We start from the raw sequence: 114,432 nt of genomic DNA on the forward strand, positions 1-114,432 counted from the left end.
GCGCCTCCCGGGCGGCGAGCCCGTCCCCGCCGCCGACGATGAGCACCCGGGTGTGCCGTCCGCGCATCGCGGGGTGGACCAGGGCCTGGTGGTAGCGGTGCTCGTCCCGGGCGCTGGCCCAGAGCCGCCCGTCCAGGAAGAGGTCGAGCGGGCCCCGGGGGCCGCCGGTGAGGACGACTTCCTGGATGTCGGTCTTCACCGCGACCCGGACCCGGTCGCCGTAGACCGCGCGGCGGGCCGCCCGCTCGAAGTCGTCGACGAGGACGGTCGCGGTGCCGAGGACGGCGAGGACGGTGGCATTGGCGACGAGCAGCCAGCCGCGTGAGCGCGGGGTGAGGTCATGGCGGAAGAGGCAGAGCACCAGCAGCCCGCCGACCACGGCGTTGACCGCGCCGGTGAAGAGTCCGCTGGTGAGCTGGCCGAGCCAGGGGAGCAGCAGAAAGGGGAAGGCGAGCCCGCCCACCAGCGCGCCCACATAGTCGGCGGCGAAGAGGTCGGCGACGGTGCCGTCGAGGTCCCGCCGGGAGATCCGCTGGATCAGGGACATCAGCAGGGGGAGTTCCGCGCCGATCAGGACGCCGATGGTGAGCGAGAAGGAGACCAGCACCACCCGGGACTCCCCCAGCCAGGCGAAGGAGGCGTAGAGCACCAGCGCGGAGCAGCCGCCGATCAGCGCGAGGGAGAGTTCGAGCAGCCCGAAGCCGACGACGGCCCGGCAGCGCAGCCGTTTGGCCAGCAGGGAGCCGACGCCCATGGCGAAGACCATCACCGAGAGCACCACGGAGGCCTGGGTGACCGAGTCGCCGATGAGGTACGAGGCGAGGGCGACCAGTTCCAGCTCGTACACCAGACCGCAGGCGGCGCAGACGAAGACCACCAGCAGCACCAGCCAGCGGCCCGCCGCAGGGCGCACCGGCAGGATCGGTGCCTCCTGGGGCGGTGCCGATTGCTGCGTCTGGTCGATCATGCAGTAACGCTACGTCACGATTCTGACGCGGCTTGTCACCCACACGTGTGCTCCTGCCCTGCGCGGGCGGGTCCGGGCGCGGCGGGTCCGCACCGGAGCGCGGGCCGGGTGCCGCCCGCGATCCGGCGTGGGAAACGCCCCCTGTGTCACTACCGTGCGACGGCCTCGGGAACGCGCCGCGCGCGCTGCCGCTGGGAGACGGCGCCGACCCGGGTACGGGTGACGACCAGCCGCCCTTCCTGGGGGTAGGAGTGCCAGGTGCGCCACCGCACCTGGCCCTCCGCCCGTTGCGCCATCATCGCGGTGAAGGCGTGCGGGGAGCCGGGGAAGGTCCCGGCGAGCGAGTGCGGATGGTCGGCGACCAGGGCGAGGAGTTCCTGTGCGCGCCCCGCGAACGAGCCCTGTGAGAGGGTCTCGACCCGGGCGGCGAACTCGTACTCCCAGTCGCCGATTCTCTTGGCCACGCCCAGCGGCAGCGGTGTACTGCTGCCGGGCATGCAGGCGACGGTCTCGGAGCAGGTGCCCCGCTCCTCGTCGAGCAGCACTTGATGGGAGGCACCGAGCAGCCTGAGCTGGAGTTTGGCTCCGGATAGCTCCAGGTCGAGAACGGCCAGGGCGGGAAGCGGCTCCCGTCCGAGTGCCCAGGCGAGATCGTCGGCACGGGTATCGGTGTAGGCGGTACTGAGGGTGGTGAGCATGGATCGGCTCCGCAAACACGCGTCGGCGGTGGATACGTGAACCTGAGGCGCCCCCTGAGCGGGAGTTCACGAAGTGGGGGGACCGCCTGGGTCGGGGCCGTGAAGCAGGCGCCCGACGGCTGTGGGTTCCAACAGGTTCCGTCAGCGACTGAATCATGAAGTACGCGGCGCTCGCAGTGTTTTTACCCAACTTGAAGGGGTTTCCATCCGCTAGGGGGCCTTACGGTTCACCTGTTCAACCACCCGCCCCGTACGGCCCTCCCGGCGCAGCGCACGCCGGAGCGCCCGGCGGGATACTCCGCCGGGCGCCCCACCCCCCTCGGCGTCGTCCGGTCAGCGACCGGACGGGGAGCCGCTGCCCCGTGCCATCAGCTCCCGCCGCCGCAGGAGGAACCTCCGCCTCCACAGGAAGACGAGGAGGAAGAGGAGGACCCCCCGGAGTCACCGCAGGAGTAGCTGTCCCACCAGCTCCCACCGGACCCGCCCCCGTCGGACCCGCCCCCACCGGACCCGTCGTTCCGGGTACGCGACCAGTAGGGCCTGCGCGGCGGCAGCGCCGCCCGCTTGCTCCGTACGACCTTCACCGAGGTCATCGCACCCAGCGCGAAGATCAGCAGCACGCCTCCCATGACCACGGCCGCGAACGTCACCAGAACCCAGAAGAAGATGTCCATCGAGCACTCACCGTCTTTTCTGTCCCCCGAAGCGAGCCCCCCGCGCCCTTGCGTGACCGCTTCCCGTTGGATCTTTCGAGATTTTTCCCCATCCACGCCTGTCTCTCCGGCGTGGAGGGGAAATGCCCGGGGCGCACCGGCGCCAAAGCAGACTTGAGGAAGTCCAGAGCTTCCCCGGAGGATGGCGCCATGGCGACCATGGATGGGCCGGGCACCCCGGCCGGAGCAACCCGCCGGCTCCGGCATACCCAAGCGCGCCATCAGGAATCGCAACCAGATGCCGCTCAGCACCCCCACCCAACCCGGTCGCCGTCTTTCCCTGCATGCGAAGCCTTCTCACGAACCCCAAAGAGTGTGCACTGCATATGACCCCTGTCGGCGGGGGCATCGCCCTTGGTGAAATCCCAAACGCCGTGCACCAAGCGTCTCGCAGGCTGCGCCTTCTACTGTCCTTCCTGACGACGGGGATCGCGTGACTCTCTCACGCTTCTGGAAATCCCCCCGACCTCAGGAAGGAAGCACGTGCAGCAGAAGGCGATGTACGTGATCATCGCGGTCCTCGCGGCGTTGGTGGCCGCACTCGTCGGCAGCCTCGTTGCCATGGCCGAAGAGGGGAAGCCCACGGTGGCCCTGAAGGCCGGAGCGGCGACCTTCGCCGGCGCCCTGACCCTTCTCCTCGGAGTCATGCTCAGCCTGGGCGTGGTGGGCTCATGAGCGATATGGGGACCGTGCGAAGAAGCGGGCGTATCGAGGGCCTCGCCGCGCCCCAGGACTTCGCGGAGGTACGTCGGTACCGAGCCCTTCTCGCCCGCCTGATGAACGCTCACGACGCGGCTCGGCTTGTCCTCGGGCTCCTCCATCTGAGCCGGAAAGCGCGCGCCGCGCCCGGGGCAGGTGTTCCCACGTGGTCGTGGCTACTGGGCAAGGCCGCGGAGCGCAGTCCACTGATCGGGCCTTTTGTGAGCCAGTGCCTCGCCCACTGGCTCCCCGAGATGGACAACAGTGGCGACGGCACCGGCACGAGGGACTTGATTCCCGTTCCGCCTCGCGGGGCCGATGCCGCACTCTGCGGTCTCATCCTGGCGATCGACTCCGTTCAGCAGCCCCGAGCATTGCTCGACCACTGCCTCCGGGACCTCTCCGCGGAACAGGCTCGCGGAAACCACTACTTCACCCCCGACGACATGGCCCGGCTCATGGTGGGCGCCGCCGCACCGCAGGATGGGGACAGCGTGTTGGACCCCGTATGCGGTTCGGGTGGGCTGCTGGTCGCGACCCACCGTTACATCCATGAACGCGTTGAGCTGAGCCCGACCATGTCCTTGCGAGGGAAGGAACAACACGCCCATACCTCACAGGTCGCCCGCATGAACCTCGCCGTGCGGGGTGTCGAGGCCCAGGTCTTCCCGCCGGGGGACAGCCTCGCGGAGCCGGAGTCCGATCGCTACGACATCATCCTTGCCAACCTTCCGTTCAATCAGCACGACTGGGCGCCGGAGGACCAGAATGTCCTGAGCTCTCGGGCGGGTCGCCAGATCCCCCCTGACCCCCGGTGGCCGGAGGAGGCCCCACCCAGGGGGTCCGCCAACTCCGCATGGATCCTGCACATCGCCCACGCGCTGGCTCCGCAAGGCCGAGCAGCCTTCCTGATGGCCGACAGCGTGGCCAAGAGCCCGCAGCCCTTCGCACAAAGACTGCGCCGGAAGCTGCTGGGAGCCGACCTTGTCGAATGCGTGATCGCTCTGCCACCCCGTGTATTCGGCCACACCGACGCCACCGCCTGCCTGTGGGTGCTGAACAAGGACAAGCGCGCACGCCCCGGCTGGAGCACCATCGACCGTCGCGGGCAAGTGCTGTTCATCAACGCGCGGCGGTCCTTCGAACGCGTCTCGAAATCGGGGGCACGGCGGCTGGGTGAGGCACACACAGAGAGAATCCTGGCCACTCTGGCGGCCTGGCGCGGCGCTGAGGCGGACGGGAGCGCGTCCACGCTCTACCACGATGCTTCCGGCTGGTCTCAAAGCTGCCCGACCGAGAAGATCGCCAAGCGCGAGCACAACCTCATGCCCACTTCGTGGGCTACGGAACCTCCAGGTCTCGAACGTGACACACAGGCCCGAATCGATCAGCTCAAGGACGAGCTGGCCGAGAAGCTCAGCCGGGGCCACGCTCTCGCATCACAGTTGCTGGAAGTTCTGGAGGAGATCTGATGACCTCAGCGGACGACCACGACGGCATCGCCACAGAAGCCTGGCAGACAACCGCCATCATCAAATTTCATGAGAAGGATATGTACACAACGTCGGGCGTCCTTTATGACGACCTACCCGGCCTTGTGGGCATCGTGAGCTCGACGCACGTCAGGGACGGAAGGATCCGCTCGCCTCGAACCGGCGGGCGCGGCCCGGGGGACTCCCGCCCCAGCCGCGCAATCCTCAAGGAGGGCGACCTGGCCGTCGTCCTCGTCGGACGGACGGGAGAATCAGCTGTCGTCACGGCCGAACACGCCGGATGGACCGCGACCAGGTCGATCGGCATCATCCGCGCGGCCCCGCACATCGTGAGCTGGCTTCGCATCTGGTTGCGGACGCCCACGGCACAAGCACGGATCGAGGAGGCTGTGACGGCACACGTCGAGCCCACAGTGAGCCTCGAAACGCTCCGCCGCATGCCGTTCCCGCTTCCTCCACCGCACACCATCGCCAAGTACCACGAGGCCTTCAGCCTCATCGAGGAGATGGTCGATCTCCGCCAGGCAGCCGCGCGACAGGTGGTGGAACTGGCCGACGCAGTCCATGGTGACTGGTCCCTCGCACATCCGGCAGAGGAAACACGACTGCTCAGTAAGGTCGCCACGGCGAAAACAGGCAAGGGCCCCGCGCGCTCGCTACCTCGTCGAACGAAAGGGTCCGCCACCGACGCGGTCACCCCACGCGATCTCTTCGACCTCACAGTGCCCCATCTGGAGAGCTTCCGCCTGGGCAGCTCGGCGGATGCCGGGGAGACGTGGGCTCCCGGCACCTTCATGCTGAGCACCCGCCCCGACGGCGCCTACATCGCCGTGACACAGCACCCGGCGTCACCCAGCAGGGGCGTCGTGGCACTGCGGCCTGTGGACGATACGGACAGCTGGTGGCTCCTCCACGAGCTGAGAAGCCGGAGCGGGGAGATCGCGCAGATCGCTCAGGGCCGAAACGCCCGGGAGATCTCCGCGCGCGCCATCTCCTCGCGCCTGAGCGTCGCCTGGCCGGACCCGATCACCCGCGCGGACTTTCACCGCGTGGCCGACCCACTGCACGCCATGGCCCGGCAGCTGGTCTCCGAGAGCGCGACACTGTGCGATCTGAAGGACGCGCTTCTGCGCGACATCTCGGCCAAGGCTGGCGTTCTCCAGGAGCAGGAGACGGAACCAAGCGAGAGGCACGCTGACTCCAGCCGACCAACCGGTCATGAGTCAGGATGGTGATCGCTGAAGAATCGACGGGCACCCGAGTGAGAACGGTGGAGACATGAACACCAGACCGCTGCTGAACCGCCGGCTGGCCGAGTTCGGCACCACGATCTTCGCGGAGATGTCGGCGCTGGCGGCGGCGACCGGCTCCATCAACCTCGGCCAGGGCTTCCCCGACACCGACGGCCCCGAGGAGATCCGCGAGGCGGCGGTCCGGGCCATCCGCGACGGCCGGGGCAACCAGTACCCGCCGGGACCCGGCGTCCCCGAGCTGCGCACCGCGATCAGCGACCACCAGGCGCGCTTCCACGGGCTGACCGTCGACCCCGACACCGAGGTCCTGGTGACGGCCGGCGCCACCGAGGCCATCGCGGCGGCGCTGCTCGCCCTGGTCGAGCCCGGCGACGAGGTCATCGCGCTGGAGCCGTACTACGACTCGTACGCCGCCTGCGTGGCCCTGGCGGGCGGCCGGCGCGTCCCGGTCACCCTGCGCCCCCGCGACGGCGCGTACCACCTCGACCTGGACGAGCTGCGCGACGCCGTCACCGACCGCACCCGGCTGCTGTTGCTCAACACCCCGCACAACCCCACCGGCACGGTCCTGACCCGCGCCGAGCTGACCGCCGTCGCGGAACTCGCCGTCGAACGCGATCTGCTGGTGATCACCGACGAGGTGTACGAGCACCTGGTCTTCGAGGGCGAGCACCTCCCCCTCGCCGCCTTCCCCGGCATGCGCGAGCGCACCCTCACCATCAGCAGCGCGGGCAAGACCTTCTCGTACACCGGCTGGAAGGTCGGCTGGATCACCGGCACCCCGGAGCTCGTCTCGGCGGTCCGCGCCGCCAAGCAGTACCTGACATATGTCGCCTCCGGCCCCTTCCAGTACGCGATCGCGGAGGGCCTGCGCCTGCCGGACACGTACTTCACCGGCCTCCGCGACGACCTCCGCCACAAGCGCGATCTGCTCTGCGCGGGGCTCACGGACGCGGGATTCACCGTGTACCGCCCGGCGGGGACGTATTTCGTGACGACGGACATCCGCCCGCTGGGCGAGGAGGACGGTTTCCAGTTCTGCCGGAAACTCCCCGAGCGGTGCGGGGTGGTGGCGATCCCGAACGCGGTCTTCTACGACCATCGTGAACAGGGCGCGCCGTTCGTACGATTCGCCTTCTGCAAGCGGGAGTCGGTCCTCGGCGAAGCGGTGGACCGGCTGCGGAAACTCACCGTGTGACGCACGGTGGCCCGCCGCGTGACAGAACGATGAGTGAGGCCCCGTTCCGGCTTGGAGTCACCTGGGGAGGTCGACGGATGCCGGAACGGGGTCCTCCCTGCTTACACCGCCACGGGCTGTTCGTCGAGATAGAGCAGCGCCGTGATGGTCTTCTTGCACACGTCACAGTGCATCGGGGCCTCGATACCGGCGAGGTCGCATTCGATGGAGGTGATGCGGTCCACCACGCCGGTCGCGACCTCACCGTCCCAGGCTTTCTGCCACCGCCCGGTGTTCTCCTGGAGGCGGGCAACATATCCCCGCGTCATCTCGTAGAACGCCCGAACGCCGTGCTCCTTCATATAGCCCCAGTTGAACTCAAGACTCCTGAGCACCACGGGGAACGGGTGGAGCGCCTGGGTACGTCCCCAGGTCTCCAGGACATCCGCGACATCCAACCGGCCGGCACGCTCGTCCAGCACGCCCCACACACCGGAGGTGTCGCAGTCGTCGAGCACCTGGTCCAGGATGCCCGCGCAACGGCGAAGGTTCGCTTCCTTCACCTGGAAGACCCGTGTGACCTCCGCACGCGTGCCGTCCGACGGTTCCTTGCGGGCCGCGCCGATGGCGCGGGTCAGCTCCGTACTCAGGGCCGCCTCATCGCAGAGGGCGTCCCCGAAGCTGAGCCAGGGGTCCGGAAACCCCCGCTCAGCGGTGATCCGGAAGATGCGATCGCCTTGCGTTCCCATCCGCTCCTCCTCGGAACAAGCCGACGGCGGAAAGGGTCCGCCGCACGTCAACTGGATGGTGCGCACCGCCGCGCGACCTCTGCGGCGGCCTGATCGAGCGGGACCTGGATCTGCTCGCCACTGTCCATGTCCCGCAAGGTGACCGTAGCGGCTTCACGTTCGGCCGCACCGTAAATCACGCAGTATCGGGCCCCCTGGTCACCGGCCCATTTCATCTGCCTGGCGAACTTTCCACTCGACCCGAGGTAGACACCTGTGCGAACCCCGGCACGGCGGATCTCAGCCGCGAGACGGAAGCTGTCGGCGGCCTGCTCCTCGCCCATCACCGTGACGGCAACATCGATCTGGGCATACGAGGATTCGTCCGCTTGGTCGAGCAGGGGCAGGATGCGCTCGATGCCCAGCGATCCGCCGCACGCCGGGGAGTCCTTGCCGCCGAGACGGCCGATGAGACCGTCGTACCGTCCACCGGAGGCGATCGATCCGGGCATGCCGGAAGCCACTACCTCGAAGATGATCCCGGTGTAGTAGTCGAGCCCACGTACGAGGTTTGGCGTGAACGCGATGCGCTCGGCGGGGATGGCGCCCTTGGTCAGTTCCAGCAGCCGGTCCACCTCGGCCAGCCCGGCCTGTCCGGTCTCGCTGGACTTCAACTCGCCCCTGACACGCTCCACGGCATCGGGCGCCGTGAGGTCGTCCACCAGCCCCTGGGCCACCTCCGCCGACAGACCACGGCCGGCCACCAGCTCGGCCACAACGGCCTCCGGAGCGAGCTTGTCCAGCTTGTCGAGGGTGATCAGCACACCGGAGCCGAGATCGTCCGGCACGCCGTACGCCTCCAGCAGACCGAAGAGGGCGTGCCGGGAGTTCACCAGGAAGCGGAACTCCGGCACCCCCAGAGCCTCAAGAGCGTCGTGCAGCGCCAGAACCACTTCCGCGTCCGACAGCGGCGAGGACGAGCCGACGATGTCCAGGTCGCACTGGACGAACTCGCGGAACCGCCCTTTTCCGGGACGGTCGGCCCGCCACACAGGCGCGATGGCGAACCGCTTGTACGGCGACGGCAGCTGACTGCCATAAGCCGCCGCCGCGCGGGCCAGGGGGACGGTGAGGTCGTAGCGCAGGGCGAGATCGGCCTCACCGGTCGCCTCGTGTTCGCCACGCCGAAGAATCTTGAAGATCAGCTTGTCGCCCTCGTCCCCGTACTTGCCGGTGAGCACGTCAAGTCGCTCAAAAGCCGGAGTCTGGAGCGGCTGGAAGCCGTAGCGGGAGAACACCGTCCGGATGGTCGCGAAAGCGCGCTCCCGCCGCTCGAACTCGGCAGCGAGGAAATCACGGGTTCCGGACGCGGGGTCGAACTGCTTCAGGGAGGCCATGCGGACATAGTCCCGGAAGCCGGTGGCCAGGAGCAAAACACATCGACAGGGTGTCTCATGTGCTCCCCGCCCCTTCCCCACCGGAGGCAACTCAGGTGACCGGCCGGGCCCAACCTTGCATGGGATGCACATATTTGCACACCTTCACCGCGCGGGTCAGGGAACCGTCTCGCGATGCCTGCCATGGCCCGCGATCAGAATAAAAGGGCATGCAGAGAATGCAACTGGCACCCATATTCCGATGCCGCTGCATTTCTCTCAATCGAAACTCACCGACCACATGCGATCACAGTCGATCCTTGACAGCGAGCGTCGACGGTGAGGAGTTTCCTTTCCTTTGAATTTGCCTACAGGGGCCGCTCCATGGCTTCATACTGGGTGCGAAGACACACCTTCACCAGTCCCGAAGTCATTCCACATCACTTGGAAACAAGGGGGATTGCACACATGTGCGAATCATCACCCGAACCGGCGAATGGATTGCAGTGGTTCGGCAAGGAACTGGAAGCGGCACTTCTGCATGCGGGGAAGTCGCAGTCGGAATTGTCGGAAGCGACGGGGTACAAGCAGCCCTATGTGTCGAAGATCAAGCACGGGCACGCGATGCCGAGCGAGCACTTCGCGGTGAGCTGTGACACCTACTTCGACACGAGCGGGTCGTTCGCGCGGCTGCGGAGGCGGATCAGTCGGCACGGGCATCCGGAGTGGTTCGTGCCGTACCTGGAACTTGAGGCCCAGGCGGTGGCAATCCGGGACTTCTCCTCGTACCTGGTGATGGGCCCACTCCAGACGTGGGCCTATGCCGAAGCTCTCTACCGGGCCGCGAACCCGCGTGATAGCGACGACACCATCAGGGAGAAGATCACGGCGCGTATGTCCCGCCGGGAGGTCCTGGAGCGCCCGAACCCACCGCTGCTCTGGGTGGTCCTGGACGAGTCGTGTCTTCACCGCGTGGTGGGTGGGCGAGCCGCGATGCACGAGCAGATGGAACACCTGCTGGCCATGGCCCAGACCCCGGACATCACCCTCCAGATCCTGCCCTACGACTCGGGGGCGCCAGCCGCTGCCGAAGCCTATACGCTGCTGACGTTCGATGGTCCTGACCAATCCCCGGTCCTCTACGCGGAGGTACAAGGGGTGGGACACGTGACGGACTCGGCTTCAACCGTGGTCACCGGCACCGATCGGTACGAGCGGTTGTGCGCCGACGCGCTGTCCCCCAAAAAGACACTCCGCGTTCTGCGTGAAGCGATCAAGGAGTTCGCCTGATGAGCAGCACGGACAGTTTCATCTGGATCAAGTCGAGCCACAGCAGCGGCGACGGCGGCCAGTGCATCGAATGGGCCCCCGCCCACGCCACCACCACCGGCACCATCCCCGTCCGCGACAGCAAGCACCCCCACGGCCCCGTCCTGATGGTGTCCCCCACCGCCTGGACCGGCCTGATCCACATGGCCCGCGCCACCGCGTAACCACCCCGGCGCCAAAGAAGCCCGCCGCCCCGCACCCGGGCCGGCGGGCTTCGTCGTCTCAGCCGACCCGGGACGACAGCGGCTTCGCACCCTGACGACCCTCAGAAATTGATCAAGTCCGGCATAGGCCCACAGCCCTTGGCGCATCATCCGGCCATGTCGGAATCCGTAACCCCAAAGACCCCAGAGGACACATCTGCCCAGCCACCTGGAAAGAAGGAAGCACTCCAGGCGATCGCCACCGTACTGGGGCTGACCGGAGTGCTGCTGACAGGAATCCAGTACTGGGCCGTGGACCGCTTCTTCGCACAGTTCGATGTCACGGCGGAAGAAGTCGGACTGGACACCGGAGTCCTGTTGACGCGCGTGGCCACCGCGCTGGTCTTCATGGGTGCCATGGTCGTCCCCCTCCTGCTCTTCTGCCCGGGTGTACTGGCCATCGGCATGACGGAGGACTCGAATCGAGGCCGGGCCTATCGTGTCGTGACGGATACGCTCCGGAACCACCCCTGGGTCAGGACCCTCTCCCTGTCCGCACTGGCGGGACTGGGCTGGGCAGCCATAGTGATCCTCGAAGGCCCCAGCGCCATGCTCTCGGAAGGCACCTGGGCAATGGTGTGGGCGTGCGGCGCCATCCTCGCCGCGCCGGCTCTGCACCTCGTCGGCAGACACCGGACGCTGGGATCACTACTCCGTCTCTGCCTGGTGGTCTTCCTCGTAGCCGGCCTCTGCATGATCCTTCTGGGTAATCTGACGGAGAAACACGGCGCACAGGCCGCTACGTCCGCGCGCCAGAACACTTGGACGTATCTGCTCGGAATCCGCCTTCACTACGTACAGGCCGACTTCGCCAAGACTGCGGGCTCTACGTCACCCCCGGACGGCACCATGCTCTATCTGGGCCAGTCCAATGGGGTTCACGTCCTCTACGACTGCGCGACCATGGCGGTGGTGCGGAAGTCTGCCACGCAGGTTCAGCTGACCAACGGGATCGGCCCAGGCCGGGAACGGTTGGCGCGCTCGGTCGCGGACTCCTGCGGACAGGATGTCGGCTGGTGAGACAGGCCCCGCAGGAAGCTGACCCAGGCTTCCTGCTTTCGAGGTTCACCGGGAGACCTTCGCCGGCCCCAGGGCGTCACCGCCGAGCGGGCGCAGGGCCTCCCTCAGGTCCTCCGGGTCGGCGTTGATCCGGGCCGTCGCCCGCCACGACACCAGCGTGCGGTGCACCGCCTCCCCGGCCGCCAACTCCACCGCTTCGGAGAGCGCTTCGAGCAGCTCTCCGGCGAAGACAGGCATCTCCTCGCCGTCCAGATGCCGCACCCAGGGAAACCACCCGGGCAGCGCCCGGTCCAGGATCCGGGCGCCCTCGGCGTCATGGCGCAGCGGCGCGAAGCGGGCCGTGAAGCGCGCCGCGACCGTCTCCAGGTCGCCGGATAAATCAAGCCCCCCTGGGGGTCCCCCCGGACGAAGTCTGGGGGAGTTTGAGGAGCGGGGTTCGGGGCCGTCCCCGACGTCTGCCCGAGGCTGCTCGGGGCCGTCCCCAAGAAGGACGGTGATCGGCGACGGGACTTCGTCATGGGCGGAGCACATGGGCGGACCGTACCCGGACAGACGCGCGCCGCGCGGCCGCTTCAGCCGACCGGGTGGCAACCGACCGGCAGCCGGTCGTGTCGGGGGCGCAGCGCTCGCGTGGGGGCGCGGGGGCGCGGAAGGTCTCCTTGACGACCCGCGCGCCCGGAGGTGTTCCCTGTCCGCAGAGACCTTCGACGACACCACGGCGCAGCGCGCCCTGCCCCGGGCCCTGCGGCGGGCCGCACCCGCGCTCGGGGTGTTCGCCGTGGCGCGGCTGACCGGGCTGCTGGTGATGGCGGCCTGGGCGTCGCACATCGGGCGGCCCGTGCGGCGGACGCTCGCGCGGTCCTGGGACTCCGACTGGTATCTGCTGATCGCCGAGCACGGCTACGGCCGCACCCTGCGGTGGCCCGACGGCGCCGTCCAGAGCGACCTCGCGTTCTTCCCGCTCTACCCGGGCCTGGTCCGCGCCGTCACCTCCGTCCTGCCCGTCACCTCCGGCACCGCCGGACTGCTGGTCTCCTGGGCCGCCGCCGGGGTCGCCGCGTGGGGGATCTTCGCCGTGGGCGACCGGCTGCACGGGCCCCGTACCGGCACCGTCCTCGTGCTGCTCTGGGGCCTGCTGCCGCACTCCGTCGTGGTCTCCATGGCGTACACCGAACCCCTGCTGGTCGCCTTCGCCGCCTGGTCGCTGTACGCGCTGCTCAGCGGCGCCTGGCTGTGGGCGGGGGCGCTCTCACTGCTCGCCGGGGCCGCCCGGCCCAACGGGGTCGCGGTGGCCGCCGCCGTCCTGGTGACCGCCGGGTGCCATCTCGTCCGTACCCGCTCCAGGGGCGGCCCCCGGCTCTGGGCGGGGGTCGCACTCGCCCCGGCCGGCTGGTGCGCGTATGTCCTGTACGTGGGGGTGCGCGAGGGCGACCCCCTCGGCGGCTACTTCGCCGTGCAGCGCCGCTGGACCTCGACCTTCGACTTCGGCGCCGGGTCCCTGCGGGTGGTGCGGGATCTGGTGCTGCGGCCCGCGCCGCTGCCCATCGCGATGACGCTGATGATCGTCGCCGCCGGGATGACCCTCTTCGTCCTGCTGCTGCTGGAGCGGCCACCCGTACCCCTGCCGCTGCTGGTCTACACCGGGGTCCTGGTACTGATCACCGTCGGCGGCTCCGGCTTCTTCGAGTCCAAGCCGCGCTTCCTGCTGCCCGCCTTTCCCCTTCTGCTGCCGCTCGCCCGGGTGCTCGCACGGGCCCGGCCCGGGGTCCTCGCCGTGGTGACAGGAGCGCTCGCGACGGTCTCCTTCGCGTACGGCACCTATCTGCTCACGCTCTCCCCCATCGCCCTCTAGCCGAGGGAGCCATGGATAGGCGAAAGGGCCGTCCGGCGTGCTGCCGGACGGCCCTCGCGGGGCACTGACTGCCTCAGGACTCGTCGCCTGCGGCGTCCTCGTCCCCGGCCGCGGGCTCCAGGCCCAGCTGCTCGACCAGCCACTTGTCGAACTCGATCGCGGCCCGCACCCAGCTGACCGTCGAGGAGACGAAGTGGTCCAGGCTGACGCCCATCCCGATGAGCATCTGCGCCTCACCGATGAGACGGATGGTGGCGCCGCCGTCCTCGTCCTCGTGGAGGTGTGTGTAGACCTTGGGCCACAGGGTCCGGCGGTTCCAGTCGTCGATCACATCGAGGATGCGAGGACGGTCCGCGGACGGAAGCGGCCGGTCATAGAAGGTACGGACCGAGAAGACCTGCTGGTCCGCCTCGCCCCGGAACATGAAGTACGTCCGGAACTCCTCCCACGGAGCCGCGAGGTCGCCCTCGTCGTCAATGACGTACTTCAGCTCCATCTGGTCGAGGAGCTGCTTGACCAGGTCCTGGTCGGGAACGACGGGGCCCGCCGGTCCTGCTGCCTGGGGCTGGGGCTGGCCCCCGAAATTCGGAATCGAGGACGGATCGATGGTCACCGTGATTTCCCTTCGTACGGATGACGGCCATCCTCCCCCATGGCGGGGCGGGGGTCACAACCCCCACCCCCCAGGGCCTCCCGGGGCGACGCTCAGGCGCCGTCCCCGCCCACCGTCGCCCGGCCGACGATCAGCCCGTCCTCGAAACGGTCCACCCGGACCGTGTCGCCGTCGGTGACCTCACCCGCCAGGATCTCCCGGGCCAGCCGGTCGCCGATGGCCGTCTGGACCAGCCGCCGCAGCGGCCGCGCCCCGTACGCCGGGTCGTTGCCCTCGTCCGCCAGCCACTCCAGCGCCGCCGGGGTGACCTCCAGGGTGAGCCGACGCTCCGCGAGCCGCTTCGCCAGCCGGTCGACCTGGAGCCGGGCGATCCGTTCCAGTTCGGCGCGGTTCAACGCCGAGAAGACCACCAGATCGTCCAGCCGGTTCAGGAACTCCGGCTTGAAGGAGCTGCGTACCACCTCCAGGACCTGCTGCTTCTTCTCCTCCTCGGAGGTCAGCGGCTCCACCAGATACTGGCTGCCCAGATTGGAGGTCAGGATCAGGATCGTGTTCCGGAAGTCGACCGTGCGGCCCTGCCCGTCGGTGAGCCGCCCGTCGTCCAGCACCTGGAGCAGGACATCGAAGACCTCGGGGTGGGCCTTCTCCACCTCGTCCAGCAGGACCACGCTGTACGGGCGCCTGCGCACCGCCTCGGTGAGCTGGCCGCCCTCCTCGTACCCCACATAGCCGGGGGGCGCGCCCACCAGCCGGGCCACGCTGTGCTTCTCCCCGTACTCCGACATATCGATACGGATCATCGCCCGCTCGTCGTCGAAGAGGAAGTCCGCCAGCGCCTTCGCCAGCTCGGTCTTGCCGACCCCCGTGGGGCCGAGGAAGAGGAACGATCCGGTGGGCCGGTCCGGGTCGGCGATGCCCGCACGGGTACGCCGTACCGCGTCCGAGACCGCGCGGACCGCCTCGCCCTGGCCGATCAGCCGGCGGCCCAGCTCCTCCTCCATCCGCAACAGCTTCTGGGTCTCGCCCTCCAGCAGCCGCCCGGCCGGGATCCCGGTCCAGGAACCGACCACGTCCGCGATGTCGTCGGGGCCGACCCCCTCCTTGACCATGGTGTCCGTCCGCGCCTCGGCCTCCGCCTCGGACGCCTCCGCCAGCTCCCGCTCCAGCGCGGGGATCTCCCCGTACAGCAGCTGGGACGCGGTGTCGAAGTCCCCGTCGCGCTGGGCCCGCTCGGCCTGGCCGCGCGCGAGGTCGAGACGTTCCTTCAGCTCACCGACGCGGTTGAGGCCCTGCTTCTCCTTCTCCCAGCGGGCGGTGAGCCCGCGCAGCTCCTCCTGGCGGTCGGCGAGATCGCGGCGCAGCTTCTCCAGCCGCTGCTTGGAGGCGGGGTCGGACTCATTGCGGAGCGCCATCTCCTCCATCATCAGCCGGTCGACGGAGCGCTGGAGTTCATCGATCTCGACCGGGGACGAGTCGATCTCCATCCGCAGCCGGGAGGCGGCCTCGTCGACCAAGTCGATGGCCTTGTCGGGGAGGAAGCGGGAGGTGATGTACCGGTCGGAGAGGGTGGCGGCGGCGACCAGCGCCGCGTCCGCGATCTGGACCTTGTGGTGGGCCTCGTACCGGCCCTTGAGGCCGCGCAGGATGGCGATGGTGTCCTCGACGGTGGGCTCCGCCACCAGGACCTGCTGGAAGCGGCGCTCCAGCGCGGGGTCCTTCTCGATCCGCTCGCGGTACTCGTCCAGGGTGGTGGCGCCGACCATCCGCAGCTCGCCCCGGGCCAGCATCGGCTTGAGCATATTGCCCGCGTCCATCGCGGAGTCGCCGCCCGCGCCCGCGCCGACGACGGTGTGCAGCTCGTCGATGAAGGTGATGATCCGCCCTTCGCTCCCCTTGATCTCGGAGAGGACGGTCTTGAGGCGCTCCTCGAACTCGCCCCGGTACTTCGCCCCGGCCACCATCGCGCCGAGGTCCAGCGAGACCAGCCGCTTGTCCCGCAGCGACTCGGGGACATCGCCCTTGACGATCCGCTGGGCCAGCCCCTCCACCACGGCGGTCTTGCCCACGCCGGGCTCGCCGATGAGGACGGGGTTGTTCTTGGTGCGCCGGGAGAGCACCTGGACCACCCGGCGGATCTCCTGGTCACGGCCGATGACCGGGTCGAGCTTGCCCTCGCGGGCGGCGGCGGTGAAGTCGGTGCCGAACTTCTCCAGCGCCTTGTACTGGCCCTCCGGGTCGGCGGTGGTGACCCGGCGGCCGCCGCGCGCGGCCTCGAAGGCGGTGGCGAGCCGGTCGGCGGTGGCGCCCTGAGCGGCCAGGACCTCACCGGCCCGACCGCCCTTGGCGGCCAGTCCCATCAGCAGATGCTCGGTGGACAGATACTCGTCGCCCAGCTTGCGGGCGCGCTCCCCCGCGTCGGCGACGACCGCCAGGAACTCCCGGCTGGGCTGCGGGGGCGCCACGGTCGAGCCCGCGACGCTGGGCAGCTGCGCGAGGACCCGCTCGGTGCCCGCGCGGACGACGGCCTGGTCGGCCTCGACGGCGGCGAGCAGGTCGATGATGTTCTCGTTGTCCGCCCCGGCGAGCAGTGCGAGCAGGAGGTGGGCCGGGGTCAGATCGGGGTGTCCTCCGGACACCGCCCGGTTGGTGGCGGCGGTGATGGCGTCCCGGCTCTTGTTGGTCAGCTCGGCATCCACGTGCGGTCTCTCCTCCTTGCTGGGTCACTGCGGGACGGTCATGGCGGTCATGGCGGTCACGACCGGTCATGGCGGCCCGCAGGGGCGTGGGAAGTGTTCCCCCTCGTACTGACTCGCCCAACGGCGATAAAGTTGAGTCTATTCCGCTCAACCCTCTTGCGCCAACCCACCGATCCCCGGCGCTGACGGGCTACAGGGGGATTGCTTCCGCAATTACGCTGACGCCATGGCATCCGACATCGGCAATCTCCCCCCGGACTACCTCGCCTTCTGGCAGGAGTACCACCTGTGCACCCTGACCACCCAGCGGCCGGACGGCAGCCCGCATGTGGTGCCGGTGGGAGTGACCTTCGAACCGGAGACCCGTACCGCGCGCGTGATCACCAACAAGGGCAGCCGGAAGGTCGCCAACATCCTGCGCTCCACCGACGAGGGGGGCGCCCGGGTGGCGGTCTGCCAGGTGGACCGGGGGCGCTGGGCGACGCTGGAGGGCCGCGCCCGGATCCGTACCGAGGCGGACGTGGTCGCGGACGCGGTGAGCCGCTACGCGGAGCGGTACGGGCGGACGCCGGGGCCCAACCCGGACCGGGTGGTCATCGAGATAACGGTGGAGCGGGCGCTGGGGCGCGGGGCGGGCATCAGCCGCGACGCCTGAGCGGCGGGACACCCGTACGGGGCGCCGAGGGTTCCTTCGCGGCACCCCGTACGGGAAAAGCACAGCGGCGCCATCGCGTTTCAGGTCCGCGATGGCGCCGCTGTGTGGGGGAAGCGCCTGAGCGATTTGGAACGACGGGGGAATCGCTCAAGCACTGCGGGGGGTGGCGGTGGTGGTGTCGGGCTCGGCCAGCTGCTGGTCGCGCTGGTCGAGGTTCACGAAGATCATTCCGTAGCGGATCGCGCACCGGACGGGCTGCGGCGCACCCCGGGGCCGGCGCAGGCACCGATAGGCGCGGACATCCTCGTCCTCCTCGCGTGCGACGACGATGGGCTCCCCGAACAGGGTGACCATCAGCGAGTCACCACGGTGGGGGATGGCCGTGACGAGGTCGATGAAGTGCCAACCCGAGCGGTAGGCGGTCGCCATCTCACGCCGGAAGACCCGGTCGTCCGGAGGAACGGTCATGCCTCGACGCCCATACCGGGAGCGGCACCCCAGGAGGGCTCCGAAACCTTGGCGGGTGTGAAGGCGCCCCAGGAGGGCTCCTTGATCCCGAACGTCTCGGACTGCCCGGCCTCGAAGGGCGCGGACACGGTCGCGGTGGGCTCCGATTCCCACGAGGGTGCACCGGAGACTCCCACGCCGAGCGCGGCAGCCGCTATGGCAAGAGCACTAAGAGCACGTAGCGTCCTAGACATGGGTGATCTCCACCTCGTTTGATCATTCCTCCTCCCCCGCGCATAAGACGATGTCTCACTCCGAACGCTTGCACCAGCGACGGCAGGCATCATGTTCCTGTAATGCAGGAGCCTGAGGGGGTGCATATGACGTCTAACGAGGGCGAATTCGGACACCCTCATGCAGACGGCGAGCTGTGCGAGGCTGGGAAAAGTCTGTACATCACCGCTCTTCGTACCGGCCGGATCGCCCGGTCCGAGGCGGAGCCGACACCATGCCTCTTCGATCTCGCTCTGCTGCACCCGGACCCCGATGACGCCCAGTGGCTCCGTCCCGTGCCGCCGACCACCGCACTGACACAGCTGATACACCCCATTGAGCGTGAGATCCAAGAGCGAAGGCGACGAACCATCGCGCTGACCGACGCTCTTGAGCCATTCATGGCGTACAGCGCGCAGAACACCGCGGCGCCGCTCGGGGTCACCGTCCTGGAGGGGCTCAACCGCATCAACGCCACCCTGGACCAGGTGACCGCGGACTGCACCGAGGAGCTGCTCACCATCCAGCCGGGCAGCGGCCGGCAGCCGCACATCCTGGAAAAGGCCCTGCGCAGAGTGGAACCGCTCATCGAGCGCGGGGTGCGGATGCGCACGCTCTACCAGCACACGGCGCGGCACCATCCGGCGACGCTCGCCTATATGGAGCTGGTCGGCCCGGCGGGGGTGGAGGTGCGGACGCTGGAGGAGATCGTCGAGCGGCTGATCATCGTGGACCGCAAGGTCGCCTTCATCCCGGCGAGCAGCGACCGGCTCTCCGCGCTGGAGCTGCGGCACAAGGGGATCGTCGAGTATCTCGTAGGCGTGTTCGAACAGTTCTGGCTGCATGGACTGCCCTGGGAGGAGCAGGTCACCTATGGCCCGGACCTGAACGGCATCACGGGGGTCCAGCGTTCCATCGCGAAACTGCTGGTGGAGGGGCATGTGGACGAGGCCATAGCCCGGCGGCTCGGGATGAACGTCCGTACCTGCCGGGCTCATATCGCCAAGCTGGGATCCTCGCTCGGCAGCGGCAGCCGGACCCAGTTGGGCTATCTGATCGCCCAGTCGAAGATCCTGGAGGACGACTCCTGACCGTTCGATGGCCGAACCGGGGCGCCTTCCGTCCACAGGTGTGAACAAGGCCGGAAAGCATTGCCCCGGGCGGTGATACGCGTGGGACGGGAGTTTTCCATGATTCAACTACGTGTAGGTGGGCAGGGGGTGGCGCGGACCGGGAGGAACCCGGCAGAGCCGTCCTGAGGGCCCCTCAGGCGCCTTACGGGGAAGGCCGGGTGGGTTTTCCGGGGGTACGGGAGGCAACGCCCCCTCCAGGGCCCCCAGAGCCTCCCGGGGGTGTACGGGGACCTCCCCGCCGCCCCGGGGTTCGGGTCCGGACGCGCCGGACGCGCCAGACGCGCCGGGACCGGTCCGGGCTGCCCGGGATTCGGTCCGGGCTTCCCGCCGGGACCGGGTCAGAGGCGGGTCGGGACCGGGTCAGAGCCGGGCCGGGCCGGGAGCGGGTCGGGAGCGGGTGCCGGCGGTGGTCAGGCCGCGGACACGAACAGGCCCCCGGGGCGCGAAAGCGCTCACCGGGGGCCGTACATCTGCGGGGCGGGGCTCAACGGACGGGGTCCGGGCCTGCGGCCGGAGGGCCGCCGGCGGTCACTCCGACCGCTTGGGCCGCCACACCACCAGCGCGCTCGCCTGCTGCACATCCTGGTACGGCACCAGATCGCGCCGGTAGGAGGCATGCACCTGGGCCTCGCGCTGACGGCTCGCCGCCGCCGCGCCGTCCAGCGCCGCCGACAGCTCGGCGACCCGGGACTGGAGCGCCGCGACCTGGTTCTCCAGCTCGATGATGCGCTTGATGCCCGCCAGATTGATGCCCTCGTCCTGGGAGAGCTGCTGGACGTTCCGGAGGAGTTCGATGTCACGGGCGGAATAGCGCCGCCCCCGTCCGGCGGTACGGTCCGGTGAGACCAGGCCCAGCCGGTCGTACTGCCGCAACGTTTGCGGATGCAGACCGGAGAGCTGGGCGGCCACCGAGATCACGTACACCGGGGACTCGTCCGTCAGCTCGTACGGGTGACGACGCCTTCCGTCCATGTCATGCTCCCTTCGCGGCCTGGAACAACTCGGCCCGCGGGTCCTCCTCCGCGGTGGCTTCGCGGTAGGCCGTCAGCGCTTCCTTCGCCTGTTCGCTCAGTTCCGTCGGGACCGTGATCTCCACGGTGACCAGGAGATCGCCCCGGGTGCCGTCCTTGCGGACCGCTCCCTTGCCGCGGGCCCGCATCGTCCGGCCGTTGGGCGTCCCGGGGGGCAGCTTCAGGGTGACCGGCGGCCCACCGAGGGTGGGTACCCTCACCTCACCGCCCAGAACCGCCTCGGTGAAGCTGACCGGCACGGTGACGGTGAGATTGTCACCCTTGCGGCCGAAGACCGGGTGCTCGCCGACATGGACGACGACATAGAGGTCACCGGCGGGACCGCCGCGCTCGCCCGGGGCGCCCTTGCCGCGCAGCCGGATCCGCTGGCCGTCGGAGACCCCCGGCGGGATACGGACCTGCATGGTGCGCGAGGAGCGGGCGCGCCCGCTGCCCTTGCAGACATCGCAGGGGTCCTGGGCGATCAGGCCCCGGCCCTTGCAGTCCACACAGGGGTCGGTCAGCGAGAAGGAGCCGGTGCCGCCGCGCGAGACCTGGCCGGTGCCGACACAGGTGGGGCAGACCCGGGGGTTGCCGTTCTTGTCGCCGGTGCCGGAACACGCCTTGCACGCGGCCGAGCTGGACATCCGCAGCGGGACCGTGGCCCCGTCGACGGCCTCGGTGAAGCTCAGCGTGACCTCGGACTCGACATCCTGGCCGCGCCGGGGCTGGGTCCGCGGACCGGCCGTACCCGCACCGCGGTTGAAGAGGCCGCCGAAGACATCGCCCAGACCGCCGCCGAAGCCGCCCGCGCCCTGACCGCCACCGCCGCCGCCCTGGGCACCGCCGAAGAGGTCGCCCAGGTCGAAGTTGAAATTGCCGCCACCGGCACCGGGGCCGGGGCGGAAGCCGCCGTTCCCGAAGAGCGCGCGGGCGTCGTCGTACTCCTTGCGCCGCTTGGGGTCGCCGAGGATGTCATTGGCCTCGGAGATCTCCTTGAAGCGCTCCTCGGCGGAGGAGTCGCCCTTGTTGGCGTCCGGGTGGAACTCGCGGGCGAGCTTCCGGTACGCCTTCTTGATCTCCGCTTCGGTCGCGTCCTTGGGGACGCCGAGGACCTTGTAGTAGTCCTTCTCGACGAAGTCCTTCGTACTCATCGACGTCCCTCCTCCCGGACGGTCACCGGGCCGTTCTTCCGGCGGATGCCGGGGTCGCTCCCCCGGCCGGGGCCGGGGTGGTGGTACTGCGCTTCATGCCGCGGTTCATGTCGCGGGTCGTGCTGTGGTTCGTATCGCGGGTCGTGCTGTGGGTCCCACCGCACATCCCGCTACGGGTCGTACTGCCGGCGGTCGCCGGGGCCTCCGTGCCTGCGGCCAGGAGACGGACAGGGGCCCGGGGGCCGTCCGGGGTCACACCCCGGACGGCCCCCCGGTCACATCCCCGGACGGTCCTGGTCCGCCGCGCGTCAGCCCTCGTCGGGGCCACCGCTCTCCTCGTCCTTCGCCGCCGCCTCGTCCTTGCCGGAGGCGGGGGCCGCGCCCGGCTGGGGCTCGGCCACCGCGACGCGGGCGGGGCGGATGGTGCGCTCGCCGATGCGATACCCCGGCTGGAGCACCGCGACGCATGTGGTCTCGGTGACATCCGGCGCGTAGCTGTGCATCAGCGCCTCGTGGATCGTCGGGTCGAAGGGCTCGCCCTCCTTGCCGAACTGCTGGAGGCCCATCTTCGCCGCCGCGGTCTCCAGGGACTCGGCGACCGACTTGAAGCCGCCCACCAGCTCCCCGTGCTCCCGGGCGCGCCCGATGTCGTCGAGCACGGGCAGCAGCTCGGTCAGGAGGGTCGCCGTGGCGACCTCCTTGACCGCTACCCGGTCCCGCTCCACCCGGCGGCGGTAGTTCTGGTACTCGGCCTGGAGCCGCTGGAGGTCGCCCGTGCGCTCGGTGAGCGCGGTACGCACCTGGTCCAGCTCGGCGGTCAGGCCGGTGATCCTTGCCGCGTCCCCTGCCGGGGCCGTCTTCTCCTCCTGCTCGCTGGAGTCGACGGCCTCGGCGGCGTCGTCAGGTGTGGCGCCGGAAGGGACGTCGGGCTTCTCCTCGAAGCCCGGGGTCTCCTCCGTCACGCGGCACCACCCTTGGGGTCCTTCTCGTCGTCCACGATCTCCGCGTCCACGACATCGTCCTCGGCCTTGGCCTGCTGGCCGGCGCCGCCCTGGGCGTCACCGCCCGCCGGCTGCTGCGCCTGGGCGTCGGCGTACATCGCCTGGCCGAGCTTCTGGGAGACGGCGGCGACCTTCTCGGTGGCGGTGCGGATCTCGGCGGAGTCCTCGCCCTTGAGCTTCTCCTTCAGCTCGGCGATGGCGGTCTCGACCTCGGTCTTGACCTCGCCCGGGACCTTGTCCTCGTTGTCCTTGAGGAACTTCTCGGTCTGGTAGACGAGCTGCTCGCCCTGGTTGCGGACCTCGGCGGCCTCGCGGCGGCGGTGGTCCTCGTCCGCGTACTGCTCGGCCTCCTGGCGCATCCGGTCGACCTCGTCCTTCGGCAGCGAGGAGCCGCCGGTGACGGTCATCTTCTGCTCCTTGCCGGTGCCCAGGTCCTTCGCCGTGACATGCATGATGCCGTTGGCGTCGATGTCGAAGGAGACCTCGATCTGCGGCACCCCGCGCGGGGCCGGCGGCAGGCCGGTCAGCTCGAACATGCCGAGCTTCTTGTTGTACGCCGCGATCTCGCGCTCGCCCTGGTAGACCTGGATCTGCACGGACGGCTGGTTGTCCTCGGCCGTGGTGAAGATCTCGGACCGCTTGGTCGGGATCGTGGTGTTGCGCTCGATCAGCTTGGTCATGATGCCGCCCTTGGTCTCGATACCGAGGGACAGCGGGGTCACGTCGAGGAGCAGGACGTCCTTGACCTCACCCTTGAGGACACCGGCCTGGAGCGAGGCGCCGATGGCGACGACCTCGTCCGGGTTCACACCCTTGTTGGCCTCCTTGCCGCCGGTCAGCTCCTTGACGAGCTCGGCGACGGCGGGCATACGGGTGGAACCGCCGACCAGGACCACGTGGTCGATCTCGGAGAGGGCGATGCCCGCGTCCTTGATGACGTTGTGGAAGGGGGTCTTGCAACGGTCCAGGAGGTCCGCGGTCAGCTGCTGGAACTGGGCCCGGGTGAGCTTCTCGTCCAGGTGCAGCGGGCCCTCGGCGGAGGCCGTGATGTAGGGCAGGTTGATCGACGTCTCGGTGGAGGACGACAGCTCGATCTTCGCCTTCTCCGCGGCCTCGCGGAGACGCTGGAGCGCCATCTTGTCCTTGCCGAGGTCCACGCCGTGACCGTTGGCGAACTGCTTCACCAGGAAGTCGACGACGCGCTGGTCCCAGTCGTCACCACCGAGGTGGTTGTCACCGTTGGTGGCCTTCACCTCGACGACGCCGTCGCCGATCTCCAGGAGGGACACGTCGAAGGTGCCGCCACCGAGGTCGAAGACGAGGATCGTCTGGTCGTCCTTGTCCAGGCCGTACGCCAGCGCGGCGGCCGTGGGCTCGTTGACGATGCGCAGGACGTTCAGACCCGCGATCTCACCGGCCTCCTTGGTGGCCTGGCGCTCGGAGTCGTTGAAGTACGCCGGAACGGTGATGACCGCGTCGGCGACCTTCTCGCCCAGGTAGGCCTCGGCGTCCCGCTTGAGCTTCTGCAGGATGAAGGCGCTCATCTGCTGCGGGTTGAAGGTCTTCCCGTCGATGTCGATCTTCCAGTCGGTGCCCATGTGGCGCTTCACCGAACGGATCGTCCGGTCCACATTGGTGACCGCCTGACGCTTGGCGACCTCTCCGACCAGCACTTCACCGTTCTTCGCGAAGGCGACGACGGACGGCGTGGTCCGGGCACCCTCGGCGTTGGTGATGACGGTGGGCTCGCCGCCCTCCAGAACGCTGACGACGGAGTTAGTCGTGCCCAGGTCGATGCCGACCGCACGTGCCATGTCAATTCCTCCAGCTGACTACTTGAGTGGAACTGGCTCAAGGATGCACGACTCCCCTTCCCTAGTCAACAGACCTGAGTCGAAGGCACTCAACTTTTATCCAGCGCTTATCCGCAGCCCTGGGGGTCACCGGGGCGGAGAGCGGGTGACCCCCAGGGCTGCGGGCGGGGGCACCGCGTGGCGGACGGCCCGTTTTCTGCCGCTATCTGCAAGAGTTCCCCGGTATCGGTATGCGTCACGCCCGCTCCGTACGTACCCGGGGACGGCGGGCGGCACGTACCCGGCCGGGGACGGCGGGCGGCGCCACGGGCGGGACGCAGGAGCGGGCGCGGGACCGGAGCGGGACCACCATGAGCGACGAGCGGGCGACGGGGCCGGACCGACGGGCCGGCGGAGCGGCGCGCTCCCGCCCCCCTCGGGCGCGGTGTGCGTCGGCCCCCGCGAAACGCCTGGTCGACCTGGCCATCGGCGCCCTGCTGCTGCTCGCGCTCTCCCCCGTACTGCTGACGGTCGCGGCGGCGGTGGCGGCGGCCTCCCGGGGCCCCGTCCTCGTCCCCCGGGTACGGGCGGGCCTCGCCGAGCGCCCCTTCGCCCTGCTCACCTTCCGTGCCGACCCCGCGACCAGGACCGGGCGGCTGCTGCGCCGCCACTTCCTCGACCACCTGCCCGAGCTGCTCCATGTCGTACGCGGGGAGATGTCCCTGGTCGGACCGCGCCCGGTGCCCCTGGAGACGGCCTGGTCGGCACGGGGCCCGGAGCGCGCCAGAAGCTCGGTGCGCCCCGGGATGACGGGCCCCTGGCAGATCGGGGGCCGCTCCGGCCTGCCCTGGGAGGAGCGCGCGGTGCTGGACCTCCACTATCTGGAGGAGCACTGGCTGGGCATGGACCTGTCGATCCTGGCGCGGACGGCCCTGCGGGCGATCAGGGGGCGCTCCCCGGCCGCGCGCACCCCGGGCGCTCCTGGCACCCCGGGGCGGCACACCCCCGGACCGCGCACCCCGGGGCGGCGCACCCCGGGGTGGCGGCGCCCCGCCCTCTGAGCGCGCTGCCGGCGTACACCCCTGGAGCGCCGCTGGAGCCGCGCGGGGAAGGCTCACCTGAGCGATACAGATCACCGGTCGCCTCACTACAGTGCGGCGTCAGAAATGGGTAGTGTCAGCAGAACTGGATAAGTTACCGCTTAGTAGTCTCGATCTTTCCCCACCTCGCAGGCCCGAGGAGCCCCGAAATGCAACTCGCCGCGATCGTCGTGTCACTGGTTCTGACCGTGGTCGGCGTTGCGCTCATCGCCCGCGCCGTCGCACAGATCTACCGGTTCGTGCTGCTCGGCCAGCCCGTCCCGGCCGGCAGCCGGACCGATGATCCCCAACAGCGCACGATCACCCTGGCCAAGGAGTTCCTGGGCCACACCCGGATGAACCGGTGGGGCATCGTGGGCTTCGCGCACTGGTTCGTCGCGATCGGCTTCCTCACCCTGCCACCGACCCTGGCCCAGGCGTACGGGCAGCTCTTCCAGGCCGACTGGGTCCTGCCGGTCCTCGGCGGCTTCCTCCCGTTCGAGATGTACATCGAGTTCATCGGCCTGATGACGGTGGTCGGCATCCTGGTGCTGATCGCGATCCGGCTGCTGAACCTCCCCTCCCGGCCGGGCCGCAAGTCACGCTTCGCGGGCTCCAAGGCATGGCAGGCGTACTTCGTCGAGTACGTGATCCTCACCATCGGCCTGGCCATCCTGGCCCTGCGCGGCCTTGAGGGCGCCATCCACCACGTCGACGGGTACGAGCCCGCGTACTTCGTCTCGTACCCCCTGGTCATGGCCTTCGAGGGGCTGGACGTCAGCACCCTCCAGACCCTCATCTACTTCACCGCCATGATCAAGATCGGCGTCTCGCTGATCTGGATGATCACGGTCTCGCTGAACACCAATATGGGCGTGGCCTGGCACCGCTTCCTGGGCTTCCCCAATATCTGGTTCAAGCGGAACGCCGACGGGGCCACCGCGCTGGGCGCGCTCCAGCCGATGACCTCCCGCGGCAAGGAGATCGACTTCGAGACCGTCTTCGAGGAGGACGAGGAGGCCGTCTTCGGCGTCTCCCAGGTCGAGCACTTCTCCTGGAAGGGCATCCTCGACTTCTCCACCTGCACCGAGTGCGGACGGTGCCAGTCGCAGTGCCCCGCCTGGAACACCGGCAAGCCGCTCTCCCCCAAGCTGCTGATCATGTCGCTGCGCGACCACGCGCACGCCAAGGCCCCCTATCTGCTGGCCGGCGGCGGCAGGACGATGGAGGGCGAGGAGAAGGCGACCGAGGAGCAGCTGAAGGACGTCCCCGCGAGCGCCCTGGCCGAGGCGGAGCGCCCGCTGATCGGCACCGCCGAGGAGAACGGCGTCATCGACCCGGATGTGCTCTGGTCCTGCACCACCTGCGGCGCCTGTGTGGAGCAGTGCCCGGTGGACATCGAGCACATCGACCACATCGTCGACATGCGCCGCTACCAGGTGATGATCGAGTCGGCCTTCCCCTCCGAGGCGGGCACGATGCTGAAGAACCTGGAGAAGAAGGGCAACCCCTGGGGGCTCGCCAAGAAGCAGCGCGTCGAGTGGACCAAGGAGGTCGATTTCGAGGTCCCGATCGTGGGCAGGGACATCGAGGACCTGACCGAGGTGGAGTACCTCTACTGGGTCGGCTGCGCGGGCGCCCTGGAGGACCGGGCGAAGAAGACCACCAAGGCCTTCGCCGAGCTGCTGCACATCGCGGGCGTGAAGTTCGCGATCATGGGCGGCGAGGAGAAGTGCACCGGTGACTCACCCCGGCGCCTGGGCAATGAGCCGCTCTTCCAGCAGCTGGGCCAGGAGAACGTGGCCATGCTGAACATGGCGTTCGGCGAGTCCTTCGACGACGACGGGAAGGTGGAGGAGTCCACCCGTAAGCCCAAGTCGTCCAAGAAAATCGTGTCGACCTGCCCGCACTGCTTCAACACCATCGCCAATGAGTACCCGCAGCTGGGCGGCGACTACGAGGTCATCCACCACACCCAGCTGCTCCAGCATCTGATCGACGAGGGCCGGCTGATCCCGGTCACCCCGGTCGAGGGGCTGATCACCTATCACGACCCCTGCTACCTGGGCCGTCACAACAAGATCTACACGCCTCCGCGCGAGATCATGGACAAGGTGCCGGGGCTGCGCCAGCAGGAGATGCACCGCCACAAGGAACGCGGCTTCTGCTGCGGCGCCGGTGGCGCGCGGATGTGGATGGAGGAGCGCATCGGCAAGCGGATCAACAACGAGCGGGTGGACGAGGCGCTCTCCCTCAACCCGGACATCGTCTCCACCGCCTGCCCGTTCTGCCTGGTGATGCTGACCGACTCGGTCAACGGCAAGAAGAACGACGGCCAGGCGAAGGAGAGCCTGAAGGTGGTGGACGTGGCCCAGCTGCTGCTGGAGTCGGTGAAGACCCCGCCGTCGGACCCGGCACCGTCCGAGGAGCCGGAGGGCGCTCCGGAGCCGGAGCCCGTGCAGTAGGCCCGTGGCGTGTGCCCCCGTACCCCCAGCGGTACGGGGGCACACCCGTACCCAGGGGGCGTCTCCTTGGGGGTGCCCCTAGGGGATGTCACAGGTCGGCCGCAAAGCACCCCTGACGCCCCTCCTGTCTGACTCGTCGCCCCGGGAGCGGGTACGTTCGGGAACGTGGCTGGATTCAGGATCGGACGCGGCCGGGACAACCGCACACAGCAGCAGCGACCGCAGGCACCACCCGGACACGGGGGTGGACAGGCGGCGCCGCCCCATGCCCAGCAGCAACAGCCGCCGCGGTGGCCGCAGTCGAGCCCGCCCGGCCACCAGGGCCACTCCGGACACCCTGGGCACCAGGGCCACCCCGGGCATCCCGGCCAGGGCGGACCGCCCGGCTACCCCGGCCACGGTGGGCACCCGGGGCACGGCGGCTACCCCGCACGGGGCCAGGGCGGCCACCCCGGCGGCCAGGGCGAGCCGGAGTACTTCGGCGAGCCCGACCCGTATCAGCAGCAGCGCCCCCACCACGGGCAGCAGCAGCACCACCACGGCGGGGGCCAGCAGGACCCGTACGCGAACAACCCCGGCCATACCCAGGCGTTCTCGGTGGAGGACCCCTACGGCGAGGGCGCGGTCTACCAGGCCGGCTCCTCCGCTGCTCCCCCGGCGGGCCCCCGGCTCCCGTGGAAGCAGCTGCTGAGCGGGATCGTGCTGCGGCCCACGGAGACGTTCTGGCAGATGCGCGACTACGCCGTCTGGGGCCCGGCGCTGGCCGTCACCTTCCTCTACGGGGCGCTGGCGATCTTCGGGTTCGACCAGGCCCGCGAGGAGACGATCAACGCCACCATCTCCACGGCGGTCCCCTATGTCCTGACCACGGGCGTCGCCTTTGTGATCGGCGGCCTGATCATGGGCGCGGTGACCCACACCCTCGGCCGCCAGCTGGGCGGCACCGGGTCCTGGCAGCCGACCGTCGGCCTCTCCATGCTGATCATGTCGATCACGGACGCGCCCCGGCTGCTCTTCGCGATGTTCCTCGGCGGCGAGAACGCGTTCGTCCAGATCCTCGGCTGGGCCACCTGGCTGGGCGCGGGCGCCCTGTTCACCCTGATGATGAGCCGGTCCCACGACCTGCCGTGGCCCAAGGCGCTGGGCGCGTCGGCGATCCAGCTGATCGCGCTGCTGTCGCTGATCAAGCTGGGCACGATCTGAGCGACTGCGACGCGGAGGGGCCCGACCGGTTGATCCGGTCGGGCCCCTCCGCACATCACGGTCCGTCTTTTGCCGTCTTCCTCTGCCGTCCTCTACCGTGCTCTGCCGTCCTCCGGTCAGGCGTCGAGGATCTGCCCGGCGCGCCGGACGACGGGCTTTTCGACGCTCCAGGGGAAATTGATCCAGTCGTCGGTGCGCTTCCAGACGTACTCGCACTTCACCAGAGAGTGCGACTTCTCATAGATGACGGCGGACCGGACCTCGGCGACATGGTCCTTGCAGAAGTCATGGACCAGCTTGAGGGTCTTGCCGGTGTCGGCGACATCGTCCGCGATGAGGACCTTCTTGTTGCTGAAGTCGATCGCGTCGGGCACCGGCGCCAGCATGACCGGCATCTCCAGCGTCGTTCCGATACCGGTGTAGAACTCCACATTGACCAGGTGGATGTTCTTGCAGTCCAGCGCGTACGCGAGACCGCCCGCGACAAAGACACCGCCCCGCGCGATGGAGAGGACGACATCGGGCTCGTACCCGTCGTCGGCGATGGTCTGCGCCAGCTCCCGGATGGCCCCGCCGAACTTCTCGTACGTCAGGTTCTCTCGTACGTCACTCATGCTCACACCTGGGTCCGATGGAAGTTCTGGAACGACCGCGAGGCCGTGGGGCCGCGCTGGCCCTGATAGCGGGAGCCGTAGCGCTCGCTCCCGTACGCGTGCTCGGCGGGCGAGCTGAGCCGGAACATGCAGAGCTGCCCGATCTTCATCCCCGGCCAGAGCTTGATCGGCAGGGTGGCGAGGTTGGAGAGCTCCAGCGTGACATGGCCGGAGAAGCCCGGGTCGATAAAGCCGGCGGTCGAGTGGGTGACCAGTCCGAGCCGTCCCAGCGAGCTCTTTCCCTCCAGCCGCGACGCGAGATCGTTGGGCAGCGAGATGACCTCATAGGTCGACGCCAGCACGAATTCCCCGGGGTGGAGGATGAATGCCTCGTCGCCGTCGGGCTCGACGGTCCGGGTGAGATCCGCCTGCTCGACCGCTGGGTCGATATGCGGATAGCGGTGGTTCTCGAACACCCGGAAGTAGCGGTCCAGCCGCACATCGATACTCGAAGGCTGCACCATGGATTCGTCATACGGGTCGATGCGAACCCGTCCGGCGTCGATCTCGGCCCGGATGTCCTTGTCTGAGAGAAGCACCCCCCGAGGATACGCAGAACGCCCGGACCCGCCCTACTCGGACGACCCCGCGCGCCCCGCCACGGCCCCGCCGCCCTACCGCGCGGCCCGCTCCACCGGCACCGCGCTCCTCAACCGCGCACACCGCGGACACCTCATCAACCGCCCGGGCCCGATCCTCCCGGCCCCGAGCCGCCGCATCGGAAACGACACAGCGGCGAAGACATGCCCTTCGGCACAGCGAACGAGAGTGTGCTCCATCAAGTCCATCGACCTTTCCCCAGCATCCGCGGACGACGGCCCACCCTAGGGGATCCCCCCACCCCTCAACTCCCGCCCCCCACCCCGCACACGACGCCGCTTCCCCGGGCCCGTACACGCCCCCGAAAGAATGCGGTAGAGTGGGCGGCGCGCTACCCGATCACTCCGGGTGGTCAAGCGGGTGTAGTTTAATGGTAGAACATGAGCTTCCCAAGCTCAGAGCGCGAGTTCGATTCTCGTCACCCGCTCCATAGAAAAGCCCCAGGTCAGCGACCTGGGGCTCTTGTGTTGTCTAGACCAATCCCGGAACTTCGCACCACTCGCGCAGCACCGCGAAGGCAACCAGGTCGCGGTGCCACCCTGCGGCGGCGGGGCGTCAGCTCTGGGCGGTGTCGTCGTCCGTCTGTCCGGCGTCCTCAGCCGCGCCTGCCTTCTCGCGCATCTTGCGCACCAGCTCCGCCTTGCGGTCGGCGGCACCCTGGCGGTCGAGGTTGCGGTGCGGGCCGTTGTTCTGCCGTTCGGCGCGGGACAGCCTCTTGCGCTGCCCGCCGCCCATGCCCACAGGGTTGTTGATGTTCTTGCTCACGGTCACGGGTCCTCCCGGTAATGGTGTGGAGTGATCTACGGATTCATCGGTGGAGACGGGCGCGACGACGCCGAAGGGCGTCAGTCAGCAGGGGCCCATCACACACTCACTCGTAAATCGGCGTCTGGAAGAACATGACAAAGACGTTACCCGGTTCCGCCGACCCCGCACACCAGGCTTTCGCCGCCCGGGCACCGGCCGGGCCTTCGGCGAGCAGTCGGCCGCTCGCTGTCGGACCACGGGCCGATGCCGGAGCCGCCGGGAGTGGCAGGTCGGACCTGGGGCCGATGCGGGGAGTGGACCGTGGGCCGACGCGGGAGGGGTGGTGCGGGCGGGATCGTTCGGGGCATGACGGAGGCCGGGGGCATGCCCCTCGTACAGGAGAACGGCACACCGGGCAGGGCGCGGCTGCTGCCCGTGGCGTGGGGTGGTGAGGTGCCCTTTCCCGGGCGGTGGGTGGGCGGGGTGTCGCTGGTGGTCGCGCCCGTGCTGCTGGGGGTCGGGGTGCTGCTGCGGCTGCCCTACCCCTTCTTCTTTCCGGGGCAGCTCGCCGCCCGGGTCGAGCACCCCGGGCCGATCGCGGTCTCCTACGGCGCCTTCGCGGCGGGGACCGTTCTGCTGTGGCCGGCCCTCGCCGTACTGGCGGCGCGGATCGGGCGGCGCAGTCCGGGGGCGGCGCTGTGGGGCGGGGTGCTCGCCGTTCTGGGTCTCTTCGCCCGGACGTTCCATGCCGGTGTGGATCACCTCGCCTTCCAGTTCGCCGACCGGCAGGGCGCGGAGGTCGCGGCCCGGTTCGTCGGCGAGACCTACGGCGCCTTCCATGTCTTCGGCGTCCTCAACCTCGCGATCATGGGAGGTTGGCCACTGCTGGCCGTCGGGGCCTGGCGGGCGGGCGTACTGGGGCCGGTCCGGGCCCTCGCCCTGGCCGCCACCGCCGTGCTGCCGCTCGGCGTACTGAAGGGCACCACGCCGCTGTCGGTCGTAGCTGTCGCGGGCCTCTGCCTCGCTCTCGTACCCCTGGGTGTCACCGTGCTGCGGGACGGCCCGGCGCCCGGTCGGGCCACGGTCCTGCGCTGGGCCCTGGTGATCACCGCCAGCCTGGTCCTCATGACCCTGATGGGACGGGCCGGTTGACGATGTACGGTCGGGCCATGCGTGTCCCCCGGCGGCTGCACGGCAGCCATCTGTTCACGCTCGACGTGGCGGCCGCGCTGCTGATCGTCGTCGTGTACGTCGGTTTCACCCGGCTGTCGGGCGAGGGGACGCAGCCCGTCTACACCGGACCGGCATGGGCGGGGGTACTCGTGGCCGCCGTGGTCGGAGGGCCGGTCGCGGTCCGTCGGCTGTGGCCCGTACCGGCTGCGGCGGCGGCACTCGCCGGGGCCGCCACCGCCACCCTCCTGGATGTCACCCGCGAACCGTGGGCCGGAGCCGGCCTCGTCCTCTACGCGGTCGCCCTCACCAGGCCCCCGCGGCGCTCGGTGCCCGTGCTCGCCGCCGCACTCGTCCTTGCGGCAGCCGCCGTCCTTCTGGGGGAGGCCGTGGTCACCCCCGCCGGGACCTGGAGCGGTGCGGCCGGCGTCGGCGCCATCGTCTGGGTGGTCCTCGGCGGCGGCTGGGCGGCGGGCTTCGCCGTACGCGCCCGCCGGGCCCGGGAGGGCGAGCGCGCCCTCCAACGCACCGAGCACGCCATTGCCGAAGAACGGCTGCGCATCGCGAGGGAGTTGCACGACATCGTGTCGCACAGCCTCAGCCTGATCGTGGTGAAGGCGGGGGTCGCCGGACATGTGGCCCAGCGCCGCCCGGAGGAGGCGGCGGACGCCCTGCGGGTCATCGAGCAGGTCGGTCGCGCGGCCATGACCGAGATGCGTCGCACCCTGGGCGCGCTGCGCGCCGAATCGGCCCCGCTGGGCCCGGCGCCCGGCCTCGACGCACTCGACGGGCTGGCCGATCAGGCACGGCAGGCGGGTGTGGACGTCGACTTGGACATCCGGGTACCGGATGGCGCTCTGCCTGCGGGAATCGCCCTGGCCGTGCACCGGATCGTCCAGGAGTCCCTCACCAATGCGGTGCGGCACGCGGCCCCGGCCCGCTGCCGGGTGACGGTCGAGTCCGACCCGCACGAGGTACGTATCGACATCACGGACGACGGTGTACGGGGCACCGCCCGCGAGCGGACGGGGGGCCACGGCCTCGTCGGCATGCGGGAGCGGGCGCTCCTGCACGGCGGGACGTTCAGCGCGGGCCCGCGCCCCGGGGGAGGCTTCGCGGTCTCCGCCCGGCTGCCGCAGGACGGCGCGAAGAACGGTGCGCGGGAGGACGGCATGGGGAGGACGACCGTATGACGGACGCGACCCGGGTGCTCGTCGTCGACGACCAGGTGCTGCTGCGCGGCTCCTTCCGGATCCTCGTCGAGAACGAACCAGGCCTCACCGCCGTCGGAGAGGCGGGCGACGGGGCCGAGGCCGTCGAGCTGGCCCGTCTGCACCGTCCGGACGTGGTGCTGATGGATGTCCGGATGCCCGTCATGGACGGTATCGAGGCGACCCGGGAGATCTGCGGCTCCCCCGGGACCGCCGGCGTACGGGTGCTGATCCTGACCACGTTCGACCTCGACGAGTATGTCTACGCGGGCCTGCGGGCCGGCGCGGCGGGCTTTCTCCTCAAGGACGCCCCGCCCGCGGAGGTACTGGCCGCCATCCGGGTCGTCGCCAGGGGCGACTCCCTGCTGGCTCCGTCCGTGACGCGCCGCCTCATCGAGGAGTTCGCCCTCCGCCCTGCCCCCGACCACGGCGGCCCTGCCCCACTGGCCGGTGTGACGGGGCGGGAACGCGAGGTCCTGGAGCTGATCGCACGGGGCCTGTCGAACGCCGAGATCACGGCGCGGCTGCATCTGAGCATGGGCACGGTGAAGACCCACATCGGCCGTCTGCTGTCCAAACTGGCCGCCCGTGACCGCGCCCAGCTGGTGATCGCGGCATACGAGTCAGGAGTCGTGGCGCCCTCCGACGGTGGCCTGGGCAGGTGCTGAGGGGGCCGTGATACGGCGCGCAACCGGCGAGGTCAGCCGACCGGTTCCGGGTCGGCGGGCTGGGGCCGGCGGGAGTGGCGGCGGTCGAAGGGGGTCAGGTGGGCCACGACGCTGCCGTAGAAGCGGTCGATGGCGTCGTCGACACTTCGGATGAAGCCCGATTCCGTGGCACCCCGGGTGCCTCCCATGCCCTTGAAGAGGGAGAGCCGGAACCCGGTTATCGCGGCCCCGTCGCGGGGAAGCAGATCACCCGGCTCGGGGCGCAGCCGCTCCAGCGTGCCCCGTGGACCGTTGCCGGTCTCCACCAATGTCTCCACATGAAGGTCCGCCGGCGCTTCGGCCAGCGAGCGGATCAGGCGCTTGGCCGAGGCGAGCGGGTAGCCTCCCTCAGGCATCGGGATGTCGACGGATGTCCGCAGCTTGGAGGTCCGCAGGTCGGCCGTGATCGTGAAGATGCCCGGTGTTCCGTCGATACGCAGTTCCGAGGACAGGCGCCCTTCCGCGCACAGCCGGTCGGCGAGCAGGGCCCTCCTGGAGCCCGGATCGGTGCCGCGACTGACCCGTTGCACGGGCAGAGCCTTCTGGCCCAGTTCTCCGCCCAGCCGGAGACAGATCTGCCGGATGAGCTGCTCCCAGCTCACCACCACCTGGACGGCACGGGCATCCCCTTGGGAGAGGGTCTCCGCCTCGATGCCGTTGCGGACCGGGACCCAGGCCGGGCCCATGTTCTGAAAACCGTGGCAGCCGGAGTTCTCGTGCTGGAGGTAGTGGAGCAGCTCGTGCAGCAGCCAGGCGTGCGCGGCGTTGCCGACGCCCTCGTGGCGGATCAGCATCTGTGCCTGGTGCGCCACCTCCGCCCATGAAAGGTGCCACAGAGTGACCTTGTGCTTGCGCCGACCGTCGATCTTGACGTCGACCAGCGGGCTGCCCTCCAGGGCCACATCATTCGACAGGGTGATCACTGCCTCGTAGCCACGGCGAGCCGCGATGTCCATGTAGTCCTGGACCTGTTCGGACTTGAGGGGATTGCCGTTGGTCTTCGTTTCGACAAGAGCGGTCCACAGTTTCCCTGCCCGCTCGACCCGGATCACTCCGTCGGGGCGCCTGGGGCTGTCGCCATGGGGCAAGGAGACCTCGGTGAAGGTCTGCATGCGACCGGCGGGGGCACCGAACGCCGCTGTGAGGCGGCGCCCGAACTCCGGTACCTCTGCCATCACCGACAGCAGCACGGACGTGGCCCGTAGCTCCCGTTCCTTGTCGCTCCGGAGAGTCGGTACGGGAAAGAGCCGGGAGGGCTTCCACGCGTCGTTCTCGGCGAGGGACTTCTTGGCCACCTTGGGCAGCGTGACCTTCTTCTTGACCGTCCGGGTACCGCGTGCACGAGGTGTGAGGGTCTTCTGCGGTACCGGTTCCGCGCCCGCGTCCTGCCGGGGACGGGACGCCGGGTCGTCGGTGACAGCAGGCGACCGTGCTGGTGTCACCGCTTCCGGGGCCTCCGTCCCGGTGGCTCCCTTTGAGCCGGCCTCTTCGGGGGCCTCGTCCTCACCCTCGTCGTCGATGTCGATACCGAAGTCCGCGGCAAGACCCGCCAGACCGCTCTCGTACCCCTGCCCGATGGCCCGGAACTTCCACTCCTCACCACGCCGGTAGAGCTCGCCGAAGACAAACGCGGTCTCCACGCTCGCGTCGTCCATGGAGAAGCCGAGCAGCACCTCACTCGCACGGTCGGCGAGCGTCAAGCGGATGTCGTGGAGATCGCCGAAGCGGGCACCGTCGTAACGGCTGGCGGCCAGCACGATGCGGGAGACATCCAGCGGGACCGCGGTCAGGTCGAGGCTGATGCGGTCCTCGCTGCCGTTGTCCGTCGGTGTCTTGCCCAGGAGCTGAACGCTGCCGTCGGCCGCGGTCGGGTGGTTGTAGAAATAGAAATCCGCATCGCTGCGGACCTTGCCGCTGTCGTCCAGGAGAAGAACGGACGCATCCGCGTCACCGTCCCCCTCGGCACTGCTCCAGCTCAGACTGACGATGACGCCACCGCTGTCCTCGCTCAGGGCCGCCAGGGCGACGTTGGCTCCTTTGGACATCTCTCGCATGTGGCCCCCCGGACGCACAGGCTGCGGCGGGCACTCCCCGGGCAGCCACACTCTTCCCGCTCCGTAACGCTGCACCTACTCAGCGCGCATGCACGAACCTAACCCAGACGGGCGGTCGCGAGGAACTGGATTCGATGAAAAACCGGACTGCGCCGGTTCGGCACGGCACACCGTGGACGGCGGGCCGAGGCGGCTGTCCCGCCCACCCCCACGCCTACTCCAGCATGATTGCCGTATGTCCTCGACAACCCGTACCAGAGGACGGTGAGAGGGGTCCGGAGGATCCTCCGGACCCCTCTCTCCCGTCCGGTCAGAGCCAGGAGTCCCAGATCCCGTACGCCACCGAGCGGGTCAGGACCTCCGCGCCCGAGGCGTCCAGGCGGACGACGCGGTAGTAGTACAGGCCCAGCCGGTCCTCGTGCACCGTGGTGTCCACGAAGAAGGAGGTGCCGCCCGTCGGGCCCTCGGTCAGGGTGGCATAGGCGGCCGTGGCGGGGTCCCAGCGTTCCACGCGGTAGCTCGCGAAACGGGAGCAGTCGCCGAGACCGGCGGTCTCGGAGCAGCCCACATACAGCTCGGGGTACTGGTCCTCGTGGATCGTGGTCCCCGTCCAGCCCGGCGGGCGGGTGTCGGGCAGGGTGACCGAGACCTCGGCGGGGCGGAGGGCGTCGAGGAGCTTGTCGTCGTCGAAGACCTGGCCGTCCGTGGCGGCCACCTTGTAGACATGGGTGGCACCGTCGGGGACGGTCGGGCAGAGCCTCTGGGTCCTGGGCAGAGAGGCGCCGAACCAGCAGTTCTCCTTCCAGACCGTCTCGCCGCTCTCCGGGTCGGTGACGCCCTGCCATACGTGGTAGCCGGTGACATCGGCGTCGGCGGGCGGCGTCCAGGTCAGCCGGACACCGAGCGGGACGCGCTCCGCGGTCAGGTTCTCCACCGGGGCGGGAGACACGGTGTCCGGCGTGGTCTCCGTGGCGGCCGGGCCGGGGCGCGAGTCCTTCCCGTGCCGGTCGGTCGTCACGATCCGGTACTCATAGGTCGTCTCCGACGCGCCCTGGACATCCCAGCAGACGCCGTTGACCTGCTTGCGGGCGGACCAGGGGGCGTCAGCGTCCGCCCAGGTCCAGCGGATCTCCGGATCCTCCAGCGGCAGATCCTGCGAGCTGTTGGGCTTGCACTTGTCCACGGTGCTGGTCTCGCCGGTCGCGGTGTCGGTACGGGTGATCCGGTACGTGGGCAGGGCGCCCGCGTCCATGGTCCACGGGTCGACGCTGCTCCACGTGATCATCACGCCCTCGTCGAACCGCCGGGCGGTGGTCTTGAACGCGGGGATCGCCTCCGGCCGGTCGGCCGTCCTCACCGTGATCTCCACCGGCGCTGCGGCGTTCCCCTGGGCGTCCACCGAACGCACCGCGTACCGGTAGCTGTCGGCGACGGCGGCCACCTGGCGCGGCACCACCTCGGTCCGGGTGCCGTCGCTCTTCTCCGGCCGGGCGTCGACAAAGTCGCCGGTCGCCGGGTCGTACTGGAGGACCTGGTACGAGGCGGCCCCGTCGACGGGCGCCCACACCAGATGCGGAACGCCCGAGCGGTAGTCGACACGGAGCTGTGTGACGGCGGCCGGCGGGGTCAGGTCCGAGGTGGTGAACGTCAGGCCCGCCGAGTACGGCGACCAGTTCCCGGCGGCGTCCCGGGCTCGGCCCCGGTAGGTGACCTCGCTGCCGTCGGCGGGATGGCCCTTGTCGCAGATCGTGCCCCTGACACCCGAGTGGACGGTGCTCCAGCGCTCGGTGGCGGCGTCGAACCGCTGCATCTCGTACCAGGCGATGTCGGCGGCGTTCTCCACGGTGGTGACCAGCTGGGAAGCGGCGTAGGGCTCACCGGACGGGCAGGAGCCCGGCTCGACGGACGGCGCGGCGGGCGGCGTCCTGTCGACGGTGACGGCGGGCCGGTCGGCGCTGCCGTCGGAGACGTTGCCCGCCTTGTCGACGGCCCGTACCTCGTAGTAGTAGGTCGCGCCGGTCTTCGGCAGGGTCCGGTCGGTGTACGAGGTACCGGTGGTCGTCGCGAGCGGCTTGCCGCCGTACGCCTCGCCCTTCAGCCGCCGGTGGACCCGGTAGTTCGCGAGGTCCATCTCCTTGCCCCTGGACCAGCTGAAGGTGGCCGCTCCGGTGGCACTGTCGTAGGAGACGGCCGCGCCCGCCGGGGCGAGGGGCCTGACCGTGTCGACAGCGGCGGAGGTGCGCGGTGCGTAGGAGAACCCGACGTTCGCGGTGCCCGTCCAGTTGACGAAGTCCACGCGGAGCGTGTGCCTGCCGCGGGGGACGGTCACATGGACCGTCTTCCTGACGGTGGTGGAGACGTTCTTCCACAGGTCGACCTTGCGGACCTCGTCGACGTACACCCGTATGCCGTCCTGGGCCGAGGCCGTGAGGGCGAAGGGGCCGCCGGAACCGAAGTCGCGCGTCATCGACCAGCGCACACCGAAGTTATCGGACGGCAGGCCGGACGCGGGGGCGCCACGGCCCCAGCTCTGGTCGATCGCGGAGTCGCAGTCCGTCTTCTTCGGCGTACCCGTGAACGTCGTGTTCGCGAAGAACTGCCGGGTGAAGGAGGGAGAGGCGCACTTCGGCGCGGCGGACGCGGGTACGGCCGTGGTACTGAGCACTCCGCCCGCCGTGGCCAGGACCAAGGCGATGGCGGCGGTGCGTCTGGCTGGGTTCATGGATTCCTTCGGTCCTGGTCAGCGACGGATCTTTCACCGGCTGGCATGCGAACGCGGATATCGCTGAACAGGACTGCTGGGCCCCACCGTTGGTTGTACGGGCCCCAGCCGGGAGCCGGTGATTCCCCGCGATCGTGTCACCGGTTCGTGACAGGGCTGTCCTGGAACGAAGGCGCCGGGATCCCCTCCGCCGACTGTCCCCCTCCTAGTGGCCGAGCAAGCATCGGCAGGCCGGGGGTGCTTCGGCCGCAACCACCGAATGACCAGGGGGATCTCATGTCAGGTATCCGTCGCAAAGCCGCTCTCGCCTCCGCGGCCCTCGTCTGCAATGTCCTGCTGATGACCGCGTGCGGGGACAGCGACAAGGCCACGGGCGCCGTCACGGCGGACCAGGGACAGCAGAGCACGGAAAAGCAGGAGGCGGGGAAGCAGGAGGTGGGGAAGCAGGAAGCGGCCGGCTCCGGCTTCGACACCGGTGACGGCCGGCGGAAGCCGGTCGAGCAGACCTGCGGCGCCAACGACATCTCCTGGAGCACCCGGGCCGAGAGCCAGGCCGGTGGATACATCCAGATCACCGCGAGGGCCAAGGCGGGCATCACCTGCTATCTGCCCGCCGCCCTGCCGACCGTGGCGTTCGGCTCCGACGGCACCCAGGCGGGCCCCGCGCAGAAGGCCGCCCCCCGGCAGATCAAGCTGACCGGGGACACGGCCGCCTACGCGGGGGTGAACCCGAAGAGCGCCAAGGGAGACGGGGGCAAGGAGCTGGACAGCATCATCGTCGCCATCGGGGACGACGACCCCCAGCCGGTCTCCCTGCCGGTCGACACCGTCACGGTGAAGAAGCCGGTCGTCACCAACTGGCACACCAACGCGGGCTACGCCGTCCCCCTCGGCTGAGCGGACCCCACCGCGCGGGCGGTGGCGGACCTGCCCGCGCGGTCTCGGGTCAGTGGGGCAGTGCGTCCAGCTCGGCCAGATCGTCCCCGGTGAGACGCAGATCGGCGGCCGCGATGTTCTCCTCCAGGTGGGGGAGGGAGGCGGTGCCGGGGATCGGGAGGACGACCGGGGACCGGGCCATGGTCCAGGCGAGTTTGATCCCGGCCGGGGAGGTCCCGTGGCGGGCCGCGATACGGAGGAGCACATCGGCCGGTTCGGGACGGCCCAGGGTCTCCAGGGAGAAGAACGGGACGAAGGCGATGCCCTGCCGGGTGCAGGTGTCGAGCACCCCGGGGTCGGCGCGGTGGAAGAGGCCGTACAGATTCTGCACGGCCGCCACCGGGGCGATCCGCTGGGCCCGCGCGAGCTGCTCGGTGGTCGCATTGCTGAGGCCGAGGTGGCGGATCAGGCCCTGCTCCCGCAGGGCGGCGAGTGCGGCGAACCGGTCGGCGAGCCCGTCGCCGCCCCGCTGGTCCGGCTGGAGTCGCAGATAGACGAGGTCGAGCCGGTCCAGGCCGAGTTCCCGCAGGGTGCGGTGGACATGGACGGCCAGCTCGCGGGGGCCGGCCGGGGCGCCCCAGCCGCCGTCGGGGTGCCGGACCGGGCCGACCTTGGCCGCCAGTACCAGGTCCTGGGGATAGGGGTGCAGGACACGGCGGATCAGGCCGTTCGCCGAGAGGTCGCCGTGGAAGTAGAACCAGGCGGTGTCGATGTGGTTCACGCCGAGTTCGACGGCGCGCCGGAGTACGGCGCCCGAGGTCCGCGGATCGTTCGCGGGGCCACCGAGTGCCCTGGCCGGGAGACGCATGGCGCCGAACCCCATACGGGCGACGGGAAGGTCTCCGCCGAGCGGGAAAGTGGCGGGAGGAGGCTCGTGGTTCTTGGTCATACGGGGGATCCTCGGGACCGCGTGTGCCGAAGGCGAGCACCTGGCAGCTTGGTGTCATGACGACGGAGGGCATCGTGACACTGCGGGGCGAGGCCGAGCTGATGCTGCGGGCGGGAGCCCTCTTCGACGGGGTACGGAGGGAGTTCCTCTGCGCCGCCGGGGAGCCCGGGACCTGGTCGGCGGCGGCCCCGGCCGTCCGCCGGGCCCCTGTGCCGGGGCTTGTGGTGCGCAAGCTGTACGGGCCCGGTGTCCTCCGGGGCCCCGGCAGCGGTCCGCTGTTGGAGCACCTCGCCCGGGCCGGCGCGGAGGTCCGTGTCTCGCCCGCTCCCCCGGCCCAGGAGGCGATCGTCGTCGACCGGCGCCTCGCCGTGCTCGCGTCCCCGCGGCCCGCCGGCGGCGGACCCCGTATCTACAGCGTCGTCCGGGAACCGGGCGTGGTGGCCGGTGTACGGGCCCTGTTCACCACGGCCTGGGAGACCTCGATAGATCTCGACGCGTACCGGCGCACCCCGTTTCCCCGGCTCGGCGCGGCCGAACGGTCCGTACTGCGGTCCCTGGCGGCCGGTCACACGGATGCGACGGCGTCCCGTCTGCTCGGGGTGTCCCTGCGGACCTATCGGCGCCGGGTCGCCGCCTTGATGACCGCCCTGGGCGCCCGCTCCCGCTTCCAGGCGGGCCTGCGGGCCCGCGAGCTCCTCGACCACCGCCGTCCGGGCACCTGACGACCCCGCCGGTCAGGTCCTGCTACGGCTCCGGCCCCAGGTCCTGGACCTGGGGCCGGAGCCGCGGCCAGGGCCGGGTCGTTCAGAGGCGCTTCGCGCTGCGGAGGGTCTTGGCGTAGTAGCCGTTGCCGTCGAGGCGGGAGACGCCGCCGACGTCGCCGATGGTGGGGCCGTTCACCTCTTCGCGGCTGGAGACGAAGATCAGGTGGCCCTCGGTGTCATGGCCGAGGACGATGCCCACATGGTCCAGTCGCTCCTTGGTGCGGGTGTCCAGCTTGAAGAAGACGAGGTCGCCCGGCTGGAGCTGGTCGATCGTGGTGGGGCGGTCCTTCTGGGCGATGCCCGTCAGCGGGAGGACGTCCACGCCGCGGTCGGAGCGGGCCATGCCGTTGGCGGTGCGGGGGAGGCCGTCGCCGGACTTGTCGGAGGACATCAGCGGGTAGCGGCCCCGGTAGCCGAGGACCATGCGGATATAGCCCGAGCAGTCCAGGGAGTTGGCGCGCATGGCCTCCGGGGAGCCGACGCCGCCGTCGCGGAAGGCGTACGGGGTGCCGAGGTAGTCGTAGAAGTCCGACTGCTCCAGGCGCAGGTCGCCGGTCTCGGAGCCGGCCTGGTTCAGCGGGCCGAAGTGGGCGTCACCGGCGTAGCGGACGCCGTTCGCGTCCTTCTTGTCCTTGGCGCCCGCCACGTACTGGAAGGCGAAGGCGAAGAGGTCGTCCTCCTTGCTGTCCGCGTTCTCCGCGTACCAGTCCTTGAACCACTTCTCCTTCTCGGCCCCCTCGGACCACTCCTCCGGCATGACCCGGACCCAGTCCGTCGTGGAGACCTTCGACGCCGTCGAGGCGGGCTCCGCGAAGGTACGGGCGGGGCCGGTCAGCTTGGCGGTGCGGGCGCCGTCGGTGAGGACGACCTTGACCTGGCCGTCGGCACCGCGGAGGACGCTGCGCGCCGGGTTCTCCATCCGGGACCACTTCGCCGGGCCCTTGGCCTTGACCGTCTCCGCGGCCCCCTGGCCGCCCTTCAGGATGCCGACGTTGCGGATCTCCGTGACGCCCTGGTCCTCCTGCTTGCGCAGTTCCATGGTGAGGAACCCGGAGGCCCCGACCAGTCCGAGGACCACGAGGACGGGAAGGATCCGGCGGGACTTCTTCTTCGGTGCCATCGTTGTTCCTCGATTCTCAGACGGTGGGCATGATGCCGAGCAGCAGACCGGCCGCGACGACGATGTAGGCCATGAGGGAGACCGACGCGGTCGCCAGCAGCGTGGGCCCCTTGGGCTGGCGCACCAGCTGGTACGCGATCAGGCCGGGGACGATGAAGCCGAGGGTCTCGTTGCCGTACAGCAGCGGGAATTCGATCGAGAGGACGATCATCACCGTCGCCTGGAGCAGCACGCCCAGCAGCACGACCGCCGCGAAGAGGCGCTTGCCGTACAGGATCATCAGCCGCTGCATGAGCTTGGTGCCCGCGTAGGTCAGGGCGGTGACGCCGACGACCATGGCCGCCCGCTGGAGGTCCTCGATGAGGGTGAGGGCGACCCAGCCCGGCGTGATCATGCCGCCGGGGGAGAGATTGGTCGTGAGGTAGCACAGCAGGGAGAAGAACAGACCTATGGCGATGCCCAGGGCGGCCATCTCGGGTGTCAAAGCGGCGGTGGTCAACTGAGGCTCCGGGCGGGTGGTACGACGAGTGGTGTACGGGGCGTTCGGCGGCGGGCGGCCGTCCGGTCGTCAGGGGCGGGGGTCCGGAGGCCGGCGGTCCCCCCCGGGGGCCGGGTCGGGGAACCAGCCGTGGTCCTCCTCGTCGCCGGGCCGCCGCCGCCCGTCCGGGAAGCGTCCGTCGGAGGAGTGCCCGTCCTGCGACCGCTCCTCGTGGGGCCAGTCGTCGTGGGACCTGCCGGGCCGGCGGCTCCGGTTGTCCCCGGGCCAGTCGTCGTGCGCCCGGCTGTCGGGGGCCCCGCTGTCAGGGGCCCGCTCCTCGCGGGCGGGGGCGGCCGACGGCCAGTCGTCCTGCCGCCGGTCGGCGCGGGAGGGAACGGCCAGGGGCCAGTCGTCCTGCGGCCGGTCGGTGCGGGGCGATGCCTCCTGGGGCTGCTGGGACGGCTGCCCGTATCCCCGCTCGTACCCCTGTCCCTGTCCGTACCCCTGCTCGTATCCCGCTCCGCCGTACTGCTGCTGACCGCGCGACGGCTCGTCGTACGAGGGCCGGTCATACGAGGGCCGGTCGTACGAGGGCTGCACCGGGGAAAGCTGCGCGGGCGAGGTCTGCTCGTACGAAGGCTGCGCAGGGGCAGGCTGCTCGGGCACGGGCTGCCCGTAGGGGGACGGCTCGTACGCCTGCTGCCCGTAGGCCGGCTGCCCGTACGGCGACGCCGGCTCCTGGTGCTGCTGCGGCTGCTGCGGGTGCGGCTGCGGCTGCTGGCCATAGGGCTGCTGCTCGTACGCGTCCTGCCCGTACCGCTGCTGACCGTACCGCTGCCCCTCCTGGGGAGAGGGCGACGGCGAGGCAGCCGTCACGGCCGGCAGGACCGCCGTCCCGTCCTCGCGGTCCGGGGCCGTGGCCGTGGCCGGGGTCGCCGCCGGGGTCGGGAGGACGACCACCGGGATCTCCTGCGTCTGGGAGGCCTGGTACCGCTCCTCGTACGCCACCGGATACGAGGCATACGGGTCCAGCCGGGCCGGCTGGGCGGCGACGGCCGGAGCCGCCTCCGCGTCCTCGTTGTTCGTGGTGGCGCTCTCGTCCGCCGGGAGTTCGGCCAGGAACTCCAGCAGTTCCTCGCCCTGCCCGTGGATATTGCCGATGGCCACCAGCGAGGAGCCGTCGGGCATCCGGCCGAGCATCTCCGGCATGAAGTCCTCCGCCGGACGGCGGTCGCCGCCGAGGTCGACGGCCTTGTCCCGCCACTCCGCCGGGATGGCGTCGATGGCGCTCTTCGAGGGGTGCCCGATGACGAAGACGTTGTCCGGCTGGAGGTCCGGAATGATCTCGCCCATCTGCCCGTTCCGCTCCACACGGTCGGGCCGGCAGTTGATCACGACATTCAGGGGGCGGCTGATGGCCCCCAGGTCGAGCAGCTGGTTGACGTTCATCAGCGTCGACTCGGGGTCGTTCGCCGCGAAGACATTGGCGAAGGCGAGCCGCTTGTCCTCATGGGTCACATAGCGCTCCACGGAGAGGACACCCGGGTCCGGCGGGGCGTCGTACATGCCCTGGAGGGCGACCTGACGCTCCACCCCGAGCAGCTCCGCGACGGCCAGCGCGATGGCGACGTTCTCCTTGAAGGTGAACCAGCTGAAGCCGCGCAGCTCCGCGTCGCTGACCGTCTCGGGGTCGGCGTAGATGAGCTGGCAGTTACGGGCGTCCGCCTCCTCCTGGAGGATGTCGAAGCGGTCCTTCTCGGCGGTCACACAGATGCCGTTCTCCGGCATCGAGCGGCAGAGCGAGCGGGCCACGTCGTCCAGGGTGGGACCCATCTCGGCGAGATGGTCCTCGCGGACATTGCAGAGCACGCCGATCGTGGAGCGGATCAGCTTGCTCTGGTTGACCTCCTGGAGGGCGGGCATGACGGCCATGCACTCGATGACGAGGGCGTGGGGCCGGTAGGTGGCCGCCCGGCGCACGATGCCGATCTGTTCCACCACATTGGCGATGCCGAACTTGCGGTAGACCGGCTCCTCGGTCGCGTCGGGGTGGATGAAGCGGGCGGCGGTGCCGGTCGTCTTCGCGACGGTGACGAGGTCGCCGCCGCGCAGGGCGCCCGCGCAGAGCCGGGTGATGGAGGATTTGCCGCGGATGCCGTTGACCAGCACCCGCGAGGGTATGGAGTGCAGGGCGGCATAGTGCCGCCGCTGTTCCACGACCCCCGCTATGGCGAGGAACAACCCGCCGGTCAGCAGGACGCAGTAGAGGTAGAGCACGGGCCTGTCACCTTCCGCCGACGCCGGGCCGGGCCTCCGCGGGCCGACGCGCCTGATTGTGTCGATGTGCCTGCGCCTGCTGACGCAGGAGTTCGAGGCTGCGGACGACAGCACCCACCTCGTCCTGGTACCGGGGGTAGAGCACGGTCTTGAGGTCGCCGTCCGCGAGCTTCTCGGCACTGGCGGCCAGGGCCCTGAGCGGTCGGATGACCACCAGGTGGATCCAGCCCAGGCAGACGATGATCGCGGCCAGCCCCAGCATGCCGGCGAGGACGCTGCGGTCCTCGCGCTCGTACGGGGCGATCTGGAAGCGTTCGGCGTTCTGCCAGCTGATGACGGTCCAGCCGATGTCGGCCGTGACACCGCCACCGGAGAACGGGGCCGCGGCGGCGACGGTGACCCCGCCGCCCTCCCTCAGGAGCAGGCCGTTCTCCAGCGGCCCTGCGCCGATCTGGACGCGGGCCGCGCGGGTGAGGTCGGTCAGGGAGCTGCGGGGCAGCTCCTCGAAGGCCAGGAAGCCGTCGTTGGCGGCGATGGTCGCGCTCTCGGAGTCCACCACCCGGACCTCGCCGAGGCCGGGCCGGGTGAGCAGCGAGTTCAGGAACTCGACCCGGATCTCGCCGACGAGGGTGCTGCCCTCGCGCTCGGGTACGGGGGCCCCGGCCTGGATCACCGGCTTCTTGCCGCCCTGGCCGGAGACCCGGACCAGCGGGAGGTCCTTGTCGCGGCTCCAGGAGTGCGGGTCGTCACCGGCGCGGGCGCCGACCGAGCCGTCGGCGTCGACGACATAGAGGGCCCGGTAGCGGGTGTGCTTCTTGAGGGCCTCTTCGAGCAGCTCGGTCCCGGAGCCGTCCTTCTCCTTGCCGAGCAGGCGGGAGGTGGAGACCAGGTCGGCCTGGGCCTCGTTGAGCGCCCGCCGGATCCGGTCGGCGATCAGGTCGGTACGGTCCCGCTGGTCGTTGACCATGGTGGTCGGCACACTGACCGAGCCATCGGTGCGGTTCAGCAGCAGACCGACGGGGACGCACCACAGCAGCAGCAGAACGGCGGTCAGCAGGAGCGAGGCGAGTCCGCCGAAGCGTCCCACGAGCCCCGCGAATCCGCCCTTCTTCGGGGGTACGGGGTCGGGGGGCGCGGCGGCGGGGAAGGGGGAGCCCGCGAATCCGGCGCCGGGGAACCCGGCTGCGCCAGGGACTCCACCAGGGGCGCCGCCGTCGCTGATGAGCTGCTTGCGCAGCCGCTCCAGCGCGGTGCCGATCCGGGCCGCCTCACCCGCGCGGGGCACCGAGACCGGCCGGGTCAGATCGCCCCGGGCGAGCCGGCGCGACTCCAGGAAGAGCCGCAGCAGCGGCCGCTGCACGGTCGCCCAGAGGATCGCCGCCGCCAGCAGTCCGAGCAGGACGAGAATGCCGGAGACGATCAGTCCGTACAGCTCATGGACCTGTTCCCCGGTCTGCTGCTGGACCACGGGCAGCAGGGCCACGACCGTCAGTCCGAGTCCGGCGGCGACGCTCTTCTTCTCCTCGGGGTTGGAGGAGGCGAGCGAGGCGTATCCGGCGAGGGCGGTGCGGCCGTTGTAGTCGCCGCCGATCAGGGTGCCGCTGACCCCGGGGTAGCCCCGGGAGCCGGGCTCCTTGGTCCGGACGGGGTGCTGCTCCGCCTTCAGCGCCGCCTGGTCGGAGAGGCGGGTCATCTGCTTCTGGAGGAAGGTCAGCTCCTTGCGCTCCTGCGCGGAGTTGAGCGCCTCGGCCCGCTCGAACCCGGCCGTGGCCAGGACCTCGCCGTTCTCGGCCACGACCGCCATGGTGCGGAAGGGGCCGAGGTTGATGGCGGGGACGGAGAGTCCGCTGGAGGCGATCAGCAGCTGCTGCGGGCGGTCCTTCCAGTCCAGGACCGCCATGATCATCAGGCGTACGTCGCCGGTCTCCAGCCGCACCATGCGGGGGGTCAGGGCACGGTCGCCGGTGAGGACGCCCTTGTCCAGCCAGGCGAGGGGGATCGTCTCACCGCGCGCGGCGAGCACATCCCCGCTCTCCAGGTCCAGCACGGTGGTGCCGGTCCACTTCTGGTACGTGCGGCCCAGGTCCTCCAGGATGCGCTCGGGCTTCACCGGCGCACCGTCGCTCAGCGCCCTGGCGGTACGGTCCAGGTCGGTGACGCGCTCGTCGATGGAGGCGCGCATGGCGATGGCGCCGTCCTCGGCGAAGTACTTCTGGGAGGAGAGCACCGCCTTCGGCGCGACCGTGTCCTTGCCGGGGCCGAGCACCTGCGCCGTCAGCGCGGCGAGGGCGAGGACCAGTACACACAGCACCGCGATCGGTGGGCGGATACCGCCGAGGAGCGGCATGTCCGCCCGCCTGCGGCTCCGTCGCCGCCCTCCGCGCACGGAGTACGCGGCTTTGCTCGATTTCACTGGTGCTCTTTCCTGATTCCTACGGCATTGCTGGGGCCCTGGCCGGCCGTGGTCCCGAACGGATTCGGGCCCGTCGCCGGGTGACTCTCATGGCTAGGGAGCTGATTGGCACGGCCCCGGTTCCCGGTCACCGCGGCGTGATCGCTTCCGGGTCTCCTGACTCCTGGGCTCCGGAAACGGTTGCCCTGGCGCGTCCGGGTCCGGGGCCGGGTCCGGGACCACTCGGGGGGGGCCGGACCGCGCGAGGGTCCGTCCGCTCGAAGGCCGGTCCCCGCTCGAAGGTCGGTCCGCTCGAAGGTCCGGCGGCCCGGGGCTCCGAGCCGCCCGGAAGCTCCAGTGGCCCGGGGCTTCCAGTGGCCCGGCGCCTTCGCGGCGCCCCGTACCACCGCCGACTCCGGCCGGCCCTCTTCGCTCCCGCTCCCGCTTCCGGGCCCGTTCCCGGAACCGCCCGCGCGTCGGGTGTCCGGCGCTCAGTCCTTCAAGGACAGCTCAGCCAGGCCGTCGCCACCCGGAGCCCCCCGGTTGTAGAGGAACCCGCGTGTCCGGTCCGACGCGAGGCGATAGCGGGCGATCCGGTCCGCGCCGAGGTCGCCCGGTTCGTCGAGCATCTGCCGCACATCGACGAGCCGGAGGTCCTTGACCGCGCCCTTGGGGACCTTCTCCCCCACCTCCACCTCCGGTGGGATGTCCACCAGCGTGGTGCGGTACCGGGCGTCGACATCCCAGCCGTCCGCCGTCTCGCGGAAGTCGAACCAGCCGATGACGCCCTCCTCGGTCATTCCCGTGGGCGACGAGTGCCGGGCCACCTGGTTGCCGAGGCTGTACGCGATCCAGGTGCCGTTCAGCTTCTGGATCGGCTGCACCACATGGGCGTGGTGGCCGATGACCAGATCGATCCCGGTCTCCCGGGTGAGCCGGTCGGCCAGCTCCAGCTGGGGCACGCTCGGTTCGTTGTAGTGCTCCAGACCCCAGTGGACCGAGAGGATCACGACGTCGGCGCCCTGCTTACGGGCCCGCGTCTCGTCCTTCTTGATCGAGTCCGTGGAGATCCGGTTGAACGCCCAGCGCTGCTTGCCGGGTGTCGGGTTGAGGAACGACTCCCAGGAGTACGAGAGGTGCGCCACCTTCACGCCCTTGACCTCACGGATGTTGATCTTGTCCGCATCCGCACGGCTGCGCGCCGATCCGCTGTAGCCGAGCCCGACCTTGTCCATCGCGTTCAGGGTGCGGCGTACCGCCTTCAGCCCATGGTCGAAGGTGTGGTTCGAGGCGGTCGAGCACGTGTCGTAGCCCACATCCTTCAGAGCCGTCAGGATCTGCGGTGGAACCAAAAATTCCGGGTACCCCTCAAAAGGGCCCTCCGGCTTGCCAACGGGAGTTTCCATATGACAAATGGCCAGGTCAGCCTTGCTGATGACCGGCTTCACACCGGCGAGCAGCGGACCGAAGTCCAGGCCCGCGGTGCCCTTGCCGGACTTCTTGGCGTCCACGGCCGCCTGATCCGTCAGTTCGGGATGAATGAGAACATCACCCGCGGCGGCGACGGAGAACGCGCGGCCTCCCGGCTTGGCCTGTGTCGTCGACCCCGATGAGGTCGACGCACAGCCCATGGTGAGTACGGCGAGGGCCGTCGTCACTGCCAGAGCACGACCTTTGGGGAGAGAATCACAGAATGCCACCGGCCGATTTTCCCATGCCCGCCAAGATCGATCACCCGCGTGATATCACGAGATCATCACTTTTTCTGCGTTTTCTGACCGTTTTTGGCATCGCTCTGGTGCTGGTCGGCTGTCAGCAGAACGCGGGCGACGACACGGGGAACGACGGCCCGAAGGCCCGGGAACTGGTGAACATCGACGACCGGATCCTGCGGTACGCGAAACAGGCCGACGACCGCGAACGCTACCGACCGCCCAACGAGGAACAAAGGAATCGGCTCGCCCGGGGTGTCGGCCACCTCCTCGACGGGGAGACCCGGCAGGCGGAGAAGGAGCTGGACCGGGTCGGCTTCCGTGTGACGCGACTCACGGACACCCAGTCGGGGCGGCGCTACGACGAGGTCGCGGCGGGCTCGTCCGGGCGCGAGGCGCGCTGGGGACGGCTCTATGTGAACGCCGACACGGCGCTGCGCTGGAATGTTCAGGTGCCCCACCCGGTCTCCGACCGGTCCACCGAGATCCTCGGGACACGGCTGCTCGGGTCCACCCCGGGCGGCGCCCTCGTCGTGGCCGGCGCGCACCGTGAGGCAGGGCGGGGGGAATCGGCGGATGTGGCGCACCGGACGGACAGCGCCTTCCACGCCATCGTCACCGAACTCCAGAAGCGCAATGTCCCCGGGGCGCAGCTCCATGGCTTCGCCCGGTCGAAGAAGCGGCCCTATGAGGCCATCCTCTCCACGGGCGCGATGCAGACGGCGCCGGAGGAGGCCACCATGCTGGCCGACCTCATGGAGAACGAGGGCTTCCGCGTCTGCCGGGGCTGGTCCGACCAGTGCCCCCTGGAGGGCGTCACCAATGTCCAGGGCAAGTCGGCCCAGCGCCACCAGGCGACCTTCCTCCATGTGGAGCTGGCCCCCGTCGCCCGCGGCGGCGGGCGCGACGCCCCGGAGGCGCTGGCGGCCCTGACCCGCCTTCTGGAGACCTGGTCGGACGGGAAGCGGTAGCCCCGGGCGCGGCGGACCTGGCGCACCCGGCGGGCGCGGCTGGCCTGGCTGGGCTCACCGCGCCGGCCGACCGGCCCCGGACCCGGCTTCGGACCCGGGCCCGGCGCTCCACGGGCCCCCGGGCGCCAACGCCGCCAGCACCTCGCGCAGTTGCGGCGGCTCGACGGGGTCCCGGAGCCCGCCCAGTTCACCCCATGCGATCCACTCGTGCCGGTCCAGACTGACCTGTTCCTCCGGGAGCAGACCGGCCCGCCCCGGTACCGGACGCTCCTCGGCGAACCGGGCGAGGAAGAAGTCCTCCGTACCGATGTACCGCTCGCCGTTCCACCACAGATCACGGTCGACCGGCACCGACCGGTCCAGCACCCCGCCCGGGTCGAGCCCCGTCTCCTCCGCCAGCTCCCGCCGCGCCGCCGCCAGTGGGGTCTCCCCGGGCTCGACACCCCCACCGGGCGGCTCCCAGATCCACGCGCCGCTGGACGGGTCGCGCCAGCGCAGGAGCAGCAGACGGTCGGCGGCGTCCAGACAGAGGATCCGCACGGCGGGTCGATGCGTTGTTTCCACGGGTACACGGTAGGCACCGGCCGGTGGGACAGCGGTTTCGGGCCGCCGCCGAACGGTCCCGGGCCAGGAACCCACCTCTTCCCCATGTCCCGGCGGGCGTTGTCCTACGGTGTCCATGAGTTCGGCGTCGGTGGGGCCTCGGAGCGGGTACGGACCGCGGGCGAACGGTCCGGGACAAGTCCCGTTCGCCGGCGAACCAGATGGGCGCCCGGGTCAACGAACTCGGCCTGGGACAGAGCGAGGACAAGAGCAGGCCGGTCCACGGATCCCCGTCGGAGATCCGTTCCACAGCCTCCCATCTGAAGGAACCGCAGAAGGCGTTCGACGGCTCGATCATCACTCATCACTTCTTCTACAAGGGCCCGTGAATGGCGATAGATCCGCGCGTCGCGCTCCTGGAAAAGCTCACCGCCGCCGGGCTTTCAGTGCTGGCGGTACCCGAGCACGCATCGGATCCGTCCGTGGACTCCGCGTGGAGATCACTGGCCGGGTTCACGGTCGAGCCTGTGGCGACGGCTCCCCTGAGCGGCCCTGGGCGTTCCGTCCACGATCTCTGGCTGCGCCATGCCCGAGACGGCGGGATCTTCGAGGAGGACGGAACCTTCCTGGTGACCGCGGTCACCACGGGGAGTCATGAGGTCGGCTGGGTCTCGGTGGCCCTCACCGCGACAGCCGATGTGTCCCGGCTACGGGACGACCAGAACCGGATCGAGTTCATCGCACGGTCGAACAGCGGTCACGCCATCTGTGGTGTGACCGCGGAGGAGTACGACTACTGGGTGGTCAGCCTCTCCCTCACCTGAACGACACGGGTACGGGGACGGCAGGTCTACGAGGTGGTCTTCACGCGCATGCCCGGGTAGGGCCGGAGCGCGTCGAGGAGGTCGGTCACCAGGACGCTGGAGGAGCACCGGTAGAGCGTGGCCCAGCCGTCGGAGCAGTTGCGGAAGGGCCCGTTGTTGCCGCTGATCAGGCCGCGGGCGATGACACCCGAGCCGTCGCCCAGGACGGAGAAGACCGGGCCGCCGCTGTCGCCAGAGCCCGCCGCGAGGGCGCCTCGGACATGGTCGAGGACATTGACGTGGACCCGTTGCCCGCCCGGGTAGACCACGTACTGCCCGGTCCGGGAGACCCGCACGTCGCAGACCAGGCCCGTCCGGCTGCCGGAGACACACAGATACTCGCCGGGGAAGGTGTGCGCCGCGCCCCGGACGGGACGGGTGGACTGGCCGGGCCGCATGGCGCCGGAACCGGTCCACACCCTGTTCCCCGCCGCCGCGCCGTCCGTGCTCAGGAACAGGGTGTCGTTGACCATGTCCCGGTCGTGCACGGTGCCGACCCGCGCGCCCCGGTAGGTGTGCCACACCGAGCCCGCGGGCCCGCAGTGGGCCGCCGACAGGACGTAATCGCCGCCCTTGCCCGGCCAGGTCACTCCGAAGCCGCTGCTGCACATGGAGCCGGACGAGAGGAGCACGATCCCGCCGTTGCGCCCGGCGTCGTCCTCCCGTGCCGAGGGCCGGGGCGGCTCCTCCACGGTGACGATGACCGGGATGCCGCCCGAGGTGCTGGGCAGCGCGGCGGGGGAGACCGCCCCGGGCCCGGTGGCGTGGACCCGGATGTCGAGTCCACCGCCGTCGGTACGGGGCCCCGCGCGATGGATCCGGTGGGTACGGTCGCCCTCGCCGAGGGTGCCCCGTTCGGCCAGGGCCCGCGCCCGGTGGTCCAGTTCGGCGAGGGAGTACGCGGCCGGCCGGATCTCGATACGGGTGCCCGGGGCCCGCAGCGCGGCGGCCCGTTCCGCGACGGCGGCGGGGACCCGGCCCTTCCAGCGCACCGTCACCGTGCGGCGCTCCAGGGAGACGGTGACGCCCGCATAGCCGTCGGGGGCGGAACGCGTCCGCGCGGCCTCGGCGGCGATGGCCCCGGCCGCCTCGCTCAGGGGCTGCTGGGCCGCCCGGACCCCGGCCCAGTCGCGGTACCCGGACGGCAGACCGCCCCGTACCGCGGCGACGGCGGTTCCCGGGGCCGGATCGGGGAGGGCGGCGGGCCGCGCCGACGCCACGGCGGGAAGGGTGAGCGCCACCAGGCCGACACAGGTGGTCAGGGCACCGGTGATCAGGACAGGGGCGGTCAGGACAGGAGTGGTCGGGACAGGGGTGGTCGGGACAGGGGCGAGCCGTAAGGCCATGAAGCCTTCCTTAGGCGGGGGGATGGGGAGGGAGGGCGCGCCGAGGTGGACCGGCGCGCCCCTCGACCATCCTGACCAGCGGCGTGAACCCCGGACAAGGCGTTGCCCGTTGCCTGACACAAGGGGCAACCGCGCCCGCCGGCAGGGCGGGACCGGGCGGCACCGGGCCCCCGCGACGAGTCCCACCACAGCCGAAGCCCCACAGGGAAAGCACCTCAGCGGAGGAATGCGGATGCTGCACGGGGAACGACTCCGGGATCTGCGGGAGACCCGAGGGGTCTCCCTGGCCGAACTGGCCGACGCCACCCACTACAGCAAGAGCTATCTGAGCCGGGTGGAGAACGGACTCCGCAAGGGGACCGAGGCCCTGGCCACCCGCTGTGCGGACGCGCTGGGCGCCGACGCCGCGCTGCTGGTGGCCCCGCCGCCGCCCGCCCCCAGGACAGTCGCTCCCGGCGGCCCCGCCGTCCCGGACCAGCTCCCGCCCGCCCCCGGCGCCTTCACCGGACGCCGCACGGAACTCGCCGCCCTGGAAACAGCCCTGGGAACAGTCCTGGAAGCAGCCATGGAAACAGCCCCGGCGACCGCCCCGCACCCGGGCGGGGACCGGGACACCACCCCCGCCGGCCCGGCCGTCCGGCTCCTCGACGGCATGCCCGGCGCCGGCAAGACCGCGCTCGCCCTGCACTGGGCCCACCGCGCCCGCCCGCACTTCCCCGGCGGGGTCCTCTTCGCCGACCTCGGCGGACCCGGCGGCCCCGGCGCCCCCCGTGAACCGGCCGAGGTCCTCGACGGCTTTCTGCGCGCCCTCGGCACCGGCCCCGGGCTGATCCCGCCGGACCCCGGCGACCGGGGCGCCCTGCTCCGTACCCTGCTCAGCCGCCGCCGTACCCTCGTCGTCCTGGACAACGCCGTGGACGCGGCCCAGGTGCGGCCCCTGCTGCCGGGCGCGCCCGGCTGTCTGACCCTGGTCACCAGCCGCAGCAGGATGACCGGGCTGGTCGCCCGGGACGGAGCGGTCCGGGTCACCCTGGCGCCGCTGCCCCCCGACGATGCCCTGGAGCTGCTGCGACGCACCCTCGGCGGGCCCCCGGTGGACGGCGACCCGGCCGCCGCCGACGCGCTGGTACGGCTCTGCGGGCGGCTGCCGCTGGCCCTGCGGGTGGCCGTCGAGCGGATCGCGGAACGCCCGGGCCTGACCCTCGCCGGGGCGGTCGCCGAACTCTCCCGCCCCCGGGACCGGCTGGAGCTGCTGGCCCCGCCCGACGACGCCGACGCCGCCGTCCGTACCGTCTTCTCCCGGTCCTACCGTGCCCTGCCACCGGCCGTCGCGCGCGCCTTCCGGCTGCTGTCACTCGGCCCCGCCCCCGGCCCCGGCCTCACCGAGGAGAACGCGGCGGCCCTGCTGGGCACGGACCGCGCCCGCGCCCGGGAACTGCTCGCCGCGCTGGCGGGTGCGCACCTGCTGGCGACGGCGGGCCCGGACCATCACCGCTTCCATCACCTACTCCAGCTGTACGGGCGTGAGTTGGCGGTACGCGATGACTCCCGGCAGGCCCGCCGTGCCGCGCTCGACCGGCTGCGGGCCGCCGGGTCCGGGTGACCTCGCCCCGGCCCTTGACCTCAACTCCCCTTGAGTTCCTACCGTCTCCTGTGAACCATCCGGCACAGCGGCGGCGGACCAACGGGAGTGAACCGATGATTCTGGTGAACGGAGCGACCGGCAATATGGGCGGTCCCCTCGTACGGGAACTGCACGCACTCGGCGCGGGACCCGTACGCGCCCTCACCCGGGACCCCGAACGGACCGCCTTCCCCGCCGGTGTCCGGGCGGTACGGGGGGACCTCGCCCGGCCCGAGTCGCTGAAGGCGGCGCTGAGGGGGGTACGGTCGCTCTTCCACCCGGCCCTCCTCGGCCCGGACGCGGAGATCCTCCGGGCCGCCCGGCGCGCCGGGGTCGAGCATGTGGTGCTGGTGACCTCCCTCACCGTGCTGACCCATCCCCATCTCGAACCCGCCCGCAACCACCGGGCCGTCGAGCGGCAGCTCCAGGAGAGCGGGATGGCGTGGACGATCCTGCGCCCGACCCAGTTCGCGTCGAACGCCCTGTGGTGGGCGGAGACCGTACGCGCCCAGGAGACGGTCCGGATGCCCTACCCGGACACCGCCCTGCCGACGGTCCACCCCGCCGACGTCGCCTCGGTGGCCCGGGTCGCCCTGACCGAGCCGGGCCACCGGGGGCTCACCCATGAGCTGACCGGGCCGGCGCCCATCACCCCCCGTGAGCAGATCGCGACCCTCGCCCGGGTGCTGGGCCGGGAGGTCCCCTTCGCCGGGACGACGCGTGCGCAGGCCCACCGGGAGTTCGCCGGGTTCCTCGGGGACGATGTCGCCGACGCCATGCTGGACCTGCTGGGCGGCGATATGAACGAGGGGCTGCGCAGGGTCCGGGACACGGTCACGCGGCTGACGGGGGCACCGGGGCGGACCTTCGCGGAGTGGGCCGAGGAGCATGTGGAGGCGTTCCGGCCCTGACGCCCGCGCACCAACTCACCTGCGGTGATAACGGTTTGGCTGGGGTAGCCTCCGTCCGTATGAGCAGAAACTGGGTGACCGCGCTGGTGGTCGTCGCGCTGGCCGTGCCGATGGTGTACTTCGCGACGCCCTCGGTCGCCTTTCTCCTCTCCTACGGCTGCGGGGACCGCGAGGACGACCTCGGCAAGGTGCTCGCCGCCGAGAAGGTGCTGGAGTCCGTCCCGCCGGGGGCCACCCGGCCGAACTCCTTCCGCGAGTGCGACGACGACGACCTGGTCGTGGGCGCGGGCACGGAGTACCGCTACGACGGCAAGGTGGCCGACGCCCTCGCCCACTTCCGCAAGGCGGCGCCCGACCTGGGCTGGAAGCGGGCCGGCGGCGAGAGCTGCTACACCAAGCAGCTGGACGGCACCACGGCCTATCTGGATGTCTACCGCCTGGACAAGGGCAGGGTCACCGCGAGTATCGCCGCGTCCCATGAGTTCCCCGACGAATCCTGGTGCTGACCCCGCCCTCCGGGCCCCCGTTCACACCCTGACGAGCCGGCTGTCGAACCCGTCCCGCCGCAGCCGCCCGTACGCCTCACACACCTCCGCGGGGACCTCCTGCCGGACCGCGAACCCGAGATCCGGGTACTCGATGACCCGCTGGAGGTCCCCCACCACCATGTCCACGACCAACCGCTCGTCGCCGAGCCCCGCCACATAGTCATCGTACCCCAGCGGCTCCGAGGCGCAGACCACCTCGACCTCGGGCCACAGCCTGCGGCAGGTGGCATAGGAGCGGCGCTCCATGTACGGCTTGGAGACCAGGAGCACCGAGGTCACCTCCACCCCGGCGGCGCGCAGCACCCGCCGGGAGAGCGTGATGTTCTGCCCGGTGTTCCCCGCCTCGGTCTCCAGCAGGATCGCCCCGTCCGGTACGCCGAGCCCGAGCGCGTGCTCGCGGTAGTGCACCGCCTCCCCGCGCGGGAAGCGGGCGGCCGTGGTCGGGCTGTTGCCCCCGCTGAACACCACCACGGGAAAGAGCCCCGCACGGTAGAACCCCGCCGTGGCGGTGGCGACCCCGAGGTCATGACTCCCCAGCCCGATCGCCACCGAACAGGGGCGCGGCTTGTGCCCCATGAGGTGGTACGCCCAGATCAGACGGGCGTCGCTCCGCTGAGGCTCGGTGATCGTGCGCTGTCCGCGATCCAGCACGGTGGCTCTCCTTCTCGACCCTCACGCGACGGGGCGCCCCCGTCGCGGTCTGCCCGCGCCCCAGGGTGGTTGCCCTCGTGGCACGAGGGTGGGGGGTGCAGGGTCGCCCCCGCAGGGGGCCGGCGGACGGCCCCTTGAGCTTGACACGTCACCTCGGTCTGCCGGCCCCGAGGAGGTGAGCCCGGAGGCCCCCGCCCCCGCACTTGCGAGTCACCTCGCCCCAAGCCCCTGGGTACGGGCTGCCCGCACAAACCCAGCCGGATGGGGGTCCCCCCGGACGAAGTCTGGGGGAGTTTGAGGACGGACCTTGGCCCCGAGTCGGCTCGGGCGGACGTCGGGGGCCAGCCCCCGAAGCCCCCGCTCCTCAATCGCCGGAGAGGCTTGAGTTTGAGGCCCCCGCTCCTCAAACGCCGGCGAGGCTGAATGTTGAGGCCTCCGCTCCTCAAACGCCGGAGGGGCTGGGATTAAGGCACCTGTCGGGGCCGGGCCTTGAAGCCCTCGACGCGCGCGGGGCCACCCCCGCAAGACGGCCCATCCGGACGGGCCAGACGCGGGATCCGGCCGATGTGGGTGTCGGCGGGGGCCGGGTGGGGAAGATCTTTTACCGTGGCGGGGGTACGGCACGCCCGGCCGGGGGGTCGCCGGGCTCAGGACAGGAGACGACCACGGTGACCGTCAGCCCCTTACGCGACCTCCCGCCCCATCTGCGACTGCTCGCCTGGCCCACGCTGAACGGGCGGGTGCCCCTGCCCGGTGTACGGGTCCACGCCGCCGGGGCGCCGGTCGGGGGGCCCGTGTCGATGGCCTGCTACAGCCGCGGCACCACCGTGGAGTTCGCCGCCGGGACCGACCCCGAGGCGCTGCTCAAGCACCCCGCCGCCGCGCTGTCCCTGACCGTGCCGCTGCGGCTGGTGGGCACCCTCGTGCTGTGGGACGAGGCGATCCGGGAGGCCGGGGTCTACTCCGGCAGCATCTGTCTGGCCTCCGAGGAGTCCGTGGCCCGGCTGATGCGCACCGCGCACACCACCGCCGACGGCGACGGCGACGACCCCGCGCCCCTGCCCGGCGGACTGCCCGAGCTGCTGGAGCAGTTGCAGGCGCTGGATCTGCTCTACCGTTTCCCCGTCGCCTACCGGTTCCGGGGCTCGCCCGGGCCCGAGCGCCAGTGCCGGGTCAACGGCTGGGGGCGGCTCGCCGTACGGCTGCTGTGGCAGACGGCCGGGGACCCGCACGGGCTGGAACCGGCGCGGCAGCGGCTCGCCCGGCATCTCGCCGAGCACCGCAGCACCTACCTCCGGGGCGTCCGCGCCGCGACCGCCGCCGAGGACCGTCCGGGGACCACCCGGATCTGGGACCACATCCATGCCGAGCAGCCGATACCCGTCCTCATCTGACCACTGGGAACCACCATGGACACGCCCCCTTTCCGCCACCCCGTCGTCGTCTTCGACCTCGACGGCACCCTGGTCCGTTCCACCACGGTCTCGCTGCTCCTCGCGAAGGGACTGGGCCACCTCCCGGCGGTCGAGGAGCTGGAGCGCGGCTACGACGCCCACCTCCTCGACAACGAGGAGTTCACCCACCGCGAGGCCGCGCTCTTCGCGGGGACTCCGGCCGCGCGGGCCGTGGCCCAGCTGCGGGAGGTGCCCTGGATCGGCGGCGTGAAGGAGACCCTCGCCGCGCTCACGGCGGGCGGCTGCACCCTGCTGCTGACCACGCTGGCCTGGCAGTTCGCCGTGGAGGAGCTGGAGCACCGGCACTTCTTCAGCGAGGTGCGCGGCGCGGGCCTGGAGGTGGTCGACGGGGTCTTCACCGGCCGGGTGGAGCGGCACTTCCACGAGGAGGACAAGCGGAGCTTCGTGGAGTCCTGGTGCGCGGCCCGGGGCATCCCGCTCTCCGAGGTCGCCGCCGTCGGAGACTCCCGTACCGATCTGCACCTCTTCGCGGCGGTCGGCACCGCCGTCGCGGTCAACGCCTCCCCGGAGGCCCGCGCCGCCGCGCGGCACACCGTGGACACGGACGATCTCCGCGCCATCCTGCCGCTGCTCAGGGGATAGGGAGTTTCTTTCGGATCAGGCTGGATCAGGGAGTGGGGGCACCTCCCACGCCCTTCGGGCGTAGGGGGAGGGTCTGGTCATGGGGTCTCCCCGGGCCCGCTGGGGCCCAGCATGGGGTCTCCCCGGGCCGCCAGGGCCCAGCGTGGGGTCTCCCCGGGCCGCTGGGCCCAGGGGACGCATCGCAAGGCGGAGGATTGAGCCACTGCGGTGGGGGCACTCCCCCTCGTTCCACCGGGGGCGCCCCCACCCGGGCCCGCCAGGGCCCAGGGGGCCATTGGTGATTGACGACAACGCGGCGTGGGGGCACTCCCCCTCGCTCCGCCGGGGGGACCCCCACCCGGGCCCCTGGGCCCAGGTGGGGGTACCGCCCGGGCCCCTCGGCCCAGGGGGAGAGTGCGGTGGCTGGGGGCGCCCCCAGCGGTAGCTGGGGGAGGCACGCGAGCCCAGCAAGATCCGAAAGAGACGACCCAGCCCCACCGGGCCCTCGGAGGGGGTCGGGGCCCGGCAGGGGGTCGGATCGGCCCGGGAGGGGCCGAGAAACATCAGTACACGTCGGGCACGGCGGGCAGCGCCCGCTCCGGAGTCGTCGTCCGCAGCCGATAGCTGTCGCCCTGGAGCGTCACGATCTCCGCGTGGTGCGCCACCCGGTCCACCATCGCCCGGGTGACCGGGCTGTCCCCGAACACATCGGCCCAGCGGCCGATGGGCCGGTCCCCGGTGACCACGACGGAGCCGCGCTCGTAGCGGTGCGAGACCAGCCGGAAGAGCAGACTGGTCGCCTCGGTGTCGAAGGGCAGATAGCCGATCTCGTCCACGATCAGCAGGGCGTACCGGTCGAGTGCGGCCAGTTCCTCGGTCAGCCGCCCGTCGGCGTACGCGGTGGTGAGCCGGGCGACCCACTCGGCGGCGGTCGCGAACCGCACCTCGTGGCCCGACTGACAGGCGCGCGTCCCCAGCGCGATGGCGAGATGGGTCTTGCCGGTGCCGGGCGGGCCGATCAGGACGGCGTTGCCCCGCGCGGCGAGGAAGTCCAGCTTCCCCAGCCGGGTGATGGCGTCCCAGTCGGCATGGGTCTGGCCGGAGGCGTCGTACTCCTCCAGGCTCTTGCGGGCGGGGAAGCCGGCGGCGCGGATCCGGGTCTCGACCCCGCCGGTACGGGCCTCCGCCGCCGTGGTGGTGTACGGGCGGGGGCGCCCCGGCTCGGTCCGCCCGGCCGTTTCCGCAGCGCCGGCCTGCGCGGGTACGGGGATCCGCGCGGGCCGACCGGCGGGGGCGGGCTCCCGGCTCCCCTGGATGACCACCCCGTCGGCGGGCGTCCGGCGCTCCCCGGTGGCCTGCGCGGGCAGCAGGTCCCGCAGCGCCACCGAGCTGGTGATCCCCTCCGGCAGCGCCCGTTCCGAGATGATCAGCTGGGTCGGCGAGGAGGGGCGCGGCGGACGGGGCGGGTGCGGGCCGCCGTCATGGCTGTGGTCGTGGTCGAGCCCGGGGCCGGACCCACTGGGTCGGCTGTGACGGTGGTTGCGGCTGCGCCACTCCATCGGCCCGGACATATAGGCGAGGATCGCCGCCGACAGGATGAACGCCATATGGATCACCGTGCCCCACAGCAGGGAGTGCTGGGAGGTGTGGTCCACATCCACGAACATCTGGAGCAGATGGACCGAGGAGATCCCGACGATCGCCGTCGCCAGCTTCACCTTGAGGACATTGGAGTTGACATGGGACAGCCACTCCGGCTGGTCCCGGTGGCCCTGGAGGCCGATACGCGAGACAAACGTCTCGTACCCGCCCACGATCACCATGATCAGCAGGTTGGCGATCATGACGACATCGACCAGCTTGAGGACCGCGAGCATCACATGGGTCTCATTGGCGTGGCCGGTGAGGATGTGCGCGATCAGATGCCACAACTCATGGAAGAACTTGTAGACATAGACACCCTGCGCCGCCACCAGACCGAAGTAGAGCGGGGCCTGGAGCCAGCGGGTGGCGAAGAGGGCATAGCCGAGGGAGGGAGCCGCGTAGCTTCCGATCCCCGGCTTGGACGACGGGGGGATGGAGTGATCGAGCAACGGGCATCTCCAGGTGCGAGGCGGGGACGGGCGGGGACCGTGTACACGCCCTTCAACGACGGAGCGTGGCGAGTGTCACGGAGAACAACCGCCCCGTGGAACACGGACACCACTCCAGACACCGGCAAATCCGCCAACTGAGCAGGTGACGGCGGGTGTTCAGGTAATGAATGCCGAACTGCCGGATGAATACGCTGCGTTACGGGAAAGAAGGTCGGCGCCGGGGCCGTCCACCCGGCGGTGAAGCGTTTCGGCCGCAAGTCGTGTTGCCGTTTCCGGGACAAGGGGGTTCCCTGGGTCCATGGACACCCCCGACGAAGAGAACGGAACCGGCGGCGGGACAGGACCGGCGGCGGGGAACGGGGCCGGACCCGGCTCGGACCCGGTCGCGCGGACCCTGAGCGAGGTGGGCCCCCGGCTCAAACGGCTGCGCACCGAGCGCGGAGTCACCCTGGCCGGGCTCGCGGAGACCACCGGGATCTCCACCAGCACCCTCTCCCGGCTGGAGTCCGGGGGCCGCCGCCCCAGCCTGGAGCTGCTGCTGCCGATCTCCCAGGCGTACCAGGTGCCGCTGGACGAGCTGGTGGGGGCGCCGGAGGTGGGCGACCCCCGGGTGCGGCTCACCCCCCGTACCGCCCATGGCACCACCATCGTCCCGCTGACCGGCCAGCCGGGGCCGCTCCAGGCGTTCAAGATGGTCATCCCGGCGACCCGGGCCACCCCGCAGCAGGTCACCCATGAGGGGTACGAGTGGCTGTACGTCCTCGCGGGACGGCTCCGGCTGGTCCTGCCGGGACACGATCTGACGCTCGGCGCGGGCGAGGCGGCCGAGTTCGACACCCGGCTGCCGCACTGGTTCGGCTCCACCGGCGAGGGGCCGGTGGAGGTGCTGAGCCTCTTCGGACGGCAGGGGGAGCGGATGCATGTACGGGCACGGCCGACCCCCCGGCGGAAACCGGAGGCATAACGGGCACCGGGGTCGCGGGGCGGGGGCGGGTAACCCGGGCGGACGCGCAACGGGTGCCACCGGGCCGTGACCGCGTCAGGGTGGGCCCAGCGGGACGCTCCCGTCCCCGGGGTCCGGCCGACGGGCCCGCCCCAGACCGCGCAGAGACAAGGACGCGCCCATGCCGGTGACCGTGACCACGCCCACCGCAACGCCCCTGACCCGCCGTCGGCGTATCGCCGCCGTGTCCGGTGTCGCGCTGCTGGTCGCCGCCGTCGCCACCATCGCGGGCTGCTCCGGTCTGGGCCGGACCGCCGTGGGGACGGTCGAGTACGAGACGGCCGCGCACCGGCATGTGCAGATCAACAGCCCCCGGGTCACGGGGTGCCACGCGGTGGAGTCGCCGGGTGCGGTACGGGTCCTGAACAACACCCTGGTCGACATGATCATGTATCCGACGGGCGACTGTTCGGGCAAGGGCTCGATCTATGTGCCGACGACGACCTCCAATGTGGTCGCGCCGGGGGCGGGGATCTGGCGGACCTACAGCTTCGTCCACTGAGCCCCGGGCCGGTCCCGGCCCCCGTTCCCATCCGGCCCGGTCCGGTCAAAGACGTCCCGCCCGGTCCGGTCAGAGCGGGCCACGACCGGTCACGGCCGTTCATCGGGCGGACAGGAACTGTTCACAGCCATTCAAGGCCGAAATTCGAGGCTCCCATTGCCTTTCTCTCCGGCGCCCACGCTATGATCACGGCATGATTACGGCTCGGTCGCCCTTCGGTGTTCCGCGGCCCCGCGCATTCCGGGGTCCGCTGCACATCGTCTGGCTGGCCCTGCTCGTTCTGGGTCTGGCGTTCGCCCATGGGGTGAACAGCGAAAGCGCGGCCCATCACCTCGCCTCCGCCGTCCCCTCTTCTTCCGCCGTGCCGCATTCCGCCGCCCCGGCGACCGGCACCGGCACGGCCGGCCTGCCGGGCCCCGAGGTCCCGCACGCCGCCACGGCTTCGCACGATCCCACGGCCCCGCACCAGGACACGGCCCCGTACGACGCGCATGCGCTGATGGCGGCCCACTCCGATGGCTCGGTCCATCCCGCCGAGCGGTGCATGCCCGGCCAGCCCCAGCTCAGCGGCGGTACGGGCACCCCGGCCCCGGAGGCGGTGACGGCCCGTTCCGGGCGGGACCGCACCACCGGCACGGCCCCGCCCGCCCGGCTCCCGGACGGGGCGACGGTCTCCGCCCACGCCCCCGTCACCGGAGTGCTGCGCATCTAGGGCCTGCCCTCCGGATCCCGCCGGGCCCGCCCCGCGCCATCCGGAACCCCCGTGCGTCCACCGTCGGGTTCCGCCCTCCCCCATCGAGAGCGCTGCGGCCGTCCCCGTACCGCACCGGCCGGTCGTGTCCCCGGTGAGGGAATTCACCGGCTTTCCGACGGACATTCATCCCCCTTGAACTCCGGCGCCTTCCCGCATTTCCGGACGAAGGCCCGCACGGAGGAACTGTGCTGCTTTCTTCTGCTCTTTTCCCGTTCCCCGAACGATTCCCGGGACGGTTCCCGGAATGGCCACCGGGACGGAAGACATCCGCGTTATGTCTTCTGCTCGCGCTGGTCGCCGGAATGCTCGGCTGCATCACCCACGGCGACCCGGGTCCCGGATCCGGGGCCGCGTCCTGGGCCGCCGGGTCCGGGTGTGCCGTCGAGTACCGGAGCGCCCGCACGGCGGTCGCGCGGGAGAGCCCCCGTACCCCCTCCCCCGTACCCGGCGGAACGGACCCCGCCCAGGCCGGACCCCCGGCGGCCGGCCGACCCGGCACCGGAACCGTCACCGGCGCCGCACCCGAGGCACGGGCCCGTGACGGCCGGGCGACCCTCGCCCTGACGGGACGCAGACGGCAGTAGGCCGGGCCGCCCCGCATCCGCCCCGAGCGGGTGCGACGCCCCGCCGTCCACCAGCCGTCCCCACCGGGAGAACACACCACGATGACCGCATCGCCCCCCACCCGTACCACCGCCGACTCCGGCACCGCGCCCGCGCCCGCCACCCGTACCGCGCTCTCGGGCCTGGTCGGCAACACCCCGCTGCTGCGGGTCACCGAGCCCTTCACCTCCGGCGACCGGGGCTTCTGGGCCAAGCTCGAAGGCTTCAACCCCGGCGGCATCAAGGACCGCCCGGGGCTCCATATGGTCGAACGCGCCCGCGCCCGGGGCGAGCTGCGCCCCGGCGGCCGGATCATCGAATCCACCAGCGGCACCCTGGGCCTCGGGCTCGCCCTCGCCGGGATGGTCCACGGCCACCCCGTCACCCTGGTCACCGACCCCGGTCTGGAGGGGTCCATGACCCGGCTGCTCACCGCGTACGGGGCCGAGGTCGTCGCCGTCCCCGAACCGCACCCCACCGGCGGCTGGCAGCAGGCCCGCCGGGACCGGGTGACCGAGCTGCTGGCGCGCCACCCCGGCTCCTGGTGCCCCGACCAGTACAACAACCCCGACAACACCGCCGCGTACACCCCGCTCGCCCTGGAGATCGCCGCCGAGCTGGGCCATGTCGACGTCCTGGTGTGCAGTGTCGGCACCGGCGGCCACTCCGGCGGGGTCTCCCGGGTGCTGCGCCAGCTCTACCCGGAGCTGCGGCTGATCGGCGTGGACACCATCGGCTCCACCATCTTCGGACAGGAGGCCCGGCCCCGGCTGATGCGCGGCCTCGGCTCCAGCATCTATCCGCGCAATGTCGCCTACGACCGCTTCGCCGAGGTCCACTGGGTGGCCCCCGCCGAGGCGGTGTGGACCTGCCGGGCGCTCGCCGCCTCCCACTACGCCACCGGCGGCTGGAGCGTCGGCGCGGTCGCCCTGGTCGCGGGGTGGCTCGCCCGGACGCTGCCCGCCGGGACCCGGATCGCGGCGGTCTTCCCCGACGGGCCCCAGCGCTATCTCGGCACCGTCTACGACGACGACTGGTGCGCCGCCCACGGTCTGCTGGAGGGCCCGCCCGCGCCGGAGCCCGAGGTGGTGGGACGGGTCGACGAGAAGGAGATCACCCGCTGGACCCGGTGCGCCTCGGTCGTCGACCCGCTGACCCTCGGGCCACGGGAGGACGGCCGATGAGGGACACCCTGCGGCAGCTGCGGTCGTACGAACGCGGGGTCCAGCTGCTGATGGTCAACCAGTTCACCATCAACCTCGGCTTCTACATGCTGATGCCGTATCTCGCCGCGCATCTGGCCGGGTCGCTGGGGCTCGCGGCCTGGCTGGTCGGACTGGTCCTGGGGGTGCGCAACTTCAGCCAGCAGGGCATGTTCCTGGTCGGCGGCGCCCTCGCGGACCGCTTCGGCTACAAGCCGCTGATCGTCGCCGGATGTCTGCTGCGGACGGTCGCGTTCGCCGCGCTGGGGCTGGTGGACTCGCTGCCCGCGCTGCTGGCGGCGAGCGCGGCCACCGGGCTCGCCGGGGCGCTCTTCAACCCCGCCGTCCGTGCCTATCTGGCGATGGACGCGGGGGAGCGGCGGGTGGAGGCGTTCGCCCTCTTCAACGTCTTCTACCAGGCGGGCATCCTGCTCGGGCCGCTGGTGGGGATGGCGCTGACCCGGGTGGGCTTCACCGTCACCTGTCTGGTGGCGGCGGGGGTGTTCGCGGTGCTGAGCCTGGTCCAGATCCGCGCCCTGCCCGCACGGCGGGGCACCGCGCCCCGGGAGGGGGCGGGGACGCTCCGCTCCGCCTGGCGGGGGATCCTCGGCAACCGGCCCTTCCTGCTCTTCGCCACCGCGATGATCGGCTCGTATGTGCTGACCTTCCAGGTCTATCTGGCGCTGCCGCTGGAGGTCCGGCGGATCGGCGGGGACGGGGACGCCGGTACGGCGGCGGTGGCGGTGCTCTTCGCCGTCTCCGGGCTGACCACGATCCTCTTCCAGACCCGGGTCACCGCCTGGTGCCGGGCCAGGGCGGAGCCGGGGCGGGCGCTGGTGTGGGGGCTGCTGACGATGGGCGCGGCCTTCCTGCCGCTCCTCGCGGCGGTGGCGGTCCCGGTCCCGCAGGGCGGCGGGGCGGGGCGGTGGCTGCTCGCGGCCGGGCCGCCGGTGCTGGCCGCGCTGCTGCTCGCGGTGGGGACGATGATCGCGTACCCGTTCGAGATGGACACCATCGTCCGGCTCTCCGGGGACCGGCTGGTCGCCACGCACTACGGGCTCTACAACACGATCTGCGGGGTCGGGATCACCCTGGGCAATCTGCTCACGGGCGCGGCGCTGGACACGGCCCGGGAGGCGGGGCTGCCCGCGCTGCCCTGGCTGGCGCTGACCGCCCTCGGGCTGCTGTGCGCGCTGGCGCTGCACACCCTGCACCGTACGGGCCGGCTGACCGCGCCCGTACCGGTGGCCGGCGCGGTCTGACGTCGTCCTTTACGGGGGCGGGCCCGCTCGTAGGGTCCGCCCCCCTTCCACCTGTTCCGTGGGAACGACGACCGGCGCCCATCCGTTCGATATCCGGTACCCGATATCCCTGGTACCGGGATCACGCACGGCTCATCACGCACGGCTCATCGCAGACCAGCGAGACAAGGAACGCGCATGTTCGAACTCGTCACTCCGATCAGGACCGAGCGTCTGGTCCTCCGCCCGTTCACCGCCGGGGACGAGGAGGACATGCTGGAGTTCGAGTCCCGCGAGGATGTCGCCCGCTATCTCTTCAACGAGCCCCGCACCCGCGAGGACAACGCCCGGGAACTGGCCGCCCGGACCGGCCGTACCGCGCTCCGCAAGGAGAAGGACGAGCTGATCGCCGCCGTGGAGCTGGACGGCAAGGTCATCGGCTATGTCCTGCTGATCTGGCTGAGCGAGGAGCACCGCCAGGGCGAGTTCGGCTATGTGTTCCACCCCGGCTTCGGCGGCAAGGGCTATGCCACGGAGGCGGCGGCGGAGATGCTCCGGGTCGCCTTCGACCGGCTGGACCTCCACCGGGTCATCGGCCGCTGCGACCCGCGCAACACGGGCTCGGCGCGGGTGATGGAGCGGCTGGGGATGCGCCAGGAGGCGCACTTCGTGGAGTCCGAGATCTTCAAGGGCGAGTGGGGCGGGGAGCTGCACTACGCGATGCTCGCCCGCGAGTGGCGGGCCCGGGCCTGACCCGCGCGGGAGGTCAGTTCTCCGGCGGGGTCCAGCCCTGGGTGCGGAGGACGGCGGTGATGTCGGGGGCCCGGTAGTGGGGGCCCTTGAGGACCTTGCCGTCGGGGCGGCGGACGGGGGTGGCGTCGGGGCCGAGCTTGGACATATTGGCGCGGTGGACCTCGGCGATCACCTGGTCGAGGTCGATGCCGTGGACCAGGGCGGTGCCGTACGCGATGTAGACGAGGTCGGCCAGCTCCTGGGCGAGGCTGTCCAGCGGGCCGTCGACCGCGACCTCGGCCACCTCGGCGAACTCCTCGGCGAGAAGGTCCTGGCGGTGGGCGGCGAGCGGGGCCGGGATCTCGGCGGGGGCGGTGCGGGCGTCGAGCCCGAAGGCGTGGTGGAACTGCTGGACCAGGGCGGCGGGCGACTGTCGCATGCGACGACTGTACGGCGGCGACTGTACGGGGCGGGGGTACGGGGGGCAGGGCCGTGGCGCTGTCCCCCGTACCCCCATCACGTCCGTACCCCCGTACCCCCCGGTCAGCGGCCCCGGCGGGCGCGGGCGTGGCGGAGGAGGGTCAGTCCGATCGCGATCAGCGCCAGGCTGAGCAGGGCCGCGCTGAGGGTGTGGCCGCCGGTGTCGGAGAGCACCCCCGGGGAGTCCTCGGCGCGGGCGGCGCGCTCCCGGGCGTCCGTCGCGCCGTCGGGGGTCCGGCCGCCCTGGGGTGCCGGGCCGCCGGCCTCGGCGGCGGTGTCGGCCGGGGGGTCGCCGGGGCCGCCCGTGACCGGGGCATGGGTGAACTCCGCCCGGCGCAGCAGGATCCCGCCGGCCGTACCGGTGCCGCCGATGGTGAGCCGGTCGAGCCGGGCCGGGTCCACGCCCCGGAAGCGTTCCAGCGGCACCCGGACGGTGCCGATCTGGAAGCCGGTGGACCGTTCGCCCCGGGCGACATTGGTGAGCGCCGGATCGCTCGCGGGCACCTCCACGGTGGCGGTGCGCCCGGTGGTGTCCCGCAGGGTCAGCCGGAGCGGGGTGCCCGGGGAGCGTTCGCCGGTGGCGCCGAAGGGGGCGAGGTGCAGGGCGAGCCCGTCGGGGGCGTGCCAGAGCCGCAGCGGGACCCGCAGGGCGCCGTTCCTCTTCCACCGCAGCTGGAGGAGGTTGGTGGTGGAGTCCACCACTCCCATGGCGGGGTCGGCGCAGGTGCCGGACCGGCGGGTGGGGTCCATCGGGTGGTGGTAGCGGCAGGTCCGGGCGGTGGCGTCGCCCGTCGCCGACCAGGTGACCCGCGCTTTCCCGGGGGCGGTGCCCGCGCGGGGCAGGGCGACGACGGTCTCCCGGCGGGCGGAGGGCGTGCCGGGGATCAGCCAGCGGGCGGGGACTTCGCCGAAGGTACGGGGCACCGCCGCCCCGATGTCGTCCAGTGCGGCGATCCCGGTGCGCCGGCCCGGCCCCGTGGTCCCGTCCAGCCAGGCGGTGACCGTGTCGACCAGCAGCTTCTCGTGCCGGGCCGGGCCCGGGCAGCCGCGGTCGCAGCCGGTCCGCTCGTCGGCGCGTACGGCGGAGAGGGCGCGGTTCATGTAGTTGTGGCCGAAGCCGCGCAGGGTGACCGCCCCGGCGGGGGCGGTCCGCCGCTGTCCGAGGTGGTCGGAGAGGTACTGGTTTCCCGCGATGCCCACATCGCCGTCGTCGGCGCTGACCACGGTCAGCCAGGGGATGTCCGCCGGGGGTGCGCTCATGGGCCCGTACGGGTCCTCCGCCGAGGTCTCCAGCGCGGGCTGGAGCAGATACTGGCTGGTGATCCGGGTGGGGCCGGAGGCCCAGCGGCGGGCCATCGGCTCGGCCGCGTAGCCGGAGCGGGAGTGGGTGACCAGGGCCGCCGTCCGCAGGTCGACCCGGCCGCGCAGCGGGATGCCGAAGGTGTCGCCGCCGTGGGCCACGGCCCGTGCCAGGGCGTCCCGTTGCCGCCCGAAGACCGCGAGGACCGCGTCGACCTGGTCGTACGCGCCTTCGACCTGGTCCCCGACCCAGACCGGTCCGAGGTCGGGGATCAGGGTGGTGTATCCCTCGCGGGCCAGTGCCTCGGCGGCGTAGCGCCAGCCCCGGTCGTAGCGGACCTCCTGGCTGCCCGCCGGGCAGGGGTAGGCGAAGGTGCCGCCCTCGGCGAGGTCGCCGTCGGCGCAGTTGCCGGAGCGGAGATGGCTCATCAGCACCAGCCGGGTGTCCCGGCCGGAGGCGGGCAGTACCAACTGGCCGCGCACCGGGGCGTGGAAACCGCCGCCGCCGGGCAGGGCGAGGTCGCCGAGGTCGAACTCGACGGCGGTGAAGCCCTTGCCCCGGGTGACCGACGGCCGGGCGGGGCGCCGGTCGCGGGGGGAGTGCGGGCCGTCCGCGACATCGCCCGTCTCCTCGTCGGCGGTGTCGGGGGCGGGCGGCTCCGCGTCGCCGTCGCGGGCGGCCCCGGCCGCGGTGGGCGGCGCGGGTGCGGGGTCCTGACCGGCGGTGGCGGGCGGGGTCGCGCGCGGCGCCGCCGGAACGGACGGACGCGCCGCGCCGGAGGCGGTGTGGACCGGCTGCGGGTACGGGCCCGTCCCCACGCCGTCGGCGGCGGCCCCGCGCTGGTCCCGCGGGAGCGCCGGAACCGGTACGGAGGGGGCCACCACCCCCGGCACCGGGTCCCGTTCGGTCCCGGACGCCGCGAGCGCGGGGACCGTACCCCCGGCGACCGCCGCCGTCACCGCGAGCGCCACCGCGCCGAACAGCCGGGTGTACCGGCGTCCCCCCGGCACGGCGCCCCTCGGCACCTTCACTGACATCCGCCCTCCCTGGACCAACCGCGCCCGGGGCCGCCACTCACCGTGGGGAACCGGGCCTCCTGCCGATCCCGAAGATGCGGAATGTCCAGGCCCGGTTGTTCACGAACCCTCGGTAATTCCACAAATCGGACCCATGGACGGGGCCGGAGTCACGCCGTGGGGAGTGGGCACCCCCACCGAGAGTGCCGGAACCGCCCCCGTACGGAAGAGGTCCGGCGGGCGCTCACCCGTCCGCCCGCCGTTTTCACCCTTCCGCTCCGCGTGGCGCGCGGCGCTCCCGGCGGCGTTCGAACCTGAGGGCCAACGGCCTCCCCCCAAGAGATACGCCCGAGAGATCCCCCGAGAGATGACGGCCCCTCCACGAGAGAAGAGAGCGCCATGGCTGTGTCGCCGCCCTCCCGCCACGACTCCCCCATATCCCGCGCGCCCCGCGCGTCCCGCGCACACCGGCTCTCCCGGGCGGCCCGGATATCCGTCCTGGCCGCCGTGGCGACCGGGCTCGCGACCGGACCGGCCCTCGCGGCCGACACCGCCACGGACACCGCCGGGGCGGACAGTTCCGGCAAGCCGACGGTGGTCCTGGTCCATGGCGCCTTCGCCGACGCGTCGGGCTGGAACGATGTGGTCGAACGCCTCCGGCACCAGGGGTACAAGGTCATGGCCCCGGCCAACCCGCTGCGCGGACTGGGCCGCGACTCCACGTATATCGCCAGCGTCCTCAAGAGCATCGACGGCCCCATCGTCCTCGCGGGCCACTCCTACGGGGGTGCGGTCATCACCCAGGCGGCGGCTGGGAACCCGAACGTCAAGGCGCTGGTCTATGTCTCCGCCTTCATGCCCGACAAGGGGGAGACCCTGGGCGAGCTGTCCGCCCGGTTCACCGGCAGTGAGTTGCAGCCCGCGCTGCGGCCGGTCCCGTACACCGACGGCGCCACCAGCGGTCAGGACCTGTATATCCGGAACAACAAGTTCCATAGTGTCTTCGCCGCCGATCTCGCCCGGGCGGAGACCCGGGTGATGGCGGACGGGCAGCGGCCGATCGCGGCGGCCTGCTTCGAGGAGAAGGCGACCAGGGCGGCCTGGCGGGAGATCCCGTCATGGTTCGTGGTCTCCCGGCACGACAAGGCCATCGCACCGGACCTGGAGCGGTTCGAGGCCCGCCGGGCGAAGTCCCGCACGGTGGAGCTGAACTCCTCGCATGTCTCGATGATGTCCCACCCCGACGACGTCACCCAGATCATCAAGGACGCGGCGGCGGCGACCGAGTCCGAACGCCGGGCCGAACTGGCCAGCACCGGCACCCGCAGCCAGGCCCTCGCGGGCATCGGCGGCCTCGCGGGCGCGGCCCTCCTCGCGGGCGCCACCCTCCTCACCACGGCCCGCCGCACCTCCCGGCACTGACCCCCTCCCCCGGGGCCCGGCGGGCCGCACCGGACCCCGGGCGGCTCCCCGGGTCATACTGGGAGCATGAGCGTGCAGCCCTTTCCGTTTCCTGTGCCGGACGCGTTCGAGCTGCTGTGCGCCCAGTACGCACAGCGGATGCCGGGGTCCCTGGAGGAGCTGGCCGGCCCCACCGACGGAACGGTCGACCTGCCGCTGCACGTGGTCTGGTCGGGCCGCCGCTCCTACGGGCTGGAGCAGCCGCGCTCCCGGATGGGCCTGTACCGCACGGTCCTGGCCGAAGGACAGCGCCAGGACCTGATCGCGTTCCTGAACCGGGACCTGCTCATCGCGCAGTGGCCGGTGTTGCGGACGCTGATCAGCCGCCCGATCAGGGACGTGTGGGAAGCCGCTTTCCCCGAGCTCGCCTCCGCGACGGCCACGACTGCCGCGTGAACCTGACAGAACTGCACCGCCGGCTCCTGGCCGACGTGCTCACCATCGGTGCGCCGTACCCGCTTGTGATCACCGGCGGGTACGCCGTACAGGCCCATGGTCTGATCGACCGGCTCTCGCAGGACCTGGACGTCGCCACCGAGAACCCGGCCCCCATCGACGAGATCATCCGCACGGTCGGCGACGGTCTGGCCGAGCGGGGCTGGGGTGTCCGGCACATCGAGTCCAGCCCACTGTCGGGGCGGCTCATCGCCACCGACCGCGCCACCGGCGAGGAGTGCGAGGTGGATGTCCTCAAGGAAGCCTTCTGGGCGCCGCCCACGATCACCCAGTACGGTCCCGTGCTCGCCCTGGACGACGTGATCGGCACCAAGGTCCGCGCGCTCGCGGACCGCGGCGCGGTCCGCGACCTCATCGACGTCCACGCCGCGATGCGGCACCGCTCCACCGCGGAGCTGGAGAACCTCGGCCGCCGCCACGCCCGCTTCGAGTTCAGCCTCCACGACCTGCGCGACCGGCTCCAAGGCGCCGAGTGGTGGGACGACCAGGACTTCGCCGACTACGGTCTGGATCCCGAACACGTAGCGGACCTGCGCGCATGGGCACTGGCCTGGGCCACTGACCTCGACGCCCGCCTCCACCAGGACGACCACGACGCCGGTTGACGAACCCGGTGTAGGGGTGACCAAGTCCCGGCAGATACCGGGCGGATACAGATTGCCTGTATTTGCTGGACGAGGCGGGGCTGGCCTACCGGGTCGCGGACACGGGACGGGTCGGAGGAACGGGTCACCCACGCGGCGCGTGAGGTGATCCGGCAAGCCGTGCACCGGGGCCGTCCCTCACGCCTCGCCCACGCTTCACACCCAGAGCAGTCCGTGAGCGAGCCTCGTCAGTGCGTCCGGCCTGCTGCCAACCTTTGCCACAGCGGTTTCAGGCGTTGCAATTCAACTCTGCAGTAACTCAAATAGATCCAAGAACACGGACCTCTCTGATCCCGACAGCATCAAGGCGATATTGCGGTTGGCAAAGAGCCGTCATACGCTCCTGAACTGCAAACATGCCGCATGATCTTCGGGGGCCCGATGGCGCATGGTCCGAATACGGGCGGGAGCGATCAATCCGACAATATTTCACCGTTGAGCGATCCTGCGGATGAACGCCAGGAGGAGTACCGAAAGCGCCTCAAGGAATTTAATGAGATCGACAACGATCTCAAGACAGCCAGATTTCTCCAGCGGCTCTACGGACTGTGGCTAACTGGGTGGGTATCACTTGCCTTGATGCTCTGGTACACCGTCGTAACAGGCCTATGGAACTCAAACGAGACGTTTATCAAGTGGGCTGGACTCGGCATTGCAAACGCCCTTTGGGTCCTGGGCGCCAAAATGCTTCTGGCGCAGCGCAAGAAGATCGTATCCAGGGGCACGGATCTACGTAACGCATTACATGATCGACAGTCGGCTGCTGCTCAGCTCCCGCTGGAATCAGCGTCCGGTTTGCGGATTTACCGGGAGGCATCGCTCGATCTCATCGATACCTACCGGCGAAGAGCAAGCAGGAACCGGCGAGTCCACAACCTGTTCCAGCTAATCATCATTAGTGGCTCGATCGTGACATCCACGCTGACTGCCATGAACCCGGGCCGTAACGATGTCCTGGCCATCGTGACATCGGCGCTGAGTGCCCTCGTCGGCATATCGGCCGGGATCACCGGCTACTTCAAGTTCCGCGAACGCGGCTCGACTTCACAGTCGACCGCCGACGACATTGAGAGGCACTACAACGCCTCGCAGTTCCGCCTCGATGACTACGCACAGGATGCCTCGGAGGCCGACCGGTTGCGCCGGTACGCCGGCATCGTGGAGCGCCTCAAGGAAGAACAGCGCAAACGAGAACTGCAGCTCGAACAGTCCAGTTCGCATGGCGACGAGCGAGCCAACTGATGAGCCACAGGCGAGCGGGCCGTCTGCACGAACCGGCAGGCTCCGTCGGGGAGCTCTCATGAGCCTTCTCGCGCGATGTCTGTTCGCGCCTCTGCGGCAGTGGCGCAGCCGTCGCCTGATGGCTGCGCACGGGTCCGCTCTGTCCCACCTGCAGGCCTGGTGCCTGGTCGCCCTCGCTCACGATCCCGGCGATCTGCCCTACATACACGCTCTGGTAGGACGACAGGGGAGACAGACGCGGACGGCCGCACCACCTGGAGTCCTGCTGGATGTGTGGTCCTCGCTCGACCCTGCAGAACAGCGTCGGCGCCGGGCGTGGCTGGCCAAATACCGGCAGACACCACTCTCCCGGCTAGGTGTTTCCGAGGAACTCATCGAGCTGGCGGGCCTCCACATCGTTGAATGGGCCCTGCCACCGGGATGCACGGCGAATTCCCTGGTCGTTCAGTACCGGCCAGGGCCACCTCGACACTTCTGATACTCAGCGGTACTTCGCATACGGGCCCATGAGACCTGTTCGGTCGGGCCGACGGCACTCGCCGACCCAGCCGCCGGGGCGGGACCCGCGACATTGACTGTGGTGGAGCGATCGCCAGCGGGGTCGAGACCTTCGACGGGTGTGGGAGAACGGTCCGCGGTTGCAACCTCCAAGCCCTCAGAGGTGCAGGGCGGGTTGCGGATTGCCGTGTTTGGGGTGCGCAGGTAGACGGCCTGGCACTCACGACTGCCAGGGCATCGAGATCAGGGCTCAACGCGACAGGCTGGTTCGTCTACCCGTGCTCCGTCCGGACGGGCTGCCCGGACGGCGGATCGGCAGCACCTGGCCCTCTGAAGGGGAGACGAGGGTCGCTGGGGATGCCCCCCCTGTGTGGTGCAGCGCGACAGAGGTGGTCCCGGACGAGGGGTGGGCGCGTCAGTTCTCTGGTGCCCCTGAACTCATCCCATTCGGCTGGTGTACGCCGACTGGTGGATCACAGACCGGACACCTTGCCGAGCTTGATCGAAAGGATGGACACCGCGCCATACCCCCCGGAGGGCCATTCCTCCGGGGGCAACCGGGCGCCCCCGCGCGGCCCGCCGCGATCGGCTTCGGCGCGCTCCAGCAGTTTCGTGCTCTATAGCGCAGGACGCCACCTCGCCATGATCCACACTTGGTCAGCAGGATGGCCCCCAAAGAAACGTCCTGAGCTGGACAGATGCCTCACGAGTACGGTGCGGAGGGGCAATGGGCGCGGGGCACGCGTTCAGTGGCGGGCGATGAAATCCAGTGCGGCGGCGTTCAGCGCCGAGGGGTTCTCCTCGTGCATCAGGTGCGAGGCGTGCAGGATCCTGACCCGTTCCGCGGCCGGGAGCAGTTCGCCCAGGCGGTCGCTGAGGCGGTGCAGCACGGGGGCGCTGTGGGCGCCGGTCACCAGGAGGACGGGGGTGGTCAGGCGGGCCACCGCCGCCGGGTCGACGGCGGGGAAGCCCGCGCCGAAGAGCCCCGCCTTCAGCGCGGAGAGGTTCTCCCGCATCTGGGGCAGGCGCTCCGGGCGCAGCGCCGCGTACGCCCGGCGGTCCAGCACCCCGTGGAGGAAGATCCGCATCGCCCGCTCGTCGTGGCCCGCGTGGAACGCCCGGCCCGCCGGGAGCACCGTCCCCAGCTGGAAGCGGAGCAGATCCCTCAGCACGGCGGGGCGCCGGGCCAGCAGCCGGAGTTCGGCGACATGCGGCGGATCGCTCAGATAGAGCGGGAGGACGGGCGGCTCCTCGAGGACCAGGCTGCGGACCGCCCCCGGGCTGCGCACCGCCGCCAGCAGGGCGATGAACGCGCCCCAGGAGTTCCCCACCAGATGCGCCGGGGCGGCCCCGAGCCGGTCCAGCAGGGCGAGCAGATCCCCGACATGGGGACCCATCGGGTTGAGCGTGCCGGGCGGGACGTCCGCGCCCGGGCGGGCGTACCGCCTGCTGTAGGCGATGGCCCGGTAGGCGTGCCCGAAGGCGGGCAGCTGCCGCTCCCAGGTGCGCAGATCGCTGAGGTCGCCATGGACGAAGACCACCGGATCGCCGTCGCCGGTCTCCCGGTAGGTGAGGGTGACCCCGTTCACCCCGGCGGTCCGCAGCTCCTCGCCGGGGTCCTCGCCGTACTCCCCGGCCGGCGTGCCCGCGGTCATACCCGCAGCCCCAGCACGTCCGGCGCGTTGGTGTCGAGGATGCGCCGGCTCTGCCCCTCGGGCAGCCCCGCGTGCTCGACATAGGCGACGGCGGTACGGAACAGGTCGCCGGACTCGTACGGGAAGTCCGTGCCCAGCAGGATCCGGTCGGCGCCGAACGACTGCACGGCGGCCACCAGGGCGGGGGTGTGGCCATGGCCCACGCTGTCGTACCAGAGCCGCCGGGCGGCGGCGCTCGGTGCCTCCGGGGTGTCGGGTGTCTCCCAGCCGTACTGGTTGTCGGCGCGCTGGAGCAGCATCGGCAGGGCGCCGCCGAGGTGCGAGGCGATGATCCGCATCCCCGGGTAGCGGCTGGGGATGCCCGCCCGGATGAGATGCATGATGGCGATCGTGTCCTCGATGGGCGCGCCGATCTGCCAGGTCAGCCCGTGCTCGGAGATCAGCGGGGTGCCCGCGCCGCACCCCGCCGGGTGGATGTAGAGCACCGACTCGCGCCGGTCCAGCTCCTCGTAGACGGGTTCGAAGGCGGGGTCGGCGATGGAACGGCCGAGGACCGTGGTGGTGATGGCGACGCCGACCATGGCCAGCTGGTCCAGGACCCGTACCAGCTCCTCCAGGGCCGCGTCGGTGTGCGGGAAGGGGAGCGAGCCGAACGCGAGGAAGCGGTCCGGCCAGCGCCGTTGGGCCTCCGCGTACTCGTCGTTGACATACCGTGCCGCCCGGACCGCGTGCTGCACCTGGGGCAGATGGGGCGACTGGGGCGGCGCGGAGAGCACCTGATGGGTCACCCCCGCCGAGTCCATCAGGGCGAACCGCGCCTCGATCTCGGCCTCGGTGGGCCCGGCGCCGGTGCCCCGCTGGGTGGCGGTGTCGGTCTTCCCGTACCCCTCCAGCAGATCCAGATACGCCTCCGACCACAGATGGGCGTGGACATCGATCCTCATCGGGGGGTCCTTCCGTCGGTACGCGGTCCCTCGCCCCCTCGGCGGCACGGACGGCGGTCCCGGCACCGGCCCTGCCCGCCCCCTGAGCCTGCTCTTCCCGGTGGCCCCGGCGGTGTAACGGCCGACCGGGCGGGCGCGGGACCGGATGGCGTAACCGCGGGTGCGGGGCGGCCCGTCGCCTCCTTGACTGGTGGCGACGGTGGCCGGACAGGAGGAGGCGGGCGGACGTGAACGGTCGGTGGCGGCGGAGCCGGGAGCAGCGGGGGCAACGGTGGCGGCGGAGCGCGGTCGCGGCCGGGCTCACGATGGCGCTGGGGGCCGGGGCGGCGGGCTGCTCCGACGACGGAGGCACCACGAGCCCCGCGGAGCTGGCGTCGAAGGCGGCCTCGGCCGCGGGCCGGGCCACGGCGGCGGCCTCGTCGGCGGTGGCGGAGGCGTCCCGCGCGGTGGAGTCCGCCGGGGCGAAGGTGACCGGGGCGGCCTCGCAGGTGGCCTCCGCGGTGGCGTCGGCGACGGCGGCGGCCGACAAGAAACTCGCGGACATCAAGGGCGGGGTGGACGCCAAGGGCGAGATCACCCTCGGCAAGCCGGTCACGGCGGGCGACGGCCGTACCTCGGTGGAGGTGACCGCGCGGAACACGGCGGACGGGTCCAAGTCCTTCGCGGTCCAGGTCGACTTCCGGGACTCCGGCGGGAATCTCCTCGACGCGGCCGTGGTGGAGGTCAAGGACGTGGCCGAGGGCCGGACGGGCTCGGCCACCGCGCTCAGCAACCGTTCGCTGTCCGGTGCGGTCAAGGCCGAGGTGGGCAGGGCGATCCGCTACTGAGCCCGCCCCGTCCGGAACGCGGGGGTGCGGGCCCCTGTACGGACGTCCGGGCGGTCCTTCGGGTGGGCCGAGGCCCACGGGCTCCGGCCATTCCTTGGCCGGATGGTGAGAAACCCCCTGGCCGGATGTAGCAGACATCCATCTACACTTAGCCAAGCCTTACCAAACCACGCCGGATAGGTCGACCCCTGCCCGGCGCGCGCCGACTGTTCATCAGAAGTCCTGTTCGCCCGCACGAAAGCAGACGTTCATGATCAGCAAGTCCTCCTCGCGCCGTGGTGCGCTCATCCTGGCCGCCGCGCTCGCGGGTGCGCTGACGCTCACCGCCTGCGGCTCCTCGGACTCCGGCTCCGGCGACAGCAAGGACAAGGGCGCGAAGGACAAGGCCGCCAGTGCGGAGAAGGTCGTCAAGACCGCGATGGGCGATGTGAAGGTCGCCGCCGAGCCCAAGCGGGTCGTCGTCCTCGACACCGCCGAGCTGGACTCGGTCGTCACCCTCGGGGTCAAGCCGGTGGGCGCGACCCGTACCGACACCGCCTCCGGCTTCCCCGAGCACCTGCCCAAGGACATGGTGGACGGGGTGAAGATCGTCGGCGAGATGCCCGACCCCAACCTGGAGACGATCGCCGCCCTCGACCCCGATCTGATCCTCACCAGCAAGCTGCGCCACGGCGACAAGTACGAGCAGCTCAAGGCCATCGCCCCGACGGTGATGACCGAGGAGACCGGCCTGCCGTGGAAGGAGAACTTCCTGAAGCACGCCGAGGCCCTGGGCAAGGAGACCGAGGCGCAGACGGCGATCGAGGGCTACAAGAAGCGGAGCGCCGAGGTCACCGAGGCGCTGGGCGGCAAGGAGAAGGCCGCCGCCACCGAGGTGAACATGGTCCGCTTCATCGAGGGCGCGGACATCCGCATCTACGGCAAGCAGAACTACATCGGCACCATCCTGACCGATGTGGGCCTCGGCCGCCCGGCCATCACCGACAAGGCCGAGGACGGCTTCATGGTGAACGTCAGCCCGGAGAAGATCGACCAGGCCGAGGCCGATGTCATCTTCCACTCCACCATCGGTGACCCGAAGAAGGCGAAGGCCACCCAGGTGCTCGGCGGCCCGCTGTGGAAGGGTCTGGACGCGGTGAAGAACGACAAGGTCTTCCCGGTCAAGGACGAGCTGTGGATCCAGGGCATCGGCTACACCGCCGCCAACCTGATCCTGGGCGAGCTGGAGACCGCGCTGACCAAGTGAGCCACCACCGGGTGACCGGGCCGCGACGGCGGCCGGGCCACCCGGTGTCCGGGCGTCGCCGCGCCGGTGGGATCCGACCCCCTCACCCGGGTCCCACCGGCGCGGTGGCATGTCCGGGCGAGGGAGTCCGGTGATCGGAGCGGTCGGGGCGGGCGGCGCGTGCCGGGACGCACCCGGCGGACTGCCGCCCGCCCCCCGGACTCAGCCGGGGTCCCAGCCGTCACCGGGATCGCCGGTGACCAGGGGAACGGAAACGGAAACGGTGACTGACAGGAAACCGTAGGTGGTGAACATCGTCCTACCTCACTTCGTCTGTGTGTACGTGGGGGAGAGCGCGCGACTCAGGCGCGGGATCCGTCCGGACACCGCCGCCCGGCGCACCGGCCGGGAGTGACACCGCCGGCGGACGCGAGAAGCGTCCGCGGCCTGTGTGGCTCGTGCGGCATCCCAGGGAGCGCCCGCGAACCCGCCGGGCAGCGGAGTCCGGCGCGAACGGCGCGCGGGGCGCGGTCCGCCGGCTGGACAAGGGTGGGGATCATCGTGGGTCACCTCCTGGTCCGGGCCCGGGGGCACGGAGCGGTGTGTCGGTACGGATACGGGTACGGGCGGGCCCGTCCGTTCGGTACGGGTGGCGGCGGGCGGCCCCCGGTCCGCACGGCACACCGGTCCCGCCGGCGGAGGCGGGGAAGGGGCCGTGAGAGGTACGGGAGTACGCCCGGGCAGGGCCGTCGCACGGTGTGCCGGTGGGCACGCCGGGGACAGGGTCCGGTACGGAAGACGGAGCGGGGCAAAGGCCCACAGGGCCCGGTACGAAGGTCGCGGAGCAGCCTCGGCAGAGGGGCCCGCGGGGCGAGCCAGGAGGCTCACCAGAGGGTGGCGGAGTTCGCCTTTCCGGTCGTCATGAGAACGATCGTGGCAGGGGCGGGGGGATCTGCCAAGCGGTTTACGGAGTGATCGAAACCTTGCGGAAGCCCTGGTTCCGGGGCCGGTCCCGGTCACCCCGGGGGACATTCGGGGGGAGCGTTCGAAGCCCTGCCGCGCACCCCCGTACACCGTGAATGCGCCCCTTCAGGAACTACCGTTCGGGGAAAGCCGGGGCTATGGACGGACGCACCGCTTCCGGAGAGACTGAGGCGCATCACGGCGCACCGCGCGGGACTTCCTCGATCGATGAGAGGAGCATCGGCGGACCATGAAGGGTGAATCCGGGGAAAACCCCTCCGTTCCTTCCCGTCCGGGAACGGCTCCTTCCCGCTCAGACCCGGCGGCGGTCTTTCGGCCGCCGTACGGGGGGAGTTCGGCGTGTTCCCCTGCCGCCCGCCGCTCTGCCGCCGCCACCCGCTCCGAGCTGGTGAAACCCTTACGGGACCAGGCATCGGACGGGGTGCGCCGGACCGTGGTCCGCTTACCGGAGCCCACACCGGAACGTGTACCGGAACGCGCGCCGGACGATACGCCGGGCCGTGCGCCGGGCGGCATCCCGCGCCTGGCATATGCGCCGATCGTGCCCCGTACACATATACCGGAACACCCGTACCACCACACCCACTTCCGGGCCGGATCGCCCGCTCGCGGGAAAGGGCGCACGGAAATCACCAGGGGAATTTCCGCGCCCGGAAATAGCGATCGGGGAAACGTACGGCGGTACGCGTTCGGTTTTCCGGACGCGTCGGCCCGTACCCGTCCCGGAAGTCACCGGAACGCCGGACCGTCCAGCGACGGAACCCCGGCAGACGCACGGCAAGGGGGATCCATGCGACACCCGTCCACGCTCACGGACGCCCGGGGCGGCGGTGCCCCGGGCGGGGCCGGCGGCGCCCCGCTCTCCCGGCGGGTCCGGCGGCTGGCGCCGTCGGCCATCGACCGGTACACGGCGGCCGGCGCCGAGGCCGCGATCGACCTCGCGCACGGCCACTGCGACTGGGACGGACCACCGCCCGGCGCGGGTCCTGGTGTGCCCGGGGACGGCCCCGCCCCGCCGCCCGGCCAGGCCCCGCCCGAGGGGCCGCTGCCGCTGCGCACCGCCGTCGCCCGCGCCCTCGCCGACCGGCTCGGACGGACGGTGGACCCCCATGAGGAGATCACCCTCACCCAGGGCACCGGGCAGGCCCTCTACACCGCGCTGCTGGTCCTGGTCGACCCCGGCGACGAGGTGATCGTCATGGAGCCGTACCACGAGGGGTTCCTGCACGCCGTGGAGTTGGCCGGGGCGCGGGTCCGGCTGGTCCGGCTGCACCCGCCGGACTGGGAGTACGACGAGCGCGAGCTGCGGGCCGCCTTCACCGGCCGCACCCGGGCGGTGATCGTCAACTCGCCCCACAACCCCACCGGGCGGGTCCTGACCCCGGCCGAGACCCGCACCCTGACCGCGCTCTGCGCGGAGCACCGTACCGCCGTCGTCAGCGACGAGTCCTACGCGGCGATGGTCTACGAGGGGGCGCACACCTCCCCCTGGCAGTTCCCCGAGGGGCGGGAGCGCACGGTGGTGATCGGCAGTCTCTCGCTGAGCCATCGCACGGCGGGCCGGCGGATCGGGTATCTGGCCGCCCCGGCCCGCCTCACCGACCGGCTGCGGCTGGTCCAGCGGACGGTCTCCCGCTGCGCGCCGCCGATCGCCCCGGGTCAGGCGGCGGCACTCGCCCGGGCCGACTTCTCGCCCGCGTACCACCGGGGGCTGAGCGAGGAGTTACGCCGCAAGCGGGATCTGCTGGTGGGCGCGCTCAATGACGCGGGGCTGCCGACCCCCCTGCCGCAGGGGGCGGTCTTCGCCTTCTCGGGGACCCTGGGCCGGAACAGCGAGCGGCTGGCACAGGCGCTGGTACGGGATCTCTCGCTGGCGGCCGTCCCGGGGACCTGCTTCTTCGCGGGGCCGCAGCGGGGCAGCGGGATGGTGCGCTTCTGCTTCGCCCGGCGGGAGGAGACGCTGGCGGCGGCGGTGGCGGGGCTGCCGCTGCTGCGGTCGGGGGGTGTGGTGGTCTGAGCGGGCCGGCCCGGGGGGCCGGGCGGGGGGGAAGTCGGGCGGAGGCGAATGGAACCATTCCTTCCTTTTTCGTATCTTCTCTCCCGTGAAGACCGCGAAGCTCCGCCCCCTGGGCCTGACCGCGACGGCCGCCGCCGTCGCCCTGGCCCTCACCGCCGCGACCGCCCCCACCGCGGGCGCGGCCCCGACCGCCCCCCGGCCCGCCTCCTCCGGAAAGGCGCTGCTGACCTCGTACAAGCTCGCCCCGGGCCTGTTGCGGATCACCGGCGGCCGGACGGCGGGCAACCCCTCGCAGTTCCATGGCGTCCTCGGCGTCCCGAAGGGCAAGGGCCCCCACCCGGTCGTGGTCGTCCTGCACGGCGCCCACCACAACTGTGTCCGCCCCGGGAACCCGTATGTGGCCAAGAAGCCCGTGAAGACCACCTGGCCGCTGGTCTGCGCCAAGCCCGGCGCCCCCGCGAAGGGCGGCCTCGGCCCGGACTATCTGCGCCAGAACACCGGCCAGGCACACCTGGTCGAGGAGCTGACCCGGAAGGGCTTCGCCGCCGTCGCCATCGATGTCGTCTCGCCCGAGATCTGGTGGGGCGGCGAGACCGACGCCGAGAAGGGCTACACCGATCTCATCGACGCCCATCTGCGGCTGCTCACCGATCTGAACAAGGGGAAGAACCACGGGCTGCGGCTCACGGGCGTGAAGGGCCGGCTCGACACCTCCCGGGTGGCCCTCGTCGGCCACAGCCGGGGCGGCGGCCATGTCCTCTCCCCGCGCGCGGCGAAGCGCCCCGGCCTCTTCGGCGCGGTGGCGATCCAGCCCGCCGAGACCGGCGAGCGGGCCACCCACAAGGTCCCCGTCCTCAATATCCGGGGCGCCTGCGACGAGGATGTCTCCCCCACCGCCGGGCTGGACACCATGAAGCGGCTCGCGCGCTCCGGGAAGACCGAGGTCGCCGCCGATGTGCTGCTCGCGGGCACCGGCCACCGGATGCTCAACACCAACCTCTCGGCGACCGACCCCGGCGGCTCCATCGGCGACTGCAAGGCCGCCAAGGTCGCCTCCCCGTCGGCCGCCCGCGCCCAGACCGCGCTGCTCACGGCGGACTTCCTCGCCCAGGCGCTGAAGAAGTCCACCTCCTACCGGCTGCCGGTGCTCGCCAAGCCCGCCGCCAAGGCCGTCAACCTCAACGCCAAGGGCCCGGCCGTCACCCTGCGGAAGGTGACCACCAGGCCCTCGTACACCGAGCCCCACCGGATTCCCCTGGTCTCCTCGGAGCAGCGGATCCTGCCCGCGATCCCGAAGTCGCTGAAGATCTTCAAGGAGCCGGACGCGGGGATCTGACCCTTCCGGATGCCGCCCGCCGGTCCGGTCGTCAGCCCCTTCCGGAAGGCTCCACCGGCGCCACCGGGGCCAGGGTCAGCAGCCCGCAGCCGTACGCCTTCGACGGGCCGATCCCGCCCAGCAGCCGCGCGGCGAGACCGGCGGGGTCGGTGACCCGCAGCCGGCCCTCGAAGGTGGCGCTGTGAAAGGTGACCTGGACGCCCGAGTCGCTCTTGCGGAAGGAGTGCCGGTGCCGGGCGGTGATCCGTACCTCCCGCGCGGGGTCGCGCTCCGGACCCTCCGGCGCGGGGTCACGTTCCGGACCCTCCGGCGGGAGCGCCGGGCCGGTGTCCGCCGCGAGGAACCCCGGGGCGGGCGCGTCGGTCCGGGAGACGGGCACCTCGAAGCCCCAGGCCCCGGTGCGCCGCAGAAACCAGTCCAGCTGGGTCGCCGCGGTGCGGTGGGCCAGCCGGAAGCCGCGCATCCGCTCCCCCTCCCCCCGGGCCTCGATCCGCAGCTTCTGCGCCGTGGTCGGCTTGAGCGGCGCGACGGTGCTCTGTACGGGGTTGGCGGTCAGCCGGAACGCGTACTCCTGCCCCGCCGCGAGCCGTTCCAGCAGAGGGGCGTACGGGCGGACCACCGCATGGTCGCCGTCCGCGCCGGGCCACCCCGCCGCCTCGACGATGTGCGACCAGTCGGGCCGTTCGGGGGTGAGCACCAGCAGCCAGGGCCGGCGCGGATCGTCGGCGTCCAGGCGCCACAGCGCCCTGCCCCCGTCCGGGCCGCCGGGGATGCCGCCCAGGACGGCGCCGTGCATGGCCCGGGGGCTGGCCAGCAGCTTGCGGCTCTCCGCCCGGAGCGGGTTGATACGGACACGGGAGAGATAGGTCATCGTGGTCACCGTGGTCACCTGCCCAGCAGGGCGAAGGGGTCGTGGGCGGCGGCGTCGTCGCGGGAGGGGTGGTCGCAGGCCGGGCAGTCGTCGCGCCGCACCAGGCCGGTGGGGATCCGGACCCAGTCGCGGGTCACCCGGCGGCTGGTGAACCGGCGGTCATGGGTGCCGAAGGAGACCGGGGCGTCCTGGAGGCGGTCGTCCCCGTCCGGGTGCTCCAGGGTCAGGGAGCGGTCGATCAGCTCCGGGCCGCACGGGGTCCGGTGGGCCGCCTCGGGGCGCTCGTGGCCGAGGTGGCGCGCGTACCGCTCCCGGGCGTGGGGCGAGGCCGTCCAGGGGTGTGCCCCGAGCACCGGGGCGAGGGTGCCCTCATGGATCCCGAGGGCCACCGGCTGTACGGGGACGCAGGAGCGGCGGCCGAGCGCCAGCGGGAAGGCCGGGGCGCGGACGGCCGCGTGGAGCAGCCGGAGCAGCGCCCGGTCCCCTTCCAGGGCGGCGAGGAAGACCGCGTCCTGGAGGTAGTGGCGGGTGGTGACATGGGTGTACTTGGCGGGGGACGTGGGCCGCTGGATCCCCTTGGCGGAGACGCCCGTCTGCGGCAGCGGGACCCCCCGGTGGTCGCTGGCGATGTGATAGTCCCGCAGCAGGGTGCCGGGCTGGTCGACCCGGATGCCCAGCCGGAGTGCGCGCAGATCCGCGATGTCCGCGCCCCGGGGGCGCCCGTCGGCGGCGGCGAGCAGTCCGATCACCCCGGACTTGGTGGGCTCGGAGCCCGTCTGGCGGCTGTTGAAGGCGGAGCGGGAGCCCCAGGACTGGAGCGGGCCCGCGAGCCTCAGCAGCAGCACGGCTTCCCCCGGAGCGCTTTCGGTGCCGGTCATCGCGGGGCCCGGGTGAGCGCGGTGAGGTGGTCGCTCAGCCCGGAGAGCAGCGTGGGGAAGTCCACCGGCTCCCCGAACGCCTCCCGCAGCCGCTCGGCGGTCCCGGGGGCGTCCGTGTGGGCATGGCACACCGAGGTGAAGGAGGGCAGGTCGCCCCAGTTGCGCACGGCTCCGCTGTGCTCGGCGGCCAGCCGGTCCGCCGACTGCTCGGAGATGCCCCGGCCCGTCGGCGACACCCCGACCGGCTTCTCGAAGGCGGAGACCAGATTCACCGGCTGGTCGTCGCGGACCACGACGGCGACCAGGCTGGGCAGGGTGCGATGGGCGAAGGAGTTCACATAGCCGGAGGGGACCGAGCGGGCGAACGAGTTGACGAAGGAGCGGACCCCCTCGACGGTCGCCGGGTGGTCGCCCAGGTTCTCGTACAGCTGATGGAACCCGACCGTGGCATAGCGGTAGAGCGTCGCGGAGTTGAAACCGATGGTGCCGATCATCCCGGCACCGGGGTTGTCCTCCCGGGTCCGGTCGTCCACCGCCGTGAAGTAGTCGAACTCCAGCTCCACGGCGTGGGTGGAGAGGGCGTGGGCGACCTGGGTGGCGGCGTCGACCTTCAGGGCGTGGACATCGGCGACCATGCGGCCGAAGAGGGCGACATCGAGCGGATGCGGCTTCTTGAACGCCTCCTGGACCTTGAACGACGCCATCTCCTTCGCCAGGGAGCCGTCGTCGGCGGCGTCCAGCTCCGCGAACCGGTCCGCGATCAGACCGGCCATGGAATCCAGCTGGTCACGGCCGTAGAAGAAGAGATAGGCGGTGTCGCCGTCCTTCTTGCCCGCGCTGAGCCCCAGCGGGACGAGGAGTGCCTCGGCGAGCCGGGCGGACCGGTCGCCGGGCAGCCCGTAACGGGCCCCGATCCGTTCGGCGAGCGCGGCGGAGACCTGCCGGGTGCGGGTGGCCAGACGCTCCTTCGGGAGCAGATCGGTGAAGTGCATCCGGGTGGCGCGCTTCCACGCCTGGGAGGAGACCCGGGAGCGGCGCACCCCGCCGAACATGGCCTCCTTGGGGTTCCCCTGGTCGTCCCGGTTCAGATTGGCCGGGGGGACGGTCTGGAGGATGTGGATGTCGACATAGGCGCGGGGCGGGCCATCGGTCACGGGTTCTCCTGTGCGCGTGCGCGTTCCGGTGAGTCGGAGGCGGAGTCGGGAGCGGGCGGGGCAGCGGGTGTCCGGGCGGCGCCGGGGCGGTCGTCCTCCCAGGTGTAGTAGGCGAGCCCCCAGCTCCGGCGGACCCGCTGCCGGGACTCGGGATAGGACCAGCTCCGCAGATCCCGGGTCAGCTGGTCGTAGTCGAGCGGGATGGACTGCGCCCGCAGCTGCGGGATCAGCCCGCGCAGCCGGTACAGCAGGACCGGCACGGTGGTGGCGTTCACGGCGGCGGCGACCCGGCGGTCCAGCGCGTCATGGCTGAACTTCCCGCTTCCGCGCAGGGCCCGCAGCGCCGCGCCCACCCCGGTTCCGGTGCGGTGCATGGGCCGGCTCTGGCCCTGCTGGTGCAGCCCGTACAGCGACAGGGCACCGTGCTCGGCCTCCAGCTCGGAGGTGACCTCGCCGTCGCTGGGGCTGGTGTAGTGCTGCCAGAGGGACGGGACGGTGCCCGCCGCCCGGCCGAGTCCGGCGCGCAGCGCCGCGAGGTCCTCCCCCGGCGGGGGGTTGTCGCGGACGGGGTAGCGGTGCCAGTAGCGGCGTCTGGTCGTCCTGCTCCGGCGCGGTACCGGCGGTACCGGCGGGTCGGGTGGTGGCACGGTGGTCACCGTGGATCCCCTCCTTCTGTTCCCTCTGCCGGGCCTGTGCCCTCGGTTCCCTCTGCCGGGCCCGTGCCTTCTGTTCCCTCTGTTGGGCCCGTGCCCTGGCGCCGCCGCTCGGCCCGGCGCGGCAGGATCCCGTTCAGCGCGGTGCGGAAGGAGCGTTCGGCGGTGCTGAGGCGGTGGATCCGGTCCCTGCCGTCCCGGGCGCGGGAGGCGCTGCCCAGGAAGAGCCCCGGCGGACTCTGGGCGAGCAGCTGCTCCGCCACCTTCCAGGCCTCGCGTCCGGCCTTCTCCTCCCAGGCGTCGAGGAGCGGCTCGATCCGGTCGTACGCGTCACCGGTGCGCCGCAGCAGGGTCAGCAGCAGCCGGACCACCGGGTCGAGGGCGTGCAGCAGGCTCTCGCCCGAGTGCTGCCACTCCCGTACCGGGACCGGCTGGGCCCCGCCCGCCCGGCGGAGGTCGGCGGCGAGACGGTTGACCGCGTCCCCCAGCCGCTCGGCCTGGGCCACGGACTCGGTCAGCGCCTCCCGGACCAGGCTCTCCCGGTCCAGGGCGGCGATCGGCAGCGGGATCTCGTCGAAGAAGGTGTCCTCGACGGTGGTGAACTTGCTGTTGTACGCGACCCCGGTCAGCTCCAGCTGGAGCGGATAGTCCGGGGGCAGCAGGTCTCCGGCCTCCGCGAGTTTCACCAGGATCTGGGCGGTGTGCACGCCGCCGATATCGGTGAGGGCCTGCTCGGTCGGCCGGTCCACCGCGAGCAGCGCGTCCAGCCCCCGCCAGGCGGCGCGGCCCACCCGGTGCCGCCGGGGGCGGAGCTGGTGGGCGTCCGGGTCCTTGAGCAGCCGCTTGCGGTACGCGCTCTGGCTGTCGACGGTCCAGGCGGTGTGGAACTCGTGGTCCGGCCTGAACCGCATCCGGTCCCCCGCCGTCACGACGACGCGGTTGACGGCCCGACCGCCGTCCGGCCGCTCCTCGGGGACGAGCCGGACCCGGCGCGACTGCCAGGTCCAGGCCTCCAGCAGGCCCCGGGGGGAACGGGTGTCCCAGGCGGGGGTGGCGCAGGAGGCGGTCTCCTCGATATCGCCCTCCCGGTCCCGGCGGCTCCACTGGGGCAGATCGTCCCTGAGCCGGGTGACCCCGTGCGGGATGTTCAGCCAGAGGCTCTCGTAGAGCGTCCGGCCCATGGGCATGACCACCCCGAGCCCGCCGAGGGTGCCGATGGGGTTGCCCATGGCCCGGCCGCCCTTGGCCCGAGCATCACCGGCGGCGCCGGTCTTGATCCCGGCGGTGTCCCAGCAGTGGGTGTGCAGCAGCCAGTGGACGGCCTGACCGGGGGTGAGGTCGTACGGGTCGGCCTCGGTACGGGAGGACCAGAGCGGGACGTTGTTGCCGCTGGCCGCCGTCGCGATGATCACCGCCGAGGTCCGGGTCTCGTCCTTGTCCGTACGCAACCCCGCGACCTGGGCGAAGGGGTTGCCGGGGTCGAAGAGCCGGAAGGCGTGCGCATGGTCCGCGAAGTAGTCGTCCAGCGCGGCGGCTCCGGACCGGGGACCGCCTTCACCGCCTTCACCGCCTTCACCGCCTTCACCGCCTTCCGTGGTGACGGTGATCCCGGCGAAGCCCCCGCCCGCGTGGAACCGCTCGCCCCACTCCTGCGGACCGGACGGGAGGCCGCAGGCGTCCACGACGATCGGGAGCAGCAACTGCCGCAGCAGTGCGGGTTTCTGGGTGGGGTGCTCGACCACCAGGTCCTCGATGGTGTGGGCGGCCAGCAGCGCCTCCCGTACCCCGACCCGGTCCTCCTCGCCGTCGCGGCGGCGTACGGTGAGCCACTTCCCGTCGATCAGATCCACCGGTCGTCCCCGTTCAACTCGCTTGATCGCGCAGTCGGTTGCCCAGCCTGGCACAGGCGAACGTCGCCCGCCGGTCCCTCGTCCACCAGGCCGAGCAGCCGGTCGTACCGCACCCGGCGGCTGTGGAGAACCGCGCGGTGCTCGCTGTCCAGGACGAGGGCCTTGCTGGTGAAGAGCCGGTAGTTCGGCTCCGGCCGGCGGCCCCAGACGGGGAGCGGGTCCAGCCGGAGCGCGCCCGCGTCCCAGTAGCGCAGCGGGATCTCCACCGTCTCGCCGTGCAGCAGATCGATCAGCTCATGGTCCGAGCTGGACACCTGGCCTTCGGGGCCGAGGCTCCGGCCGCCCAGGGTGCGGTAGTCGTCGCCCTCCCGTACGAGGAGGATGGCCTCCGCCGCCGCGCGGTCGTGGAGCAGCGCGGAGAGGCCCTCGTCGCCTGCGGCGGGCGGCAGGGCCGTGTAGTGCAGCCCGCCCAGGGTCGGCGCCTGTCCGTCGCCGCGCCGGGTGAGGAGGGAGTCGGTGGCCCGGTCCGCCCGGCGCCGGTTCTCCCGGCGCCAGTGGCGGTGTTCGGCGTGGAGCGGGGCCGCCCAGCCGGGCGGCAGGCCCTCCGTCCCGTCGCCGTAGGCCTCGGCGACGAGTGCGGGGAGGTCGTCCGGCAGCCGCCAGCCGGATTCCTCCGCCGCCCGGCGGACCGCCCAGGCGGCGCGGAGCAGCGGATACCGCCCGTACAGCGCGATGGAGCGGGCGGGGAGGCGGGGCGGTTCACCGGTGGTGAGCCCGGTGATGACGACCCGGGGCGCGGAGAGGGCGGCGGGCCGGTCGGTGGCGGGGTCCCGGTGCAGCCTGCCGACCCGTTGAAGCAGCAGATCAACGGGGGCGAGATCGGTGATCAGGAGGTCCACATCGGCGTCGAAGGCCTGCTCGGCGGTCTGGTCGGCGACGACGATCAGGCGGGTGGGACGATCGGTGGCGCCGGGGGCGAGGCGGCGCAGACAGCGTTCGGCGCGGTCGGCCCGCTCCTTCTCGGTGAGCTGCCGGTGCACCAGCTCGACCTCGTTCTTGCCGGGGAACCGCTCGGCGAGGACGGCCCCGAGGGACTGGGCCCGCCGGGCGGTGTTCCGGATCACCAGGGCGCACCCGCCGTCGGCGAGCGCCTCCGCGAGCAGGTCGGCGACGGCCTCATGGTCCTCGCCGTCCGGGGCGTGTCCGGGCAGCACCTCGACCCGTACGGTCCGGCCCGCCAGCGCGCTCGGGCAGGACCGGACCTCGGCGACCGGCCCGGACCCGTCGTACCGGACGGCGTACCGGACCCCGGTGACCGAGGGATATCCGGCGGGCTCCGGCAGCTCCTCGTACCCGAACTCCTCCCGGCCCGCCGCCCCCGCCAGATAGGCACCGGCCAGGGACCGGCGCTGTGCGGCGGTGAGGGTCGCCGACAGCAGGACGACCGGGACCCGGCCCTGTCCGAGCCAGCGCAGACACTCCCGGAGGTACGGGTGGGTGTGCGCGTCGACGGCGTGGATCTCGTCGAGGACGACGACCTTGCCGAGCAGTCCGGCCATCCGCAGCATGACGAACTTGGTGCGGGTGGCGGCGTACAGCAGCTGGTCGAGGGGGCCGACGACGAAGGGGCAGAGCAGGCCCCGGCCGAAGTCGAAGAACCATTCCAGGGCGGGGAGCCGGGGATCGCCCGGGGAGCCGTCCGTCCGCGCGGCTCCGCCCGGGGGCTCCTCGCCGCAGTGGTCGACCGCGTTCCTCCGGTCGTTCTGCGGCCGGCCGATCATGGCGCTCCACGCGTGGTTGACCGTCCGGCGGCCGTGGAGCAGCGCGACATGGTCCACCAGCTCCCGGTCGATACTCCGCACCCACTCCCGGACCCGCTGGTACGCCGGATCGCAGGAGGACCAGACCGGCATCCCGACGAAGACGCCTCCGGCGCGGAAGCGGGCGGCCAGGATCTCCGCCGCCGCCAGCCCGGCCCAGGTCTTGCCCTCGCCGGGCGGCCCCTCCACGAACATCAGGCCGGGCCCGTCCAGGGCGTGGGCGGCCTCGGCGGCCAGCACCTGGAGCGGCCGGGGTGCGGCGCCGAAGCGGTGCCGGAAGTGCGCGCGGAGGCCGTCCCGCTCCGGCACCTCGATATCGGCGAACCCGCGCCGGAGCCCGATCGCCGCCCAGGCCTCCCCGGCGCGCCCGCGCGCGGTGGCCCAGGTCAGCTCGGTACCCGGGACGACACCCGGGAGGCCGCTGGCGATCCAGTCGGCCATGACGATCAGCCCGCTGATCTGGAGCTGGAGCGCGCGCGACGGCATCCGGACCGGCCGGAGCGCGGCCAGCCCGCCCCGCCCGCCGCCGCCGGAACCGGAGCCGGTACACCTGTCGTTGCCGGGACCTGGGCCCCTGCTCCCGTGGCCCTCGGGGCCGTGGTCGGCACACCCATCGTTGGCACGCCCGTCGTCTACAGGGCCGGGGCCCGTACGCCCGTCACCGCCAAGGCCGCGACCGATGTGCCCAACACCTCCGGGGCCAAGGCCCGTACGCCCGCCGCCGTCGCCACCACCGCCGGAGCCAAGCCCGGTGTACCGGTCACCACCCGGACCGGGGCCGCTGCTCCCGCCGCCCCCAGGGCCCCGACCGGCGTACCCGCCACCGGGGCTGACGCCCGTACACCCATCGCCGTCGCCCGGCCCGGCGTCACCGGGATCGATGCAGATACCCGCGTCGCCCTCAGGGCCGCGACCGGCATACCCGTCGCGTGCGGGTCCGAGGCCTGGACACCGGTCACCGCCGGGACCGCCGGGACCGCCGGGACCGCCGGGACCGCCGGGACCGCCGGGACCGCCGGGACCGCCGGGACCGCAACAGGCGTAACCGGCGCCGCCGCCCGGAACGGGGCCGCTGCTCCCGCCACCGGGGCCCGGACGCCCGTCGCCGTCGCCGTCGCCACCGACGCCGCCTCCGGGGCCAGGTCCGGCGTACCCGTCGCCGCCGGGGCAGGGGCCCGTACCCCCCTCGCGATCCCCGCCGGAGGCGAGTTCGGTGACCAGGCGGTCCAGCAGCGCGGCCCGGACCCGCGCCCACGCGTCGTCGCCGTCGAGGCGGCGCAGCCCGCCGCGTGGGGAGCGGAGGTCGTTCTCGCCCGGGAAGAAGCCGTGGTGGCCGCCGATCAGGGGCCAGACCCAGCGGATGTGGTCGGCGGACCAGCCGGCGGCGGTCAGGAGAGGGCGCAGCAGGAAGGCGCCCGCCGGGGCGTGGTCCCATTTGAAACGGGCGGGCACCCGGTCGTCCCAGCCGAGGCCCACGGTGGGCAGCTCGCCCACCAGTTCGGGGCGCTGTCGCTGATGCGCCGGGGTGGCCTTGCCGAAGTCATGGACGGCGCAGAGCCACATCAGCAGCCGGCGGCCACGGCCCGGGCCACCCGCGACCAGGTCCAGTTCGTCCCGTACGGAGCCGGGCAGGAAGTCGTCCCAGATGAGCGCCGCGACGGCCGCCGTGTCCAGCAGATGCATCAGCAGCGGATTCATCAGACCGTACTTCTTGTCCCGGTCCGGGGACTTCGCCCAGAGCAGGAGCAGCGCGCGCCCGACATCCAGCGGGCCCCGCGCCCGCATGGTGTCCCGTCGCACACCATCCCCCCGCGCGGCGTCCCGTCGCACCGCGTCCCGTCGCGTCCATCCGGCGGTCATGTTCTCCCCCTTGCCGCCCGCTACCGGGGTGACATCATGCCGCCGTGGGAGACAAGGACCTCATGGTTGGCCGCGCTCTGAGGGAGAGTTTCGGCCAGGATCTGCTGACGGACCCGATACCCGACGCCCTGGGGGCGGTGGACGTACTGCCGGTTCTCGCCCGTTCCGCCGCGTCGCCGCCGCTGGACATCGGCTGGATCGGTATCCCCTTCCCGGGGCGTACGGAGGTGGTCCCCGTGGTGTCCCCGGCGGTCCGCGCCCATCTGCACGCCCTGACCGAGGAGGCACTCGCGGCGCACCGGCCGCGCCCGGAGGTGTTCGGCTACCGCTCGGTCTCCTGGGAGTACCGGCGCGGCTACCGGGCCCGGCAGGAGCGGTTGCGGGCGCTCGGGGAGCGCGGTGACGGCTTCCGGTATGTGCTGACCCTGGATGTGCACCGCTTCTTCGGCTCCCTGCCGCCGGACGCGCTGCTCGCGGCGGAGTGGATGACGCCGGGACTCGCCGCCCGGCTGACGGAGGTGCGGGCGCGGACCGGCCGCTGTCTGCTCCCCGGTCACCGCTGGGCCAGCAGACTGGGTACGGCCGTTCTGGACCCCGTCGACACGGTCCTGGCCGATGCGGCGCCGGGCCGCTGGGCGCGCTGGGGCGACGACTGGCATGTGGTGGTGCGGGACGAGGCCGAGGGGGAGCGGATCCGTACGGCGGTGGGCGCGGCCCTGGCCGGGCTCGGGCTGTGGCTCTCGCCGGAGAAGTCCGTGGTCGGGACGGTGGGTTCGCTGCTGGGCGGCACCGCACGGGATGTCGCCGGGCCCGCCGGGGAGGTGTGGCGGCGGGGGGTCGCGGCGGACGACGCGCGGGCGCTCCGCTATGCCCTGCCCCGGCTGGCCCCCACCGGGGAGGTGAGCCGGGCGCTGCCCGGGGTGGTCCGGGAGCGGCCGGGGCTGCTGCCGCGCGCGGTCCGGTATCTGGACCGGGCGGTGGGGACGGCCGAAGGACTCACGGCGGTACGGGGGACCCTGGCGGCGACCGCCCCCGGGGACCTGTTCGCGGTGGGGCGGCTGCTGGCGCTCGCGGGCCGGCACCGGGTGGTGGCGGAGGCCGTCCCGGAGGCCCTGCTGAGGTCGGCGGCGGGCTCCGGGGTCACGGCGCTGTGCGCGCTGGCCGTACGGGCGGCGGCGGTCGGCGGCCGGCCGGACCCGCTGCCGGAGCCCCCGGAGCGGCTGCGGCCCTGGCTGGCACGGGGCGCGGATGTACGGGACTCCCCGCCGACAGTGGCGACGCTGCTGTGACCCCCGGCCGGCGCACGGAGACCGGGGCGGCGGGACTGACCACCCGGGACCGGCAGTCGCTGCGCGCGGTGGGGGCCGTACTGCACTCCCTGGTACGGCTGTTGCCACCCGGCGGCTGGCATCTCAAGGGCTCGGCGGCGCTGCTCGGCTGGACGGGCCCGGCGGCCCGGCTGCCGGAGGATGTCGACCTGTCGCTGCCGGTGGGCGCGGGCCCGTTGCTGCTCGGGGCGGCGGCGCTGCCGTCCGGTCCCGGGGGCGAGCGGATCCGGCTGCTGCGGACCGAACCGGTGGTGTTCGGCGCGCCCGACCGCCCCCCGGTCCACCGCGCCCTGGTCCAGGTCACCGGCCGGGGCCTGGCGGAGCGGCTGCTGCTGAACGTCCTGCTGGTGCCGGACGCGCGGGCCGCGCGCGACACCCGTACCGCACCGCTGGACTTCCCGTACGACGGCGGTACGGGGACGGTCGCCGTGCCCGCCGCGACGTTCGGGCGCTGTCTGGCGCAGAAGCTGTTGCGGTACACCCGCCGCCGGGAGAACGGGAAGGTCAACACCCGCTGGTCGGACCTGCTGGACTTCCTGCTGGCCGCCGACTGTACGACGGCTCCCCCGCTGCTCCTGGCGGAGCTGGCCCGCGAGGTGGCCGCCGAGTTCGCCCCCATGGGCCGCGCCTGGCCCGGTTCGCTGCCCCCGCCGCCTGCGGAGTGGCTGGACTTCTGGGACACGGCGGTCTTCCGCACCGGCCTCCCCTACGGCACCCTCCCCGACGCGGCGACCCGCCTGGCCCCCTTCTGGACCCCGGTGCTGGCGCACCCCGTCCCCCCGTACGGCCCGCTCCCCGGGTCCACTCCGGACCGCCGCTGGTCACCGGCGTCCTGGCGCTGGGAGCGGACGGACTGACGGATCCGGTGCCCGGTGCCAGGGCGGTCGCCACGGCTACGCTTCCCCGCACAGCCGGGTGTCGGGCGAGGGGGAGATCGTGGCACGACCGCTCCTGTTTCTTGATGTGGACGGACCGCTCAACCCCTATGCGGCCAAGCCGGAGAGACGCCCCGCCGGCTACATCACCATCAGGGTGCCCCGGGACAGTGGGACATCAGCGGACCACGGAGATCTCTCGCTTCGGCGGCGACCCCTGCGGGTCTGGCTCGACCCCGGGCACGGACAGGCCCTGCTCGGGCTCGGCTACGAGCTGTGCTGGGCCACCACCTGGATGGCGAAGGCCAATCGGTGGATCGCCCCGGTGCTCGGCCTTCCCGAACTCCCCTTCGTCGACTTCGGTGACGCCCTGTTCCAGAAACGTGCCGACGGGGTCCACTGGAAGACCGGTCCCCTGGTGGACCATGCCGCCGGGCGCCCGTTCGCCTGGGTGGACGACGAGCAGAGCGATCTCGACACGGCGTATGTGGCCGCCCACCACCGGGGCCCTGGGCTTCTCCACCACGTCGACCCGCGCATCGGTCTCCGCGAAGAGGACTTCCGCGCGCTGGCCGGGTTCGCCCGGTCACCGGGCACCCCGCGAGCCTCTGGCTGAGTGGCTCGGACAGGGCCTCCCCCGGCGCTCCTGTCCGTCGGGGGGCCATAGGCGCTCAGGGTGGGAAGAGCCATGCGCCCCTTCCGCTCGGGCCCGCCGCACTCCCATACAGACATCCGGATTCCGCTGCGCCGCCGCCCGACTTCCGGAAGATTGGGCGCAGTTCCCACGTACCGGAGAGTGTGGCGCGCGGGAACTCCCCACGCGCGACGTGCCACAGCATCACCACCGTGCCCTTCCGACAGAGTCCACGAGACGAGGAACGCACATCATGAGCATCGGCATACGAGCCCTGCGGTCCACGGGCGCCACCACCATCGCCCTGGCCACCGTCTGCACCCTCACGGTGGGCGCGGCCGGCCGTGCGACGGCCGACACCGGTCCGACCACGGCCCATATGGCCGTCGACCTGCCCCTGCCTCCCGGCGCCATCCGAAGCTACGCCACCGGGGTCAACGACAGCGGGGTGATCGTCGGCTACGCCGCCGACGCGGCGAACCGGTACTACCCGGTCCGCTGGAACGCGGACCTCAGCCCCACGCCACTCCCGCTGCTGTCCAGATTCCAGCTCGGCGACGCGCGGGCCATCAGCGAGGACGGCACCATCGTCGGCTCATCGGGGAGCCATCAGGTCCGCTGGGCCCCCGACGGCACGATCACCGTCATGCGGCCGCTGCCCGGGGACGCCTACGGCTATGTCTACACGATCGGCCGCACCGGTACCGCGATCGGATACTCCGCGCTCGGCGCGGCCACCCGTGCGGTGAAGTGGGGCCCGGACGGCGCTCCCGTCGCACTCCCCGCACTGAGCGGTGATGTCAACACCCGCGCCCTCTGGGTCAACAGCTCCGGCACGGTGGCCGGTCTGTCCTACTCGGCGGCCGGCGTCGCCCGCCCCGTGAAGTGGACCCCGGACGGCACTCCCGTCGCACTCGACCCGGCCTCGGCCTACCGGAATGTGTGGGTCGACGGGATCAACGACGCCGGCACCGTGCTCGGGCAGGGCGCGCCGACCGGCGGGCCGAACAACCAGAAGCACTCCCTGACCTGGAAGGCCGACGGCACCGTCACGGATCTGGGCCCGCGCTCCCGGGCGATGGCCATCAACGCCTCGGGCACCACCGTCGGTTACGGGTCAGGAGCGAACAACATCGACTACACCGCCATGAGCTGGAGCCCGGACGGCACCGCCAGGGCCATCGGCGCCGGCTACGCGTACACCCGGGCCGTCGACGTCAACGACTCCGGTGTCTCCGTCGGACACATCGGGCAGAAGGTACCGGGCGATACACGACGCCACGCCCTCCGCTGGGAGTCCGACGGGACCATGACCGACCTGGACGTGGCACCGCAGGACCACGCCTACGCCGAGCACATCAACAACGCCGGCCTGATCGTCGGCGCCCGGGTCACCTATCCGACGCCCACCAGCAGCGAGCGCTTCGCGGTGGTCTGGCGGCCATGACCACCGCCCACCGGGCGTCCGCCCCCGCCGCCCGGTCCGGTGGCAGATGCGCCCGCCACCACCCGCGCCAGCGGCGGGCATGGTCCAGATGGTGGGCCCCGGGGGTGCCGGGGCCCGCCTCGTGGAGGGTGGTCAGGAAGGCCAGGGCGGCGCGGGCGGCCTCCGGAGTGAGGGGGGTGCCGAAGGGGTGGAGGGCGGCGGAGGGGTGCGGGGTGCCCTTGAGGGTCTTGGTGACATGGAGGGCGAACCGGGCCCGGCGGGCGGCGAGGGCGGGGGCGGGGGCGCGGCCGTCCAGAGGAGCGGCACCGGCGCCGGTCGCCATCCGGCCCGTGGTCAGACGGTTGGCCGCCGTGACGGCGGACCGGGCGGTGGCGAGGTCGGCGACCGTGCCGGAGAGCCCGTCGCCCAGGGTGGCGCGGAGCCGTCCCCGGCCGGCCACCCCGTCGCTCAGCGCCCGCAGATGGTCCGCGAGCAGGCTCTCGCGGGCGAGCCGCAGGGGGTGGGCGCGGGCCAGGACGGCCGCCGGGGGGAGGGCGCGGGTGTGCCACTCCCGGGCCAGGGGGAGCAGCCGTTCGGCGTTCCCCTCGGTGAGGAGGCCGCCGCCGGGGCGGGACCGGGTGCCCCACTCGATGTCATGGACATCGGTCACCAGCAGTACCCCCGCCGCCGGCAGGGTGTCCGGCTCGTCGGCCGAGGGCACCCCGGGGAGTCGCGGGTCCTCACCGGGCCCGGCGCCTGGGGCGGTGCTCCCGGCGCCATGGGGCCGGACCAGCACCCCCGCGAGCAGGGACGCGGTCTCCCGTACGGAGAACAGCCCGGGGACCCGCACGAGGGCGCCGTCCGCGTCCTCGGGCAGCACCCCGGGGCGGTCCCGGCGGGCCCGGGCGGCCATCGCGACGGCGTAGCACGCCCGCAGCAGGGCCTCCCGCCGCGCCTCGGCGCCCCCGGCGGGCAGCAGCCGGGTCCACGCCCAGCCGTGGCGTACACCCGTACCCCCGGTGTACCGGTCCAGGGCGGGGGCGGGGGCGCCCCCGGGATGGACGAGGACCAGGTCCTTTCCGTAGTACGAGGGATGCCACCGGGCCCCCACGGCCCGGCCGACCTCCGCGAGGGCGTGGCGCACCCGGTCGAGCCCGCGCTCATGGTCCGCGCTCTCCTCCACGGTGGCGCGCAGCGCGCTGGTGACCACGGCGAGGGTCACCGGCCCGGCGGGCGGGGTCTCCGCGATCCGGGCGAGGACATCGCCGCTGTCGGGGCAGCCGGGCGGATAGCCGGGGGCGTGGCGGGGCGGCCACCGGAAGGGTTCGGTCAGCGGCGGCGTCGGGACCACCTCCCGGGGCGCCCGCGTCGGTGGAAGAGGTCCACGAAGAGGCGCCGCAGACCGGGGAAGAGGGTGACGAGCAGAAGCGAGGCCGCCCCGATCGCCAGGAGGAACCGCCAGAGGGACGCGGCACCGGCCGAGGGCAGCCCCGCCCAGACGGCGAGCCCCGCCGTCAGCGGCAGGCCGACGGCGGCGATCAGCCCCAGGCTCGCGTTGGTGGTCGCGGTCTCGGCGGCCTGGACCTGCCGGGAGAGTTCGCCCAGGTCCTGGGTGAGCCGCTGGAGCGCCTCGGGAAGCCCTGCGGCCCGCTGCCACGCCCGGGTCATCTCCGTGACGCTTTCCTGTCTGCCGAAGGTGGCCGCCCAGTAGCTCCGGCGAAATATCAGCAACTCCCGTTCGAGCTGGGCGACCTCCCGCCGCCGGGGCTCACCCCCGGCGATACGGGCCACCTCCGAGCCGAAGGCGTCCAGCATGATCTGCTGCAACCGGGCGAGCGCCAGGGCATCCGCGTAGAAGGTCGCCAGGTGGTAGCTGGTCCCCTTGTAGTAGTTGCGGGCGGGTTCGGGTTCGACACCCACGAGGGTGAGCCCGCGTGACCCCAGTGCCGCACGGACACAGTGCGGCAGCGGGAATCGGATGCCGTCCAGCTGTGCCCTGGCCTCCCCGGACGGGATGTACTGCGTGGCGTGGTGCATGGACCAGAGCCACTGGTCGAGGAGTTCCCACCCTGGTACGTCCTCCTCGTACGGCGGTGGGAGCGCTCCGCTGGGAGTGATGAAGGTGCAGTGGACCGCCTTCCGCTCCTGGACCGCGATCCGACACCCCGGGGGAAGCTGTGCCGCCGCCCAGTCACGCTGGCCCGTGTCCGAGCGGTAGGCGTTCACATCGGAGCACTCCTGGAGGGTCCTCGGCATGCGGACCGGGGGGTCGGGCGGGAGTGTGCCGTGCAGGAGGGCGACGCCATTGGCCACCAGGGGCACGTCCATGGAGCCGAGCGCGTCGAGCGCGGAGGCGTCCAGCCCGACCAGCTCGATCGCGTTCAGCACGAAGCCCGTCGGGCAGGGAGGCGGGTCGGCCACATCACGGTGCCAGCGCACCGTCGGTGTCCAGAGAAGGTCGGCGAGTTGGGTCGTGGTGTACGAGGTACGGCGCGCGGCGGTGGACACCACCCGGTCGTGGGCCCTCCCCCAGGTCCGCTCCAAGGGCCCGGCGCGGAAAGGTGCTTCCGGCGTGTCGTCCATCAGGACCGCGAAGATCAGGACGGTGTCCCTGCGCACCAGAGAGGCCGGATCGTGGCGGTCCGGTACGGGGTCCTCGGTGTCGTTCACGCCAGGCACCCCAGCGCCCGCCGCAGCAGCGCCCCGCGTTCCGCCGGGCCCACATGCCGCCAGCGCAGCGGTTCGTCCGGGGCCTCCCCCCGGATCAGGACCCGGGAGGTCCGGTGGAGCGGGGTCCCCCGGGCGACCAGGGTGATCGTGCCGTGGGGGGCGGCGGCGCGGTGGAGGGTGCGGGCGGGCATGCGGTAGCGGTCGCCCGCCGTGAGGGTGGTGGTGCGGGAGCCGGTCACCCGGACCCAGGGGGCGTCCGTGGCGTCGAGGCGGAAGCCGTCGCCGTGGGGGCGGTGGTGGACGGCCCGGTACGCGGTGGGGCGCTCGGGCTCCGTGGGCGCGGTCTCCACCAGGGTGTTGGCGAGGCCCCCGCTGAGCAGCGTGGAGGCGAAGTCCCAGCGGTGGTTGTGGATATGGGCGTCCTCGGCGCCGTCCTGCCAGATATGGAGGAAGAGCCGCCGGGCGTCCTGTGCCACCCGGGCCAGCGGAAGTTTGACGAAGCCGTTGGGGTGGGCGACGGCCGCCGGGGCCTCGGGGGGCAGCAGGCCGTCCCCGTACGCACCGCGCAGCGCGGCCCGTACCGCGCACTCGGCGAGTTCCGGTGTCACGGCGGGGATCCGGCCCCCCGGCGGCGCGGAGGCCCCGGCCGGTCCGGGCGCTGCGGTCGGGTCGGTGCGCACGGTCTCCCCCTGCCCCTCGGTGCGGTGCGGTGACGGGGGAGAGTCAAGCAGCCCGCTCCCCCGCTGACCAGCGTCGGCGGGGGAACGGGCCGGGCGGGCGCGGCAAGATCCGACAGAGACGGCCTAGCCCGCCCAGACGTCCTCGACATAGCGGTCGTCGGAGATCAGCGCGGAGAGCCAGCGCTCGGCGGACTCCTCGTCGGAGCCGGTGTGTTCGCGGTGGATCGCGCGGAAGGCGGCGCGGACGGCGGGGGCCATCAGGCGGCCGTCGCCGCAGACCCGGATCTGGGCACCGGCGGTGAGGAGCGCCCAGAGTTCGGCGGAGTCGCGCTCGATCCGGTGCTGGACCCAGCGCATCCCGTCGACCGGGGCCTTGGAGAAGGCGGGGCGCAGGCTCACCGCGCCGGCCTGCTCGGCGGCTTCGAGTTCGGCGCGGTGGAGGTAGTCGACATCGGGGTGGTCGCAGCCGAAGTAGCAGAGCAGCGGGGCCCGGTCGCCGGAGGCGGGGGCGGCCTCCCCAAGGGCGACGCGGTCGGCGACGGCGGCGCGGAAGGGGGCGAGGCCGGTCCCGGCGGAGATCAGCACGACGGGGACGGTGGGGTCGGCGGGCAGCCGGAAGGCCTCCCGGCAGGGAGAGAGCCGGCCGTGGACGGTGTCGCCGGGGGCGAGCCCCGCCAGGTAGGCGGCGCCGGTGCCCAGGAAGGTGCCCTCGCCGTCGCGGTGCGGTACGGGCTCGGCGGCGACCATCAGATCGGCGGTGGCGGGGTCGGTCGCCGGGGAGGAGGAGATGGAGTAGTGGCGCGGTGCGGTGGGGGTGAGGATGTCCAGCAACGCGGACAGCCCCGGCCGGCAGGAGGCATGGCGTTCCAGCAGGTCGGGAAGGGTTTCCCGGCCGGTCTCATGGCCCGCGAGGGCGGCGCGCTCGGGCGGGCAGGGGGTGTGTGCGGCGAGGGCGGCGGCCTGGCGGGCGGTGACGGGCCGGGTGAGTTCCACATAGTGGGTGAGCAGGGTGCGTACGGTCAGCGGCGCGTCCAGCGGGAGACACCCCGCGCGATCGGCGCCGAGGACGACCACCCGGTCGGGGTCGAGGCCGAGGGCGGTGGTGGTCCGGTCCACCAGGGCGGCCGGGTTGGCGGGGCGGATCAGCAGATGGTCGCCGGTGCGATAGGTGGTGCCCTCGGGGAGCCGCAGCCGCAGGAACCGCTTGGAGCGGCCGAGTTCATGGCCCAGGTCGGCGAGTTCGGCGGTTTCGGTCACGGTGAGGGGGAGCAGTCCGTCCACGGCGGGGAGGCCGGGGGCCGCGCCGGACTCCACGCCGGACTCCACAGCGGGCTCCACGTCGGTGACGGTGTACCGGGCCCCACTGGCCGCCGTCCCGGAGGGGCTCTCCGGGCCGGCGGGGACGCCGTAGCGGTCGAGCAGGGCGGTCCAGGCGCGGGCGGTCCACCGTTCGACCTCGGCGGTGACATCGGCGGAGACATCCACGGCGGCGCGCTCCAGCAGCGCCGTCCCCCCGGCGGCGGCGAGCCGTTCGTCGATGAGGGTGGGGACGCGCTGATAGGTGGCGGACCAGTTGCGGTCGCCGACACCGAGGACCGCGTACGGGATCCCGGCGGGCGGGGTGCCCTCCTCCAGCCAGGCGACGAAGTGGCGGGCGTCATCGGTGGGACGGCCGTTGTACGAGGAGGCCACGATCAGGACGGGGTCGTCGGGGCCGAGGGTGCCGACCGCGTCGTCCAGCGGGGCGACGGTGGTGCGGAAGCCGTACCGGGTGCCCTGGTCGGCGAGGTCGGTGGCGAGTGCGCGCGAGGTGCCCAGGTTGGAGCCGTGGAGCACGGTGAGGGTGGTGCCGGGGGCGCGCAGCCCGGTGGGCGGCGCGCCGGGCGGGGCGCTGTCGGCCGGGGTGCCGACCGGGGTCCCCGCCGGGGCCTCGGCCGGGCGGCGCTCCTGCGGGGTCCGGCGGACCGGGATCAGGGTGAGCCCGTCCGGCTTCAGGGTCAGCGTCTCCTTGATCTTCAGCCGGTAGTCGGCATGGTCGAGCAGCCGGTAGCGGTGGACGATCAGCCCGAGGATCAGGGTGGCCTCGTGCAGCGCGAACTGCCGTCCGATGCAGGAGCGTTCGCCGTTGCCGAAGGGCTTGAAGAGATGCCCGGGCCTGCGGTCGGCGCGCTCGGGGTCGAAGCGGCCGGGGTCGAACAGCTCGGGGTTGTCGCCCCAGCCCGGGTCGCGGTGGAGCATCGGGGTGAGCACGGTGAGCGCCTGCCCCGCGCGGACCGGGTACCGGCCGCCGATGACGGTGTCCTCCAGCGCCTCGACGGCGAAGGCGGGGGCGGTGGGCCACAGCCGCAGGCTCTCGTTGAGGACCTGGCGGAGATGGCGCAGCCGGCCGACGTCCTCGTACCCCGGGTCGGGGTCGGGGTCGGTGCCCCACAGGGCGTCGGTCTCCGCCTGGGCGGCGGCCAGCACCGCCGGGTTCTTGAGCAGATAGTGCAGGGCGAAGGAGAGCGCGCCGCTGGTGGTCTCGTGTCCGGCGATCAGGAAGGTGAGCAGCTGGTACCGGATATTGGTGTCGTCCAGGGGCTCGCCGGTGTCCTTGTCGACGGCGTGCAGCATCAGCCCGAGGAGATCGTCGGTGCGGTCGTCGCCCTCGGTGCGGCGGCGGCGCACGATGTCGTCGGCGAGCCGGTTCATGGTCCGGACGTTCTCGCGCTGCCGGTTCTCGGCGCCGGTGTGGAGGAACTCCAGGCCGGGGATGAAGCCGGTCTTCCGCTGGGCGTGGTCGAGGGCGCGGACCATGGCGGTGATGAAGGGGTGCGGGGTGGTCCGCTCGAAGCAGCCGAAGTCATGGCCGAAGCCGCAGAGGCCGATGGTGTCGAGGGTGAGCCGGGTCATGTCCTCGGCCACATCGACGGGGGTGCCGTCGGCGGCGCGGGTGTCCCAGGCGGCCAGCAGCCGGCGGGCGACGGTGACCATCGTGGGGTGGTAGGCGCGCAGGGCGTCGAAGGAGAAGGCGGGCAGCAGGATGTTGTGCGCCTTGCGCCAGTTGGGTTCGTCGCCGTACGCGGTGAAGAGACCGTCCCCGGCGAACTCGCGCACGGTGAGCAGGGGTTCGACCGACTTGCGGAAGCGGCTCTCGTCGCACACCTCGGCGACCAGGTCGCCGCCGGAGATCATCCAGGCGTCCTCGTCGAAGAGGCGCAGATTGTAGAGGGGGCCGAGGGCGCGGGCCTCGCGCATGGCGTACTCGATGAAGCCGTCGGCGGGGACGCTCAGGGCGTGCCCGAAGAAGGGCAGCCGGGTCCGCTCGGGCACGGCGCCCCGGGTGCTCCGCTCGGGCACGGCGCCCCGGGTGCTCCGCTCGGGCACGGCGCCCGGGGCGTGCCCCACGGTGGCGGCCCCGGGAGTCCCGGAGGCCCCGGCGGCCCCAGTGGCCTCGGCGGCCTCATCGGTACGGGTACGGAGTGCTGTCGGGTTCATGGCCCTGCCCCTCGGTGATCCCGGCGGCCGTACACGGCACGGCCGGTCTGTCGGTGGTGGTCCTGCTCCACGCCATCCACCATACGCATGACTTTGTCAGGTGACAATGTCGAGCGACGCGGCTGGTTGACTATGTCGCTATAGTGCGGTGTATGCCTCATGTAACCGCCGCCGAGCGACGCCCCCAGCTGATCGCCGCGGCCATCGAACTCATGGCCCGTGAGGGCGTGGCCGCGGGGAGCACCCGGGCCATCGCCGCCGAACTGGGCGTGGCCCAGGCGACCGTGCACTACACCTTCGGCACCAAGGCGGACCTCTACCGGGCCGTCATGGAATCCCTCACCGAGGAGCTGATGGCCGGGGTACGCCGGGCGGCCGAGGGAGCCACCAGCCTGGAGGAGGCGCTACGGGCCACCGCCGACGCGGTCCTGGACGACCTGGCGTCCCGGCCCGACCTCAACACTCTCTGGCTGGAGCTGGTCGCCTTCTCCCTGCGCACACCCGAGCTGCGCACGGTGGTCGCCCGGTATCACGAGGAGATCGCCGACATCGCCGCCGGGGCGCTGGCGGAGATCGCCGAGCGCACCGGGCGGGAGTACGCGGTGCCCCCGGCGGAGCTGGCCCGCTTCATGGCCTGCGGGCTCGACGGGCTCTGTATGCAGCAGGTCCTTCAGGGGGTGCCGCTGCCCGGCGAGGAGACGCGGCGCGGTCTCGATCTGCTGGTCAAGGCGACGGCGGCACTGGCGTACGGCCCGGAGAACTGATCCGGCGGGCCCGGCGCCGACACCGAAGCAGTACGTCCCGGGGAACCGACCCGACGGCCCCCGCCGACCGGGCGGGGGCCCAACGGGGGTCAGTCGTGGTGGTGGGTGGAGGAGGTGTCCTTCGGGGGCTCGCCCCGCCCGCCGTCGCGGCCCGTCATCAGCACGGCCAGCACCACGACGACCAGACCCGCCACCGCCACCCGGCCCAGCAGCCGCAGCCCCCACACCGGCATCGGGCCCGCTCCCGGCGCACCCGGCGCGGCGAGCCGCTGGGAGCGCCGGGCCGGGCGGAGCAGCCGCAGCAGGAAGAGGGCGGCGATGGGGAGTTGCAGCAGCCAGATGCTGGTACGGAACCAGCCGTCGTACCAGACATTGGTGCCGTACAGCAGGGTGTGCCAGACGCTCAGCACATAGACGACGATGACGAAACGGTGCAGCACCCGCCAGGTCTTCGGGCCGATGCGATGGCGTACGTAGAAGAGCAGCCCCAGCGGGATCGCCAGATAGAGGGCCGCCTGGCCGATGGGGATGGCGATCCTGCCCGTGCCGGACGCGTAGCCGCCGGGGACGAACGCCTCCACGAAGGCCGTCCAGACACTGCTCCGCCAGTCGTCCTTGTCATGGCGGACGAGTTCGGCGGCGAAGAGGAGGGCGTGCGCGCCGATGAGCGCCATGGTGTTGAGGCTGGTGGTGCGGTGCAGCCGCTCCAGCCGGGGGGCGGAGAGCTTCAGCCAGGCGGGCCGGGCGCCGGAGAGCAGCAGTCCGAGGACGACCGTGCCCCACGCCCAGAGCAGCGCGGACCAGCCGAACGCCTGGCTGAGGAAGTAGACCCAGAACCCCTGGGGGTCGTCGGCCATGAACGGCATCACGGTGGCCGTGGACGACGAGCGGTTCTGGATACGGATCCACAGCAGCCAGAAGATCGCCCCGGTGACGGCCAGCGCGACCAGCCCGTCGTACACGCTCGCCCGCAGGTCCGAACGGAGGGTGACCCGGGGCTGGGGGGTCCGCGCGGACCCCGCGCGGCGAGCCCCGGGAACGACCGCCGACGCCTCCGGAGCGACTGGCTCCGGGGCTGTGGGCTCCGTGTTCTGCTGCATCGGTCCGCTCCGCTCATCGCCGGCGCCCGCTGGGCGCGCAGGGGCGTGTCGCTGAACGGGTCGGATGCGGGGGCCGGAAAGTTCCCCGGGCTCCCCCGATGACCGGACGTGACGTGCGTCACCCCGTACACCTGTCCGATTAACACGTCACTTGTCCGGACTGTCGTCACCGGCGGGTCTTCCCTGACCCCCAGGCCCCCCTGGCACCATGACCACCATGGCAGCCGGATCCGCGCTCCGCCTGGCCCACACCGCGGTACTCGCCGCTGTGTGCGTCGTGGTGTCCGGACTCGGTCACGCGCTGGCCTCCGGGGACACACCACCGTTACGAGCCTTTCTGCTCGCTCTCCCGCCCGTGCTCGGCGCCTCCTGGCGGCTGACCCGGAGGGAACGTTCCGCCCTGGTGGTCATCGGCGCGAGCGCGGCCCAACAGCTGGCGCTCCATGTCCTCTTCGGCCTGGTGGGACACGCCTCCACGGCGACCACCGGCCACCCGGCGGGCGGACATCCGCCCGGCCATGAGGTGGTGCCGGGCGGAGCGGGCTCCCCGCTCTCCACCGAACCGCTCTTCACCGGACCGCTCTTCACCGAGCTGTTCTCCGCCGAGGCGCTCTCCGCCGAGGCACTGGCCGCCTCGCTCACCTCCGGCATGGCCGGAGCCCACCTCGTCACCGGAGCGGTCTGCGGCTGGTGGCTCTGGCGCGGCGAGCGCGCCCTGGCCCAACTGGGCCGCGCCCTCGCCCTCTTCGCGGACGGACCGCTGCACCGGGTACGGACCGCGCTGCTCCGTACCGCGCTCGTCGAGGCGGTGCTCAGCGGCGCCTACGCGCCCCCGGTCGCGCCGCCCCGCCCCGGGGCCTCCCCGGCACCCGCCCGGCCACCCGCCGCGCTGGTGCCGCTGCGCACCCTCTCCCGGCGCGGGCCGCCGCGGCTTCTTCCGTCCTGATCGGGACACCTCCCCCCCTTTTCCGGTCCTTCTCCGACCTCTCATCCGACCTCCTTATCCGACCTTGCGCGCGTATCCCTGCCGTGGGGACCTCCGGCGGGTACGCCCGGACGTGAAGGGCGTTTTCTCATGCTTTGTTCCACTGCTGTTCCCACGACAACCCCTGCCCCTGTCGTGGCCGCCGTGTCCGACCGGGACGCCGAGATCACCGACTGGGCGCTGGCCGCCGGTCGCGGCGACCGGCGGGCGGCGGAACGGTTCGTCCAGGCCACCTATGACGACGTCCGCCGCTTTGTCGCCCATCTGACCGCCGACAGCAGAGGCGCGGAGGATCTGGCCCAGGAGGTCTTCCTGCGGGCGCTCGCCGGGATCGGCCGGTTCGCGGGCCGCTCCTGTGCCCGCTCCTGGCTGCTGGCCATCGCCCGCCGGGTGGTGGTCGACCGGTACCGGCGGGCGGCGGCCCGGCCCCGGATCGCCGACACCGCCGACTGGCTGGACGCCGCCGACCGGGCCCAGCCCCGCCATCTGCCGGGCTTCGAGGAGTCGGTGGCCTTCGACGACGCCCTCGCCACGCTGGAGGCGGGGCGCCGCCGGGCCTTCGTCCTCACCTGTCTGCTGGGGCTCTCCTACGCGGAGGCCGCCCGGCTGCTGGACTGCCCGGTCGGCACCATACGGTCGCGGGTCGCCCGCGCCCGCCGTGATCTGGCGGAGGCCTGGAGCGGGGATCAGCCCCGGCTCGTGGCCGCCTGATCCTCCCGGGCGGGGGCGGTACGGGGCCGGGCGCCGCTCCGGCCCCACCGCCGCCGCCCGGCCAGGGCGCCCCAGAGCGCCAGCGGCAGCACCACGCTCTGCGCACCGGCCGCGAGCCAGAACCAGGCCGCGCCACCGGCCCGTTCGGCGGCCCCGTAGAGGGGGCCGCCGAAGAGCGCCGCCGCCGATGCCCCGAGCCCGGCCGCGAGCCGCTGCCGTCCGAAGACGGCCGCGGCCGGGCCCCGGCTCCGGGCCAGCGCCTCCAGGTCGTTGCGGAGGAAGAGCACGGTCTCGGCCCAGCAGAGCGCCACCGCGCCCAGCGCGATCCCGACCGGTCCGCCCGTAGCCAGGGCCCCCATGCCCAGCGCCATCGCCCCGAAGCCGGTCCACAGCGCCCGGGGGTAGCCCATCCGCGCGATCCTCTCCGCACCCAGCGGCTGGGCGGCGACCAGCAGCAGGGCGTACCCCATGAGCAGCAGCCCGTAGAAGGCGGCCGAGGTGCGGGGGACGGCGTACAGCGCCAGATAGTGCTGGAAGTACATGAAGACATAGACGGAGAGCAGGGTGTACGCGAACGGGGGCAGCAGCGCCCGTACCGTCTCCGTCTCCCCATCGGACCCCGACGGACCGGACCCCGCCGGACCGGAATCCGGCGAACCGGACGTCGGCGAACCGGACGCCGGGCGGGCGGAATCCTTCGCACCGGCCTCCGGTGACGGTTCGTCGGCCACCTCCGGCAGCAGCAGATGGGCCGCTGCCACCAGCGCGAACACCACCGTCACCCCGGTGAACAGCACCGCCGAGGAGGTCAGCACCAGCGGCGCGGCGGCGGGCGGCCCCAGGGCCATCCCCAGATGGAACGCCGACCCGCTCGCCGCGAGCAGCCGGGGCCGCTCCGCCGCCGCCCTCCCCGCGACCAGATACGCCTTGTTGGCGGGGAGATAGAGCGCCGCGCCCACCGAGATCAGCAGCAGCGCCACCACCGCGAGCACCGGCCGATCGGCCGCCTCGGCCGGTACCAGCGCGCCAAAGCCCACCGTCCGGACCGTCAGCGCGAGCAGCATGGTGGCCCGCAGCCCCACCCGGGCGGCCAGCGCCGCACCCACCACACCCCCGCTGAACTGGATCAGCGAGGCCACAGCGAGCACCACCCCGACCGTCCCGAGCCCCAGCCCCCAGCGCTGATGGAGCAGGACCGACATATAGGGCAGGACGGCGAAGCTGCCCAGGGTGATCAGGAAGGAGGCGGCCAGCAGCAGGTTCCGGTGGGCCCCGAAACGGGTCACCTCCCGCCGGCCGCTTCCGTCACGACCCGCCCCGCCACCGGCTGGTCCGGCAGGGGGTGTCCGGGGCCGTGGATGAGCGCGCGGACGGAGGTGGCGGCGGCCCAGGCCCGGTGCTGGGCCAGCTCGGCGGTGGCCGCCTCGGCCAGCACCATCCCCGTACAGCCGCGCTGGTCCCCGATGTCGGGCAGGGCGTCACCGGGCGCCCGGACCGGGTACCACTCCACCCCGCCGGGGTAGGCGTCCAGCCCCTCCAGGCCGCTCCAGCCCAGCAGGGTCCCCGGCAGCTCCGGATAGACCAGGACGAAGGCGACGGCCGGGCCCCGGTGGTCGAGGCGGGCGTCCAGCAGGGCGGGCCGGCGGCCGAGGGTGATGTCGATCAGCGCCTCGTACACATCGGTCCCCAGCGACCGGCAGAGCGCCTCACCGATCAGCGCGCCGCCGATCCGGCGGTTGATCTCCACGAGTTCGGGGCCCCGGGCGGTGAGGACGAACTCGACATGGGCGAAGCCCTGGTCGTGTCCGGCGGCGGCGAGCACCCGGGCGACCCAGTGGGCGACGGTCTCCCGGTCGGCCTCGGGGAAGGCCACCGGGAAGGCGGCTCCCTCCTCCCGGACGGCGGGGGTACGGGAGGTGAGCCGCCCCGCGATGCCCAGGAGTCGGGTCTCCCCCTGCCAGCTCAGGGTCTCCGCGCTGTACAGCGGCCCGGCGAGGAAGGGTTCGGCGAAGAGCCGCCCCTTGAGCGGGGTCCCGGCCGCCTCCAGCAGGGCGGCCCGCAGCGCCCTCTCGTCCCGGACGATCCACACCCCCCGGGATGAGGTCCCGGAGGCGTCCTTGAGGACACAGGGGAGCCCGACCCCGGCCAGGATCCGCCCGGCGGACTCCTCGGGCCGGGCGGGGTCCACGACGACGGCCGTACGGGTGCTGACGCCGTTCCGGTGCAGGGCCTCGCGCACCCGCGCCTTGTCCCGCAGCCGCCGTACGGCGTCCGGGTCGGGGCCGGGCAGGGCGTACTCCGCCGCCAGGGTGGCGGCCGGTGTGGACCAGGTGTCGGTGGTGTTGACGATCCCGGCGAGGCCGCGCAGCCCGCCCAGGACCCGGCGGACCGCCGAGGTGTCGGTGGTGTCGACATCGATCACATCGAGCAGACCGGGTTCCATGGTGGCCAGCTCATGGCGGTAGACGCTCCGGTCGCCGGTGAGCAGCGCGAGCCGATGGCCCGCCGCCGTCGCCGCCCTCGCGGTTCTGGCCAGGCCGAAGGAGAGGGACTCCAGGGATGCGATGGTCATCCGGCGCTCCCCGCGTGCACGGTGACGCCCCCGGCGTCCGGCGCCGGGACCTGGTCGAGCCGCGCACCCGGCGGGGCCGCACGGCCCGCCCACTCCAGCACCGACCACGGCGGCATCAGATCCTCCAGCCTCTCGATCCTGGTCGGCCGCAGACCGCGCGGGTCCTGGGCCTCCCCATGGCGGGCGAACACCCGTTCCGTATAACGGTGTCCGGTGTCCGCGCCCAGCACCAGATGGGTGGTGGGGCCGCCGGACCCGCCGGTGTCCCGGTCGGCCTCCCAGCGGGCGACGAGATGGGCGGCCCCGGTGGAGAGCCCGGCGAAGACGGCATGGCGGCGCAGGAGTTCCACCGTCCCCGCCATGGCGTGCCGGAAGTCCAGCCAGTGCAGGGTGTCGTACAGCTCGTGGTGGACATTCCCGAACGGGATGGAGCTGCCGATCCCGGCGATGATCGCCTCGGGGTCGCTGAACTGCTCGCTGCCGAAGGTGACACTGCCGAAGGGCTGCACCCCGACCAGCCGGACCCGGCGCCCGGCCGCGCGCAGCGCCTGGGTGAGCCCGCCGGTGGAGGAGCCGGTGCCGACCGCGCCGACGACGGTCAGCGGCCCGGCGGGCAGCGCGGCCAGGGCGAGGGCGGCGAACTCGCGGTACCCCGCGTAGTGGACGCCGTCGTGGTACTGGCGCATCCAGTGGCAGTCGGGGCGCCGTCGCAGCAGCTCCCGTACCCGCCGTACCCGGCGCTCCTGGTCCAGGAGCAGGCTCTGCGAGGGCGGCATCTGGTCGACGGTCGCGCCGAGTACTTCGAGCTGGGCGCGCATGGTGGCGTCGACGGTGGTGGAGGCGACGATATGGCAGTTGAGGCCGTAGCGGTGGCAGGCCATGGCGAGGGCGAGGGCGTAGATGCCGCTGGAGCTGTCCACCAGGGTCTGGCCGGGGACGATCCGCCCGCTCTCCAGCAGGGTGCGGACGGCGCCGAGGGCCGCGTACACCTTCATCGTCTCGAACCGGGCGAGGACGACCGATCCGGAGAGCCGGACGAAGGCGGGGGCCTTGAGCGCGTCGGTGATGTGCTCATGGACGGGGACGGCGGGGATGGAAGGGACAGTGGGGACAGCAGGGACGGGGGCTGTGGGGGCCGTGGGTACGGCGGGGGCGGTGAGCTGGCTGGTCCGGTCGGCGGCCATGGACGGACGGTTCTCCTCCGGTCGGGGACGGTTCACTGCGGCGCGGTCGCTCACCCCGCGCGGCCCTGCACGACGAGCCGGCGGGAGTGCTGGTCGTAGGGCCCGCCGTCGAAGTCGCCGAAGCACTCCACCTCGGTGAAGCCCGCCGTCACGAACAGGTCGTGGAGTTCGGCGGCGCTGTAGAGGAAGGAGTGGATGGAGGCGGTACGGGCGGTGTCGCCGCGTACCAGCGTCCAGTCGGTACGGAGCCTGCGCCAGCTGTCGAGGACGGTGTCCCGCTGGACGACATAGGAGCCGTCGGGCAGATCGACGGCCTGGGGGCGGCCGATCCACCCCGCCAGCACCTCCTTGCCCATCACATCGACGATCAGCCGGCCGCCGGGGGCGAGGCTGCGGCGGGCGTTGCGCAGCACCCGCAGATTGTCGGCGGGGTCGGCGAAGTAGCCGAAGGAGGTGAAGACATTGAGGATGACGTCGAAGGCGCCGGGGTCGGTGTAGTCGAGCATGTCGGCGCGGATCAGCTCCGCCTCGGCACCGGCCCCGGCGCAGGCGGAGCGGGCCCGGTGGAGCATCGCCGGGGAGAGGTCGACCCCGGTCACCCGGTGGCCGCGCAGGGCCAGCGGGACCACGAAGAGCCCGGGGCCGCAGCAGAGGTCGAGGACCCGGGAGCCGGGCGCGAAGTCCAGCAGCCGGGCGGTGGCGACGAGTTCGGCGACGGATTCGGCGCGGGCGCCGGAGAACATGGCGGGGGCGAAGTCCACCCAGAGGCCGTCGTCGGCGTACCAGGCGGGGTCCTCCGCCCGGCCCGTACCGCCGTTCGCCCCGCCGGGGGCGCCGTGGACCTGATCGGTCCTGTCGGCTGTGTCAGCCGTTTCCCCGCTCACCGCACCGACCTCCTTGGTTCCGGAATCGTTGTCTCCTCCCAGTAGTCGGGGGAGTCCCGTCCGGAGTTCCCGGTCGTCGGCGAGGACTTCCGGCGTATGGAAGCGGAACGGGAGCGGGGAGCGGTCGGGGCGCACGCCGGGGCGCGGCACCTCGGGCGGGCCGGGGTCGCGACGGCGGGGGCGCCGGGCCGGGCGGGGGCACGTCTCATGGCTCACCCGTGCCCGGGGGAAGGGGGGAAGGGGCGGGCCCGGCGCCGTCATCACTCCCACGGTCGTGCGGTGTCACACCCTCGTAGCACCCGGCCCCGGCAGCCGCACCCGCAGACCTCCGGGGACCGGCGGCCGCGCCCGTACACCCGTACCCGTACACCCGTACCCGTACCGGAATCCCGTACCGGAGACCCGTAACGGAACCGGAGGCCCGTCACCCGTTCCCCCGGTCCGGCGTGCCCCCGGCCCCCGGCGCGCCTTGAATGAGCGGGACACCAGCGGAACACCGGCGGAACACGAGCGGACACCAGCGGAAGGGCACCAACGGACACCGCCGGGCCACGGCCGGGAAGCCGGACGAGCCGGACCCGGGGGTACGAGCACGGGAGGACGGGAGGACGGATGCCGACGCCGCCACGGGCCCCCACGGCCCCGCCGCCCGCCGCCCCGCGCCCCGGTGTGCTGCGCCGCACGGGCGAGTGGTGCGCCCGGCACGCCGTGGTGGTGCTCATGCTGTGGGCGGCCGCCCTCGCCGGACTCCAGGTGCTCCACCACTCCTACGGCGGGAGCTACTCCGACGACTTCGCCCTCCCCGGCACCCCCTCGCAGAACGGCCTCGACGTCCTCCAGGAGCATCAGCCCGAGGCGGGCGGCTACAGCGCCCAGGTGGTCCTCCACGACGACGGCCGACCGCTCACGGACGCGGGCCCGCAGATCGCCTCCGCCGTCGAGGACCTGGCGAAACTGCCGGAGGTGCTCTCCGTCCAGAATCCGCTCACCGTCCCCTCGTCGCCGAGTACGGGCCCACTCTCCGCCGACGGGCGGACCGCGTACATCACCGTCCGCTTCTCGGCACAGCCCTCCACCCTCGGCGAGGAGTATCTGCACGGGGTGGACTCGTCGGTGGCGCCGCTGCGGGAGGCGGGCGTCACCGTCGACTACGGCGGCGGGCTCGGCGAACTCGCCCGCCCGGAGGCGAACGACCGGCTCAGCGAGATCATCGGCTTCGCGGTGGCGATCGTGGTGCTGCTGATCGGCTTCGGCAGTGTGCTGGCCGCCCTGCTCCCCCTGGTCACCGCGTTGATCTGCGTGATCTGCGGCCTTGCCCTGCTCGGGCTGCTGGCCTCGGCCTTCACCTTCGCCACCGTCTCCCCGACCCTGGCCACGATGATCGGCCTGGGCGTCGGCATCGACTACGCCCTCTTCCTGGTCACCCGGCACCGGCAGAACCTGATGAACGGCGACTCCCCGGCCACCGCCGCCGGGAAGGCCACCGCGACCAGCGGCCATGCCGTCCTGCTCTCCGGCTGTACGGTGATCATCGCGCTCTCGGGGCTCTGGGTCTCCGGGATCTCCTTCATCGGGCTCCTCGGGCTGGCCGCCGCCGTCACCGTGATCACGGCCGTGGTGGGGGCCATCACCCTGGTCCCGGCGATGCTGGGGCTCATCGGACGCCATATCGACCGGCTGCGGGTACGGAAACCGATCGCCGAGGCGGACAGCGCGCCCGACGGAGCAGGCTCGCACGGCGGCTGGCACCGGTACGCGCAACGGGTGGAGCGCCGGCCCTGGTGGTATCTGGGCGCGGGGGTGCTGGTCCTCGCGGTGCTGTCGTTCCCGGTCTTCTTCATCCAGCTCGGGCATATCGGGGACGGGGCCGACCCGAAGTCCTTCACCGACCGGCGGGCCTACGACACCATGGCCGAGGCGTTCGGGCCGGGGTCCAACGGACCGTTGACGATCGTGGTCGACCAGTCCGCCGTCCCCGCCTCCGAGCGGGCCGCCCTCGCCCAGCGGACCGGGTCGGCGCTGGCCTCGGCGCACGATGTGGCCGCCGTGACCCCGCTGACCCCGACGCCCGACGGCGAGGTCCTGGTGGCCACCGTCTACTCCGCCGCCGCCCCGCAGGACGAGCGGACCACCGAACTCGTCAACCGGCTCTCCGACGACACCCTGCCCGACGCGGCCTCCGGCACCGGGGCACAGACCTATGTCACCGGGTCGACCGCCGCCCAGGTCGACTTCCTGGACATCGTCTCCCACCGGCTCCCGGTGATCATCGCGGTGGTGGTGGGGCTCGCCTTCCTGGTGATCCTGGTGGTCTTCCGGGGACTGCTGGTGGCGGTGAAGGCGGCGGTGCTCAATGTGCTGTCGATCGCCGCCTCGTACGGAGTGGTGGTCGCCGTCTTCCAGTGGGGCTGGGGCGGGCCCGCGCTCGGGGTGTCGGGGAAGGTCCCCATCGAGAGCTATGTACCGATGATGATGTTCGCCATCGTCTTCGGGCTGAGCATGGACTACGAGATCTTTCTGCTCTCCCGGATCCATGAGGCCTGGCGGCGCACCGGCGACCCGAAGGCGAGCGTGGCACACGCGCTGGAGATCACCGCCCGGGTCATCACCTGTGCCGCGCTGATCATGGTGAGCGTCTTCGCGGCCTTTGTCCTCAGCGACGACATCGTGGTGAAGATGCTGGGCCTGGGGCTCGCGGCGAGCGTGCTGATCGACGCGACGGTGGTACGGCTGCTGCTGGTGCCCGCCGTGATGACCCTGCTGGGGAAGCGCGCCTGGTGGACGCCGGGGTGGCTGGACCGGGTGCTTCCGCATCTGGAGGCGGAGGGGCACGAGGGTCCGGGCACCCCGGCGTCACCGGGACCCCCGCCGGTACCGGGAAGC

Annotated in this window: 95 protein-coding genes, 1 tRNA gene and 2 pseudogenes (2 of these 98 cut by a window edge); 50 read left to right on the forward strand and 48 right to left on the reverse strand. The window is 71.9% G+C overall.

What is annotated here, in order from left to right; genetic code table 11:
- The 3 genes from ABT354_RS06280 to ABT354_RS06290 form a co-directional block, all read right to left on the reverse strand.
- A protein-coding gene (locus tag ABT354_RS06280; protein WP_351489742.1) for a polyamine aminopropyltransferase crosses the window boundary here: on the reverse strand, positions 1–967 show its 5' portion. 644 nt of this gene lie to the left of the window's left edge; 967 of the gene's 1,611 nt are visible here — the first part of the coding sequence; it begins with the start codon at positions 965–967; the stop codon falls past the left edge of the window.
- 149 nt (positions 968–1,116) lie between these two features.
- Positions 1,117–1,665 carry a DUF2617 family protein gene (locus ABT354_RS06285; protein WP_351489744.1) on the reverse strand — a complete coding sequence of 183 codons (549 nt, stop codon included), beginning with the start codon at positions 1,663–1,665 and terminating at the stop codon, positions 1,117–1,119.
- Positions 1,666–2,033: 368 nt separating this feature from the next.
- Positions 2,034–2,339 carry a hypothetical protein gene (locus ABT354_RS06290; RefSeq protein ID WP_351489746.1) on the reverse strand — a complete coding sequence of 102 codons (306 nt, stop codon included), beginning with the start codon at positions 2,337–2,339 and terminating at the stop codon, positions 2,034–2,036.
- A gap of 522 nt (positions 2,340–2,861) precedes the next feature.
- Between ABT354_RS06290 and ABT354_RS06295 the strand changes: the two genes are divergently transcribed.
- The 4 genes from ABT354_RS06295 to ABT354_RS06310 are packed head-to-tail and all read left to right on the forward strand — an operon-like array spanning position 2,862 to position 7,021.
- Positions 2,862–3,053, forward strand: a complete 192-nt coding sequence (locus ABT354_RS06295) for a hypothetical protein (RefSeq protein WP_351489749.1) — start codon at positions 2,862–2,864, stop codon at positions 3,051–3,053.
- Complete coding sequence (locus ABT354_RS06300) at positions 3,050–4,549, forward strand: N-6 DNA methylase (protein WP_351489752.1); 1,500 nt, start codon at positions 3,050–3,052, stop codon at positions 4,547–4,549. Before ABT354_RS06295 ends, ABT354_RS06300 begins: the two co-directional genes overlap by 4 nt.
- Entirely contained in the window at positions 4,549–5,805 is a 1,257-nt protein-coding gene (locus ABT354_RS06305) for a restriction endonuclease subunit S (RefSeq protein ID WP_351489755.1), read from the forward strand. The genes ABT354_RS06300 and ABT354_RS06305 overlap by 1 nt, the downstream gene beginning before the upstream one ends.
- Positions 5,806–5,848: 43 nt before the next feature.
- Positions 5,849–7,021: a pyridoxal phosphate-dependent aminotransferase gene (locus ABT354_RS06310; RefSeq protein ID WP_351489757.1), complete on the forward strand. Its 1,173-nt coding sequence runs from the start codon at positions 5,849–5,851 to the stop codon at positions 7,019–7,021.
- A gap of 101 nt (positions 7,022–7,122) precedes the next feature.
- Here the strand turns inward: ABT354_RS06310 and ABT354_RS06315 are convergent, their stop codons facing one another.
- Together ABT354_RS06315 and hisS are read right to left on the reverse strand one after the other, a co-directional pair.
- Positions 7,123–7,749 (reverse strand): hypothetical protein, encoded by a 627-nt coding sequence (locus ABT354_RS06315; protein ID WP_351489759.1) that lies wholly within the window; start codon positions 7,747–7,749, stop codon positions 7,123–7,125.
- A gap of 47 nt (positions 7,750–7,796) precedes the next feature.
- Positions 7,797–9,125: a histidine--tRNA ligase gene (hisS, locus tag ABT354_RS06320; RefSeq protein ID WP_351489761.1), complete on the reverse strand. Its 1,329-nt coding sequence runs from the start codon at positions 9,123–9,125 to the stop codon at positions 7,797–7,799.
- A gap of 447 nt (positions 9,126–9,572) precedes the next feature.
- Between hisS and ABT354_RS06325 the strand changes: the two genes are divergently transcribed.
- The 3 genes from ABT354_RS06325 (at position 9,573) to ABT354_RS06335 (ending at position 11,656) form a co-directional block, all read left to right on the forward strand.
- The gene (locus ABT354_RS06325) at positions 9,573–10,394 is read left to right on the forward strand and encodes a helix-turn-helix domain-containing protein (protein ID WP_351489763.1); all 822 of its coding nucleotides are present in this window, start codon (positions 9,573–9,575) and stop codon (positions 10,392–10,394) included.
- The gene (locus ABT354_RS06330; protein ID WP_351489765.1) at positions 10,394–10,597 is read left to right on the forward strand and encodes a DUF397 domain-containing protein; all 204 of its coding nucleotides are present in this window, start codon (positions 10,394–10,396) and stop codon (positions 10,595–10,597) included. The genes ABT354_RS06325 and ABT354_RS06330 overlap by 1 nt, the downstream gene beginning before the upstream one ends.
- Before the next feature lie 156 nt (positions 10,598–10,753).
- Positions 10,754–11,656: a hypothetical protein gene (locus ABT354_RS06335; RefSeq protein WP_351489767.1), complete on the forward strand. Its 903-nt coding sequence runs from the start codon at positions 10,754–10,756 to the stop codon at positions 11,654–11,656.
- Between the two features lie 45 nt (positions 11,657–11,701).
- On the opposite strand, the gene ABT354_RS06340 is transcribed toward ABT354_RS06335, so the two are convergent.
- On the reverse strand, positions 11,702–12,187 hold the full coding sequence (locus tag ABT354_RS06340) for a hypothetical protein (RefSeq protein ID WP_351489769.1): 486 nt from the start codon (positions 12,185–12,187) through the stop codon (positions 11,702–11,704).
- 247 nt (positions 12,188–12,434) lie between these two features.
- Here ABT354_RS06340 and ABT354_RS06345 point away from each other — a divergent pair, with 247 nt between their 5' ends.
- Complete coding sequence (locus ABT354_RS06345) at positions 12,435–13,508, forward strand: putative hexosyltransferase (protein ID WP_502983336.1); 1,074 nt, start codon at positions 12,435–12,437, stop codon at positions 13,506–13,508.
- Positions 13,509–13,581: 73 nt separating this feature from the next.
- Here the strand turns inward: ABT354_RS06345 and ABT354_RS06350 are convergent, their stop codons facing one another.
- Positions 13,582–14,121, reverse strand: coding sequence for a type III secretion system chaperone family protein (locus ABT354_RS06350; protein WP_351489771.1), 540 nt, complete (start codon positions 14,119–14,121; stop codon positions 13,582–13,584).
- 92 nt (positions 14,122–14,213) lie between these two features.
- A complete protein-coding gene (gene clpB, locus ABT354_RS06355) occupies positions 14,214–16,817 on the reverse strand; it encodes an ATP-dependent chaperone ClpB (protein WP_351489773.1) in 2,604 nt (867 codons plus the stop codon).
- A 226-nt stretch (positions 16,818–17,043) separates the two neighbouring features.
- Here clpB and ABT354_RS06360 point away from each other — a divergent pair, with 226 nt between their 5' ends.
- Positions 17,044–17,472 carry a pyridoxamine 5'-phosphate oxidase family protein gene (locus tag ABT354_RS06360; RefSeq protein WP_351489775.1) on the forward strand — a complete coding sequence of 143 codons (429 nt, stop codon included), beginning with the start codon at positions 17,044–17,046 and terminating at the stop codon, positions 17,470–17,472.
- A gap of 147 nt (positions 17,473–17,619) precedes the next feature.
- On the opposite strand, the gene ABT354_RS06365 is transcribed toward ABT354_RS06360, so the two are convergent.
- Both ABT354_RS06365 and ABT354_RS06370 read right to left on the reverse strand, forming a co-directional pair.
- Positions 17,620–17,940, reverse strand: coding sequence for a (2Fe-2S)-binding protein (locus tag ABT354_RS06365; RefSeq protein ID WP_351489777.1), 321 nt, complete (start codon positions 17,938–17,940; stop codon positions 17,620–17,622).
- The gene (locus tag ABT354_RS06370; RefSeq protein ID WP_351489779.1) at positions 17,937–18,068 is read right to left on the reverse strand and encodes a hypothetical protein; all 132 of its coding nucleotides are present in this window, start codon (positions 18,066–18,068) and stop codon (positions 17,937–17,939) included. Before ABT354_RS06370 ends, ABT354_RS06365 begins: the two co-directional genes overlap by 4 nt.
- Positions 18,069–18,299: 231 nt before the next feature.
- Here ABT354_RS06370 and ABT354_RS06375 point away from each other — a divergent pair, with 231 nt between their 5' ends.
- A complete protein-coding gene (locus ABT354_RS06375) occupies positions 18,300–19,283 on the forward strand; it encodes a helix-turn-helix transcriptional regulator (protein WP_351489781.1) in 984 nt (327 codons plus the stop codon).
- A 570-nt stretch (positions 19,284–19,853) separates the two neighbouring features.
- On the opposite strand, the gene ABT354_RS06380 is transcribed toward ABT354_RS06375, so the two are convergent.
- The 4 genes from ABT354_RS06380 to dnaK form a co-directional block, all read right to left on the reverse strand.
- Complete coding sequence (locus ABT354_RS06380) at positions 19,854–20,297, reverse strand: heat shock protein transcriptional repressor HspR (protein ID WP_351489783.1); 444 nt, start codon at positions 20,295–20,297, stop codon at positions 19,854–19,856.
- A gap of 1 nt (position 20,298) precedes the next feature.
- Positions 20,299–21,489 carry a molecular chaperone DnaJ gene (gene dnaJ / locus ABT354_RS06385; RefSeq protein ID WP_351489785.1) on the reverse strand — a complete coding sequence of 397 codons (1,191 nt, stop codon included), beginning with the start codon at positions 21,487–21,489 and terminating at the stop codon, positions 20,299–20,301.
- 308 nt (positions 21,490–21,797) lie between these two features.
- Complete coding sequence (gene grpE / locus ABT354_RS06390; RefSeq protein WP_351489787.1) at positions 21,798–22,451, reverse strand: nucleotide exchange factor GrpE; 654 nt, start codon at positions 22,449–22,451, stop codon at positions 21,798–21,800.
- Positions 22,448–24,304, reverse strand: a complete 1,857-nt coding sequence (gene dnaK, locus ABT354_RS06395; protein WP_351489789.1) for a molecular chaperone DnaK — start codon at positions 24,302–24,304, stop codon at positions 22,448–22,450. The genes grpE and dnaK overlap by 4 nt, the downstream gene beginning before the upstream one ends.
- Positions 24,305–24,654: 350 nt before the next feature.
- Here dnaK and ABT354_RS06400 point away from each other — a divergent pair, with 350 nt between their 5' ends.
- The 3 genes from ABT354_RS06400 to ABT354_RS06410 all read left to right on the forward strand — a co-directional run bounded on the left by ABT354_RS06400 (position 24,655) and on the right by ABT354_RS06410 (position 29,030).
- Positions 24,655–25,344, forward strand: a complete 690-nt coding sequence (locus ABT354_RS06400) for a sugar transferase (protein WP_351489792.1) — start codon at positions 24,655–24,657, stop codon at positions 25,342–25,344.
- 188 nt (positions 25,345–25,532) lie between these two features.
- Complete coding sequence (locus tag ABT354_RS06405) at positions 25,533–27,827, forward strand: heterodisulfide reductase-related iron-sulfur binding cluster (protein WP_351489794.1); 2,295 nt, start codon at positions 25,533–25,535, stop codon at positions 27,825–27,827.
- Positions 27,828–27,992: 165 nt separating this feature from the next.
- On the forward strand, positions 27,993–29,030 hold the full coding sequence (locus tag ABT354_RS06410; RefSeq protein WP_351489796.1) for a Yip1 family protein: 1,038 nt from the start codon (positions 27,993–27,995) through the stop codon (positions 29,028–29,030).
- Between the two features lie 116 nt (positions 29,031–29,146).
- Here the strand turns inward: ABT354_RS06410 and ABT354_RS06415 are convergent, their stop codons facing one another.
- Together ABT354_RS06415 and dcd are read right to left on the reverse strand one after the other, a co-directional pair.
- Positions 29,147–29,644 carry a phosphoribosyltransferase gene (locus ABT354_RS06415; protein ID WP_351489798.1) on the reverse strand — a complete coding sequence of 166 codons (498 nt, stop codon included), beginning with the start codon at positions 29,642–29,644 and terminating at the stop codon, positions 29,147–29,149.
- Positions 29,645–29,646: 2 nt separating this feature from the next.
- On the reverse strand, positions 29,647–30,222 hold the full coding sequence (gene dcd, locus ABT354_RS06420) for a dCTP deaminase (protein WP_351489800.1): 576 nt from the start codon (positions 30,220–30,222) through the stop codon (positions 29,647–29,649).
- A 417-nt stretch (positions 30,223–30,639) separates the two neighbouring features.
- On the opposite strand from dcd, the gene ABT354_RS06425 reads away from it, so the two are divergent.
- A tRNA-Gly gene (locus ABT354_RS06425) sits at positions 30,640–30,713 on the forward strand.
- A gap of 125 nt (positions 30,714–30,838) precedes the next feature.
- Here ABT354_RS06425 and ABT354_RS06430 read toward each other — a convergent pair.
- A complete protein-coding gene (locus tag ABT354_RS06430) occupies positions 30,839–31,054 on the reverse strand; it encodes a DUF6243 family protein (protein WP_351489802.1) in 216 nt (71 codons plus the stop codon).
- A gap of 342 nt (positions 31,055–31,396) precedes the next feature.
- On the opposite strand from ABT354_RS06430, the gene ABT354_RS06435 reads away from it, so the two are divergent.
- The 3 genes from ABT354_RS06435 to ABT354_RS06445 are packed head-to-tail and all read left to right on the forward strand — an operon-like array spanning position 31,397 to position 34,079.
- The gene (locus ABT354_RS06435) at positions 31,397–32,182 is read left to right on the forward strand and encodes a hypothetical protein (protein WP_351489804.1); all 786 of its coding nucleotides are present in this window, start codon (positions 31,397–31,399) and stop codon (positions 32,180–32,182) included.
- Between the two features lie 17 nt (positions 32,183–32,199).
- A complete protein-coding gene (locus ABT354_RS06440) occupies positions 32,200–33,393 on the forward strand; it encodes a sensor histidine kinase (protein WP_351489806.1) in 1,194 nt (397 codons plus the stop codon).
- On the forward strand, positions 33,390–34,079 hold the full coding sequence (locus ABT354_RS06445; protein WP_351489808.1) for a response regulator: 690 nt from the start codon (positions 33,390–33,392) through the stop codon (positions 34,077–34,079). Before ABT354_RS06440 ends, ABT354_RS06445 begins: the two co-directional genes overlap by 4 nt.
- Positions 34,080–34,111: 32 nt before the next feature.
- On the opposite strand, the gene ABT354_RS06450 is transcribed toward ABT354_RS06445, so the two are convergent.
- Both ABT354_RS06450 and ABT354_RS06455 read right to left on the reverse strand, forming a co-directional pair.
- Positions 34,112–36,172, reverse strand: a complete 2,061-nt coding sequence (locus tag ABT354_RS06450) for a TerD family protein (protein ID WP_351489810.1) — start codon at positions 36,170–36,172, stop codon at positions 34,112–34,114.
- Between the two features lie 310 nt (positions 36,173–36,482).
- The gene (locus ABT354_RS06455) at positions 36,483–38,894 is read right to left on the reverse strand and encodes a PA14 domain-containing protein (protein ID WP_351489813.1); all 2,412 of its coding nucleotides are present in this window, start codon (positions 38,892–38,894) and stop codon (positions 36,483–36,485) included.
- A 276-nt stretch (positions 38,895–39,170) separates the two neighbouring features.
- Here ABT354_RS06455 and ABT354_RS06460 point away from each other — a divergent pair, with 276 nt between their 5' ends.
- Positions 39,171–39,791: a DUF4232 domain-containing protein gene (locus ABT354_RS06460; RefSeq protein WP_351489815.1), complete on the forward strand. Its 621-nt coding sequence runs from the start codon at positions 39,171–39,173 to the stop codon at positions 39,789–39,791.
- A gap of 49 nt (positions 39,792–39,840) precedes the next feature.
- Here the strand turns inward: ABT354_RS06460 and ABT354_RS06465 are convergent, their stop codons facing one another.
- A complete protein-coding gene (locus tag ABT354_RS06465) occupies positions 39,841–40,719 on the reverse strand; it encodes an aldo/keto reductase (protein ID WP_351489817.1) in 879 nt (292 codons plus the stop codon).
- Positions 40,720–40,775: 56 nt separating this feature from the next.
- Between ABT354_RS06465 and ABT354_RS06470 the strand changes: the two genes are divergently transcribed.
- Positions 40,776–41,441: a helix-turn-helix transcriptional regulator gene (locus tag ABT354_RS06470; protein WP_351489819.1), complete on the forward strand. Its 666-nt coding sequence runs from the start codon at positions 40,776–40,778 to the stop codon at positions 41,439–41,441.
- An 82-nt stretch (positions 41,442–41,523) separates the two neighbouring features.
- Here the strand turns inward: ABT354_RS06470 and ABT354_RS06475 are convergent, their stop codons facing one another.
- The 5 genes and pseudogenes from ABT354_RS06475 to ABT354_RS06495 all read right to left on the reverse strand — a co-directional run bounded on the left by ABT354_RS06475 (position 41,524) and on the right by ABT354_RS06495 (position 49,381).
- Complete coding sequence (locus ABT354_RS06475) at positions 41,524–42,603, reverse strand: C40 family peptidase (RefSeq protein ID WP_351489821.1); 1,080 nt, start codon at positions 42,601–42,603, stop codon at positions 41,524–41,526.
- Positions 42,604–42,619: 16 nt separating this feature from the next.
- Entirely contained in the window at positions 42,620–43,102 is a 483-nt protein-coding gene (locus tag ABT354_RS06480) for a poly-gamma-glutamate biosynthesis protein PgsC/CapC (protein WP_351489823.1), read from the reverse strand.
- Between the two features lie 923 nt (positions 43,103–44,025).
- Positions 44,026–45,358: pseudogene (gene pgsB, locus ABT354_RS06485) on the reverse strand (poly-gamma-glutamate synthase PgsB); the annotation flags it as partial.
- A 7-nt stretch (positions 45,359–45,365) separates the two neighbouring features.
- Positions 45,366–47,705 (reverse strand): HAMP domain-containing protein, encoded by a 2,340-nt coding sequence (locus ABT354_RS06490; RefSeq protein ID WP_351490171.1) that lies wholly within the window; start codon positions 47,703–47,705, stop codon positions 45,366–45,368.
- Positions 47,706–48,241: 536 nt separating this feature from the next.
- Positions 48,242–49,381 carry a CapA family protein gene (locus ABT354_RS06495; RefSeq protein WP_351490173.1) on the reverse strand — a complete coding sequence of 380 codons (1,140 nt, stop codon included), beginning with the start codon at positions 49,379–49,381 and terminating at the stop codon, positions 48,242–48,244.
- Between the two features lie 236 nt (positions 49,382–49,617).
- Here ABT354_RS06495 and ABT354_RS06500 point away from each other — a divergent pair, with 236 nt between their 5' ends.
- A complete protein-coding gene (locus tag ABT354_RS06500; protein WP_502983350.1) occupies positions 49,618–50,433 on the forward strand; it encodes a hypothetical protein in 816 nt (271 codons plus the stop codon).
- Positions 50,434–50,487: 54 nt separating this feature from the next.
- Here ABT354_RS06500 and ABT354_RS06505 read toward each other — a convergent pair whose 3' ends face one another.
- Positions 50,488–50,997, reverse strand: coding sequence for an NUDIX domain-containing protein (locus ABT354_RS06505; RefSeq protein WP_351489827.1), 510 nt, complete (start codon positions 50,995–50,997; stop codon positions 50,488–50,490).
- 167 nt (positions 50,998–51,164) lie between these two features.
- Here ABT354_RS06505 and ABT354_RS06510 point away from each other — a divergent pair.
- A pseudogene (locus ABT354_RS06510) lies at positions 51,165–51,365 on the forward strand (putative T7SS-secreted protein); the annotation flags it as partial.
- Positions 51,366–51,503: 138 nt separating this feature from the next.
- Positions 51,504–51,800 carry a hypothetical protein gene (locus tag ABT354_RS06515; RefSeq protein ID WP_351489829.1) on the forward strand — a complete coding sequence of 99 codons (297 nt, stop codon included), beginning with the start codon at positions 51,504–51,506 and terminating at the stop codon, positions 51,798–51,800.
- Between the two features lie 26 nt (positions 51,801–51,826).
- Here ABT354_RS06515 and ABT354_RS06520 read toward each other — a convergent pair whose 3' ends face one another.
- Positions 51,827–53,185, reverse strand: coding sequence for a S1 family peptidase (locus tag ABT354_RS06520; RefSeq protein ID WP_351489831.1), 1,359 nt, complete (start codon positions 53,183–53,185; stop codon positions 51,827–51,829).
- A gap of 232 nt (positions 53,186–53,417) precedes the next feature.
- Between ABT354_RS06520 and ABT354_RS06525 the strand changes: the two genes are divergently transcribed.
- The 3 genes from ABT354_RS06525 (at position 53,418) to ABT354_RS06535 (ending at position 56,226) form a co-directional block, all read left to right on the forward strand.
- Complete coding sequence (locus ABT354_RS06525) at positions 53,418–54,788, forward strand: helix-turn-helix domain-containing protein (RefSeq protein ID WP_351489833.1); 1,371 nt, start codon at positions 53,418–53,420, stop codon at positions 54,786–54,788.
- 95 nt (positions 54,789–54,883) lie between these two features.
- On the forward strand, positions 54,884–55,720 hold the full coding sequence (locus tag ABT354_RS06530; protein WP_351489835.1) for an SDR family oxidoreductase: 837 nt from the start codon (positions 54,884–54,886) through the stop codon (positions 55,718–55,720).
- Positions 55,721–55,779: 59 nt separating this feature from the next.
- Positions 55,780–56,226, forward strand: a complete 447-nt coding sequence (locus tag ABT354_RS06535) for a hypothetical protein (RefSeq protein WP_351489838.1) — start codon at positions 55,780–55,782, stop codon at positions 56,224–56,226.
- A 21-nt stretch (positions 56,227–56,247) separates the two neighbouring features.
- Here ABT354_RS06535 and ABT354_RS06540 read toward each other — a convergent pair whose 3' ends face one another.
- The gene (locus ABT354_RS06540; protein WP_351489840.1) at positions 56,248–56,919 is read right to left on the reverse strand and encodes a YdcF family protein; all 672 of its coding nucleotides are present in this window, start codon (positions 56,917–56,919) and stop codon (positions 56,248–56,250) included.
- A gap of 668 nt (positions 56,920–57,587) precedes the next feature.
- Here ABT354_RS06540 and ABT354_RS06545 point away from each other — a divergent pair.
- Positions 57,588–58,313, forward strand: a complete 726-nt coding sequence (locus ABT354_RS06545; protein ID WP_351489842.1) for a hypothetical protein — start codon at positions 57,588–57,590, stop codon at positions 58,311–58,313.
- 15 nt (positions 58,314–58,328) lie between these two features.
- Positions 58,329–58,976 carry an HAD family hydrolase gene (locus tag ABT354_RS06550; protein ID WP_351489844.1) on the forward strand — a complete coding sequence of 216 codons (648 nt, stop codon included), beginning with the start codon at positions 58,329–58,331 and terminating at the stop codon, positions 58,974–58,976.
- Between the two features lie 542 nt (positions 58,977–59,518).
- Here the strand turns inward: ABT354_RS06550 and istB are convergent.
- A complete protein-coding gene (gene istB / locus ABT354_RS06555; RefSeq protein WP_351489846.1) occupies positions 59,519–61,048 on the reverse strand; it encodes an IS21-like element helper ATPase IstB in 1,530 nt (509 codons plus the stop codon).
- Between the two features lie 301 nt (positions 61,049–61,349).
- On the opposite strand from istB, the gene ABT354_RS06560 reads away from it, so the two are divergent.
- From ABT354_RS06560 to ABT354_RS06590, 7 genes are all read left to right on the forward strand, one after another.
- Positions 61,350–62,015 carry a helix-turn-helix domain-containing protein gene (locus ABT354_RS06560; protein WP_351489848.1) on the forward strand — a complete coding sequence of 222 codons (666 nt, stop codon included), beginning with the start codon at positions 61,350–61,352 and terminating at the stop codon, positions 62,013–62,015.
- A gap of 160 nt (positions 62,016–62,175) precedes the next feature.
- Positions 62,176–62,556 (forward strand): YgdI/YgdR family lipoprotein, encoded by a 381-nt coding sequence (locus ABT354_RS06565; RefSeq protein WP_351489850.1) that lies wholly within the window; start codon positions 62,176–62,178, stop codon positions 62,554–62,556.
- A gap of 193 nt (positions 62,557–62,749) precedes the next feature.
- Positions 62,750–63,268 carry a hypothetical protein gene (locus ABT354_RS06570; protein WP_351489852.1) on the forward strand — a complete coding sequence of 173 codons (519 nt, stop codon included), beginning with the start codon at positions 62,750–62,752 and terminating at the stop codon, positions 63,266–63,268.
- A gap of 344 nt (positions 63,269–63,612) precedes the next feature.
- Positions 63,613–63,894 carry a hypothetical protein gene (locus tag ABT354_RS06575; RefSeq protein WP_351489854.1) on the forward strand — a complete coding sequence of 94 codons (282 nt, stop codon included), beginning with the start codon at positions 63,613–63,615 and terminating at the stop codon, positions 63,892–63,894.
- 81 nt (positions 63,895–63,975) lie between these two features.
- The gene (locus ABT354_RS06580; protein ID WP_351489856.1) at positions 63,976–65,097 is read left to right on the forward strand and encodes a PLP-dependent cysteine synthase family protein; all 1,122 of its coding nucleotides are present in this window, start codon (positions 63,976–63,978) and stop codon (positions 65,095–65,097) included.
- Positions 65,094–66,377: an MFS transporter gene (locus ABT354_RS06585; protein WP_351489858.1), complete on the forward strand. Its 1,284-nt coding sequence runs from the start codon at positions 65,094–65,096 to the stop codon at positions 66,375–66,377. The genes ABT354_RS06580 and ABT354_RS06585 overlap by 4 nt, the downstream gene beginning before the upstream one ends.
- A gap of 177 nt (positions 66,378–66,554) precedes the next feature.
- A complete protein-coding gene (locus tag ABT354_RS06590) occupies positions 66,555–67,109 on the forward strand; it encodes a GNAT family N-acetyltransferase (protein WP_351489860.1) in 555 nt (184 codons plus the stop codon).
- A 13-nt stretch (positions 67,110–67,122) separates the two neighbouring features.
- Here the strand turns inward: ABT354_RS06590 and ABT354_RS06595 are convergent, their stop codons facing one another.
- The gene (locus ABT354_RS06595; protein ID WP_351489862.1) at positions 67,123–67,527 is read right to left on the reverse strand and encodes a pyrophosphohydrolase domain-containing protein; all 405 of its coding nucleotides are present in this window, start codon (positions 67,525–67,527) and stop codon (positions 67,123–67,125) included.
- A gap of 104 nt (positions 67,528–67,631) precedes the next feature.
- On the reverse strand, positions 67,632–69,905 hold the full coding sequence (locus ABT354_RS06600) for a hypothetical protein (protein WP_351489864.1): 2,274 nt from the start codon (positions 69,903–69,905) through the stop codon (positions 67,632–67,634).
- Between the two features lie 378 nt (positions 69,906–70,283).
- Here ABT354_RS06600 and ABT354_RS06605 point away from each other — a divergent pair, with 378 nt between their 5' ends.
- From ABT354_RS06605 to ABT354_RS06620, 4 genes are all read left to right on the forward strand, one after another.
- Positions 70,284–71,306, forward strand: a complete 1,023-nt coding sequence (locus tag ABT354_RS06605; protein ID WP_351489866.1) for an alpha/beta fold hydrolase — start codon at positions 70,284–70,286, stop codon at positions 71,304–71,306.
- A gap of 66 nt (positions 71,307–71,372) precedes the next feature.
- On the forward strand, positions 71,373–71,741 hold the full coding sequence (locus ABT354_RS06610; protein ID WP_351489868.1) for a hypothetical protein: 369 nt from the start codon (positions 71,373–71,375) through the stop codon (positions 71,739–71,741).
- A complete protein-coding gene (locus ABT354_RS06615) occupies positions 71,738–72,406 on the forward strand; it encodes a nucleotidyl transferase AbiEii/AbiGii toxin family protein (protein WP_351489870.1) in 669 nt (222 codons plus the stop codon). The genes ABT354_RS06610 and ABT354_RS06615 overlap by 4 nt, the downstream gene beginning before the upstream one ends.
- A gap of 402 nt (positions 72,407–72,808) precedes the next feature.
- Positions 72,809–73,687 (forward strand): DUF4231 domain-containing protein, encoded by an 879-nt coding sequence (locus ABT354_RS06620; RefSeq protein WP_351489872.1) that lies wholly within the window; start codon positions 72,809–72,811, stop codon positions 73,685–73,687.
- Between the two features lie 1,244 nt (positions 73,688–74,931).
- On the opposite strand, the gene ABT354_RS06625 is transcribed toward ABT354_RS06620, so the two are convergent.
- Entirely contained in the window at positions 74,932–75,840 is a 909-nt protein-coding gene (locus tag ABT354_RS06625) for an alpha/beta fold hydrolase (protein ID WP_351489874.1), read from the reverse strand.
- Positions 75,837–76,784 (reverse strand): amidohydrolase family protein, encoded by a 948-nt coding sequence (locus tag ABT354_RS06630; protein WP_351489876.1) that lies wholly within the window; start codon positions 76,782–76,784, stop codon positions 75,837–75,839. Before ABT354_RS06630 ends, ABT354_RS06625 begins: the two co-directional genes overlap by 4 nt.
- Before the next feature lie 227 nt (positions 76,785–77,011).
- On the opposite strand from ABT354_RS06630, the gene ABT354_RS06635 reads away from it, so the two are divergent.
- The 4 genes from ABT354_RS06635 (at position 77,012) to ABT354_RS06650 (ending at position 83,173) form a co-directional block, all read left to right on the forward strand.
- Entirely contained in the window at positions 77,012–77,611 is a 600-nt protein-coding gene (locus ABT354_RS06635) for a hypothetical protein (RefSeq protein ID WP_502983337.1), read from the forward strand.
- Positions 77,612–77,861: 250 nt separating this feature from the next.
- Positions 77,862–78,857 carry an ABC transporter substrate-binding protein gene (locus ABT354_RS06640; protein WP_351489877.1) on the forward strand — a complete coding sequence of 332 codons (996 nt, stop codon included), beginning with the start codon at positions 77,862–77,864 and terminating at the stop codon, positions 78,855–78,857.
- A gap of 1,753 nt (positions 78,858–80,610) precedes the next feature.
- Positions 80,611–81,837: a pyridoxal phosphate-dependent aminotransferase gene (locus ABT354_RS06645; RefSeq protein ID WP_351489879.1), complete on the forward strand. Its 1,227-nt coding sequence runs from the start codon at positions 80,611–80,613 to the stop codon at positions 81,835–81,837.
- Between the two features lie 85 nt (positions 81,838–81,922).
- Positions 81,923–83,173 (forward strand): dienelactone hydrolase family protein, encoded by a 1,251-nt coding sequence (locus ABT354_RS06650; protein WP_351489881.1) that lies wholly within the window; start codon positions 81,923–81,925, stop codon positions 83,171–83,173.
- Positions 83,174–83,204: 31 nt separating this feature from the next.
- Here ABT354_RS06650 and cas6e read toward each other — a convergent pair whose 3' ends face one another.
- Genes cas6e through ABT354_RS06680 form a run of 6 tightly spaced genes read right to left on the reverse strand, consistent with a single transcriptional unit; the run spans position 83,205 to position 92,199 of the window.
- Positions 83,205–84,044, reverse strand: coding sequence for a type I-E CRISPR-associated protein Cas6/Cse3/CasE (gene cas6e / locus ABT354_RS06655; protein ID WP_351490177.1), 840 nt, complete (start codon positions 84,042–84,044; stop codon positions 83,205–83,207).
- Between the two features lie 14 nt (positions 84,045–84,058).
- The gene (gene cas5e, locus ABT354_RS06660) at positions 84,059–84,922 is read right to left on the reverse strand and encodes a type I-E CRISPR-associated protein Cas5/CasD (RefSeq protein ID WP_351489882.1); all 864 of its coding nucleotides are present in this window, start codon (positions 84,920–84,922) and stop codon (positions 84,059–84,061) included.
- Complete coding sequence (cas7e, locus tag ABT354_RS06665) at positions 84,919–86,076, reverse strand: type I-E CRISPR-associated protein Cas7/Cse4/CasC (RefSeq protein WP_351489884.1); 1,158 nt, start codon at positions 86,074–86,076, stop codon at positions 84,919–84,921. Before cas7e ends, cas5e begins: the two co-directional genes overlap by 4 nt.
- Positions 86,073–86,732, reverse strand: coding sequence for a type I-E CRISPR-associated protein Cse2/CasB (gene casB / locus ABT354_RS06670; protein ID WP_351489886.1), 660 nt, complete (start codon positions 86,730–86,732; stop codon positions 86,073–86,075). The genes cas7e and casB overlap by 4 nt, the downstream gene beginning before the upstream one ends.
- On the reverse strand, positions 86,729–88,579 hold the full coding sequence (gene casA / locus ABT354_RS06675; RefSeq protein WP_351489888.1) for a type I-E CRISPR-associated protein Cse1/CasA: 1,851 nt from the start codon (positions 88,577–88,579) through the stop codon (positions 86,729–86,731). The genes casB and casA overlap by 4 nt, the downstream gene beginning before the upstream one ends.
- On the reverse strand, positions 88,570–92,199 hold the full coding sequence (locus ABT354_RS06680) for a CRISPR-associated endonuclease Cas3'' (RefSeq protein ID WP_351489890.1): 3,630 nt from the start codon (positions 92,197–92,199) through the stop codon (positions 88,570–88,572). Before ABT354_RS06680 ends, casA begins: the two co-directional genes overlap by 10 nt.
- A 104-nt stretch (positions 92,200–92,303) precedes the next feature.
- Here ABT354_RS06680 and ABT354_RS06685 point away from each other — a divergent pair, with 104 nt between their 5' ends.
- The 4 genes from ABT354_RS06685 to ABT354_RS06700 all read left to right on the forward strand — a co-directional run bounded on the left by ABT354_RS06685 (position 92,304) and on the right by ABT354_RS06700 (position 96,543).
- Positions 92,304–93,548 carry a hypothetical protein gene (locus ABT354_RS06685; RefSeq protein WP_351489892.1) on the forward strand — a complete coding sequence of 415 codons (1,245 nt, stop codon included), beginning with the start codon at positions 92,304–92,306 and terminating at the stop codon, positions 93,546–93,548.
- Positions 93,545–94,444, forward strand: a complete 900-nt coding sequence (locus tag ABT354_RS06690; RefSeq protein ID WP_351489894.1) for a nucleotidyl transferase AbiEii/AbiGii toxin family protein — start codon at positions 93,545–93,547, stop codon at positions 94,442–94,444. The genes ABT354_RS06685 and ABT354_RS06690 overlap by 4 nt, the downstream gene beginning before the upstream one ends.
- 79 nt (positions 94,445–94,523) lie before the next feature.
- Complete coding sequence (locus ABT354_RS06695) at positions 94,524–95,078, forward strand: HAD domain-containing protein (RefSeq protein ID WP_351489896.1); 555 nt, start codon at positions 94,524–94,526, stop codon at positions 95,076–95,078.
- A 271-nt stretch (positions 95,079–95,349) separates the two neighbouring features.
- Positions 95,350–96,543: a hypothetical protein gene (locus tag ABT354_RS06700; protein ID WP_351489898.1), complete on the forward strand. Its 1,194-nt coding sequence runs from the start codon at positions 95,350–95,352 to the stop codon at positions 96,541–96,543.
- On the opposite strand, the gene ABT354_RS06705 is transcribed toward ABT354_RS06700, so the two are convergent.
- The 4 genes from ABT354_RS06705 to ABT354_RS06720 all read right to left on the reverse strand — a co-directional run bounded on the left by ABT354_RS06705 (position 96,488) and on the right by ABT354_RS06720 (position 103,349).
- Entirely contained in the window at positions 96,488–97,873 is a 1,386-nt protein-coding gene (locus ABT354_RS06705; RefSeq protein ID WP_351489900.1) for a hypothetical protein, read from the reverse strand. The two genes, ABT354_RS06700 and ABT354_RS06705, sit on opposite strands and share 56 nt — an antisense overlap.
- Positions 97,852–99,192: a hypothetical protein gene (locus ABT354_RS06710; protein WP_351489902.1), complete on the reverse strand. Its 1,341-nt coding sequence runs from the start codon at positions 99,190–99,192 to the stop codon at positions 97,852–97,854. Before ABT354_RS06710 ends, ABT354_RS06705 begins: the two co-directional genes overlap by 22 nt.
- Complete coding sequence (locus tag ABT354_RS06715; protein ID WP_351489904.1) at positions 99,189–99,872, reverse strand: hypothetical protein; 684 nt, start codon at positions 99,870–99,872, stop codon at positions 99,189–99,191. Before ABT354_RS06715 ends, ABT354_RS06710 begins: the two co-directional genes overlap by 4 nt.
- A 123-nt stretch (positions 99,873–99,995) precedes the next feature.
- The gene (locus ABT354_RS06720; RefSeq protein ID WP_351489906.1) at positions 99,996–103,349 is read right to left on the reverse strand and encodes a bifunctional cytochrome P450/NADPH--P450 reductase; all 3,354 of its coding nucleotides are present in this window, start codon (positions 103,347–103,349) and stop codon (positions 99,996–99,998) included.
- 152 nt (positions 103,350–103,501) lie between these two features.
- On the opposite strand from ABT354_RS06720, the gene ABT354_RS06725 reads away from it, so the two are divergent.
- The gene (locus ABT354_RS06725; RefSeq protein ID WP_351489908.1) at positions 103,502–104,113 is read left to right on the forward strand and encodes a TetR/AcrR family transcriptional regulator; all 612 of its coding nucleotides are present in this window, start codon (positions 103,502–103,504) and stop codon (positions 104,111–104,113) included.
- 89 nt (positions 104,114–104,202) lie between these two features.
- Here ABT354_RS06725 and ABT354_RS06730 read toward each other — a convergent pair whose 3' ends face one another.
- A complete protein-coding gene (locus tag ABT354_RS06730; protein ID WP_351489910.1) occupies positions 104,203–105,213 on the reverse strand; it encodes a ferric reductase-like transmembrane domain-containing protein in 1,011 nt (336 codons plus the stop codon).
- A gap of 217 nt (positions 105,214–105,430) precedes the next feature.
- Between ABT354_RS06730 and ABT354_RS06735 the strand changes: the two genes are divergently transcribed.
- Both ABT354_RS06735 and ABT354_RS06740 read left to right on the forward strand, forming a co-directional pair.
- On the forward strand, positions 105,431–106,159 hold the full coding sequence (locus tag ABT354_RS06735) for a hypothetical protein (protein ID WP_351489912.1): 729 nt from the start codon (positions 105,431–105,433) through the stop codon (positions 106,157–106,159).
- Between the two features lie 129 nt (positions 106,160–106,288).
- Positions 106,289–106,909, forward strand: coding sequence for a sigma-70 family RNA polymerase sigma factor (locus ABT354_RS06740; RefSeq protein ID WP_502983338.1), 621 nt, complete (start codon positions 106,289–106,291; stop codon positions 106,907–106,909).
- On the opposite strand, the gene ABT354_RS06745 is transcribed toward ABT354_RS06740, so the two are convergent.
- From ABT354_RS06745 to ABT354_RS06760, 4 genes are read right to left on the reverse strand one after another with little or no spacing between them, the layout of a single operon-like run.
- Entirely contained in the window at positions 106,885–108,195 is a 1,311-nt protein-coding gene (locus ABT354_RS06745) for an MFS transporter (protein ID WP_351489916.1), read from the reverse strand. The two genes, ABT354_RS06740 and ABT354_RS06745, sit on opposite strands and share 25 nt — an antisense overlap.
- The gene (locus ABT354_RS06750; protein WP_351489918.1) at positions 108,192–109,481 is read right to left on the reverse strand and encodes an ATP-grasp domain-containing protein; all 1,290 of its coding nucleotides are present in this window, start codon (positions 109,479–109,481) and stop codon (positions 108,192–108,194) included. The genes ABT354_RS06745 and ABT354_RS06750 overlap by 4 nt, the downstream gene beginning before the upstream one ends.
- Positions 109,478–110,665 (reverse strand): pyridoxal-phosphate dependent enzyme, encoded by a 1,188-nt coding sequence (locus ABT354_RS06755; RefSeq protein WP_351489920.1) that lies wholly within the window; start codon positions 110,663–110,665, stop codon positions 109,478–109,480. The genes ABT354_RS06750 and ABT354_RS06755 overlap by 4 nt, the downstream gene beginning before the upstream one ends.
- A gap of 50 nt (positions 110,666–110,715) precedes the next feature.
- Entirely contained in the window at positions 110,716–111,408 is a 693-nt protein-coding gene (locus ABT354_RS06760; protein ID WP_351490179.1) for a class I SAM-dependent methyltransferase, read from the reverse strand.
- Between the two features lie 753 nt (positions 111,409–112,161).
- Between ABT354_RS06760 and ABT354_RS06765 the strand changes: the two genes are divergently transcribed.
- Positions 112,162–114,432: the 5' portion of an MMPL family transporter gene (locus tag ABT354_RS06765; RefSeq protein WP_351489922.1), read on the forward strand. The gene runs 54 nt beyond the window's last position; only the first 2,271 of its 2,325 coding nucleotides appear in the window; its start codon is at positions 112,162–112,164; its stop codon lies beyond the right edge, outside the window.

This window comes from Streptomyces sp. NPDC000594 (genome assembly GCF_040299965.1).
GTDB lineage: Bacteria > Actinomycetota > Actinomycetes > Streptomycetales > Streptomycetaceae > Streptomyces.

Bases quoted from the DNA above. Each gene is read 5' to 3' on its own strand.
- ABT354_RS06490 (WP_351490171.1), bottom strand. From the start codon at position 47,705: ATGCCGCTCCTCGGCGGTATCCGCCCACCGATCGCGGTGCTGTGTGTA.
- ABT354_RS06550 (WP_351489844.1), top strand. From the start codon at position 58,329: ATGGACACGCCCCCTTTCCGCCACCCCGTCGTCGTCTTCGACCTCGAC.
- ABT354_RS06735 (WP_351489912.1), top strand. From the start codon at position 105,431: ATGGCAGCCGGATCCGCGCTCCGCCTGGCCCACACCGCGGTACTCGCC.
- ABT354_RS06755 (WP_351489920.1), bottom strand. From the start codon at position 110,665: ATGGCCGCCGACCGGACCAGCCAGCTCACCGCCCCCGCCGTACCCACG.
- ABT354_RS06475 (WP_351489821.1), bottom strand. From the start codon at position 42,603: ATGGCACCGAAGAAGAAGTCCCGCCGGATCCTTCCCGTCCTCGTGGTC.
- ABT354_RS06645 (WP_351489879.1), top strand. From the start codon at position 80,611: ATGCGACACCCGTCCACGCTCACGGACGCCCGGGGCGGCGGTGCCCCG.
- ABT354_RS06570 (WP_351489852.1), top strand. From the start codon at position 62,750: ATGATTACGGCTCGGTCGCCCTTCGGTGTTCCGCGGCCCCGCGCATTC.
- ABT354_RS06460 (WP_351489815.1), top strand. From the start codon at position 39,171: ATGTCAGGTATCCGTCGCAAAGCCGCTCTCGCCTCCGCGGCCCTCGTC.
- ABT354_RS06440 (WP_351489806.1), top strand. From the start codon at position 32,200: ATGCGTGTCCCCCGGCGGCTGCACGGCAGCCATCTGTTCACGCTCGAC.
- ABT354_RS06600 (WP_351489864.1), bottom strand. From the start codon at position 69,905: ATGTCAGTGAAGGTGCCGAGGGGCGCCGTGCCGGGGGGACGCCGGTAC.
- ABT354_RS06495 (WP_351490173.1), bottom strand. From the start codon at position 49,381: ATGGGCTGTGCGTCGACCTCATCGGGGTCGACGACACAGGCCAAGCCG.
- ABT354_RS06445 (WP_351489808.1), top strand. From the start codon at position 33,390: ATGACGGACGCGACCCGGGTGCTCGTCGTCGACGACCAGGTGCTGCTG.
- ABT354_RS06700 (WP_351489898.1), top strand. From the start codon at position 95,350: ATGAGCATCGGCATACGAGCCCTGCGGTCCACGGGCGCCACCACCATC.
- ABT354_RS06760 (WP_351490179.1), bottom strand. From the start codon at position 111,408: ATGTTCTCCGGCGCCCGCGCCGAATCCGTCGCCGAACTCGTCGCCACC.
- ABT354_RS06595 (WP_351489862.1), bottom strand. From the start codon at position 67,527: ATGCGACAGTCGCCCGCCGCCCTGGTCCAGCAGTTCCACCACGCCTTC.
- ABT354_RS06310 (WP_351489757.1), top strand. From the start codon at position 5,849: ATGAACACCAGACCGCTGCTGAACCGCCGGCTGGCCGAGTTCGGCACC.
- ABT354_RS06415 (WP_351489798.1), bottom strand. From the start codon at position 29,644: ATGAGTGACGTACGAGAGAACCTGACGTACGAGAAGTTCGGCGGGGCC.
- ABT354_RS06580 (WP_351489856.1), top strand. From the start codon at position 63,976: ATGACCGCATCGCCCCCCACCCGTACCACCGCCGACTCCGGCACCGCG.
- dnaK (WP_351489789.1), bottom strand. From the start codon at position 24,304: ATGGCACGTGCGGTCGGCATCGACCTGGGCACGACTAACTCCGTCGTC.
- ABT354_RS06465 (WP_351489817.1), bottom strand. From the start codon at position 40,719: ATGACCAAGAACCACGAGCCTCCTCCCGCCACTTTCCCGCTCGGCGGA.
- ABT354_RS06525 (WP_351489833.1), top strand. From the start codon at position 53,418: ATGCTGCACGGGGAACGACTCCGGGATCTGCGGGAGACCCGAGGGGTC.
- ABT354_RS06520 (WP_351489831.1), bottom strand. From the start codon at position 53,185: ATGGCCTTACGGCTCGCCCCTGTCCCGACCACCCCTGTCCCGACCACT.
- ABT354_RS06300 (WP_351489752.1), top strand. From the start codon at position 3,050: ATGAGCGATATGGGGACCGTGCGAAGAAGCGGGCGTATCGAGGGCCTC.
- ABT354_RS06725 (WP_351489908.1), top strand. From the start codon at position 103,502: ATGCCTCATGTAACCGCCGCCGAGCGACGCCCCCAGCTGATCGCCGCG.
- ABT354_RS06630 (WP_351489876.1), bottom strand. From the start codon at position 76,784: ATGAGGATCGATGTCCACGCCCATCTGTGGTCGGAGGCGTATCTGGAT.
- ABT354_RS06380 (WP_351489783.1), bottom strand. From the start codon at position 20,297: ATGGACGGAAGGCGTCGTCACCCGTACGAGCTGACGGACGAGTCCCCG.
- ABT354_RS06405 (WP_351489794.1), top strand. From the start codon at position 25,533: ATGCAACTCGCCGCGATCGTCGTGTCACTGGTTCTGACCGTGGTCGGC.
- ABT354_RS06470 (WP_351489819.1), top strand. From the start codon at position 40,776: ATGACGACGGAGGGCATCGTGACACTGCGGGGCGAGGCCGAGCTGATG.
- ABT354_RS06325 (WP_351489763.1), top strand. From the start codon at position 9,573: ATGTGCGAATCATCACCCGAACCGGCGAATGGATTGCAGTGGTTCGGC.
- ABT354_RS06455 (WP_351489813.1), bottom strand. From the start codon at position 38,894: ATGAACCCAGCCAGACGCACCGCCGCCATCGCCTTGGTCCTGGCCACG.
- ABT354_RS06730 (WP_351489910.1), bottom strand. From the start codon at position 105,213: ATGCAGCAGAACACGGAGCCCACAGCCCCGGAGCCAGTCGCTCCGGAG.
- ABT354_RS06640 (WP_351489877.1), top strand. From the start codon at position 77,862: ATGATCAGCAAGTCCTCCTCGCGCCGTGGTGCGCTCATCCTGGCCGCC.
- ABT354_RS06290 (WP_351489746.1), bottom strand. From the start codon at position 2,339: ATGGACATCTTCTTCTGGGTTCTGGTGACGTTCGCGGCCGTGGTCATG.
- ABT354_RS06560 (WP_351489848.1), top strand. From the start codon at position 61,350: ATGGACACCCCCGACGAAGAGAACGGAACCGGCGGCGGGACAGGACCG.
- ABT354_RS06340 (WP_351489769.1), bottom strand. From the start codon at position 12,187: ATGTGCTCCGCCCATGACGAAGTCCCGTCGCCGATCACCGTCCTTCTT.
- ABT354_RS06610 (WP_351489868.1), top strand. From the start codon at position 71,373: ATGAGCGTGCAGCCCTTTCCGTTTCCTGTGCCGGACGCGTTCGAGCTG.
- ABT354_RS06590 (WP_351489860.1), top strand. From the start codon at position 66,555: ATGTTCGAACTCGTCACTCCGATCAGGACCGAGCGTCTGGTCCTCCGC.
- cas5e (WP_351489882.1), bottom strand. From the start codon at position 84,922: ATGACCGGCACCGAAAGCGCTCCGGGGGAAGCCGTGCTGCTGCTGAGG.
- ABT354_RS06330 (WP_351489765.1), top strand. From the start codon at position 10,394: ATGAGCAGCACGGACAGTTTCATCTGGATCAAGTCGAGCCACAGCAGC.
- ABT354_RS06435 (WP_351489804.1), top strand. From the start codon at position 31,397: ATGACGGAGGCCGGGGGCATGCCCCTCGTACAGGAGAACGGCACACCG.
- ABT354_RS06750 (WP_351489918.1), bottom strand. From the start codon at position 109,481: ATGACCATCGCATCCCTGGAGTCCCTCTCCTTCGGCCTGGCCAGAACC.
- ABT354_RS06625 (WP_351489874.1), bottom strand. From the start codon at position 75,840: ATGACCGCGGGCACGCCGGCCGGGGAGTACGGCGAGGACCCCGGCGAG.
- dnaJ (WP_351489785.1), bottom strand. From the start codon at position 21,489: ATGAGTACGAAGGACTTCGTCGAGAAGGACTACTACAAGGTCCTCGGC.
- ABT354_RS06315 (WP_351489759.1), bottom strand. From the start codon at position 7,749: ATGGGAACGCAAGGCGATCGCATCTTCCGGATCACCGCTGAGCGGGGG.
- ABT354_RS06535 (WP_351489838.1), top strand. From the start codon at position 55,780: ATGAGCAGAAACTGGGTGACCGCGCTGGTGGTCGTCGCGCTGGCCGTG.
- ABT354_RS06575 (WP_351489854.1), top strand. From the start codon at position 63,613: ATGCTCGGCTGCATCACCCACGGCGACCCGGGTCCCGGATCCGGGGCC.
- ABT354_RS06620 (WP_351489872.1), top strand. From the start codon at position 72,809: ATGATCTTCGGGGGCCCGATGGCGCATGGTCCGAATACGGGCGGGAGC.
- ABT354_RS06285 (WP_351489744.1), bottom strand. From the start codon at position 1,665: ATGCTCACCACCCTCAGTACCGCCTACACCGATACCCGTGCCGACGAT.
- ABT354_RS06585 (WP_351489858.1), top strand. From the start codon at position 65,094: ATGAGGGACACCCTGCGGCAGCTGCGGTCGTACGAACGCGGGGTCCAG.
- ABT354_RS06740 (WP_502983338.1), top strand. From the start codon at position 106,289: ATGCTTTGTTCCACTGCTGTTCCCACGACAACCCCTGCCCCTGTCGTG.
- cas6e (WP_351490177.1), bottom strand. From the start codon at position 84,044: ATGACCTATCTCTCCCGTGTCCGTATCAACCCGCTCCGGGCGGAGAGC.
- hisS (WP_351489761.1), bottom strand. From the start codon at position 9,125: ATGGCCTCCCTGAAGCAGTTCGACCCCGCGTCCGGAACCCGTGATTTC.
- ABT354_RS06450 (WP_351489810.1), bottom strand. From the start codon at position 36,172: ATGCGAGAGATGTCCAAAGGAGCCAACGTCGCCCTGGCGGCCCTGAGC.
- ABT354_RS06565 (WP_351489850.1), top strand. From the start codon at position 62,176: ATGCCGGTGACCGTGACCACGCCCACCGCAACGCCCCTGACCCGCCGT.
- ABT354_RS06400 (WP_351489792.1), top strand. From the start codon at position 24,655: ATGAGCGACGAGCGGGCGACGGGGCCGGACCGACGGGCCGGCGGAGCG.
- ABT354_RS06605 (WP_351489866.1), top strand. From the start codon at position 70,284: ATGGCTGTGTCGCCGCCCTCCCGCCACGACTCCCCCATATCCCGCGCG.
- ABT354_RS06360 (WP_351489775.1), top strand. From the start codon at position 17,044: ATGGCATCCGACATCGGCAATCTCCCCCCGGACTACCTCGCCTTCTGG.
- ABT354_RS06720 (WP_351489906.1), bottom strand. From the start codon at position 103,349: ATGAACCCGACAGCACTCCGTACCCGTACCGATGAGGCCGCCGAGGCC.
- ABT354_RS06365 (WP_351489777.1), bottom strand. From the start codon at position 17,940: ATGACCGTTCCTCCGGACGACCGGGTCTTCCGGCGTGAGATGGCGACC.
- ABT354_RS06335 (WP_351489767.1), top strand. From the start codon at position 10,754: ATGTCGGAATCCGTAACCCCAAAGACCCCAGAGGACACATCTGCCCAG.
- ABT354_RS06530 (WP_351489835.1), top strand. From the start codon at position 54,884: ATGATTCTGGTGAACGGAGCGACCGGCAATATGGGCGGTCCCCTCGTA.
- ABT354_RS06375 (WP_351489781.1), top strand. From the start codon at position 18,300: ATGACGTCTAACGAGGGCGAATTCGGACACCCTCATGCAGACGGCGAG.
- ABT354_RS06305 (WP_351489755.1), top strand. From the start codon at position 4,549: ATGACCTCAGCGGACGACCACGACGGCATCGCCACAGAAGCCTGGCAG.